This window comes from Mesorhizobium sp. WSM4307 (genome assembly GCF_007003945.1).
Lineage (GTDB): Bacteria > Pseudomonadota > Alphaproteobacteria > Rhizobiales > Rhizobiaceae > Mesorhizobium.
This window is the reverse complement of sequence record NZ_VFTB01000002.1, coordinates 57,221-168,027: the sequence shown is the minus strand read 5'-3', so window position 1 is coordinate 168,027 and position 110,807 is coordinate 57,221. Positions and strand designations below refer to the sequence as shown.

Genomic DNA, 110,807 nt, shown 5'->3' with positions numbered 1-110,807 from the left:
GCTTGTGGCGGCGACATCCGTGTCGATGACGATCATGACGCCGCCGGCTTTCGCCAGCGAGATCAAATACGTCGTCAATGACGTACCAGTCACGTCAGGCGATATCGCGCACCGCGCCGCCTTCCTGAAGCTGCAGCGCAAGAAAGGCGATGCCGCCCAGGAAATGATCGACCAGACGCTGCGCCTTGCCGAAGCCAGGCGGCTTGGCATACGCATCAGCGACGCTCAGGTCGAGGCGGCCTATCAGCGCTTTGCCACCAACAACAAGATGCAGCTCGGCCAGCTTGATGGCGTGATGGAAAAATCCGGCGTCGGCAAGGATCATTTCAAGGAATTCATCCGCGCCCAGATGGCCTGGAACCAGGCTTTGAGCGCGCGTTACCGTTCCGGTGAAGGCGGCAGCGTGACCGAGCAGGATGCGGTCAGGCGCATGCTCGACAAGGGCGGTGCCAAACCGAGCGCCACCGAGTACATGCTGCAGCAGGTCATCTTCGTGGTCCCGGCATCCGAACGCAGCGCGACGCTGGCCAAGCGCAAGCGCGAGGCCGATGCCATGCGCGCCCGCTTCAACGGCTGCAACACGACGCGCGAATTCGCCAAGGGCCTGATCGACGTCACCGTTCGCGATCTGGGCCGGGTGCTGGCGCCGCAATTGCCGCCGGACTGGGCCGAGCAGATCAAGGCGACCAAGGTCGGTGGAGCAACCACCACGCGCGAGACCGAGCGCGGCGTCGAGTTCATCGGCATCTGCTCGTCGCGCGAAGTGTCCGACGACAAGACGGCCCAGATGGTGTTCCAGAGCGAAGGCTCCAACGACAAGGCCGCCGACGATCTCAGCAAGAAATATGTCGACGAGCTGAAGGCGAAAGCCCGCATCGTCAAGCGCTGACGTGAAGAGCGCGATGACCGCGCTGGCGCTGAGCGTCGGCGATCCGTCCGGCATCGGCCCCGAAATCGCCATCGCCGCCTTCCTGGCGCGCGAGGCGGTCGGCCTGCCCGCCTTTTATCTTTTGGCCGATCCGGCGCTGATCGCCTCACGGGCAAGCCGGCTGGGCGTGTCGTTGCCGATCGTCGAGACGACACCGGCACAGGCGGCGCAGGCCTTCGCGCGCACCTTGCCGATCGTTCCACTGGCAGCCCGGTTCATCGATAGCCCCGGCCGGCCGGATCCGGCCAATGCGGCCGGAACCGTCGAGGCGATCGATCGCGCGGTCGCCGCCTGCCTTGCCGGTGACGCCGCCGCCGTGGTCACCTGCCCGATCGCCAAGAAGCCGCTCTACGATGCCGGTTTCCGCTTTCCCGGCCACACCGAATATCTGGCGCATCTGGCAACACGGCACAATGGCGTCGAGGCATCGCCGGTCATGATGCTGGCCGGCCCGAACCTGCGCACGGTTCCCGTCACCATCCACATCGCCCTGGCGGAGGTGCCGAAGACCCTGACCACCGAACTGATCGTCGCGACCGCGCGCATCACCGCGGCCGACCTCGCCGGCCGCTTCGGCATCGCCAGGCCGAGGCTGGCCATTGCCGGCCTCAATCCGCATGCCGGCGAAGGCGGTTCGATGGGTCTGGAGGACGAACATATCGTGCGGCCGGCAGTCGACATCCTGCGCGCCGAGGGCATCGATGCTTTCGGCCCCCTGGCGGCCGACACGCTGTTCCATGCGCGCGCGCGGGCAGGCTACGATGCAGCACTTTGCATGTATCACGACCAGGCGTTGATCCCGGCCAAGACGCTGGCCTTCGACGATGCCGTCAACGTCACGCTCGGCCTGCCCTTCATCCGCACGTCGCCAGACCATGGCACCGCCTTCGATATCGCCGGCAGGGGCATTGCACGACCGGACAGCCTGATCGCCGCATTGAAGCTCGCCAGAACGCTCGCCGACACCGACAAAAAGGCCGCGGCCGCATGAGCGATTCCGAACGCATGAGCATCGACGGGCTGCCGCCGCTGCGCGATGTCATCGAGCGCCATGGGCTGCAGGCGAAAAAGGCGCTTGGCCAGAACTTCCTGCTCGACCTCAATTTGACCGGCAAGATCGCACGCAGCGCGGGCGACCTGACAAACACCGCGGTGATCGAGGTTGGGCCGGGACCTGGCGGCCTGACAAGAGCGCTGCTTTCCAACGGCGCCCGCCGGGTTGTCGCCATCGAGCGCGACGAGCGCTGCTTGGCGGCATTGGCCGAAGTCTCCGCTCACTATCCCGGCCGGCTGGAGGTGGTTTCCGGCGATGCGCTGAAAACCGACTTCGCCGCCCTCGCCTCCGCGGCCGCCGGAGCCAGCGGTCAGGTGCGGATCGTCGCCAATCTGCCCTACAACATCGGCACGGAACTGCTCGTCCGGTGGCTGACGGTCGTGGACTGGCCGCCCTTCTACGCCTCGATGACGCTGATGTTCCAGCGTGAGGTTGCCCAGCGCATCGTCGCCGAGCCCGGCAGCGACGCCTATGGCCGGCTTGGGGTGCTGGCCGGCTGGCGCACGAAGGCCAGGATCGCCTTCGACGTGCCTCCCCAGGCCTTCACGCCGCCGCCCAAGGTCACCTCTTCGGTGGTGCATCTGGAGCCGCGCGCGACGCCCCTGCCGGCTGACGTCAAGAAACTCGGCCGTATCACCGAAGCCGCCTTCGGCCAACGCCGCAAGATGCTGCGGCAGAGTGTGAAGAGCCTCGGCGGCGAGGCCTTGCTGGAGCGTGCGGGCATCGATCCGACCCGCCGCGCCGAAACCCTCAGTGTCGAGGAATTTGTGCGGCTGACCAATGCGGCTTAGCGCCGGCAGCTCTGGAATCGCGACGATGCAGGCATAGATAGGCTGGCGAGCATGCCGGAGAAGCCAGATGCCTGCCTATATCATTTCCGATGTCACCATCCGCGACCACGAGGCATTCCAGACATACCGCTCGCGTGCCGCGGCTTCCATTGCCCACTATGGCGGGCGCTATCTCGTACGCGGCGGCCAGGTGGATACGCTGGAGGGCGAGTGGCATCCCACACCGCTGATCGTTGTCGAATTTCCTGACATTGAGCAGGCACGGCGCTGGTATGCATCCGCCGAGTATGCTGCAGCGCTGGATGTGCGCGACGCCGCGCTCAGCCGCCATCTGATCCTGGTCGACGGCATGACAGCCTGAAGCCAATCAGACGGTTTTCTCGTCCAGCAGCCCCGAGACGAAATCGAAGAGACCCGGCCGGCGGTCGCGCCGCAATCGTTCGGCAACGACGATGCCGCGCACCTCGGCGAAGGCGCGGTCGAGATCGTCATTGACGATGACGAAATCATATTCCTTCCAGTGCTCGATCTCGTTGCGGGCATTCTTCAGCCGCGTCTCGATCACCGCTTCCTGATCCTCGGCGCGGCGCTTCAGGCGGGCCTTCAATTCCTTCATCGACGGCGGCAGGATGAAGATCGAGACGATGTCGGCGCGCATCTTCTCCTTCAGCTGCTGGGCACCTTGCCAGTCGATGTCGAACAGCATGTCGCGACCCTGCGCCAGCGCCAGTTCCGCGGGTTCGCGCGGTGTCGCATAGCAATTGCCGTGCACCTCCGCCCACTCGAGCAGCGCATCTGAATCACGCAACCGTTCGAACTCGCGCATCGTGCGGAAATGGTAGTGAACACCCTCGATCTCCGAGCCGCGGCGCGGCCTGGTGGTGACCGAGACCGACAATTCGAGGCTGGAATCGCTTTCCAGGAGGTTGCGCGCGATCGTCGACTTGCCGGCACCGGATGGCGACGACAGGACGAGCATCAGCCCCCGGCGGCGGATGCGGGATCCCAAATCCCTGGGAACCATCGGTTCCGTTGCGACCATCGGCTACTCCAGATTCTGGACCTGTTCACGAAACTGGTCGACCACCGCCTTCAGCTCCAGTCCGATCGCGGTGACGGCCGCGGCATTCGACTTCGAACACAGCGTATTCGATTCGCGGTTAAATTCCTGTGCCAGAAAATCGAGCTTCCGGCCGACGGCACCGCCGCCCTCAAGCAGCGCCCGGCCAGATGCGACATGCGTTTTCAGCCGATCGATCTCTTCGCGAATATCAGCCTTGGTGGCGAGGAATGCCGCCTCCATGTGCAGGCGGCTCGCATCCAGATTGGCGGACGCGTCCATCAGCAGCCTGACCTGCTCGGCTATGCGTTCACGGATCGCCGCCGTCTCGCGGGACGGATCCGCCTCCGCGCGCAGCGTCAGTGCCTCGATGGCGTCGATGTGGGCGGACAGCAGCAAAGCCAGGGCCGCACCCTCGCTTTGCCGTGCCTGTTCGAGCCCGTTCAGCGCCACGTCGAGCGCGGCCATGATGGCGGTGTCGAGCACAGCGCGCGCCTCTTCGGTTTCCACGGTTTCGGGAATGTCGAGTACGCCACGCAGCGACAGCAACCCGTCAGCGGTCGCGGGAGCAACACCGAACTGTTCCTGCAGCCGCTTGGCGAGACCCGCAAGGTCCTTCAGAAACGCCTCGTTGACGACGGGTTGCGCCTGCGCGCCGGCGGCGCGGCCGATGGTCAGCGTCGCCTGGAAATTGCCGCGGGCGAAACGCTTCTGCAGCGTTTGCCTGACCGCCGGCTCCAGACGCTCGAAACCTTGCGGCAGCCGCAGCCGCACCTCGACGCTCTTGCCGTTGACGGATTTGACTTCCCAGGCGATCGAGGTGCCGTCGTGCTCGGCGACGGCACGCGCAAATCCGGTCATGCTCTGCAAATTCATGTCGCCTGCACATCCCTGGCGCATCACCCCGAAACCAGTTTCCGGACAGGGCAAGTGCTGCTTGAAAATAACCACGCCGTAGGTGCGTCGAAATCGGACGCGTGGCGTTCCTTCAAATGTCAGGCTGTCGCCTTCCGGGCAACGCCTTTCTTCGCCTACTGGGCATCGCCCGCATCGCCGCCGGCGTCGCCATTGTCGCCACCGGTGCTGCCGTCGGCAGGCTTGTCGGCAGCAGGCTTGTCGGCATTGCCGTTTGCACCAGCGCCAGCCGCGGCCTCGGCCGCGTCATCGGCCTGCTTCTTCTGCAACGCACGATAACGAGCGACGTTCTCATTGTGTTCGTCGAGCGTCGCCGCAAAGACGTGACCGCCCGTGCCGTCGGCGACGAAATAGAGATCGTCAGTCTTCGATGGATTGGCCACGGCCTCAAGCGCTGCGCGGCCCGGATTGGCAATGGGCGTCGGCGGCAGGCCGTTGATCATATAGGTATTGTAAGGCGTCTGCTTCTGGATGTCCGACTGGTAGATCGGGCGGTCAGCGGGCTTCCCCTTGCCGCCGAACAAACCATAGATGATGGTCGGGTCGGATTGCAGCCGCATGCCCTTGGCCAGGCGGTTGAGGAAGACGGCGGCGACGCGCGAACGCTCGTCACCCTTGCCGGTTTCCTTCTCGACGATCGAGGCCAGCGTGACGAAGTCCTCGATATTGGCCAGTGGCAGGTCCGGCGCGCGCCGCTGCCAGACCTCGTCGACCAGCTTCTTCTGGTCGGCCACCAGCTTGTCGATCATCTGCTGGCGCGTCGCACCGCGCGTGAAGCGCAGCGTGTCGGTGGCAAGGCTGCCCTCGGGAGGCGTTGTCGCCGGCATGTCGCCGCTCAAGGCGGGTTCATCGGCGATACGCTGCAGAGCCTGCTCAACCGTCAGCCCTTCCGGAACGGTCAGCGAGTACATCACCGACTTGCCGCTTTTCAAAAGCTCCATGATGTCGCGCATGGATGCCCAGGGCTTGATCTCGTATTCGCCGGCCTTGAGCGCGGAATCGTTGCCGAAAGCACGCACGCCAAGGCGGAAGACGCGGGCGTCGCTGATCAGTCCACGGCGCTCGAGCTGGTCGGCGATGTCCTGGACGCCGGTGTTCGGCTTGACCAGGAAGGTGTCGCCATTGGCCGAGGGACCGGGTTCAGTGAACTCCTGCTTGCCGAAGTAAAGTGCCGCGCCCGCGGCCAGAACCATCAGCATCACCAGGGAGATGACGAAGTTCATGAACACGACGACCTGGCTGCGCGAAGCGCGCGAGCGCTTCGGCGGCGGCGTTCCGGCTTCCGGCCGCAAGGCTTCGCTGGCTGTCTTCGGCACGATCGGTCCGGTATTGTTCGCCGGCCGTTGCCCGACTTCTCCATTGCCCGCCGGATTTGTGTTCATCTCGCCCTACCGTTTGATCTCTCAACGAATCCCCCGCGGCAGAGTAGGGGCGAATATGGCAAAATTGACGACATGCCGAGGCATCGCCCCGCAGCCGGACGATCAGCCATTGTAGCGCTGGAACACAAGCGAAGCGTTTGTGCCGCCGAAGCCGAAGGAATTGGAGAGCGCCACGTCGATCTGGCGGGAGCGAGGCTTGTTCGGCACCAGGTCGATCGCGGTTTCGCGCTCCGGCTTGTCGAGATTGATGGTCGCCGGCGCGACATTGTCCCTGATCGCAAGGATCGAAAAGATCGCTTCGGCAGCACCAGCCGCGCCCAGGAGATGGCCGATCGACGACTTGGTCGACGACATCGAAATCTTCGACGCGGCATTGCCGACAAGCCGCTCGACAGCGCCGAGTTCGATCGTATCGGCCATGGTCGAGGTGCCATGCGCGTTGATGTAGTCGACATCGGCGGGCGCAAGCCTGGCCCGGTTCAACGCCGCGGTCATGCAACGGAAAGCGCCATCGCCGTCCTCGGCCGGTGCGGTGATGTGATAGGCGTCGCCGGTAAGGCCGTAGCCGGTCACCTCGGCATAAATCTTGGCGCCCCGCGCCTTGGCGTGCTCGAGTTCCTCCAGCACCACAACGCCGGCGCCCTCGCCCATGACGAAGCCGTCGCGGTCACGGTCATAGGGACGCGACGCCGTTTGCGGCGTGTCATTTCGCTCGGTCGACAGCGCCCGGCAGGCGGCGAAACCGGCGATTGACAGCCTTGTCACCGGCGCCTCGGCGCCGCCGGCGAGCATGACATCGGCATCGCCCCACATGATCAGGCGGGCCGCATCGCCAATGGCGTGCGCGCCGGTCGAGCAGGCCGTGACCACGGCATGGTTCGGGCCTTTCAGCCCGTGCCGGATCGAAACCTGGCCGGAGACGAGATTGATGATCTGGCCGGGGATGAAGAAGGGGCTGATGCGGCGCGGACCGCGCTCCTTGAGGATTATCGCGTTCTCGGCAATGCCCTCGATGCCGCCAATGCCAGAACCGATGAGCACGCCTGTGGCGCATTGTTCTTCGTGTGTCTTGGGCTCCCAGCCGGAATCCTTCAGCGCTTCGTCGGCGGCGGCAATCCCATACAGGATGAAGTCGCCGATCTTGCGCAATTCCTTCGGCTCGAGCACGGCCTCGGGATTGAAGGTGGCATTGCTGCCGTCACCACGCGGAATGACGTGGGCGATCTTGCAGGCAAGATCGTCCACCTCGAACTCGGTGATGCGCTTGGCCGCGCTGCGGCCGGTCAGAAGTTCCTTCCAGCTGTGCTCGAAGCCCATGCCGAATGGCGACAACAACCCAAGGCCCGTGACGACGACACGCCTCATCGCAGGTCCTCCCCGGTGATGACTGCGGAAAGCTTCAGGCCGACGCCTTGTCGATGTACTTCACGGCATCGCCGACGGTCAGGATGGTCTCGGCCGCGTCGTCGGGAATTTCCACGCCGAACTCTTCTTCGAACGCCATGACGAGTTCAACCGTGTCGAGGCTGTCAGCGCCCAGATCATCGATGAAGCTCGCCTGCTCCGTCACTTTGTCGGCATCGACGCCAAGGTGCTCGATGACGATCTTCTTGACGCGCTCTGCGGTGTCACTCATTTTGGGCATCCTCGTCTTTTGTTTGTCTGTCTTCGTTAGCGGGCAGAATGCCGCTAATCAAGCTGAAAGATGGTCCTGCCGGAAACGCAACGGCTACGAACCGGTTTTTGCCCGAACCGCCGGGTTGCGGGCCGCATTACACGAAAAATGGCTGAGGTCCAAGGTGAAATGGTCTCTTTTCACAGGCCCGCCATATCCGTCAAATCATGGCCATACCGCCATTGACATGGATGGTCTGGCCGGTGACGTAGCCGGCTTCGTTGGAGGCCAGGTAGGCGACGGCGGACGCCACTTCAGCACCCGTGCCCATGCGGCGCGTCGGAATCGCCGCCATGATCGCCTCCTTCTGCTTGTCGTTGAGCTTGTCGGTCATCGCCGATTCGATGAAGCCCGGGGCGACGCAGTTGACGGTGATGTTGCGGGTGGCGATCTCCTGCGCCAGCGATTTGGAGAAGCCGATCATGCCGGCCTTTGAGGCGCAATAATTGGCCTGGCCGGGATTGCCGGTCACGCCGACCACGGAGGTGATGTTGATGATGCGGCCATGGCGGCGGCGCATCATCGGATGGGTGAGTTCGCGGGTCAGCCGGAAAACGGCGGTCAGGTTGACCTCGAGCACGGAGTCCCAATCGGCGTCCGACATGCGCACGAACAGGCCGTCCTTGGTGATGCCGGCATTGTTGACCAGTATGTCGACGCCTTCGAGTTCGGCCTCCGCCTTCTGGCCGAGCGCCTTGACTTCATCGCGGTTCGACAGATTGGCCGGGAACAGCTTGACCCGATCGCCGAGTTCGCCCGCCAAAGTTTCCAGTTTCTCGATGCGGGTGCCGTGCAGGCCGACAATGGCGCCTTGCGCATGCAGCACGCGGGCAATCGCCTCGCCGATGCCTCCCGATGCGCCAGTGACGAGTGCCTTGCGGCCGGTCAGTTCGAACATTTTCGTCTCCTGATCTGAGAAAACACCCTTCACACGGGTGGGGTCAAATCGCCAGTGGATTATGCGAATGCGGCCAACGCGGCCTCGACATCGGCCGGCGTGCCGACGGCCGATGTCGCGATGTCGCGGTTGATGCGCCGTGCCAGGCCCGACAGCACCTTGCCGGCGCCGATCTCGTAAAGCGTCGTGACGCCGTTGGCGCCGAACCATTCGACCGTTTCGCGCCAGCGCACGCGGCCGGTGATCTGCTCGACCAGGCGCCGGGCGACCTCGTCGGGGTCGCTGGTCGGGGTCACCGTGACGTTGGACACTACTGGCACCGTCGGCGCATACTTCGTCACACCGGCGAGCGCGTCGCGCATGACATTGGCCGCCGGCGCCATCAGCGCCGAATGGAAGGGGGCCGAGACCTGCAGCATCAGCGCCCGCTTGGCGCCCTTTTCGGTGCACAGTTTCGCCGCTAGCTCGACCGCGGCCTTGGCGCCGGAAATGACCAGCTGGCCGCCGCCATTGTCGTTGGCGATCTGGCAGACCTTGCCGGAGCCTTGCGCGGCCTCGGTGCAAGCCGCTTCGACATCCGCCTGCTCAAGTCCGATGATGGCCGCCATGGCGCCTTCGCCGGCCGGCACCGCTGCCTGCATGGCGTTGCCGCGAATGCGCAGCAACCGGGCCGCATCGGCGACGGAAACGAAACCGGCGGCGGCAAGGGCCGAATATTCGCCCAGCGAATGGCCGGCGACATAGGCGACCTTGTCCTTCAGCGAGAAACCGCGCGCTTCCAGCGCCCTGATCGCCGCCAGCGAAACCGCCATCAGCGCCGGCTGCGCGTTGGCGGTCAACGTCAAGGTCTCTTCCGGACCTTCCCAGATCAGCTTCGACAGGTTTTCGCCGAGCGCGTCATCGACTTCCTGGAAAACCCTGCGTGCCTCGGGAAAGGTGTCGGCGAGATCCTTGCCCATGCCGACAGCCTGGCTGCCTTGTCCCGGAAAGGTGAATGCGACGGCCATGCGTGGGCTCCCGAAGACTGGTTTTACTTGCCGATAACACGAATTTTCCCTGCCTGTGGCGCAAGGCGGGCCGCCAAGTCAAGCCCGGTTCAACCCGGCCCCAGTTGCGAACCGTAGGCCGAGTGCCTGTTCCGAAAGGGCTTTTTGGCGATCACACCTGATGAAAACCGCTCACGAATCGTTCGCTGGCTCTTCTTATTTCCGCCACAGGCGCTAGCTTTGCGTGACAATTATATGACAATCGCGTGACTTGGGTTGTCGCCGGGTGGGAAGTTAAAGTGGCAAAGAGTTCAAAACGCGCCAGCAAAGCTGCGCCTCAATTCCTGGAAGACGATCCGTCCACCGGCTATCTGCCCGGCCGGAGATGGCCGGTCGTCCGTTACGGGCTGATAAGCCTCGCGATCTCCGCCATCCTGGTGTTCGCGATCGAATTGATCGTGCGCGGTGACGTTGCCGGCACCGTTTCCTTTTTCCTGCAGCCGCTCAAGCCGGGCTGGACCACCATCGTCGTGTTCGCGCTGATCCTCATCGGTCTCGACGCCGTTCTGGGACGCAGCCATCAGAGCCTGATGATCGTCGCGCCCTTGACTCTGGCGCTAGCCTTTGTCGGCCATCAGAAATCGCATTATCTCGGCGATCCGCTCTACCCGACTGACTTTCTCTACGCTCGCCAGATCTTCGCGCTGCTGCCGCTTCTGGTACGTGACCGGCCGATGACCGCGCTCGCCATGGTCGTCGTCATCATCGCCGGCCTGTCGCTGCTCGTCTATGGCTGGCGGCTGTGGCGCCGCAAGGTTCCAGCGCTCAGCCACAAGGGCCGCCTTGCCCGGCTGACGCTGGCGGTGCCGATGCTCGCCTTCTTCGTCTCGATCATGGACTATGCCACCTTCTCCTGGACCAGGGATCGGCTGCAGATCATCCCGATCATGTGGGACCAGAAGGAAAACTATGCCTCCAACGGCTTTGCGCTCGCCTTCGCGCTCAACGTGCCGATGGCGCATGTCTCGGCTCCGCCGGGCTACACGGACAAGGCGATCGCGGCGATCGACCGCTCGGATGTGACCGTCTCGGTGCCGGCCGAGAAGCCCGACATCATCATCGTCATGAGTGAATCCTTCTGGGATCCGACGAAGCTGCCCGGCGTCAGCATCACGCCCGACCCGATCCCCAATGTGCGGGCGCTGCGCTCGGGCTCGATGTTCTCGCCCGAATTCGGCGGCATGACCGCCAACATCGAGTTCGAGGCGCTGACCGGCTTTTCCAACGCATTCCTGCCAGCCGGCAGCATCCCCTATCAGCAATATGTGCGCACGCCGACGCCTTCGCTCGCAACCTTCCTGAAGAGCCAGGGCTACCGGGCGCGCGCCATCCATCCCGGCACCAACTGGTTCTGGAACCGTGGCGCGGTCTATGCCGATTTCGGCTTCAACGATTTCAAATCCGAAGAGACGCTGCCGCCCATGGAAAAGCGCGGGCCGCTGGCATCCGACGCGGCGATGACCGATGAGATCATCAGCGAGGCCGACGCCAGCGACGACCCGGTATTCTTCTTTGCCGTCAGCCTGCAAAACCACGGTCCCTACGAGCCGAACCGCTATTACAATCCGACACACGTAGTGCAGGCACCGATCAGCCAGTGGGCGCGCGAGTCGCTGCTCAGCTACGCCGAGGGCTCAGCCGACGCCGACCGCGGCCTTGAACGCCTTGTCGAATGGGCGAAGAAACGCTCCCGCCCCACCGTGATCGCCTTCTTCGGCGACCATCTGCCGCCGCTGGGACCGGTCTATGTCGAAACCGGCTTCCTGAAGGACAATGTCGCGCCGCGCAAGGAACCGACGCCGGAAGCCGCCCTTGAACATCATCAGACGCCGCTGATCATCTGGTCGAACCGCTCCGGTCCGGTCGAGAACCTGGGTGCGGTCAGCCCCGCGTTCCTGCCCTATCATATCCTGACCGCTGCCGGCATCAGCCATCCTTACTACACCGGCTTCCTGGGCGAGATGCGGGAGCGCTACCGCGTCGTCGACCGCAACCTGCTTCTGACCCCGGCCGGCGAGGCCACGCCCGACTGGTCGCGCCAGAAGGAGATCGACCCGGCGATCCGCGATTTCCGGCTCATCCAGTACGACATGATGTTCGGCAAGCGCCACGCGGCGCCCGCCTTCTTCCCCGAGACGGTCGACAAGGTCGTCGTCCACACGAGTTGATCAGCCGACCCATCGGATTCAGTCTGGACTTGGCGGGGCGAACACTCAATTCGTCAGTTGCAGCCTTGAGAACTTGTTGGCGATCTGTTGGAAAACGTCCGGCAGCTTGGCCGGGTCGTTGACGGCATAGTAGCCGCTCGGGTCGGATGCACAGGCACTGTAAAGCGCGCGGTTGGCGGCGGTGTCGGATTGCAGCACCATGGTGTAGATTTGCACGTCCTCGTCCTTCAGTTGCGTGCAAACGCTTTTGGTCCAGCCGTCGACATTGCGCGCCGCGGCGGTCTGATCGTCCGATCCGAAACGGCCACCCGCCAGATAGCCATAGGATGTGTAGTCGGACTTTGTCGGCTGTTCGCTGGCGCCATAGACAACGTTCTCGCCGTCGGTGAGCAACAGCACGATCTTGCTGATGCCGCGCGTCTTCCACGGCGCTCCATCGGTGTAGGGCGCGGCGGGCGACAGCACCCGCATGCCCCACGACAGGCCTTCGGAGACATTGGTGCCCGAACCGTTCCACTCGGTCATCTCGCTTGCTGCCTTGCGCAGCTTGTCGAAATCGTCGGTCAGGGGGACGATGGGTGTCGGGCAAGCGCGGTTCGGGCCGACGGTGATGGGGGAACCCGTCTCGGTGATGAGCTCGTTGGTCGGCACAACATATTTAGCCACCTTTTCCTTGGCAGCCTTGTCGGCCGGTGGCACAGGGTCGGCCAGACTGCTGAGATCGATACCGAGGCGGTTGCCTTTCAGCTTGGCGACCTTGGTGTTGTCGCTGGCGTCGTCGAGATAGGAATTGTTGTAATATTTGGCCGCATTGCCATAGGAGCTAGACGGCTTTTGGGCACCTTCCGGATCGTCCGGCGCAAAATACGGAACGAACAGCGTGTCGGGCTTGTCCGGGTCAGGTGGGGTATCGGAAATGTTATAAGCGCCCGGCCGCGCCTCGACACAGCCCTTCCATCCGGTGCCGTTCCATCCGGCCGCGGTCCATCCGGTGTCCTTGAGCTGCTTGAAAAGCGCCATATGATTGGGACGCTTGCCGTCGATGACGGGGAAATTGACGCCATTGGTGGAAGACTTGCCGTCCATGTCGATCCAGGACGGGTCGAATTCATCGCCATTGACGTTGACGGCCGTGACAAACGGAACCAGGGAGGCGCGAATCTGGCGCGTCGGCGATTTCGTCGCCTCGAGTGTGTCCAGCAGGGACTTCGTCGCCGTTCTCAACGCCGTCATGCGGGCACCGGCCATCGAGCCGGTATTGTCCAGCACCAGCACGACTTCGAGCTGATTGTTCGATTCGACCGCCGAGGCATCGACGGCAATGTGTCTGTTCCGGCCGAACAGGAAGCCGAAGTTCAAATTGACGTCGGCCGACGCAGCCGCCTTGGTCTTGATGAAGTTGACGCCCCTGTCGACGGTCAGCGTCGCCTGCGCGTTGGCGAGTTCGCCATGCCCGGCGATGTTGGCCTGAAAATAGCGGTCGAAGGCATCGGTGCGGGTAATGTCGAGGTCGCCGAGATGCGAGGAGGCAAGATTGGCGGCGTCGAGAGCATTCTGCAGGTTGCTCTTGGCTCGCATGACGGTGGACACGTCGACCGCGAAGGCCACGGCCGACAGGATGGCCGGCAGGCCGAGCCCCATCAGCAGTGCGAAATTGCCGCTCTTCGAGCGCCAGAATCTGTTGAGAAGCATCCTTACCCCCGGAAATGCTTGCCGCTTGTTCTGCGCGGATCGCCCGGGCTTTTGCGCCTTCCATGATGAATCGACCGTTGACGGCGAGGCTCAACCCTGCACAACCTGACACTGTGGTTAAGGGCCGGTTCCCGGAATCACCAGGCCATTCCGGCGCTGCCGCCTGATTTTCCGGCGCCCTGCGACATCGGGACCGCCGCTTGCCCTTGCCTTATCAGTGGATTGCTATATAGACGCCGCCAATCTGCCGGTCCCAGCTGGGGGCTGAACGGAGGGCCGGAGGTTTTATCAAAGCCTTCGTGTGAAGCCAGAAGTGCTTCCGCCTCCCGTGTCTCCGCTCTCGACCGTCTCGTCATGCTCCTTTCTTCCCCGCCCCTTTAACCGGGACAGGCGGGTCAGAGAAGTTGCAGAGGCTTTTGCCGCCGGGAACCGGGAGAGAAACGAAGAAAGGCACGAAGACATAATGGCTCTTTACGAACATGTGTTTCTTGCCCGGCAGGACCTCTCGCAGCAGCAGGTCGATGCGCTTGTCGAACAGTACAAGGGCGTCATCTCCGCGAATGGCGGGTCCGTCGGCCGGGTCGAGAACTGGGGACTGAAGTCCCTCACCTACCGGGTCAACAAGAACCGGAAGGCCTACTACACGCTCATGGACCTGAACTGCCCGCCGGCAGCGCTCAACGAAATGGAGCGCCAGATGGGTCTGTCCGAGGACGTCCTGCGTTTCCTGACCATCAAGGTCGAGGCACATGAGGAAGGTCCGTCGGCCATGATGCAGAAGCGCGAAGAGCGCTCCGAGCGCGGCAGCTTCGGCGACCGCGACCGTGGCGATCGTGGCCCGCGTTCATTCGGCGACCGTGATCGCGGCGACCGTGGCGATCGTCCGCCGCGTTCGTTTGGCGACGCCGGTGGCGATCGTGGTCCGCGCCGTCCGCGCGAAGGCTTTGAAGGGGGTGCAGAATAATGGTCGACATCAACCAGATCCCGACCCGGCGCCCGTTCCATCGTCGCCGCAAGACCTGCCCGTTCTCCGGCGCCAACGCGCCCAAGATCGACTACAAGGACGTGCGTCTGCTGCAGCGCTACATTTCCGAGCGCGGCAAGATCGTGCCGTCGCGCATCACCGCCGTCAGCCAGAAGAAGCAGCGTGAGCTCGCCAAGGCGATCAAGCGCGCCCGCTTCCTCGGCCTGCTGCCCTACGTGGTCCGCTAATTCTTCCGAACGGGCGGTTCGCCGCCCGTTCCTTTCGCCGGCCATGACGGGCATGACCGGTTCAGCCATCAAATCCCGAGTTGAGGTCAAGGCCTCTAACTGCCGCGACAGGCAGGACAGCGACACCGGCGCTCAAGGTGCTCAAGCTTCCTGACCTGTTCCAGAGAATTCGGCGCCTGCCTTCATGGAGGGACGCCCAAACAAAAGGAACAAAACCATGGAAGTCATTCTTCTCGAACGCGTTTCCCGCCTCGGCCAGATGGGCGATACCGTCAAGGTCAAGGACGGCTTTGCCCGTAATTTCCTGCTGCCGCAGGGCAAGGCGCTGCGCGCCAACGAAGCCAACAAGAAGAAGTTCGAAGGCCAGCGCGCTCAGCTCGAAGCCCGCAATCTCGAGCGCAAGTCGGAAGCCAGCCAGGTTGCCGAAAAGCTCGACGGCAAGAGCTTCATCGCCGTTCGCTCCGCCGGTGAAACCGGCCAGCTCTACGGCTCGGTGTCGACGCGCGACATCGCCGAGCTGCTGACGGCGGAAGGTTTTTCGGTCAACCGCAACCAGATCCTGCTCAACCAGCCGATCAAGACCATCGGTCTCACCAATGTGGCGATCGCGCTGCATCCGGAAGTCGAAGTCACCGTCACGCTCAACATCGCCCGCACGGCCGACGAAGCCGAGCGCCAGGCCAAGGGCGAGACGCTGACCACCGCCGAAGCCATCTATGGCGACGACATCAACGACAATGCACGGCCGGAAAACTTCTTCGATCCGAATGCCGAGTTCGACGGCGGCGAAGACAACGCCTGATCGCGTACGGCAAGCGAGGGAGCAGCGCTCCGATCACTTTGTCGTAATCCAGCCGTTCTGGACCAATGCCCGGGCCTCTCGCCCGGGCATTTTTGTGCCAAAAGGAACTTTTCGAACCCCCATATATTGTTGCAGAATTAAGGCAGCCAGTCTGACCGTGAGGGGACACTTGGTTATGAACATTCTGCTGAAGCGCGTTCTCGACCGCCTGGTGCGCACGGGCAATCTCAAGGTAACCGGGCCAAAGGGCTCGACAGTCATCTTCGGCGACGGCAGCGGCGAGCCGGTGCACATGCATATCAAGACCCGGCATGCCGAACGCGCCATCACCTTCGATCCGATGCTGGCGGTGCCCGAATCCTACATGGAGGGCGAACTCGACATCCTCGAAGGCGGCGTGCTGGGGCTGATGCGGATCGCCTTCCAGAACATGGGCAGCGGCGGCATCGACGCGACCTGGTCGAAAGCCATCGAAGGCTTGCGCCACGCCTTCCGCCGCCTGCAGCAGATCAACACCGCCTCGCGTTCGCGCCGCAACGTGCAGCGCCACTACGATCTGTCGGGCGATCTCTACCGGCTCTTCCTCGATGAGGACATGCAGTATTCCTGTGCCTATTTCGAACAGCCTGACATGACGCTGGAAGAGGCGCAGGCCGCCAAGAAGCGCCATATCGCCGCCAAGCTCAGGCTGAAGGCCGGCCAGACCGTGCTCGACATCGGCTCCGGCTGGGGCGGGCTCGGCCTATATCTGGCCAAGGCGTTCGACGTCGACGTCCAGGGCGTGACGCTGTCGACCGAACAGCATGGCGTAGCCACCGACCGGGCGCATGCGCAAGGCCTGGAAAGCCACGTCCATTTCGAGCTGAAGGATTATCGCGAACTCAACGAACGCTTCGACCGCATCGTTTCGGTCGGCATGTTCGAACATGTCGGCGTCAACCACTTCCGCACCTTCTTCGACAAGGCGGCAACGCTGCTGAAGCCCGATGGCGTCATGCTGCTGCACACGATCGGCCGGTCGGGTGTTCCGTGGGCGACCAGCGCCTTCGTCCGCAAATACATCTTCCCCGGCGGCTATATCCCCGCGCTCTCGGAAGTCATGCCGGCGATCGAGAAGTCGGGCCTTGTCGTCACCGACATCGAAATCCTGCGCCTCCACTATGCCGACACGCTGAAGCACTGGGGCCAGCGCTTCGCCGCCAACCGCGACAAGGCCAAGGCCATCTACGACGAACGCTTCTGCCGCATGTGGGAATTCTATCTGGCCGCTTCGGAAGCCGCCTTCCGCTGGCAGGACCTGGTCATCTTCCAGTTCCAGATCGCCAAGAAGAACGACACGCTGCCGATGACCCGCGACTACATGGCCAAATGCGAAAAGGCCTTGGAGATGCGTGACTTGGGCCGCCGCGAGGCGGCTCCCGTCGAGAAGCCAGTCAAGCCCGCCCGCCGCCGCAAGGTTGCGGAGTAGGCACGCCGTTCGCCATTGGCGCTTGCCATTCCCGGCCCCTGCCCTGAAAAAGGCCTTGTGATCGTCGCGAGGCCTTTTTCATGACTTACCTCCTCTATGCCGCCGCGGCGCTCGCCGAGATAGCCGGCTGCTTTTCGGTATGGGCCTGGTGGCGGCTGGAAAGATCGCCCTTGTGGCTGGCGCCAGGCTTCGTCTCGCTGCTTTTGTTCGCCTGGCTTCTGGCGCTGGTCGACACCAATGCCGCAGGCCGCGCCTATGCCGCTTATGGCGGCATCTACATCGCTGCCTCGCTTGCCTGGCTGTGGCTGGTGGAAGGCGTGCGGCCCGACCGCTGGGATGTTGCTGGCGCCGCACTCTGCATAGCCGGCGCGTCGCTCATCGTGCTCGCACCGCGAGGAGCATAGCGTTGGAACTGCCGGCCCCTCTTCGACAAGCCGTCGATCGCATCCTGGAAAAAATCCCTCTGCTTGAGCTGAAGCAAGCGGCGAAAACCCTGTCGGAGCGCTACCGTGCGGAACTGCGCGACGGCCGCCTGCACATGGCGCAGGACATGGCGGTCAAAGCCTATCTGGCGACGCGGCTGCCGGCGACCTATGCCGCGGTCCGCGCCAGTCTCGACGCACTGAACGCGACCCGGCCGGACTTCGAGCCGAAAACCCTGCTCGATGCCGGCGCCGGCCCTGGTACGGTGCTTTGGGCCACCAACGATCTCTGGCCCGACCTCGAACAGGCGGTCTTGCTGGAGGCGAGTGCGGCCGTGCGCAAGGTCGGCGAGACGCTTGCCGCCGATGCCATCACAACCCGAACCGTCTGGCGTGCCGGCGACGTCACAACGGACCTTGCCGACCTTCGGCCGGCGGACCTCGTGACCTGCGCCTATGTGCTGGACGAGATCGTGCCGGCATCGTTGCCCAAAATGGTCGACCGGCTGTGGCAGCTGACGACAGACACATTGCTGATCGTCGAGCCGGGCACGCCGGCGGGCTGGCAGCGCATTCTGGCGGTGCGCGCGCAGTTGATCGCCGCCGGGGCACATCTGCTGGCGCCTTGTCCGCACGAGGCGCCCTGCCCGCTTACCCCGCCCGACTGGTGCCACTTTTCCCGTCGCGTCGCCCGCTCGCGCCTGCACCGGCTGGCCAAGGACGCCGATGTACCGTGGGAAGACGAGAAATTCATCTTTGTCGCCGCGTCGCGCCAGCCGGCCGCCTCGCACGCCGCGCGGGTCATCGCACCGCCGAAATCCGGTTCGGGCAAGGTTCTGCTCAAGCTTTGCCAGGATGACGGCACGGCCACGGAGCAACTGTTCACCAAGCGTGACGGCGCGGACTTCAAGCTGGCCCGGCGGCTGGACTGGGGCGACAGGCTGGCGTCCGAATAGAGCGCCACGGCATTCAGGCAACGCCGCCCAAGAACAATTTCGCAGCCATGTCGAATCCAGGCTGGGCCGTTCGACCATTGGCGTTCTCGGAGCTTCCGGGAAGCCAAAGCGGCAAGCAGCATCAGCCAACAGGAGAAAGACAGTGAACTATATCGCAGGATTTGTCGCCGCCGTGCCCGCCGCCAGCAAGGAAACCTATCGCAGGCATGTCACCGAGGCGGCATCGGTGCTGAAGGAATTCGGCACGACCCGGTTTACGACGTGCTGAGGTGCGTCGCCCCCTCTCCGGTGGTCACGCTGAACCGTGCCGCCGCCCCTTGGCATGCGCGACGGGCCGCAAGCCGGTCTGGCGGCGATCGAAGATCGTGATGGCACAAGGCGGCCTCGATGGCTACCATCTGGCACATGCGGCGCGGGCCGATATGCAGCGGCGGCTTGGCCTGACAGAGGCAGCGAGAGCCTCCTATCGACAGGCTCTCGAACTCGCCCGCCAGCCGGCCGAACAGCGATTCATCATGTCGCGACTTGGGCGGCTCCAGTCCGGCGATTCCGGTTGGACAAGCATCGGAATTTTCTTGTTTTGTTCTTTCCGCGCCGGTATCTTCGACACTCGATTCGTCAATCGAATTTCGTACCCTGCGCGCACAAATTTTTTCGACGCTGTGAATCGTGTGCACAAGCGGGATAAGTCAAAGTTTGTTTATGCCTCATCAATCGCCTCTGCTAGCGACTGATCGGGTTTGAAATCGGGGATATCATGGCAGAGGCAGCGCGGAAATTCGGCGTGGCGGAGCAACCGCTCTATCGCGAGGCACCGAACAATATCGAGGCCGAGCAGGCGCTGCTCGGCGCGATCCTCGTCAACAACGATGCCTTCTACCGCGTCTCCGACTTCCTGAAGCCGGGCCATTTCTACGAACCCCTGCATCGCAGGATCTTCGAGATCGCGGCCGAGCTCATCCGCATGGGCAAGGTGGCGACGCCGATCACCTTGAAGACCTTTCTGCCGGCCGACGAGAAGGTCGGCGACATGACGGTGGCACAATATATCGTGCGTCTGGCGGTCGAAGCCGTCACCGTCGTCAACGCCACTGACTATGGCCGCGCCATCTACGACCTTGCCACGCGCCGCGCGCTGATCACCGTCGGCGAGGACATGGTCAACATCGCCTATGATGCGCCGGTCGACATGTCGCCTTCCGAGCAGATCGAGGACGCCGAACGCCGCCTGTTCGAACTGGCCGAAACCGGCCGCTACGATGGCGGCTTCGAGAGCTTCACCGACGCGGTCAAGACCGCCGTCGACATGGCCAATGCCGCCTATATGCGCGACGGCCATCTGTCGGGTCTTGCCACCGGCATGCGCGATCTCGATCGCCGCATGGGCGGTCTGCAATCGTCCGATTTGATCGTGCTTGCGGGACGCCCGGGCATGGGCAAGACGTCGCTCGCCACCAACATCGCCTTCAACATCGCCGAGGCCTATGTGCCGGCGCAGCAGGCGGACGGATCGTTCAAGGCGGCCAATGGCGGCGTGGTCGGCTTCTTTTCGCTCGAAATGTCGTCCGAACAGCTGGCGACCCGTATCATTTCCGAGCAGACTGAAATCTCGTCGTCAAAGATCCGTCGCGGCGAAATCAGCGAAATGGACTTCGAAAAGCTGGTCGCCTGTTCGCAGACCATGCAGAAGATCCCGCTTTTCATCGACCAGACCGGTGGTATTTCCATTGCGCAGCTGTCTGCCCGCGCGCGTCGCCTGAAGCGCCAGCGCGGCCTCGACCTGATCGTCATCGACTATATCCAGCTGATGCAGGGTTCATCCGCCAGGGCCTCGCAGAACCGCGTGCAGGAAATCACCGAGATCACCACGGGCCTGAAGGCGCTGGCAAAGGAACTGGCCGTGCCAATCATCGCGCTGTCGCAGCTGTCGCGTCAGGTCGAAAGCCGCGAAGACAAACGCCCGCAGCTCTCCGACTTGCGTGAATCCGGTTCGATCGAGCAGGACGCGGACGTCGTGATGTTCGTCTACCGCGAGGAGTATTACCTCAAGAACCGCGAGCCGAAGCTTGGCACCGAGGAATACGTCAAGTGGGAAAACGAGATGAACGAGATGCGCGGCAAGGCCGAGGTGATCGTCGCCAAGCAGCGCCACGGCCCGACAGGCTCGGTGACGCTCGCCTTCCACGGCGAATTCACCCGCTTCTCCGATCTTGCGGAAGAGCATCATATTGCGGAGAGGTTTGAGTGACCTTTTGAGACAGGCCTCGACCCTTCCAGCACCTTTGTGCGCGTATCCGACGGCAGGCCACACCTGATGGCCAAATCGCGCGTCCAGTTCATCTGCCAGAATTGCGGATCGGTGCATCAGCGCTGGGCCGGCAAATGCGATGCCTGCGGCGAATGGAACACGCTGGTCGAGGAAGGAACCTCCGGCGGCATCGGCTCGGGGCCTGCCAATACGCGCAATGCCCGCAAGGGCCGCGCGGTGGTGCTGACCACCCTTTCCGGCGACATCGAGGACGCGCCGCGCATCATCTCAGGTATTGGCGAGTTGGATCGTGCCACCGGCGGCGGCTTCGTGCGCGGCTCCGCACTTCTGGTCGGCGGCGATCCCGGCATCGGCAAGTCGACGCTGCTCACCCAGGCTGCCGCTGCGCTGGCGTCGCGAGGCCACCGCATCGTCTATGTCTCGGGCGAAGAAGCCGTCGCTCAGATCAGGCTGAGGGCGCAGCGGCTCGGCGTCGCCGACACGCCGGTGGAACTGGCGGCCGAGACCAATGTCGAGGACATCCTTGCCACGATCGCCGACGGCAAGCGGCCGGACCTGGTCATTCTCGATTCGATCCAGACGCTGTGGACCGACCTTGCCGATTCGGCGCCGGGCACGGTTACCCAGGTGCGCGCCGCCGCCCAGGCGATGATCCGTTATGCGAAATCCACGGGTGCCGCGATCGTGCTGGTCGGCCATGTCACCAAGGAAGGCCAGATCGCTGGCCCGCGCGTGGTCGAGCACATGGTCGACGGTGTGCTCTATTTCGAGGGCGAAGGCGGCCACCATTACCGCATCCTGCGCACGGTGAAGAACCGCTTCGGGCCGACCGACGAGATCGGCGTCTTCGAAATGTCGGACAAGGGTCTGCGCGAAGTCTCCAACCCGTCGGAGCTGTTTCTCGGCGAGCGGCATGCCAAATCGCCGGGTGCCGCCGTTTTCGCCGGCATGGAAGGCACAAGGCCGGTTCTGGTCGAGATCCAGGCGCTGGTGGCACAATCCTCGCTCGGCACGCCGCGCCGGGCAGTAGTCGGCTGGGACGGTGCGCGACTGTCGATGGTGCTGGCGGTGCTGGAGGCGCATTGCGGCGTTCGCTTCGGCCAGCACGACGTCTATCTCAACGTCGCCGGCGGCTACCGCATCAGCGAGCCGGCGGCCGATCTGGCGGTCGCCGCCGCACTGGTTTCCTCGCTCACCGGTCTTGCCCTTCCCGCCGATTGCGTCTATTTCGGCGAAATCAGCCTGTCGGGTGCCGTGAGGCCGGTTGCGCATGCGCAGCAGCGCCTCAAGGAAGCCGAAAAGCTGGGTTTTGGTAGCGCGGTTCTGCCCTTGGGCAGCGAGGAACTTGCCGGAGGGATCGGGGCCGGTGCTTTCCAGCCCACCGAGCTTGCCGACCTCGTCGCGCGCATAGCCGGCTCACGTCGAAGCCGCGTGGACGAAGAAGAATGACACGGCTCGCCGAGCCGTGAAAAAGAGATCGGAGCGGGGCGAAAGACATGCCGATTACGCTGCTTGACGGAATCCTGGTCGGCTTCACCCTGGTCTCGGCGATGCTCGCCATGGTTCGCGGCTTTTCGCGCGAAGTCCTATCGGTCGTCTCGTGGGCGGCGGCAGCGGCGGCGGCTTTCTTCTTCTACAAGCCGGTCCTGCCCTATCTGAAGCCCTACATCGAGAATGAGAAGATCGCCATGGCGGCCTCCGCCGGCGTCGTCTTCATCGTCGCGCTGATCGTCGTCTCCGTCATCACCATGAAGCTCGCCGACTGGATCATCGATTCGCGCATCGGCGCACTCGACCGCACGCTCGGTTTTCTCTACGGCGCCGCGCGCGGCATCCTGGTCGTCGCGGTGGCGCTTTTGTTCTTCAACTGGCTGGCCGGCGCCAAGGCCCCGGCCTGGGTGACCGACGCCAAATCACGGCCATTGCTGGAATCGATCGGCGCCAAGATCGAGAACCTGCTGCCCGCCGACACCGAAAACGCAATCCTCAAGAAGCTCAGCCCGAAAGCGGGTGGCGAGACTCCGGCCGCCCCGGATGCGCCAGCGGCGGATGTGCCGGCAACAGGTGACGATGCAAATGCGCCGGCCCCGGACGACAATGACGCTGGTCCCGCGGACAACGCAGCCAAGCCAGCACCGGCAGCACCGGCAAACTGACCCCCGAAAGGGCGCCTGAACAGACGATGGTGTGAACGACTGCACGGCGCGCGTTGCTTTCGACGCGAACCCGCATTATATGGCGATTTTAGCGGAGCTTAAGATGGCAGACGCAGACGACGTGCTTTCCGCCGAGGCCGACGACCATTTCCACGACGAATGCGGTGTGTTCGGCATCTTCGGCCGGCAGGACGCAGCGGCAATCGTCACTCTCGGCCTGCATGCGCTGCAGCATCGGGGCCAGGAAGCGGCAGGCATCGTTTCCTATGACGGCAGCCAGTTCCATGTCGAACGCCATGTCGGCCTGATCGGCGACACTTTCACGAAACAGCGCGTCATCGACAGCCTGCAAGGTAACCGCGCCATCGGCCATACGCGCTACGCCACGACAGGCGGCGCCGGCATGCGCAACATCCAACCCTTCTTCGCCGAGTTGGCCGATGGCGGCTTCGCTGTCGCCCACAATGGCAATTTGACCAACGCCATGACGGTGCAGCGCGCGCTGCAGAAGCAGGGCGCGATCTTCTCCTCGACCTCCGACACCGAGACGCTTCTGCATCTGGTTGCGACCAGCAAGGAACGCGACCTCAACTCGCGCTTCATCGACGCCGTACGGCAGGTCGAAGGCGCCTTCTCGCTGGTGGCGATGACGGCCAAGAAGATGATCGGCTGCCGCGATCCGCTCGGCATCCGCCCGCTGGTGCTGGGCGACCTCGACGGCGCCTGGATCCTCGCTTCCGAGACCTGCGCGCTCGACATTATCGGCGCGCGTTTCGTGCGCGACCTGAAACCCGGCGAGATGGTCGTCGTCACCTCCAAGGGCATTGAAAGCCTGTTCCCGTTCGAGCCGCAGAAGACCCGCTTCTGCATCTTCGAATACGTCTATTTCGCCCGGCCGGATTCTTCGGTCGAAGGCCGCAACGTCTACGAGGTGCGCAAGCGCATCGGCGCCGAGCTGGCACAGGAAAACCCGGTCGAGGCCGACATCGTCGTGCCGGTGCCGGATTCCGGCACGCCGGCGGCGATCGGCTTCAGCCAGGCGGCCGGTATTCCGTTCGAGCTCGGCATCATCCGCAACCACTATGTCGGCCGTACCTTCATCCAGCCCGGTGATTCGATCCGCCACATGGGCGTCAAGCTGAAGCACAACGCCAACCGCCGCATGATCGAGGGCAAGCGCGTGGTGCTGGTCGACGATTCGATCGTGCGCGGCACCACCAGCCAGAAGATCGTGCAGATGGTGCGCGACGCCGGCGCCCGGGAAGTGCATATGCGCATCGCTTCGCCGCCGACCAGCGCATCCTGCTTCTACGGCGTCGACACGCCGGAGAAATCGAAGCTCCTGGCTTCGCGCATGTCGGTGGAAGAGATGGCCGAATTCATCCGTGTCGATTCGCTCGGCTTCCTCTCCATCAACGGCCTCTACCGCGCCGTCGGCGAGGCCAGCCGCAACGATGAGCAACCGCAGTTCTGCGACGCCTGCTTCACCGGCCAGTATCCGACCCGCCTGCTCGACTTCGAAGGCCACGACAACGTGCGCACGCTGTCGCTGCTGGCGAACAGTGGGGCATAGGCCAGACCTTACGGAAATTCTCGCATGACCCTCGACCTTACCGGCCGCGTCGCGGTCGTCACCGGCGCCTCGCGCGGCATCGGCTATTTCATCGCCAGGGAACTGGCCGCCGCCGGTGCGCATGTCATCGCGGTTGCGCGCACGGTCGGTGGGCTGGAGGAACTCGACGACCAGATCAAGGCGGCCGGCGGCCAGGCGACGCTGGTGCCGCTCGACCTCGCCGACATGGCCGGCATCGACCGGCTGGGCGGCGCCATCCATGAGCGCTGGGGCAAGCTCGACATCCTCGTCGCCAATGCCGGCGTGCTCGGCGTCATCTCGCCGATCGGCCATGTCGAGGCCAAGACCTTCGAAAAGGTAATGACCATCAACGTCACCTCGACCTGGCGGCTGATACGCTCGGTCGACCCGCTGCTCAGGCTTTCCGATGCCGGCCGGGCCATCATCCTGTCGTCCAACGCGGCGCATTCGGCGCGCGCCTTCTGGGCGCCCTACGCGGCATCGAAGGCGGCGGTCGAGACCATGATGCGCTCCTGGGCGCATGAGACGCAAAGCCTGCCGCTGCGCGTCAATGCCGCCGACCCGGGCGCCACGCGCACCGCCATGCGGGCCCAGGCCGTGCCTGGCGAGGATCCGGAGACGCTGCCGCATCCTTCAGAGATCGCCAAGCGCATCGTGCCGTTGGCCAGCCCGGAGCTGAAAGAGACCGGGCTGATCTTCCAGGCCAAGCACAATCGCTTCGTCGCTTACAGGCAGCCCGAATAAATTCACACCTTGGTTTGACGGCTCCCGGATCGCTTGGTGGCCTATGTCAGGGATTAAAAGACCCTCCGGCTACGTTCTTCGAACGTAGGACATTCGAAACCGGAGGATCGATATGCGCAGACTTCTTCTCGTTGCCGCTACTGCCTTTGTGGCCGCTCTCGGCGCGACATCAGGTGTGGCCGTCTCGCAAGATGCCAAGATGAGTTTCTTCATCACCAGTGTCGGCTCCGGCAAGGGCGCCGATCTCGGCGGCCTGAAGGGTGCCGACGCGCATTGTGCTTCGCTGGCCGAAGCTGCCGGCGTCATCGGCAAGAGCTGGCATGCCTATCTGTCGACCAGCGCCGAGGATGCCCGCGACCGCATCGGCAAGGGTCCTTGGTTCAACGCCGAGGGCGTCAAGATCGCCGACGATGTCGCTTCGTTGCACAGCGACGCCAACGGCATCACCAAACAGACGGCGCTCAACGAAAGGGGCGAAGTGGTCAATGGCCGCGGCGACACGCCGAACCGGCATGACATGCTGACCGGGTCGAAGCCCGACGGCACCAGGATCGCCGACCAGACCTGCGGCGACTGGACGATGAGCGGCGCCGAAGGGGCGGCGATGATGGGTCACCACGACCGCACCGGGCTCGACGATTCGGCGGCGGCAAAGTCGTGGAATTCCTCGCATGCCTCACGCGGCGGCTGCAGCCAGGAGGCCCTGAAGGGTACTGGCGGCGACGGGTTGTTTTACTGCTTTGCAACCAACTGAGCAGCGTAGGTCGCAAACCCTACTCAGAGATCCGCCACATCATCACACGGCTGTGATCTGAGGGGGAAAAGCTGCGCGGCGGTCATCCTTTCGTCATTTCCCCGGAGTTGTTAGGATCGTAGCGACTCCCACAACAGCGAGAGCCCAAACTGGGCAGAACAAGGAAACTCCCATGGCTACCACCGCAGCATTGGTCTGGTATCTGGTAATCGCCGGCCCACAGGGCGGCATGGTGGTGCTGCCCAGTACCTTCGACAAGCGCGAACAGTGCACCGCCGCCATCACCGAATATCAGAAGCAGCCGACACCGGCGGGCTGGTCGGTGCAGTGCGTGCCGAGCGCCTCGCCCTTCACCGACGAGGGCGATGCCGAGGAACCGGCCGCGCAGTAGGGATTTGATGCAATAGGGCCCGCGGCCGCTTGCCGCGGGCCTTCTGATTTCAGCGCCGGGCACTCACTGTCAATTCCGGCTTCTGGCTGATGGTCTGGAACACCACGCAATAGCGCTCGGTCAGCTTCAGCAGTGCATCGATGCGCTCCTGCGGTTCATCCGTGTCGAGAGCGAAATTGAGCCGGATGGCACGAAAACCGACCGGCGCGTCCTTGGCGACACCGAGCGTGCCGCGAAAATCGAGATCGCCTTCGGCTTCCACCGTGGCGGCGCCGAGCTTGAACTCGAGCGCCGTCGCCACTGCCTTCAACGTCACCCCGGCGCAGGCCACCAGTGCTTCCAGCAGCATGTCGCCGGAGCAGAGTTCAAGCCCCGAGCCGCCGGTTGCCGGATGCAGGCCGGCGATGGCGATCGCCCTGCCCGTCTCGACCTTGCAGGCCACCGACTGATCGTCGATCGAGCCCTTCGCTCTCAGCGTGATCAGTGCCTGCGAGGCGTCGTCGCGGTAAGCCTGCTTCAGCGGCGCCTGCATGGCCTTGAGTGCGGTTGCATCCATTTTCGTTGCCTCTTTCGCTTTGCGGCCAGCGAGCAGCATGGCTTCGTCAGATATCAGATATAAGTGCCGATCGCGTCCTGGAAGCAAGCAATCCCTGCCCCAATGCAAGCTCAGGGCTGGCGTAGCGCTGTGTCGGCTTTCACCCGTATAGCTGGGAGCCGAGGCCTGATTTCGCAGAGTTCCTCACGCTATTCCTGTCGCTTCCCGCACCTTTGGTCCGCGCCTTATGGCCGATGTCGCCATTCTCGAAACACGCGAAAGGGTTCTCGCCGGAATCCTGCTGACCGGTGCTGCCTATCTCCTATTTTCGACGCAGGACGCCTCGATCAAGCTGCTGGTTACCGGAATGACGGTCTGGCAGATCATGTTCTTCCGCAGCATCACCATTCTAGGCGCCTGCGCGGCGATCGGCGGGCCACAGCTGTTTGCCGACACGGTGCGCTCGCAGATCGTGCGGCCGATGCTGGTGCGCAGCGCGTTCACGCTAGCCGCCTGGCTCTGTTACTACAACGCCGCGCGCAGCCTGCAACTCGCCGAGCTGACCACCGTCTACTACGCAGCGCCGATCATCGTCACCATGTTTTCGGTGTTCCTGCTCGGGGAAAAGGTGCCGATGTCGCGCTGGCTGGCGGTTTTGATCGGTTTTGCCGGCGTCTTCGTCGCTTGCGACCCGACCCATCTCGGCCTGTCCGTGCCGGTGCTGCTGGTGCTGGCGGCCGCCCTATTGTGGGCCATCGCCATCGTGCTCCTGCGCAAGACCGCGCTTGCCGAGCGCTCTATGATCCAGCTTCTCCTCAACAATTTCTATTTCCTGGTGTTTTCGACGGTGCCGGCGCTGTTGTGGTGGCATACGCCTGATCTGGCCCAGTTGCTGCTTCTCGCCAGCGTCGGCGCGCTTGGCGGTCTGGCGCAATATCTCCTCTTCGAAGGCATGAAGCGCACGCCGGCATCGATCCTCGCGCCTCTCGAATATAGTTCGCTGTTATGGGCGTTCGCGCTCGGCTTCGCGATCTGGGGCGACGTGCCGCGCCGCGAAGTGTTTCTGGGTGCCTCCCTGATCATCGCCGCCGGGCTGCTGATCGTCGGCGGCGAGCATTTCCGCAAGCGGCTGTGATGGGGATGACACTCACTGCTGACCCTACGATGTCAGGACCGGACGGGGTAGGTTGTCGGCATGACTGACGTCGCAGCTGCCAAACCCGAAGCCTCCGAACGTACACTTGGCATCATATTGGTGTCGTCATCTGCCGCGGTGTTCGGCCTGACCGGCGTCTTGACCAAGTCGATCCACGCCGATCCGCTGACCATCACCTGCTGGCGCGGCTTTATCGGCTCGATTCTGATCAGCCTCTATGTGCTGTGGCGCCGTCACCGCTCGGGCAACCGCGGCACGCTGCGGCTTGGCTGGCGCGGCTGGCTGCTGGCAGTGGAAGGAGCGCTGGCCAGTATCGCCTTCATCTCGGCGTTCAAATTCACCTATGTCGCCAATGTCGCGGTCATCTATGCGACGTCGCCCTTCATTGCTGCCCTGCTGGCCTGGGTGCTGGTGCGCGAGCCTTTCCGCCTGCAAACGATGCTTGCGGCCGCCGTATCGTTGTGCGGCGTGGCCATCATGGTCTGGTCGGGCTTCGGCACCGGCAATCTGTTCGGCGATGGCCTGGCGCTGCTGATGACGGCCGGCAGCGCGCTCTACATGATCATGGTGCGCGCCTTCCGTGACACGCCCGTTGTGTGGGCCGGCGCGGTTTCAGCCTTCCTGCTGTTCATATTCGGCTGGTTCGTCACCGATCCCCTGGCGGTTTCGGCAAGGGACGCCGTTCTGCTCGTCACCTTCGGAGCATCCTTCGCATTGTCGTCGATCCTCTGGACGGAAGGCGCACGGCTCATCCCGGCGCCCGAATCCGGCTTGCTCGGCTCGGCGGAAGTGCCGTTCGCGATCCTGTTTGCCTTTCTTTTCCTGGCCGAGATACCGCCTCTCGCCAGTATGGTCGGTGGCGCCATCGTGCTCTGCGCGGTGTTCGCCCATGCAGGCCGCGACTGGCTGACAGCCCGCTCGCAGCAGGCTGCGTCAAATATTTCTTAAAAAAGTGACGCAGTCACGGAACCATCATCGGACTCAGACATTATTGGTGCGACGGGCCACCCCCCGAGTCCCCCCAAACCCCTCGGCCCGTCTTACTCCAAGCCGACCGCAAGGTCGGCTTTTTCTTTCTAAACAGGCCCGACCGCAGGTCGGCGTTTTCTTGCGATAGACTGGCGCCAAATCAGCCGGGCGGCTGGGACAGGGCCAGGTTGCCGCTGAGCAGCGCCGCCAGATCTCCCGCGGAAGCATCAGCATCGGCACGTAGCCGGATCGCGAATTCGGCCATCGGAACCGGCGGCAGGCCCAGCTCGCGCGGCGCTTCGACAATGCCGGAATGGGCAAAGCGCGGGGTTCGCAAGGTCAGCGCAACGCCGGCATTCACCGCGGTGCGCAGGCCGGCCAGGCTGGCGCTGCCGGCGGCGATGCGGTAGCGGCGGCCGGCCGCATCGAGCGCCGCCAGTGCGGCCTCGCGAAACCCGCAATGGGGATCGAGCAGCGCCAGCGGCAACTCTTCCTGCCGCCAGGCGAGCCCTTTCCCAGAACACAGCCACATCATCGGCTCACGCAGCACGCCGACCTCGTCCGGCGCGGCCGCCTGGCGCATGACAATCGCCAGATCGAGGCTGCCGGCCTGCAGCGCCTGCGTCAGTTCGGCGGAGCGGCCAACCCGCAATTCGATCCTGACGCGCGGATGGCTGGTGGCGAAGGCACGCAGCAGATCCGGCAGGCCGCTGTCGGCGAAATCCTGCGTCGTGCCGATGGCGACACGCCCGGCTGCCCGCGCCCCCTTCAGCGCCAGCCATGCCTCGCGGTGCGCGGCAAGAATGCGCCTGGCGTGGCCGACGAGATCCTCCCCGGCCGGCGTCAGGCCGCGGCCCCTGCCCTGCGGCGCCAGCAGCGGCTCGCCGACGATCTCCTCCAGCCGCTGCATCTGGGTGGTCACCGCCGAAGGCGAACGGCCAACGCTGATAGCCGCCCGCGCCAGCGAACCGCTGTCGACGAAAGCGAGAAAGGTTTTGAGCAGATCTGGATCGAACATTTCCATAATTCGATAATATCGAATCTTCTGTTGAAAACAATTCGATTTTTTTGACTCAATGATGGTGGCATGGTCTGTCCAACGGCAATCAGACGCCGCTGGAAACCAAGGAGACGAAAAATGCCTATCATCAATATCAGCGTCACCGGCAAGCCGGACGCCGCCTTGTCCGCCAGCATCGCCAGGGAAATAACCGAGATCACCGCCACGCAATTGCGCAAGGATCCCACGATCACCGCCGTTGCCATGTCCTATGTCGATCCGCAGCACTGGTTCGCCGGCGGCAAGTCGCTGGCCGAGCATGGCACCAACACGTTCTGGCTGGATATCAAGGTGGTCGACGGCACCAACACCAAGCTCGAGCTGGACGCCTATCTCAAGGCCCTCTTCGATGCCTTCGGCCGCCTGTTGGGCAGTGTGCACGAGGAAAGCTATGCCTTCGTGCATGAAGTTCCGGCAGCCGCCTATGGCTATGGCGGCAAGACGCAGGAGTTCCGTTTCATCAGCGGGCGGTTGAAGGCAGCGTAAGGGTCGTTCTTTCTCCCTCCGGGGGAGAAGCAACACCGTCTCTTCCCACATTGACCTAGCGCCCACTTGCGCTACCCTCTGCGCCGAGGCGGCCGCGGAAGAGCCGCGATGACAAAAGTCGTTGGGAGAGAAGCGGCATGATCCTGACACTGGCGCTGCTTGCGGGTCTCGTTCTGGCCTGGCTGCTGATCGGCGTGGTGGAGAAATTCCGCCTCGACCTGCGTTTCAGCCAGGCGATGCTCTACGTGCCGTTCAAGCTCGCCTACCGGATCAACGACAGCCGCATCAGGATCGCGCGCAAGGCGCAGGCTCCCGTCATCTACGTCATCTCGCACCAGTCGCGCTTCGAACCAGCGCTGATGCTGTCGCTGCTGCCGGATGACACGCTGCACATTCTTGACGAGGTCTCGGCACGCTCGCCGTGGCTGGAACCCTGGCGTGAGCTTGGCCGAACGATCGCCTTCAATGCCGAACATCTTTTCGTCAGCCGCCGGCTGGTGCGTGTGCTGAAGGGCAAGGGCCGGCTCGCCGTCTATCTGCCGGACGCAGTCGAGCCTGACGTCAAGACGTTTCGGCTGTTTCGCGCCGTCACCCGCATTGCCATGCAGGCTGACGCCCGCATCGTGCCGATCTTTGTCGCCGGTGCCCGTAGCCTGCCTGTTTCCCTGACGCCGGCGGCCAAGGCCCCGCGGCACTGGTTTCCGCGGCTCTCGATCAGCGTACTGGAGCCGATGACCATCGCCGAACTGGTGGCACGCAATCCGGACCAGGCCTCGAACACCAATTCGCTGTTCGACCGCGTCGCCGAGGCCCGGCTTTTCGGCAACCACCTCGACCGCGGCCTGTTCCTGGCCATGCGCGATGCGGCAGCCAGGGTCGGCGCCTCGCATCCGATCATCGAGGACGTCATCTCGGGCGCACTGAGCTACCGCAAGATGTTCATCGGTGCCCGCGTGTTGGGCAGGCGCTTCGAGGCGGTGACGGCGCCAGGCGAAGCGGTGGGGATAATGCTGCCCAACGCCAATGGCGTCGTGCTGTCATTCGTCGGACTTCTGTCAGCGGGCCGGGTGGCGGCGATGATCAACTACACGGCCGGGCCGGCGAGCGTCACCGCCGCCGTGCGCACGGCCGTCATCCGCACCGTCATCTCATCGCGGGCCTTCGTCGAGAAGGCCGATCTCGCCGATATCGTCGCCGCGGTCGAAAAGGGCGGTGCCAGGCTGCTGTGGCTGGAAGATGTTCGGACCAGCGTCACCGCGCTGGACAAGCTTGCCGCCGCCTTGCTGTGGCGTTTGCCGCTGCAGCGCCAGGATGCGGCCAAGCCGGGCGTGATCCTGTTCACCTCCGGCTCCGAGGGCACGCCGAAGGCGGTTGTCCTGTCGCAAAAGAACCTTCTCGCCAATGCCATGCAGGCCGAGGCGCGCATCACCATCTCGCCGGCCGACATCCTGCTCAACGTGCTGCCGGTGTTCCATTCCTTCGGCCTGACGGGCGGCACCATCCTGCCGCTGGTCACCGGGGTAAAGCTGTTCCTCTATCCCTCGCCGCTCCATTACAAGATCATCCCGGAGATCGCCCGCAAGGTGAAGCCAACGATCATGTTCGGCACCGACACCTTCCTCGCCAGCTATGCGCGCACCGCCAAGGACGGCGACTTCTCCAGCCTGCGCTTCGTCGTTGCCGGCGCCGAGGCTGTGAAGCCGGAAACCCGCCGCGTCTACCGCGAGCGCTTCCAGGCCGAGATCATCGAAGGGTTTGGGCTGACCGAGGCCGCGCCGGTGGTTGCCGTCAACACCGCCCTCCATGGGCGCGACGGTACGGTCGGGCGGCTGCTGCCGGCCATGCGCATGAAGCTGGAGCCGGTCGAGGGCATATCGGATGCCGGCCAGTTGTGGCTCGACGGACCGAATCTGATGATGGGTTACATGACATCAGACCGCCCCGGAGAGTTGCAGCCGCTGAGCGGCTGGCACGACACCGGCGACATCGTCGCCGTCGACCGCGAAGGCTTCATCACCATTCGCGGCCGCGCCAAGCGCTTCGCCAAGATCGCCGGCGAGATGGTGTCGCTGGGCGCGGTCGAGATGCTGGTGCAGTCGCTGTGGCCGGAAGAACGCCATGCGGCGGTGGCGGTGCCCGACAAGAGACGCGGCGAACGCATCGTGCTGGTCACCACCGCCGACGATGCCAATCCTGAAGAGCTGCGCCAGTTCGGCAAGAAGGCCGGGGCCGCCGAACTGATGGTGCCGAACGACATCGTCAAGGTGGAGGAAATCCCGGTGCTCGGTTCCGGCAAGACCGATTATGTCTCGACCAGAAAGCTGGCGATCGACAGGCTGGGGCGGGGCATCGCGGCGTAACGCCGCCAGATCCAACCAATCGTTTCACCTCAGGCAAGCCGGGATGATCGGCGAGATCCGGTAGGATTCACGCTTCTTCCATGCCTCGACACCCCTGAAGATGGCCCCTCGCCAAAGAATCGCCAAAGTGGTGAGTGACCATTCACTCTCCATCGGAGCAAGATTTCCAACCTGGAGGAAAGCTGCACATGGCAAAAATCCTTGTCACGGGAGGGACCGGACATCTCGGTCGCGATCTTGTGCCGGCGCTGTCCCAGGCCGGTCACGTCGTCAGATTGCTCGCCAGGAAGCCGATGAATGATCCCTCCCTGCAATGGGCCTTGGGCGACTTGGCAACCGGCGAAGGCATCGATGACGCGCTTGGCGGCATCGACACCGTGATCCATGCCGCGACCCTCTCGCCCATCGCCAGGCGCGGCATGAGGCCGATTGACTTCTTCTTCAGCCCGACAAGCGTCGATGTCGAAGGCACGCGGCGCTTGCTTGCAGCATCGCGTCGCGCCGGTATCGGCCACTTCATCTTCGTGTCGATCGTCGGCCTCGAATTCAGCAGCCTGCCCTATGCCCGAGCAAAGTTGGCGGGCGAACAGCTTGTGCGGGAGTGCCCGCTTGCGTGGTCAGTCATTCGCGCAACGCCATTCTACTACCTCTTGGAGCAGATGCTGGGTGGGCTGAAATGGCTGCCTGTCTGGCCGTTGCCAAATTCGCTCTCAAATCCCGTCGATACGCGAGATGTAGCCCGCTATCTGGCGGAGGCGGTGAATGACGGGAAGCGCGGGGTACGCCCTGCGATCGGCGGCCCGGATCTGATGCCCTTCTCGAGTTTCGCACGGCAATACTGCGATGCGCTCGGGCTCAGGCGGCTCGTCCTGCCACTGCCGGTCAGCCGCAAGATGAGCTTCAAAATGGGTTTGGTCGAAACCAATGAGCGGCTTGGTCAAAGGAACTGGAGGGCGTGGCTTTGCGAACGACACAAGCACGTGGCAGTCGATTCGCATCGCCAGGCCGCCGGCTAGCGCCGTTTGTGATTGTGCGCGTGGTGTTATTGTCCTCTGAGAATCCCCTACCTAGTCATGGAGCTGGGATCCGCTATGAAACCGCCATCAACTGGACGGGAACGCATTCTGCGTGAAGCCATCCGACTGTTTGCCGAGCGAGGCTACGACCGGACGAGCGTTCCCGACATTCAGGAGGCGGCAGGCCTGTCGCGCGGCTCCGGCGCACTCTATAAGCACTTCCCTTCAAAAGAGGACCTGCTTGCCACCGCGATCGATCAGTTTGTCGATACGGCACGGGAAGGCCGTGCCGAACTTGGCGAGACAACGCTTTCCATCGACGAAAGTTCGCGGCGCCTTGTGGAGCGCATGCTTGAAAAGCTCGGCGCCAACCGCGACGTGCTTCGGATCTTGTGGCGCGACCTGGAGCATTTCCCCGCGCTGAAAGCCTCCGCACGTGGCGAGATCATGCAAAGCACTTATCTTGCCGTCGCGGAATGGCTGCGGGAGCGCCAGCGTCAGGGCGAATTGCGCCCGCACGACAGCGAGGCGATCGCCGCCGTGATCGTCGGCAGCGTCGCCATGTTCCGGGTCTTCGAAGCGATCTGGGGTGAACGTGCAATCGAGATCAGCGATGAACGCTTTGCCTCCGCCTGGGGCGATCTGTTGCTTGGCGGCTTGCGACCTAGACCAGTCTAGCGATCAGCCTATGTCCGAAGGCGGTACCTTCTCGCCTTCGAGCTTGGCGCGCTTGGAATAGGCGCGCACGGAAAACGGCAGGAAGATCAGATAACCCGCGACCGATGCCGTCAGCGTGTACCAGGGATAGGTCATCAGCAAAAGGATGTAGAGCACCACGGCCAGAATGACCGGCAGCACCCTGTCGCCCGGGATCTTGATGCTCTTGCCGGAATAGACCGGCAGCCGGCTGACCAGAAGGAAGGCGACAAGGATGGTGAAGCCGGTGGCGACGAAGGCGGCTGGGCGGCTTGGCTCCAGCCCGAGCCTCAGGAAGAACAGATAGAGCGGCAGCATCACCAGCACCGCGCCCGCCGGCGCCGGCACGCCGACGAAATATTCCGACTGCCACAGGGGCCGCTCGGCCTTCTCGTCGTCGAGCACGTTGAAGCGGGCGAGCCTGAGCCCGCAGGCGATGGCGAACAGAAGGGCGGCTATCCAACCCGGCGAGCCGGCGCGATCGAGCAGGAAGGCATACAGCACCAGAGCCGGCGCGACACCGAAATTGACGATGTCGGCGAGCGAATCCATCTGCGCGCCGAATTTCGAAGTCGCCTTCAGCATGCGTGCGAGCCGGCCGTCGATGCCATCGAGAAAGGCAGCCAGCAGCACCATCACCACCGCTGTCTCGAAGCGGTCTTCGAAGGCAAAGCGGATGCCGGACAGGCCGGCGCAGATGGCAAGCACGGTGACCAGATTGGGCAGCACCATGCGCATCGGGATCTCGCGGATGCGCGGACCGCCGCTGGCATGGGCCTCGAACTTCTTGAACGGCGCGCCCAAGGCTCAGGAAATCCTGACGAGCGGGGTGCCGGCGACACCGCCGAATTCGGCGAGCACGGTTTCACCGCCGACCGCCGTCTGGCCAACGGCGACACGCGGCGTCGCGGCCAAAGGCAGGAAGACGTCGACGCGCGAACCGAAGCGGATCAGGCCGAAACGCTCGCCGGTGCCGATCGAGCCTCCGGCCTCGGCCCAGCAGACGATGCGGCGCGCCACCAGGCCGGCGATCTGGACGGCGGCCACCGTGCCGTTGGGGCTCTCGATGACCAGGCCGTTGCGCTCGTTCTCGGTGCTGGCCTTGTCGAGTTCGGCGTTGAGGAATTTTCCGGGCCGATGCTCGATCTTGGTTATGCGGCCGCGCACGGGCGCGCGGTTCACGTGGCAGGAAAAGACGTTCATGAACACCGAGATGCGGGTCATCTCGACATTGCCGAGGCCAAGCTCGCGCGGCGGCACGGCCGGGCCGACCGCAGAAATGATGCCGTCGGCGGGGCTGACGACCAGGCGGTCGTCGACCGGCGTGACGCGCTCGGGATCGCGGAAGAAATAGACGCACCAGGCGGTCAGGATCAGGCCGATCCAGAACAGTATCGAGGAGAAATAGCCAAGGAAAAGTGTGCCCGCGCCAAAGGCCGCGATGAAGGGGTAGCCTTCACGATGGATCGGTACGAACGCGTTCTTGACCGTGTCGACAAGGCTCATGGGGTGAGGGCGGTCCCTGTTTCAGGTCCGGCCTCAATAGCCGAAACACCCCCTGCCCGCAACGCGACAATCGGCGACCCCACATTGGCTGCGGCTGGCGGGCGCGACGACGGGGCTACAGCACGTGCGATATTGGCGGCACGGTCAAGACCCGCGGGTCGATACCGACGACAACCGACAAGCCGCCGTCATGCGGTGCCAACGCCCTACCGGCAATGTTCCCTGAACGGAATAACAAGGCGGCTGTCGGAAAGAAGGCCCCTCGCCCGTCCTTGGGTGAGACAGCGTCCTTCCAAAGCCTTTTCAGCCATGATGACGCGCAACAAGGAGGTCCGTAATGCAGATACAATCGGCCGCACCGGCGCGTCTCGTCACCGCCGGCCTTGCCTTCGGCGAATCCCCACGCTGGCATGACGGACGCCTTTGGGTCTGCAACTGGGGTGCCGGCGAGATCATCGCGATGGATGCGCACGGCAATCGCGAAATCATGCTCACCGTGCCGGCCGTCCTGCCCTATTCAATCGACTGGCTGCCGGATGGACGCCTGCTTGTCGTCTCAGGCCGCGAAGGCTTGCTGTTGCGGCAGGAGGCTGATGGCAGGCTCGTCACCCATGCCGATCTGCGCGGTCTGTCGAAAAGCCCGTGGAACGAGATCGTCGTCGACGGGCGCGGCAACATCTATGTCAATGGCGGCGGCCCCGCGCCGGCTGCCGGTGAGCATTTCGGCCCAGGCACCATCGTGCTAATCACGCCGGATGGCGCGCTCCGCCAAGTGGCTGACGACATCGCCTTCGCCAACGGCATGGCGGTGACCCCGGACAACAAGACCCTGATCCTTGCCGAATCCCATGGCAACCGGCTGACCGCCTTCGACATCGCCGCCGACGGCGGCCTGTCCAACCGGCGCGTCTGGGCCGACCTCGACGGTTATCCCGACGGTATCTGCCTCGATGCCGAAGGCGCGATCTGGTACGCGGATGTCCCCAACAAGCACTGCGTGCGGATGCGCGAGGGCGGCGAGGTGCTGCAGACCGTCACCGTCGATCGCGGCTGCTTCGCCTGCATGCTGGGCGGTGCGGACAGGAGGATGCTGTTCATCGTCGCTGCCGAGTGGCGCGGCTTCGAGCACATGGTCAGCGACGCACGCACCGGCCAGGTGCTCAGCGTGGAAGCGCCGGCACCCGGCGTCGGCTGGCCGTAAGCCTGGAGCAGTTCACGTTGCTCTATGCCTCGGGAATCCGCTGATAGTTGGCAATGTCGGCGCGCACCCCAAGCCGGGCGATCGTCTCCTGCGGATTGAAGGCGATGCGCTCGTGCGCGGCCTTGACGATCGGAACGACCTTGTCGACGGCGGCCTGGCTCTCCCATTCGACGATCGTCACCAGGTTGAATTCGCCCGGCCCTGAAAATTGTTCGAGCAGGAAATCCTGCACGAAACCCTGCTGCTGGCGCAGCAATTCGTGCGTCGTCCTGACCTTGACGAGGATCTCCTCGCGGGCGGCGGCCGGCACGACGAACTTGTCCACCCTGAACACGCTGCCGCCGTTAACGTTCTGATTTATGTCGTTCATTTCGATTGTTCCGTTCCTGGATGATGGTGTTTTCGGGGCTCCAGGAGCGGCGTACAATCTCAACTTAAGTTGAGGTCAAGCGGAAAAATCAATTTACCTCCGACGTCCGCCGGCGAACGATGACGCCGAACTCGTCGCCCTCGCGGGCAAGGCGCAGGCGCTCCTCGGCTTCGGTCGCCTCGCGCTGGCGGTCCCACATCGAGGCATAGAGGCCGTGCTTGCGCATCAGCTCGACATGGGTGCCGCGTTCGGCGATCTGGCCGTCCTTGAGCACGATGATCTCATCGGCGGAAATCACCGTCGACAGACGGTGGGCAATCACAATGGTGGTGCGGCCCTTGCTGACGAGATCGAGCGCGGCCTGGATCTCCTGTTCGGTGTGGCTGTCCAGCGCCGAAGTCGCTTCGTCGAGCATCAGGATCGGCGGCGCCTTCAGGATGGTGCGGGCAATCGCGACGCGCTGCTTTTCGCCGCCGGAAAGCTTCAGCCCGCGCTCGCCAACCATCGACTTGTAGCCGTCTGGCAGCTTTTCGATGAACGGCCCGATCTGGGCGAGTTCGGCGGCCCTGCGGACTTCCTCCTCGCTCGCGCCGACGCGGCCGTAGCGGATGTTGTAGGCGATGGTGTCGTTGAACAGCACCGTGTCCTGCGGCACCATGCCGAGCATCGCGCGCAGGCTGTCCTGGGTGACATCCCGGATGTCCTGGCCGTCGATCAGCACCTGGCCGGCCTGCACGTCATAGAAGCGGAACAGCAGCCGCGAGATGGTCGACTTGCCGGCGCCCGACGGCCCGACAATGGCGACCGTCTTGCCGGCCGGCACGTCGAAGGAAACACCCTTCAGTATCTTGCGATTGGGATCATAGGAGAAATGCACGTCGCGGAACTCGACCTTGCCCGCGCCGACGGTGAGCGGCTTGGCGTCCGGCTTGTCGACAATCTCCTGCGGCACGTCGAGCAGGTCGAACATGTGCTCAATATCGGTAAGGCCCTGGCGAATTTCACGGTAGATGAAGCCGATGAAGTTGAGCGGCACGGAAAGCTGCACCAGCATGGCGTTGATGAAGACGAAATCGCCGACGGTCTGCGTGTGGGCCTGCACCTCCAGCGCCGACATGCACATGACGACGACCGTGCCGAGGCCGAAGATGACGCCCTGGCCAAAATTCAGCCAGCCGAGCGAGGTCCAGGTCTTGGTGGCGGCGACCTCGTAGCGCGCCATCGAACGGTCGAAGCGGTCGGCTTCCATGCGCTCATTGGTGAAGTATTTGACCGTCTCGAAATTGAGCAGCGAGTCGATCGCCTTGGTGTTGGCGTCGGTGTCGCTGTCGTTCATGTCGCGACGGATCGAGATGCGCCAGTCGCTCGCCTTGACTGTGAACCAGACATAGAGCCAGACGGTGATCGCCACCACGGCCACATATTTCCAGCCATAGGTAAAACCGAATATGCCGGCGGTCAGCGCGAATTCGAGGATGGTCGGCGCCGTGTTGAGCATGATGAAGCGCACGATCGTCTCGATACCCTTGGTGCCGCGCTCGATGATGCGCGACAGACCGCCGGTGCGGCGCTCCAGGTGGAAGCGCAGCGACAGCTGGTGCATGTGGACGAAGGTGCGGAACGCAAGCTGGCGCACGGCATGCTGGCCAACGCGGGCAAACAACGCGTCGCGCAACTGGTTGAAGCCGAGTTGAACCAGCCTCAGCACATTGTAGGCGACGACCAGCATCACCGGGGCGAGCATGAAAGACGGCAGCGGCGGCGGCGTCTTGAAGCCGCCAGCCAGCGCATCGGTTGCCCATTTGAAGAAATAGGGACCGGCCACCAGCGTTAGCTTGGCGACGACCAGCAGCAGCGTAGCCCAGGTGACACGCGCCCTGAGATCGGCGCGGTCGGCCGGCCACATATAGGGCCACAAATTGCGCAATGTCGTGAGCGTTGAGGTGTCGGCGGAGACGGTTTTTTCGACCACTTTTCTTGCCTTTTGGGTGAGAGGGTCAGCGGCCGGAGCAGCAGGAATTGACGAGGGCGTTCAGCGATGCCGATACATCGGCAAGGGCCACGCGATCAACGGCATAGCGCGAGCGCTGGCGGTCGGGCTCGAAGCGGACCAGACCGGCCTCGACCAGTATTTTCAGATGCTGCGACACGGTGGACTGCGCCAGATCGAAACGGTCGACGACCTCGCGACAGCAGCAGGAATTGCTGGCCGAGAGGTGCTTCAGTATCTCAATGCGCGCCGGATGCGACAACGCCGCAAATTGCGCCGCGACAGCGTGGCTATCCGAGCTGCGGTTGGGTGGAGCGCCGGCAGCGCGATCTGTTTCAAGGGCGGATTCGGTCATCGTTCATCGGCGATAGACGATGGACGGCACCGCCGCAAGCTACTCTTCCGGGCAGATCGAACGGCGGCAAAAGCGCAGAACCGGATTCATGCGACGCGCTTTAGGTCTTTGTTTCCATGCATGTCGTCCCCCCAAAAAAATCGAGGTCACTCTTGGGCAGCATGCATCAATGCTCCGAGATGGATTTCTCGATCCCTGGAATAGCGGCGATCTGTTCCGCCAGAAATTCGACCAGCAGGCGGACCCTTGCGACGCCTGCGCGCTCCGGGACAATCAACATGTTCAGCGGGACGGATGGCAGCGAATAATCCGCCAGTATCGTCTCGAGCAAGCCCGCCGCCAGGAGATCGTCCACAAGCCATCGATGCGCCGGCGCGATCCCGCGAGCGGCGATCATGGCCTGCCGCGCGGCAAGTCCATGATCGATCCGCAACCGCCCCGCGAAAGGCACTGTGTGGCGTTCGCCGCCGGCGCCCTGCAAAGCGAGCGTTTCGCTGCCCGCCACGTTCGACATCCGGATGCCCTCATGCCGGGACAGATCCGAAGGGACGACGGGCCGTCCCCGCGCCGCCAGATAATCCGGAGACGCCACGAGCAGACGCCGCGACTGGCCGAGGGCCCGCAGCTTCAACGAGCTGTCCGTGAGCGGCCCCAGCCGGACGGCGATATCGACACCCTCGCGGACGAGGTCCACCCGCTCATCCGTGAGGCTGAGGTCAATCCCGATGTCGGGATGACGGTCCTGAAAAGCGAAGATCAGGCGGCTGACGTGCAAGACACCGAAAGCTGCCGTGCAGCTTATCCGGATCGTGCCGGCGGGCGCGCCACGCGTGCCCCGGGCCTCATCGCTGGCCTGTTCGACGAGGCGCAGGATCTGAACGCTATTGGCATAATAGCGGCTGCCTTCGGCGGTCATCGTGACCCGCCGGGTCGTCCTGCTGAGCAAAGGCACGCCGACAGCTTCTTCCAGTTCCCGCACATGCCGCGTGATCGTTGACTGCCCGACACCAAATTCCCGCGCTACGGCCGACAGGCTGCCACGCTCGGCCACGCGAATGAAGGTACGCATGCGCTCGAATGTAATGTCTGACTTATCCATTATCCGGCACAATATTATGCATTACCTGCATATAGTGGATTGAACGGCCATTGGCTACCTTGCCGTCAGTTTCCTCAATAGTGGATCTGACCCATGAAAGTTCTGCTCGTCTTCGCTCACCCTGAATCACGCTCGCTGAGCGGCGCCCTTCGTGACGTCGCCACAAGGGAACTCGAGGCTCAGGGGCATGAGGTGCGCGTATCGGACCTGTACGCCGATGGCTGGAAATCCGAGGTCGATCGCGCCGACTTCCCGTCGCTTGAACCCGATGCGCGGCTCATCCCGGTCGCGGCTTCCAAGAAGAGTTTCGAGGCCAACACGCTAACCGCGGATGTAAAGGCCGAGATCGAGAAGCTGCTGTGGGCCGACACCTTGATCCTGCAGTTCCCGCTTTGGTGGTTCGCCATGCCGGCAATCCTCAAGGGCTGGGTCGACCGTGTGTTCGCCTACGGATTCGCCTATGGCGTTGGTGAGCATAGTGATCGGCGCTGGGGCGATCGCTATGGCGAGGGCACCCTTGTCGGGAAACGCGCTATGTTGATCGTGACAGCCGGGGGCTGGGAGGAACACTACACGCCACGCGGGATCAACGGCCCCATCGACGACCTGCTGTTCCCGATCAATCACGGGATCCTCTATTACCCCGGATACGACGTGCTTCCGCCGTTCGTGGTCTACAAAGTCGATCGTCTCGACGAGACCGGCTTCCAACCCGTGGCTGAACAGCTGCGTGAGAGGATGCGGACGCTGCCGACGACGACACCCATCCCATACCGTCGGCAAAATGGCGGAGATTATCTCATTCCGAGCATGAGTCTCCGCCCTGAGCTGGGCGATCCCGGGGCAAACGGTTTCGCCCTTCACTCCAACCAAGCAGGCGATGCCAGCCGATCGATGTAGGCTTCTACTGCGCCTTGGTCGGCGCCGTCGTCGCCTGCTCGCCCATTGCCTTGAGGTCGGCGGCTTCGCCTTCCTTGGACTTTTCCGGGACCTTGAACACCTGGCCGGGCCAGATGTGGTTGGGATCTCTGATCTGGTCCTGGTTGGCGAGGTAGATGGTGGAATAGCGCACGCCGTGGCCGTAGACGCGTCGCGAAATCCGCCACAGCGTGTCGTTGCGGCGGATGATCACGGCGCCGTCGGCATGTTCGAGCTTGGGCGCCACGGCCTCCGGCACGTCGCTTGGCGGCGTGGTGGCAGCGACAACGGCCGGAGCCTCCGCAGCCGGCGCTGCCGGTGCGGCAGGAGCCGGAGCGGCGGGTGCTTCGGCGGCTGCCGATGCGGCAGGCTTGGTCTCAGCTGGCTTGGCATCCGCCGGCTTGGTCCCGGCAGGCGCCACGGCGGCAACCGCTTCGCCCGGCTCGCGCTCGAACGGCACCGCGGCGCGGGCCACGACCTTCACGCCGTCGGCATCGAGGCCGTCGACATGGATGGTGTAGCTGCCGACCGGAATGTCGCGCGTCGCTTCGACAAGGAAATGACCGTCCGGCGATGTCAGCGCGTCACCGAGCAGGATGTCGTTGGCGTAGGCGCGCACCTTGCGGCCTGGGTCGGCGAGGCCGGCGACGAAGATCTTGTTGCCGTCGATCTCGACCGCCTCGACGACGATCTTGGGTTCGGCCACGGCGGCTGGCGGTGTTGCCGGCGCGGCACCGGCGACGGCCGGGGCCGGTGCGGCGGGCGCCGGAGCAGCAGTTGCGGGCGCTTGAGCGGCCGGCGCCGGAGCAGCAGGCTGGTCGCCGGTGGCAGGTGCTGCCGGTTTGGTCCCTGGCGCCGGGACCGTCAGCAGTTCGGCCGGCTTGCCCGGCTCTTCGACCATGGCCAGCACCTGGCCGGCGGCTTCCTTGGGAACCGAAACGACAGCGGTCTGCACCGAGACGGTCACGACGGTGCCGACGGTCGAATGCAAGGCAATCGTATAGTCACCAGGCTTCAGCGGGTCATCGAGCACGATGACAAAGGCGCCATCGGGACCTGCCACGGTAGAGCCAAGCACCGTCGTGCCGCTCAGGATCTCGACCTTTGAATTGGGCGCTGCGTTGCCGGCAATGACGATCGAGCCATTGCCCTCGACGCGCACGACATCGAAAGTCGGCGAGATCGGGCCGGCTGCCACGGGTGCGGCCGGTGCAGGCGCTGCCGGAGCCGTAGCCTCTGTCGCGGGTGCGGCTGGAGCAGTCGCCTGTGGTGCTGCGGCGGGAGCAGCCGGCACCGCCGGCGCCGGCAGTCGCCCTTCCGTGCCGGGATCAGCGGGTTTCGGCGCCTCGGGCGGCGCCAAGGCCGCGACCTTCGCCGGCGGCGTTGGATGAAGATACGGGTCGAGTGCGCCCGATACATAGGCGGTTCCCGCGGCCGCGACGGTCCCACCCGCCGCGAACAGGAATGCCTTCAGTGGATTAATTGCCATATTTCCCTACCCCTTAGCCACCTAATGCCGGTCTAGCGTGTTTTGCCAATGCCGACAAGAAAAACGGGCCGTCAAGAAAAACCTCGGCTTGTCAACCCTTGGGGCTTGACCACGCATTCAGACCCAATCACCAATCATCCGCATGAACACGATTCGATCCGTCTGCGTCTATTGCGGCTCGTCTCCCGGCCGCGATGAAATCTATGCCAAGGCCGGGCACCTGCTTGGACGCTCGATTGCCAAAGCGGGCCTGCGGCTGGTCTATGGCGGCGGCACCAAAGGCATTATGGGCGCCGTCGCCGAAGGCGCGCTCAAGGCCGGCGGCAAGGTGACCGGCATCATTCCCCGCTTCCTGATCAACAGGGAAGCAACCGAAACCGCGCTAGACCGGCTCGACGAGTTGCTGATCACCGACAACATGCACGAGCGCAAGCACAAGATGTTCGAGAAATCCGACGCCTTTGTGGCGCTGCCGGGCGGCATCGGCACAGTCGAGGAAATCGTCGAGATCATGACCTGGGCGCAACTCGGCCATCACCGCAAGCCGATCGTCTTCGGCAATATCAACGGATTCTGGGACCCGATGACGGCGTTGCTTGAACACATGACGGCAGAGGGCTTCATCCACACCGCGCAACGGGTCAAGCCGCTGGTCGTCAACGACCCGGAGGCCATCGTCCCCGCCATCATGGTGGCAGGCTCCTCCGTCGACGCCCCGACCGAGGGCGTGCAGTCGGTGATCGACAAGATGTAGGGAATAGGCAGTGGGAAATTGGGCCTGCCTACCGCCTACTGCCTACTGCCTTCCGCAAATCCCCAATCGCCGCGCGCTCGTCCTGCCGGCGCCAGGCGAGATAAATCGCCACGCTGCGCTTGAACCAGGGCAGGTCGCGGAAGACTATTCCCGGCGGCGCGGCGCTTCGCAGGCTTTCCTGCACCGTCGCCAGGCCCAGCCCGGCGCTGACCAAGCCGAGTGAGGTCAAGGGATCGGCGGTCTCATAGGCGATGTCGGGTACGAAGCCAGCCTCGATGCAAGCGGCCAGGAACTGACCGCGGTTGGTGTCGGCGGGCTGGCGCACCACGGTGATCCACGGGCGGCCGTCGAGATGATGCGGGCCGATGTCGGCGACAGCCGTAAGCGCATCGCCATCGGGTATCGCCAGCACCAGCGGCTCGCGGCGGACCAGCATCGAGGCAATTTCGGGATAGTCGGCCGACGGCGGCGAATAGACCAGGCCGAGATCGAGCGTACGCTGGCGCAGACCTTCCAACTGCGCGGCAGAGCGCAGGCTCATCAGGCTGAGATGCAATTGCGGTCGCTCGCGGCGGAATTGCCTGAGCATGCCGGCGACCAGGCCTGCATGCACGGCGCCCTCGACATAGCCGATGGCGAGACGGCCGACCGCGCCGCTGGCGAGGCTGCGGCCGAACTCCTCCACGCGCCGCGCATTGGCAATCAGAGCGCGGGCCTCGGTCAGGAAGGCGCGGCCCTCCGCATTGAGATGAACCCGCTGCTTTGCCCGTTCGAACAGAGTGACGCCCAGTTGCTCCTCGAGCTGAATGATCTGCCTGCTGAGTGGCGATTGCGAGATGTGCAGGATTTCGGCGGCGCGACCGACATTGCCGGTTTCGGCGACGGTGATGAAGTAGCGGAGCTGGCGCAGGTCGAACACTTTTTCTCCGAGCTTTACGACCTCAAAGGTCTCAACTTTATCCTAATCAGTCTTGGACAGTCTGACTACTCAAAAGGGATAGTCGGTCATCCAACCAAAGGAGACCGACATGCAGTTCTTTGCCCTTCTCGCCCGTAACACCGCAAAGTTTGGCGACGCCGACTTTGCACCGCTTCTGCCCGGCGAGGCAGAGCAGCGCCGCACGCTCTATGCCGAAGGCGCGGTGCGCCAGGTCTGGAACCGTGGCGACATCCCCGGCAGCGGCATGATGTTCGAGGCGGCCGACGGCGCCGAAGTGCGCGGCCACCTCGCAACCTTGCCGCTGATCAAGGCCGGCATGATGGAGATCGCCGCCATCGTGCCGCTTAACCCCTACCCCGGGTTTGGGCCGAAGCGCTGAGTTACCCGATCGCGATGCGGTGGCGGTGAAGGCGCCGTCACCGCGCTCCTGCTCGACACACCGAGATCGGCAGATGTCAAGAAACTGTCACACGAAACCGGCTTCCCGCATGCTAAGACCTCGCAGTGAGCCGCTTGCGCGGTTCGTTGCTTGGACCATCTGGAGAAGCGACAGTGAACATCGCCCTCCCCGCCGAAGGCACCGATCTTTCACCCTATTTGCCTGATGAACACGGGTTGTTCTTCATCTACCATTTCACCGCTGAAGGCGTGCGCACCAAGGATCCGGCGCAAGCCCACTGGACCTGGCGCAGCTACCAGATCACCGACCTCCACGCACGCCAGGAAATCGGCGCCGAGTTGGCCCTGCCGGCCCCGGCGCGCGACGCATTCCTCGCCCCCAGCCATGGCTGCCACATCGATTATGAGGATGGCTGGCTCTATGGCGATCTGCCGGACCTCAAGCATGACTTCTCGGAGGCGCGCGGGCTCGTCCATTTCCGCTTCGCCTTCAACGACACGATGTTGATCGGCGCCCGCAAGCAGCCGCTGGAGTCGGTCGACGCCGTCCGCAAGGCGGTGGAGAACGGATCGCGGAAATTCCGCTCGCCATCGGACCTGATCGAGGCGGTCATGGGCCAGTCGCTCGACGGCATGTCGGGCGAGCTCGGCAAGCTTGGCGATGCGCTCGACGGCATAGAGGATCGCGTCGTGCGCGATGCATGGCACAATGAACGCCAGGCGCTGGTCGAGGCGCGCCGGCAACTGGTGGTGATCCACCGCCAGATGGCGACGCTCACCAACCTGTTCCGGCATCTCGACCATTCGCATCGCGACGAGCTGCCTGATCTGATCAATGATATGGCGGCCAGACTCTCGCACCGGGCCCTCACCCTCTATAATGACGGCGAGCAGTTGCAGGCACGCACAAGGTTGTTGCAGGACGAGCTGATGGCGAAACTGACCATGCAGTCGAACCAGCTTCTCTACATTCTCTCCGTCATGACGGCGGTGCTGTTGCCGATGACCATCATCTCAGGCCTGTTCGGCATGAATGTCGGCGGTTTGCCCCTGGTCGACACGCCGATGGGCTTCTGGGTGGTGACGGCGGTTTCGCTGCTGATCGCCGGCGTGACGTACCTGTTCGTCAGACGGCTCGGACAGATGTAGCCGCCGCCCGTCGCGCCGTGACCAGCATCGACCAGGAATACATCGCCAGCGCCGTCCAGATCAGGGCAAAGGCAATGGCTTGTGCCGTGCCGAACGGCTCGTCGAAGATCAGAACCGCGATCAGGAAAACCATGGTCGGCGCGATGTATTGCATGATGCCGATGGTCGAGAGGCGCAAAAGCTTGGCGCCGAACGCAAACAAAAGCAGCGGCACCGACGTGACCGGACCGCAGCCCATCAGCAACGCCGTGTCGGTGCCGGTGCCCGACACGATGTGGTCCTGTCCCGTCGCGATCAGGTAGACGATATAGCCGAGAGCCGGCACGGACAGCAAAAGCACTTCGAGCAGAAAGCCCTGGCTTGGCCCGATCGGCAGCGTCTTGCGGAAGAAGCCGTAGGCGGCGAAGGAAAACGCCAGCGCCAGCGACACCCAGGGCAGCTTGCCGCCCTCGATTGTCAGCACCGTGACGGCGACCGTCGCCAGCACCACCGCCGCGATCTGCAGACGGTCGAGCCGCTCGCCAAGCAGCAGCGCACCGACGACGACGCTGACCAGCGGGTTGATGTAATAGCCAAGCGCGGTCTCGACGGTGCGGTCGACCGCGATCGCCCAGACATAGATGCCCCAGTTGACCGAAATCAACGCCGCCGTCAGCGCCGCCATGGCAATGGTGCGGGGCGACCGAATTGCCGCCTTGAAGTCCGCCGTACGGCCGGCCCAGACCAGGACCGCCGCGGCGATCGGCACGGACCAGACAATGCGGTGGGCGATCACCTCGGCAAGCGGCAGGTGCGCCACGGCCTTCATGTAGAAAGGTAGCATCCCCCACAAGAGATAGGCGCCCAGCGCCAGCAGGAAGCCGCGGCGGGCCTTTGATTCCGCGTCCAGGGTAATTGCTTCAGTGACCATGGCCCAACGCTATGGCCCAGTAACCTTGGCAAGACCATCGCAAAGTTCTGATGGATCAATGGACTTTCGCTGATGGTTCAACCTTATTCGGCGGCAACAAGCCCGGCCATCTCACGGTTCTTCATCAGCTTGTAGATGATCGAATCCATCAGTGCCTGGAACGAGGCGTCGATGATGTTTTCGGAAACCCCGACCGTCCACCAGCGCGCGCCGGTGCCGTCATGCGATTCGATCAGGACGCGGGTGATGGCCTCGGTGCCGCCATTGAGGATACGCACCTTGAAGTCGGCGAGCTCGAGATCGACGATCTCGCTCTGGTATTTGCCGAGATCCTTGCGCAGCGCGATGTCGAGCGCGTTGACCGGGCCGTGCCCTTCCGCCACCGACATTTTTTCCTCGCCGTCGACCAGCACTTTGACGATCGCTTCGGACACCGTCTTCAATTGGCCATTGGCGTCGAAGCGGCGCTCGACCATGCAGCGGAACGAGGTGACGTTGAAGAATTCCGGCAAGCCGTGCAGCATCTTGCGGGCGAGCAGCTCGAAGGACGCATCGGCGCCCTCATAGGCATAGCCCTCGGCCTCGCGCTCCTTGACGACCGCGATCAGCGCATCGAGCCGGTGATCGTCCCTGGGCACCTCGATGCCGCGCCGCTTCAGCTCGGCGAGGAAATTGGCCTTGCCGCCCTGATCCGAGACCATGACGCGACGGCGGTTGCCGACAGATTCCGGCGGCACATGCTCATAGGTCGCCGGCTCCTTGGCCAGTGCGGAGGCATGGATGCCGGCCTTGGTGGCGAAAGCCGAGGCGCCGACATAGGGCGCCTGCGCTTCCGGCGCGCGGTTCAGCAATTCATCGAATGCGCGCGACAGACGCGAAATGCCGGTCAGCGCCTCGGCCGAAATGCCGGTCTCGAAGCGATCCGCGAATGCCGGCTTCAGCGCCAGTGTCGGCACGATCGTGATCAGGTTGGCGTTGCCGCAGCGCTCGCCTATGCCGTTCAGCGTGCCCTGGATCTGGCGCACGCCGGCCTCGACCGCGGCCAGGGAATTCGCAACCCCCTGGCCCGTGTCGTCATGGGCGTGGATACCAAGATGATCGCCGGGAATGCCTGATGCAATGACCTTGGCGACGATGGTGCGCGCTTCCGATGGCTGCGTGCCGCCATTGGTGTCGCACAACACCACCCAGCGCGCGCCGGCGTCGTATGCCGTCCTGGCGCAGGCCAGCGCATAGTCCGGATTGGCCTTGAAGCCGTCGAAAAAGTGCTCGCAATCGACCATCGCCTCCTTGCCCGAGGTGACAGCGGTTTCGACCGAAGTCTTGATCGACTCCAGATTCTCTTCATTGGTGCAGCCGAGCGCGACGCGGACGTGATAGTCCCAGCTCTTGGCGACGAAGCAGATGGCGTCGGATTTCGACTGCACAAGCGCCGCAAGGCCGGGATCATTCGAGGCCGAGACCCCTGCCCGCTTGGTCATGCCGAAGGCGACGAATTTGGCGCGTGCCGTGCGTTTCTGCTGGAAGAACGCCGTGTCGGTCGGATTGGCGCCGGGATAGCCGCCCTCGACATAGTCCATGCCGAAATCGTCGAGCAGTTTTGCAATCGCGATCTTGTCCTCGACGGAAAAGTCGATGCCCGGCGTCTGCTGGCCATCGCGCAATGTGGTGTCGAAGAGATAGAGGCGTTCGCGGGTCATGGTCATTTGCCTGCAAATTTGTCCGTCGCACGGATCAGCCGGTCGAGGATGCCGGGCTCCGAATAAGCATGGCCGGCGCCCTCGATCAGATGGAAATCGGCTTTCGGCCAGGCCTTGTGCAGCGCCCAGGCATAACGTGCCGGACACGGCATGTCGTAGCGGCCATGGACGATGGTGCCGGGGATATCCTTGAGCTTCCAGGCATCGCGCAGAAGCTGCCCCTCGTCGAGCCAGCCGGCATGGACGAAATAATGGTTCTCGATGCGAGCGAAGGCGACGGCATAGTCGTCCTCGCCAAACTTGCCGCTGGTTTCCGGTTCCGGCAGCAGCGTGATGGTTTCGCCTTCCCACAGGCTCCACGCGCGGGCTGCTTCCAGCTGCGCCTTGCGGTCCGAGCCGACCAGGCGCTTGCGGTAGGCGGCCATCATGTCACCGCGCTCGGCCTCGGGGATCGGCGCCACGAAACGCTCCCACTTGTCGGGAAACATCTCGGAGACGCCGAACTGATAGTACCATTCGAGCTCGGCGCGGGTCAGCGTGTAGATGCCGCGCACAACCAGCTCGCTGACGCGATCGGGGTGCGTCTCGGCATAGGCGAGCGCCAGCGTCGAGCCCCAGGAGCCGCCGAACACCAGCCATGTGTCGAAGCCGGCCATTTCGCGCAGGCGCTCGATGTCGGCGACGAGATGCCAGGTCGTGTTGGCCTCCAGCGAGGCGTTCGGCGTCGATTTTCCGCAGCCGCGCTGATCGAACAGGATGACGTCGTAAAGTTTTGGGTCGAACAGCCGCCGGTGTTTGGGCGAGATTGTGCCGCCCGGCCCGCCATGCAGGAACACGGCCGGTTTGGCGCCCTTGGTGCCGGAACGCTCCCAGTAGACCTGATGGCCATCGCCGACATCGAGCATGCCGCTGTCGAACGGTTCGATCTCCGGGTAGAGGGTACGCAAGCTCATAGTTTCAGGCCCTGTTGCGGCCAGTTGGCCGTTTCGTGATCGGGGTGCTGGAAGGAGATGATCTGCTCCTGCCTTGCATAAAAGTCGGGATCGTCATGGACCGGCGCCTCGAAGATTTTTTCCACCCAGGGCAGCCTCGCCGCATAGTTGACCTGAATTTGCGGCGCCAGATCCGAGCGATCGTCGAAGGCGCCGATCGCGATCTCGAGCCCGCCGGGCTGGCGGTAGGTCAACGGTGTGCCGCAGCGGGCGCAAAAACCGCGATCGATGTTGACCGAAGATTGGAAATAGCTTGGTTCCTCACGCGTCCATTCGACACCGCCCCTGGGTGCCGTCACCAGCGCACCGAAGAACGAGCCGAACTGTTTCTGGCACATGCGGCAATGGCAGATGGACGAGCGCCCGAGCGCGCCCTTGATGCGGAAGCGCACGGCGCCGCACTGGCAACCGCCGGTTCGGACAGTTTCGATCATGGTCTTTCCTCCGGCGGCCATTGGTCGGTGTCGTGGTCGGGATGCTGGTAGGACACAAGCTCGGCGAGATAGGGAGCCGTACCCATGTCCGCCATCGTGTCCTCGCCCGACAGTTGCGGAATAGTGTCGACATAAGGCAGTTTTGCCTCCGTACCCCACTGGATGGTCGGTGCGATACCAGCCGGATCGTCGAAAGCGGCGATCGCCAGCGCCATGCCGTCGGGCGCCTCGAAGGTCAGCGGCGTGCCGCATTCGGCGCAGAAGCCGCGCCGGGCGGCATTGGAGGAACGGAAGCGCTTGGGCTCACCTCGTGTCCAGTCAACCCTGGCGCCGCGCACCGAGACCAACGGCAGGTAGAAATTGCCGCTCGCCTTCTGGCACATCCGGCAGTGGCAGATCGAGGCATCGCCAAGCGCGCCTTCGACGCGGAAGCGCACCGCCCCGCATTGGCAGCCGCCTGTGTAGACCGGCCGGTTGTCAAGGCTCATGGCTCACTCCGGATCATGGCAGACGGCCTCGACATTGTTGCCGTCGGGATCGAAGACGAACGCGCCATAATAGTTCGGATGATAGTGCGGGCGCAGGCCCGGCGCGCCATTGTCCTTGCCGCCGGCGGCAAGGGCCGCGGCATGGAAGGCATCGACCTCGGCGCGGCTGCGCGCGGTGAAAGCGACATGCTGATGGGCCTTTTGCCCCTGCTTGCCTTCCTGCAACCAGAACACCGGCCGATCACGGCCATAGCCTCCGACCTTTTCGCCGCCGGTGTATTCCAGCGGCACCATATAGAGCAGGGAAGCACCAAGCGGCGCCATCGCCTTGTCATAGAAAGCCTTCGAAGCGTCGAAATCTGCAACGTCGATGCCGAGATGGTCGATCATCTCTTTACCTCCCAAGTGGTGATGCGCTCGCCTGTGGCGGGATCCTTGCCGTCCTTCAACTGTACACCTTGCGCCAAAAGCTCGTCGCGGATGCGGTCGGCTTCGGCCCAGTTCTTGGCGGCGATGAGAGCGAGGCGATTGGCGATTGCCTTGGCGATCTTGTCTTGGTCGACCTTTGCCGAGGCAACATCGAAGCCGAGGAACAGCAGTGACGCCTTCAGCGCGGCGGCGGCTTCGTTGCCTTCCGCGGCCTCGCCAGCCAACTGCGTCAGGACCTGGAAGGCAGCATAGGTGGCGAGATCGTCCGACAAGGCATTGATGACCTCCACCGGCAACCGCCCTGCCGCAGGCGCCAGATCGGCGGCGCGTTTCCACTTGCGCAGCGTGTTCTCCGCCTCCTCCAGCTTGCGCACGGAAAAGTCGATCGGCTCGCGGTAGTGCGTCATCAGCATCGCCAGTCGCAGCACCTCGCCCGGCCAATTGCGGCCGCCGAAGGTCTCGGTCTCCAGAAGTTCGTGGATCGAGTAGAAATTGCCGAGGCTCTTCGACATCTTCTGCCCTTCGACCTGCAGGAAGCCGTTGTGCATCCAGACATTGGCCATGACTGATGTGCCGTGGGCGCAGCGCGACTGGGCGATCTCGTTCTCATGATGCGGGAAGATGAGATCGAGGCCGCCGCCATGGATGTCGAACACCTCGCCGAGATAGGCTGCCGACATCGCCGAGCATTCGATGTGCCAGCCCGGCCGGCCCCTGCCCCACGGGCTCTGCCAGCCCGGCTCTTCCGGCGATGACAGCTTCCACAGCACGAAATCGCCAGGGTTCTTCTTGTGCGCATCGACGGCGACGCGGGCGCCGGCCTGCTGTTCGTCGAGATTGCGCTTCGACAATTGGCCGTAGTCCGGCATCGACGCGGTGTCGAACAGAACTTCGCCCGCCGCGACATAGGCATGGCCGCGTTGGATCAGGCTTTGAATCAAGGTGATCATGTCGGCCTTGCCGTCGGCGCGGGGCTCGACGAATTCGGTAGCGCGCGGCTCGACCGTCGGCTCAAGGCAGCCGAGTGTGGCGACATCCCTGTGGAACTGGTCGGCGGTCTTTTCGGTCACCCGCCGGATCGCTTCGTTGAGCGACAGCTTTCCGGCCGATATCTCGCCACCGAAATCGCGCAGCGCACGCGCGTTGATCTTGTCGTCGACGTCGGTGATGTTGCGCACATAGGTGACATGCGCCTGCCCATAGAGATGGCGCAGCAGGCGAAACAGCACGTCGAAGACGATAACCGGCCTGGCATTGCCGATATGGGCGAAGTCGTAGACGGTCGGGCCGCAGACATACATGCGCACATTGAGCGCATCGATCGGAACGAAATCCTCTTTCGTGCGCGTCAGCGTGTTGTAGAGGCGCAGGCCCTGCGATGCGTCGGACATTCCATGCCTTCCCGGTTCAGAACTTTTTATCTGGATGGAGCCGGTCCCGCGCCGAGGCGCAAATCGGACTCCAGCCTGCTGGCCGGGGCGTTTGTCCACTCTGGGGAAAGATGAGGCGAAAACGTCCGGACCAGCGCGAGGCTAGCCAATAATGCAAATGCCACAAATGGCGAAAGACGTTTTCATGGGCGGCTTTATCGCCTTGGTCAGTGTTGCCGTCAAGTCGCTGCTGCCGAGAAAAACGCCGTAGAGATTGGCAAACGCGTCGCTCGATCACGCGGAATCAGGCAGTGAAACATTTTATTAAACATGTCGGCACAGTCATGAAACATTGGCCGGCTAGATCACCAAACGTCACGATTTGGTCGGATTCGACGGTCAAACGCGAACACGAAAACGTTACCTGGGAAGAGAAACATGCCTCGAAGCAAGCAGGAAGCCACCCGCGCCAAGCAACCGGCGCTGGCCAGCCACTATCGCGCCATCGGCCCGGCCGCGATCGTCGCCGCCCTTCTTCACACCGCGAAGAAAAAGAAGCCGGCGCCGAAGATCATATCGCCCCGCGCTGCCTGAAGCAGAGTGCGGCCGGCGCCAAAGGCGCCGGGCATGAGGCGTATAAGCCTCCAGACAGAAACTTCAGCTAGAACAACGTCATCTGACTGTCGTCCGCGTCGGGCTTCCGGCGTATGGTCTTCTCGGGCTCCGGCCCGACCTCGCCCCTCTGCTGAATCTCCGGGCCGGTGTTGGCGACCTTGTTGACGAGGTCGGAGACGGGGATAGCTTCGAAGAAATCCGGTTGCGCCGGCCGCAGCAGGTCGGCGACATCGCGCGGCTCCAACGTGCGGCAATCCAGCCAGCGGGCGAAATCCCCCGGATCGATGACCACAGGCATTCGATCGTGGATGTGGGCGATGGCGGCATTGGCGTTGACCGTCAGGATGGCGCCGGTGTCCATTTCCGAACCGCCGGGCTCGGCATAGGTCTCCATCAGGCCGGCAAAGGCGACCAGGCCGCCTTGCCTGGGCCGGATCCAGTAGGGTTGCCCCTTCTTGCCCCCGCTCTGCCGCCATTCGTAGAAGCCTGACGCCGGCACCAGCGTGCGGCGATGGCGCATGGCGGCCTTGAAGGAGGCCTTTTCGATTGCGCCTTCCGAGCGCGCGTTGAACAGCAGCGGAAACTCCCTTGTGTCCTTGACCCAGGTGGGAATGAGCCCCCAGCGCACTAGCATCGGTTGCCGATCGGGCAAATTGGAACCCGGTGCCCGCGGCGCAGCGGCGGTCGCCATCAGCACCGGTTGCGTCGGCGCGATGTTGTAGCGGGCCGGGAAATCCTCCAGCTCCGCCAGGCCGAGAAAGGCAGCGGTCTGATCCGGTGTGGCGGTCAAGGCGAAACGTCCGCACATGATCGATTGCTCCTGCCTTCGAATGGCGCCGCCGGAAAGTGACAATGGAACAGCCGCACTGCAACCGCTAAAGCTGTCCGGCGGCGGCCGTCCACAGCGGGCTGCGGCGGCCGAACGGTGGGAGCCATGAACGATACACGAAAGATACTGCCGGCGGTCTCGGTAGCCGTGGTGCGCGGCGACACCGTGCTGTTGGTCAAGCGGGCACGGCAACCTTCACAGGGTCTCTACGCCTTTCCTGGCGGCAAGGTCGAGGCCGGCGAGACGCTGGAGGATGCTGTCAGGCGCGAGCTGCTGGAAGAGACCGGCTTGCGTGCCACCGGTTTTCGCCCGCTTCGGGAAATCCATATCGACGGCAGGGACGATTCCCACCCTGTCGATTACCGCCTCACGGTCTTTGGTGCCGCCTATGCCGGCGGCGAGGCCGTGGCCAGCGACGATGCCGAGACAGCAGCCTTCTACACGCTCCGCGAGATGGCGGCGCTGCCGCTTGCCGGCTCGGTGTTCGCGGTGGCGGAGGATCTGCTTGGCCGACCAGCTGGTTCCCCCGAAAGCCGCTGAATTCCCCAACCGCCGCGCCGGAAACGCCTTGCAGGCGACAAATTGTTTGGCCACATAGACTTATGAGCCGCGCTCCTTTCCTTGTCGCTTTGTGCCTTGCCGTCAGTACGGCCGCGGCTGCGCGGCCGGCGTTCAGCGCCGAGTCACCGTTCGAGCCGGGACTGATGCGGCTGGCGGAGGTGCTGGGGTCGCTGCATTTCCTGCGCAATCTGTGCGGCGAGAAGGGCGACCAGTGGCGTGGCCAAATGGAAAAACTGCTCGAATCGGAAAATCCGGATCCGGAGCGTCGCGCCCGCTTCATCGCCAGCTTCAATCGCGGCTATCGTTCCTTCGGCGGCACCTATACGCAGTGCACGGCTTCAGCCACGGAAGCCATCAGCCGTTACATGAAGGAAGGCGAGACGCTGTCGCGCGACATCGCCTCGCGCTACGGCAATTAGGCAGCCATCAACAGATATCCGCGCTGTCGCTGGTCCTATCAGACAAATCCGGCTTGTAGCGATCTGTGTCTTGGTGCAATCCTGATGTTGCACTTCTGCAACAACGTTAATCAAACGTTACCGCAAGAATGCGAAATTAACTCAAACTGAAGGTTTTCACCCCGCAGGCCGGCCTAATCGGCTAAGTTTGATCCGGGTTGAAACGCAGCTTCGCCAAACACAGCCGTCTGCTGTAAAAGACGATCAAAAAAATGTCGTATTTACAGATACTTACTTAAGGCTGCGTGTAAACGGAACAGATCAAGCCTGATCCGCACTGAGGGATCGCAGCTTGAAAGGGTGGACATCGCTTATGGAACATGGTGTCAACGACATCGACGCGCTGGTCAGGGAAGAAAAGCGCCTGACGGCGGTGGAAAGCCACAGCGAAGCCTGGGCCGAGGGCCTTTCGGCCGGCATCGAGCCCGAGATCATTGCCGAGGCGGCGCTTGAGACCGCGTTTGGTGAAATGCTGCGCGCCAACGGCGAGACATCGGCCCTTGCCCTGCTCGACCGCATGCGTGAAAAGGTGATTGCTGGCGCCTTCGAACCCGAGCGGCTGCGGCACTGAACCGACATCCGGTTCTTTGACGATCGAGTGCCGTTTGGGCATCATGCCCGGGGCCAAGGAGATACGGGCAGTGAATTTTCCGATGTCAGGCCGGCCTAAGGGCTTGGTCCTCTACATCCGTCTCGCCGCGTGCTGTGCCGCGATTGCCTTTGTGACGTGCCTGGCAAGCAGCCCTGCTCATGCGCTGAGCGAGATCCAACGCGAAGAGCTTCCCTCGCCTGTCACACCGTCAGCGGATGACGACGTTTCGTCGCCCGGCGGCGCGATTCCCATGCCCGACCCGGTGGGAACGCCGCCTTCGACCGGCCAGCAGCCGGCCGCTCCGGACGCGGCGGAGCCCGACAGTCCAGCGGATGGCGGCACCAACAGGCCGCGTGTCGATCCCGAAGCACCCTTGCCCGAGGTCGTCTACGACCTTAGCAAGCTGCCCGAGCCCGTGCGGCGCATGCATGATCTGATCATCGAGGCCTGCAAGAGCGGCGACATTGAAAAGCTGCGGCCCCTGATCGGCAAGGGCGACAGTATGACCCAGCTGTCGCTGGCTGACATCGACGGCGACGCCATCGCCTTCCTCAAGGGCCTGTCCGGCGACCCTGACGGCCAGGAGATCCTGGCCATACTGGAGGAAGTGCTCAGCGCCGGCTATGTCCATGTCGACGCCGGAACAGCGCAGGAACTCTATGTCTGGCCGTATTTCTTCGCGCTGCCGCTGGACAAGCTCGACGCCAAGCAGCGGGTCGAACTGTTCAAGATCGTCACCGCCGGCGATTTCGACGACATGAAGCAGTTCGGCGCCTATATTTTCTATCGCGTCGGCATCACGCCTGCGGGCCAGTGGACATTTTTCGTCGCCGGAGACTAAGGGCTTGCCCCTGATCAAAGGGGAAAGGAAGCTCAGACGACAAGGGCCTCGGAAAACTCCACCGCCGTGCCCTGCCCGGGCGTCACGATTTCGCCTTCCCACATGACGCGGCGGCCGCGAATGACGGTGCCGACCGGCCAGCCGGTGACTTCCTTGCCGTCATAAGGCGTCCAGCCCGCCTTCGAACCGGCCTGAGCATTGGTGATGGTCTCGCGCCGCTTCATATCGACAACCGTGAAGTCGGCGTCGTAGCCGGCCGCTATGCGGCCTTTTCTGGCCATGCCGAAAATGCGCTGCGGGCCGTGGCTGGAGAGATCGACGAAGCGCTGCAAGGTCAGCCGGCCTGCGTTGACGTGGTCGAGCATGATCGGCACCAGCGTCTGCACACCGGTCATGCCCGAGGGCGAGGCCGGATAGGGTTTTGCCTTTTCGGCCAGCGTGTGCGGTGCGTGATCGGAGCCGAGCACGTCGACGATGCCTTGCGCGATGCCGTGCCAGACGCCGTCGCGGTGGCGGGAGGCACGCACCGGCGGGTTCATCTGGATCAGCGTGCCGAGCCTGAGATAGTCGTCGGCGCTCAGCGTCAGATGGTGCGGCGTCGCTTCGCAGGTCGCGACGTCCTTGTGCCGTTCGAGGAATGAGATCTCCTCGGCGGTCGAGATGTGCAGGACATGGATGCGGGCACGAACGTCGCGCGCGATGCGCACCAGCCGTTCGGTGCAGCGCAAGGCGGCGATCTCGTCGCGCCAGACCGGATGCGATGACGGCTCACCCTCGATGCGTTCGCCAAGGCGCTCGCGCAGGCGGAACTCATCCTCCGAATGAAAGGCGGCACGGCGGCGGGTGTTCCGCAGGATCGAGGCGACGCCTTCGTCATCCTCGACCAGCAGGTCGCCGGTGGACGAACCCATGAAAACCTTTATGCCCGCGGCGCCCGGCAGCCGCTCGAGCTCGCCGACATCCCTGGCGTTGTCGCGGGTACCGCCGACCCAGAACGCAAAGTCGCAATGCATGCGCCCGCTGCCGCGTCGGACCTTGTCGGCCAGCGTTGCCTCGCTGGTGGTCAACGGGTTGGTGTTGGGCATCTCGAACACCGCGGTGACGCCGCCAAGCACCGCCGCCCGCGAGCCGGTTTCCAGATCTTCCTTGTGCTCCAGTCCAGGCTCGCGAAAATGCACCTGGCTGTCGATGACGCCCGGCAGGATATGCAGGCCGCCACAGTCGATCGTCTCGCCGGCCGAGGCCTGGCGGAGATCGCCTATTGTGGCGATGCGTCCATTCTTCACGCCGATATCACGTGCCCCCTCGCCATCATGGTTGACCACTGTGCCGCCTGTCAGGATGAGGTCGTAGGTCATGGCCATGCTCTCTTGCGGGGGGAGTGTCAGCGGCTTACGTAATGGCCAACCGTTTTGCAAGATCAGGCTTTTATCCTTCCCATGCCCTTTGCCCTGCTGAAAGACCGCGCGCTCATCTCCGTCTCCGGCCCGGATGCCGAGCACTTTCTGCAAAACATCCTGACCACCGATCTCGATACGCTCGGCGTCCGCGAAGCCAAGCCGGGCGCGCTGTTGACGCCGCAAGGCAAGATCCTGTTCGACTTCCTGATCTCGCGTGCCGGCGAAAACGCCTTCCGGTTGGAATGCCGGGCCGACATTTCGGACGATTTCATTCGCCGGCTGATGCTCTACAAGCTTCGCGCCAAGGTCGAGATTGCCAAGTCGGAACAGTCCCTTGTCGCTGTTGCGTGGGGAAAGGAGTCAACCGCCTCAGAAAATGATTCAACCGCGTGTGCCGACAAGCGCTTTGCCAAGGAAAGCGTCACACGCTCCTATGCCGGCATTGCGGACGCCGGCGACATCGCTGCATGGCAGGCCTTCCGCATCGCCCACGGCATCGCGGAGAGCGGTGCCGATTATGCGTTGGGCGACGCCTTCCCGCATGACGTGCTGCTCGACCAGACCGGCGGCGTCGGCTTCAAGAAAGGCTGCTATGTCGGCCAGGAAGTGGTCTCGCGCATGCAGCATCGCGGCACCGCCAGGCGACGTGTGCTGATCGTGCAAGCTGGGCTTGCCCTGCCCGCCTCCGGCACCGAACTCACCGTCGAGGGCCGGCCGGTCGGCACGCTCGGCTCGAGCGCCGGCGACATCGGGCTTGCCATTGCCCGCATCGACAGGGTCAAGGCGGCGCTCGACGCCGGCCAGCCGATCCTGGCTGGCGATGTGCCGGTGACGATGGCCATTCCCACTTGGGCCAAATTCAGTTTTCCGCAGGAAACCGTCAGCGCGGAGGAAGCCTGATGGCGGCGGACCGCACCGGGGCGCCGCCACGCGCCTGGCAGCGCATGCTGTCCGGCCGCCGGCTCGACCTGCTCGACCCCTCGCCGCTCGACATCGAGATTTCCGACATTGCCCATGGGCTCGCCCGCGTCGCCCGCTGGAACGGCCAGACCAGCGGCGAGCATGCGTTTTCGGTCGCCCAGCACTCGCTGCTGGTCGAAGCCCTGTTCAATAATCTGGTGCCTCAGGCTTCTGCCACCGACCGGCTCGCCGCGCTGCTGCACGACGCACCTGAATATGTCATCGGTGACATGATCTCGCCGTTCAAGTCGGTGATGGGCGGCAGCTACAAGGACTGCGAATTGCGCCTGCAGCGCGCCATCCATCAGCGCTTCTCGCTGCCTCCCGAACCGGCCGCGGCGGTGCGCAGGGACATCAAGCGCGCCGACCAGATCGCCGCCTATTTCGAGGCAACGCTGCTTGCGGGCTTCTCGACCGCCGAAGCGACCGAATTCTTCGGCCGTCCGCGCGGTTTCTCCGCCGAGCGCTTCGATTTCACACCACGCTCGGTGACTTGGGCGCAGGATGCCTTCCTGAAGCGGTTTTCGGCGCTTGAGAAGTCGCGGCATCCAGTTGCGACATCGGCGGTAGGGTAGAGAACGCTAAATTAACCGGAAACGGCAACAGTGTGGTGTTCGATCACGCACCGCAGGCGCGCCTCATGCCCGTCGTGGATGTCAAGGATGGTTCGATCGTCCCGGAGCGGGCAGCCGAAGGCGTGGAGCGCTCTCGCCACATGGAAGACGAGTTGCGCGAACAGAACGAGCGCTTTTCCGCCGCTGTCGAGAACATGTCGCACGGTTTGTGCATGTTCGATGCCGACGAACGCATGATCATCTGCAACGGCAACTACATCGACATCTTCTGCCTCGACGCCAAGCTGGTACGACCGGGCATCCGCTTCATCGACATCCTGCGGCACAGTGTCGACATCGGCATCGCCTCGCAAAGCGCCGACGAGCTCTATGCCATCCGCAAACCCTATATCGACCAGGCGAAACCCTCGACCTACGAAGAAACGCTGTCGGACGGTCGCATCATCAACATCTCGCACCGCCCGCTGGCCCTCGGCGGTTGGGTCTCGATCTACGAGGACATCACCGAACAGCGGCGCGCCGAGCAGGATCTCAAGGAGCAGCATCGCCGTTTCGACGCGGCACTCGCCAACATGTCGCAAGGCCTGCTGATGTACGACGCCGACGGCAAGATGATCGTACGCAACCGGCGCTTTCTAGAGCTCTACAACGCCACCGCGGCGGACTTTCCGCTTGGGACGACGCATCGCGACGCGCTCGAAAAGCTGCTGGAGCTCGGCATCTACCAGAAGATCGACGTCGACAGCGAAGTCGCCAAGACCGAAGCCTGCCTGAAAGCGGCAAAAATGCACGAGGCCTATCGTTATCTAACCGACGGCAGGACGATCCTGGTCACGCGCCAGCCGATGAGTGGCGGCGGCTGGGTGGTGACCTTCGACGACGTCACCGAACGTCGACGCACCGAAGAGCGCATGATCCATCTTGCGCATCACGACACGCTGACCGGACTGCCCAATCGCTCGATGTTCCGCGAACGGCTCGACGTGGCGTTGGAGGATGCGGCGGCACCGCCGTTGGCAATCTTCTCGCTCGATCTCGACCGCTTCAAGGCGATCAACGACACCTGGGGACATCCCGCCGGCGACTGGCTCCTGAAAAGCGTCGCCGAGAGGCTGCAGCGTTGCCTGCGCAATGAAACAGACGTGGTCGCCCGCTTCGGCGGCGACGAGTTCGTCGTCATGCAGTTCAACTCGAGGGGCATCGCCGACGCTGAAAAACTGGCGAAGCGCATCGTCGAGGCCATCGCAAAACCGTTTCGCGACAAGAGCCGGGATATGCATATCGGCATCAGCCTCGGCATCGCCGTTTTCCCTGAAGATGGCAAGGACGCCGATACGCTGCTGAAAAACGCCGATACGGCGCTCTATCGGGCCAAGAGCGAAGGGAGAAACCTCTATCGCTTCTTCGAGCCCGCGATGGATGCCATCGTGCAGGCCCGGCGGGCGCTCGAGGTCGACCTCGACGCGGCGCTGCCGCGCCAGGAGTTCGATCTCGATTTCCAGCCCATCATGAACATCGCCTCCGGCGAGATCATCGGCGCGGAGGCCTTGATGCGCTGGCATTCCCCGACGCGCGGCACGGTCGCGCCGGACGCGTTCATTCCCGTCGCCGAAGAGACCGGACTGATCGTGCCGCTCGGCGAGTGGGCGCTGAGGAAGGCCTGCGCAGCGGCGGCCAGCTGGCCTCCCGGCCTGCGCATCGCGGTCAACGTCTCGGCCGTGCAGCTCAAAAGCGGCGGGTTTGCCCGCAACGTCATCTCGGCCCTGGCCTTTTCCGGGGTGCCGGCCGGACAGCTGGAGCTGGAAATCACCGAAACCGTGCTGATGGACGAGAGCAAGGCCGTGCTGAAGACGCTGCGGCAGTTGCGCGATCTCGGCATCCGCATCGCGCTGGATGATTTCGGCACCGGCTATTCCTCGCTCGGCTATCTCAGGCGTTTCCCGGTCGACAAGATCAAGATCGACCGCTCCTTCATCCGCGATATGGGCAATCGCGACACGGCGGCGATCGTCCGCACCATTATCGGCCTCGGCAACGAGCTTGGTATTGTCGTCACCGCCGAAGGCGTCGAGACCGAGGTACAACTCGACATGCTGCGCGACAATGGCTGTGCAGAGGCGCAAGGCTATCTGATCGGCGTGCCGTCGAAGGCAGCGGACATCCAGCGTCTGTTGAAGGCGCGTGCGCTACACAGCCAGACCGGCTGATGGCATCGGTCAATTCAGCGTTTCGATATATTTCTCGTGGAAGCTGACATAGCCCGGCTCGACCACCTTCAGATGCCGCTCGATCAGCGCGTGAAACTGCGGCAATTGGTGAAACGGCACGCCGGGATAGGCGTGATGCTCGGCATGGAACGGCATGTTCCAGGCGAGCTTGCGCACCACCCAGTTGGTCAGCGTGGTTCTCGTATTCTCCAGCATGTTGGCCACGAACGGACAGCGGCCGTGCTCGGCCAGCAGATAGAGGCGCAGAAACGGCTGCCCCAGCAGAGCGGGAATGATCCAGACATAGAAAAGCACGGAGAGCCGGAAATAGACGGCAAGCAAAAGGACGACCGCGTAGAAAGCAATCATGGCGCGCGCTTCGGCCCGCACCTTGGGCCGGCCTTTCGGCGGCACATAGCTTTCCTGGCTGCTGCCAACCGCATTGGCGTAGAGCGTCTTGAGATGGCCCCACCACAGCGGGATGCCGGAAACATGCACGAGATACTGTCTTAGCGTTTCCGGCTTGGGAAAGGCCAGCTCCGGATCGTTTTCGGGGTCCTGGGTGAAGCGGTGGTGGGCGAAATGGAAATAGCGGAACCAGTCGGCCGGCAGCGCCAGCGCCAGGCTGCATACGCGCGCCACGGCATCGTTCAGCCACTGCGTCGCGAAGGCCGTGCGATGAACCGTCTCATGCAGCAGCGTGAACAGGAAGACGATCAGGATGCCTTGCGGCAGTATCAGCAGCGGCCAGAATGGTACTTTCGCGGCGATCAGCGATCCAATGATCGCAATCGCCCCCCAATGGGCGCCGAGCTGAACGAGACCCGCAGCGTTGGACTTGGCGGTCAGGCGACCGCGCTCTTCCGGGGTTAGTGACGCGATGATGTCGCGATGCTCCATCGGTTTCGATCCAGGCTGGCGATTTGACAAGGCCCACTCTAGGCGGTGAAAAAGCTTTCCAAAAACGACGATTCCTGCGATTTGGATAAGCTCACCTTATCTATCTGGCGATCATGGTCACATCTCCATCGCTCAAAGGACTTCAGGCTTTCGAGGCCGCGGCGCGCACGGGCAGCTTCGCCGCGGCAGCGGAAGAGCTTTCGGTCTCGGCCGCCGCCGTCAGCCAGCTTATCCGCACCGTCGAGGAACAGATAGGGCGCAAGCTGTTTCATCGGGTCAACCGCAAGGTTGTGCTCACCGAGGCCGGCGTGGAAATGCTGCCACGGTTGACCATGGCCTTCCAGGAAATCGGCAGTGTCTCGCGCGAATTGGGCGGCGATGCCTTCCGCCCGCGCCTGGTGGTATCGGTGCCGCCTTCGATGGCCATGGGTTGGCTTTCCCAGCGTCTGGCGGGCTTCGTCGCCAGCCACGGTGCCGCCGACATCTCGCTGCGTGGCGACGACGACCCGGTGCCGTTCGACCGTGAACTGATCGACATCAGGCTCTCCTACGGTCTGCACTATCGCGAGCACCCGACCGAGGACATCACCCGGGACGCCGTCTATCCGGTCTGCACACCGGGGCTTGCCAGCGCGATCAAGGCGGAGGCACTCGCCGGGTTGCCGCTGATCCACACCGACTGGGGACCGACCGGCGCCTCGTTTCCGTCCTGGCGCAACTGGTTCGAGGCTGAAGGTGCCCAGCCCGGACGGGCGGCGCAGCGGGGCCTGTCGGCCAACTCGTCGCGCGCCGCCCTCGACCTCGCCATTTCGGGGCTGGGCGTGGCACTGGCGCAAGGGGTCTATTGTGCCGAAGCGGTGGAGGACGGCAGGCTGGTCCGACCCGCCGCAAGGGCGATCGCGCTGCGCCAGCCCTATTGCCTGACCATTCCGGAGCGCAGCGCCAGGCGCGATGTCGTGGCGGCGTTCCGCGATTGGCTGATAGAGGAATGCCGGCGCGCTGTGGGCTCGCCGGCGCTCCGCTGACCCGTCCTTTAGTCAGAGGTGCCCGCTCAAGGCCGCCACCATGTCCTTGTTCGTCGCCACCGGAACAATCTCGAACTCGACCAGATCAGCCCATTCGATCACCCAGCGCTGCAGCAGTGTGACGTCGTCCGTCTCCACCAGCAGGAAGCAGCGGCTCATATCCGCGGCGATCCAGCTGTGGTGCACGACAAGCTCCTCCGGCTTCAGGCGGCCCCGATCGCGGAAGCGGCGGTAGATATCCTTGCGGTCGCAGCCGGTGAAATCCTCGATCACGATGAACTGCATGTCTTCCCCTTGGTTGACCGTTACCGCCCCGGCCGGTCGAGGCGCTCCAGGAACCACTGCGTCAGCCGCACCCAAACCTCGTCCTTCTCGCCGGAATCCTCCCAGCCATGGTCGAGATTTGGGTTGTCGTTGACCTCGATGACGAAGACGCCGTCCTTGGTCTCCTTGAGGTCGACGCCGTAGAGGCCGTCGCCGATGCAGCGCGCCGCCTTGACCGCCGTCTCGACGACATGGGGCGGCGTCTCTTTCAGCGTGAAGGTCTTGATGCCGCCCTGGTCGGGCTTGCCATTGGCCTTGTGATTGACGATCTGCCAGTGCTTCTTGGCCATCAGATAGTGCACGGCAAACAGCGGCTGGCCGCCGAGCACGCCGACGCGCCAGTCATATTCGGTCGGAATGAATTTCTGCGCGATGAGAAGGTCGGAATCCTCCAGCCACTCGGTCGCAAGCCGTGTCAGTTCCTCGAGATTCTCGCATTTCTTGACGCCGCGCGAGAAGGACGAATCCGGGATCTTCAGCACCAGCGGGAAGCCCAGCGTCTGTGCGGCCAGTTCGAAGTCGGAGGTGCCGGCGATCATCACGGTCGGCGGCACCGGCACCTTGTTGTAGGCCATCAGCTCGTTGAGATAGACCTTGTTGGTGCAGCGGATCATCGACAGCGGATCGTCGATGACGGGCATGCCTTCCTGCTGGGCGCGGCGGGCGAAACGATAGGTGTGGTTGGAGATCGAGGTGGTCTCGCGGATGAACAGTGCATCATAGTTCGCGAGCTTGGCAAGGTCCTTCCTGGTGATGGGCTCGATTTCGACGCCCATCTTTTCGGCGATCTTGGCCCAGTAGCGCAGCGACGAGATTTCCGACGGCGGCAGTTCCTCGTGCGGATCGACCAGCGTGGCGAAGGTGTAGCGCGCCGGCGTGCGCCCCTTGGTGTCGCGCCATTCGCGGTTGGTGTAGGTCTCCAGGCATTGGATGAAACTTTTTTCCTCATCCTCGGTCATGCGCGCCAGCGGATGGAAGCCGATCTTGCGAATCGAGGCCCATTCGGCGCTGTCCTTGATGTGGACCTCGAGTGCCGGCGCCCGGAACCAGTCGAAAAGGAGCTTGGAGAAGCGGTCCCAGACTTTCGACGGGCCGATACCGAAGAAGATGCACACCTTGGCCGGAAAGGCGCCGCCGAGGTCCTTGCGGCATTTGTTGAGCGCCAGTTCCAGTTCCGGCAGCGCATGTTCGTAGAGCTTGCGTTCGGACAGGTCGATCATCGTCTCGACGGTCGGAATGACCTTGTGGCCGCGTGAACTCGCCAGCAGCGAGGCATAGTAGCCGCGGCTCTGGTAGCCGTAATTGTTCGACAGGTTGATGACCTTCGGCCGCTGGCCGCGGAACAGCGACGGATGCGCGAGATAGTCGCGATTGGTGATGATCTTGTGCGGTGTCGCCACCTGGTCGAGATCGCTCTGCCGGCCGGTAAGGATGACCCAGGTCATTGTGTGTCGCGCTTCCCCAAGGTGATGGCGGCACGCAGTCCGTCGCGGCCGAACTGCGCCATGTTCATGAAGATGCCGTAGGGCACGGGAATGTTGGCGGCATCAAGGATGGTTTCCTGCCTTTCGTCCTCGACCCAGGGGTCGTGGATCAGAATATGGTCGCCGTCGTCGCCGATGGCCAGCACCCAGTGCGGCACCTTCTTGCCGAACATAAGGAAGCCGCTGATCAGCACCAGCACCAGTTTTCCCGCGGCGATCGCGGTTCTGATGTCATCTAGGGTGAACGGGCGGTAATTCACCGGGATGCCGTAAAGTTCCGCGCGGCGGCGAAAGTCGACCTGGGCCAGTTCCATCACACGGCGCTTGTCCTCGCTGCGCACCGATTGCAGGAACAGCGCGCCGTAGAAGGAAACGAAGATCTCCGCCGCGAGTCCGCTTTCATAACCCGAGACAGCCAGGCCGAATGGCTCGCAGCCGCCCGGACCCGACATCATGAAGACGGTCGTGGCTTCGCGCCAGAGGCGGATTTCCATCACCGGATCGGGCACGAAGCCGCGATCGAAATTCGCCATCGCCATCATCAGGCAGCATGGGCCGCAGGTGAACTCGCAGGTCTGCTGGTAGAACGGCACCCTTGTGGCGACCGGAAGGTCGCCGCGCAGGGTTTTCTCATAACGAAGCGCGGTCGCGCCGTCCTCGTAATAGCCAGGCTCGCGGCCAATCTTGCGGTAGCCGGCCTGCTCGTAGATGCCGATGGCGCGGCCGTTGTCCTCGCGCACTTCGAGACGCAGCATCATGCGGTCGTGCCCGAAGGCCGCCTCCTCCGCCGCGGTCAAAAGCTGGCGCCCGATGCCGAGCGCGCCGAAAAATGGGCCGACGGCTATGGAATAGAGCCGCGCCACCCCACTGCCCTTGCGAAACAGCACGATCGCGTAGCCCGCGACGCGGCCGTCGAGCTCGGCGACCAGCGTCTCGGCGGTCTCGCGCTCTATGAACAGGCGAAAGGAGCGACGGGAAATGCGATCGCTCGAAAAAACGGCTTTCTCGATGGCGGCGAGATCATCGACGTCAGACGCGCGGGCCGTGCGGATCTCGGCAGGCATGCGACTCGCGAAAACCTCGATTGCGTTGCGGAAACGGCCCCGGTCAAAAGCGTCGCAAACACCAGCCGAAGCGCCGGTATTCATCAAGCGCTATCGCTCCTTGATTAGGGCCGAATTGTGACAGTTTCCGCCGAGGCAAGGAAGCTCGCGGGCTTTGAACAGGATCGCTGTTTTGATAGGCCACCGGCTGCGAACAATTGCGGCCAACTCAGCTTGCGAGGCCTGCCAGAAGCTGGCCATAGGCATTCTTGGCCACGACCGCCAATTGCTCGCGCGGCAGCGAGCCGACGACGGCGCAGCCATAGCCCTTGTCCAGCCAGTAGACGGCCTGCGGGCCGTCCTGCGCCGAAGCATAGGTGCCCTTGGCATTCTCCACCGATTCCGCGGTGACGAAGAGGGATATGCGTTCGCCCTTGTCGTCCTCGTAGAGCAGCATCGCGGCCTTGCTGTCGCCGGCCGGCAGCAAGCGGCCGCCAACCAGTTGGAAGCCGTTCGCCGTCAGGTCCGGCGCCACCAGCTTCAGCCCGACCCGGTTGGACAGCCAGGTCTGCAAATGATCCTTGTCGCTGGCCGGCACTTCCACGGCATGCCGCTTCTCGGCGGCGTATATGACATGGGCGGCAATCGCCTGTTCGGCGAGCCGATCTTCCGCCGGATCCTCCTGTTGGATGGCGTCCATGCCGGCAAAGTAGCCGCCAAATCCACCCGTGGCCAAAAGCACCGCGGCGGCAGCCGCAAGCCACCAGCGCGAGCGCGGCATCGCAGCCTTAACCGGCGCTTCGCCGAGCACCACCTTGCGCAAGCGCGCTGGAACAGGTTCATCCAGCACGCCGGCAAAGGCCGAGCGCAGTGCCTCCCGGTCGGCTGTGAAGCGGGCGCTCCTGGCCTTCATCTCGGGATTGGCGTCGAGCCAGGCATCATAGGCGGCGCGCTCGTCGGCCGGCAGTTCGCCGTCGAGCGCCATATGGATGTCACGTTCTGAAAAATCGCGGCGGATCATTTCTCGACGATCCTTATCGCGCGGCGACGCGCCGTGTCATCCAGCAAACCGCGCAGTTCCTCACGCCCGCGCGCAATGCGCGACATCAGCGTGCCGGCGGGCACGCCCAGCATGTTGGCGGCCTCGGCATAGGAAAAACCCTCGATGGCGACCATCACAAGGGCCGCGCGGCGATCGGGGCTGATCGCCTGCAGCGCGTCGATGATCTCGCGTGAGGCTATGCCGTCCAACTGCTCGGCCGGCTGGGCAACCGCCTCGCCCGCTTCCAGGGGCAGCATCGCCGCTTCACCGCGACGGTTCACCTTGCGCATCTGGTCGATGAACAAATGATGCATGATCGTAAACAGCCACCTCCTGGGGCTTTCTCCCGTCTGCCAGTTGTCGAGCCGCACGAGTGCGCGCTCGAGGCAATCCTGGACGAGGTCGTCGGCAGAATCCCGGTCGCGCAATAGCGAGCGTGCGTAGCGGCGCAGGCGCGGTATTTCGCCAAGGATTGCTGCCTTCTTTTCGTCCATGACCGCTGGTTCTGAAATCGCCCTTGTTGATCCCGATTCAACGCGCCTTCCCGGCGCGACGCAAGCGGCCAGCGCGAAGCGGTCCGCCGCCCCGGTCACCCAAGCAATGAGATAACGCTGGCGGGAGCCGGTTTATTCCCGGCTCGATTGAACGCCTGCCGTCATTGTTCGACGACCGGTATCTTCTCCCTCGCCGCCTGCGTCAAAAGTCGCTGGTAGAACAGGCCGATGCCGATCAGCACGGCGCCGAGGCCGATGAAGGAAAGCGCCCTGAGTACGCCCTCCAGCTCCGACATGTCGAAGAGGAAGACCTTCAGCACGGCGATCGCGATCAACGCGGCCGAAGCAATGCGCAGCACCTGCGACTTCAGCCAGACGCCGGCGGTGAGCAGCGCCACGCCGATCGCCAGCCAGAGCGCCGAATAGGTGTAGGTTTCCAGCTGGCCGAGCCCGCTCCACAGGCCGATGAACTCACCCTTGAACAGCCGTCTGACCGACAGGGTGGCATAAGCCAGCGCAAGCATGGCCGCCACCACCGCCAACATCTGCGCATACCATTTCGGCCGCTTGTCCCTGACATAGAGCGCCAGTCCGCCGGCGGCGACGGCCGGCAGGAGATAGGCGAGGAACAACAGGTTGAAGACCGGAATCCGGCCGGTCGATTCGTCCGTAAACAGCGGATTGAGCACCACGAAGTGCCGGATGACGATCAGGGCGACAGAAACCACGCCCGCCGCCATTGAGCCATAGCGCAGCACCGAACTTGGCGAGCGCATGTCGATAGCGACCAGGATGGCGCCGGCGCCGATGGCAATCAGCGTGTAGATCGCCTGTTCGGCGAGCGTCATCGGACCTGTGTCGATGACGCCGCCATGCATGGCGTGACGCACCAGCATGGCAACGGCAAGCAGCGCAAACAGCGCCGCCGCCGCTTCCATGGCGAGGCGCGGCCGGCCATTGGTGGTGCGGGCGAGTTGCCAGGCGGCGAAGCCGAAGGCGAGCGCCGGGACGCCATAGCCCGGCAGCAGCCAGTTGAACACCGGTGTCGTCGACAGGAACTCGGCGCCGACGATGGTCGGATCGAAGCCGACACGGCCAAGTACGGCGATCACGGCGCCAACCGGAATCCAGCCGAGCACCGGGTAGGAGCGCCAACGCGTAGCCAGCGCCGGCACGATAGCTGCTGCACCAAGCAGAATAGTGGTCCAGCCGGAATTGAAAGCCATGTGCAGCATCAAGAGGCTGGCGAGCGCCGCACCGACCAGAGCAAACGACACGGCCAACCCGCCCTTGAGTGAAGGCTCTTCGGCGCGCGCGATCCATTCGCCGCCTCCGGCGAAAACCGCGACCAGCAGTGCGGCGACGGCGGCGTAGACAAAATCGCGGTCCAGATTGCCGAAGGTGAACCAGAGTGCCAGCAGGATGACCAACGGCACGATGACACCCGATGCCGCCCATGAGGCGGATCGAAACGAGGCAGATGCCGCGAATTTGCGGGCGGCCCACATGCCCGAGCCGATGAAGACCAGGCCCAGCGCAAGGCCGATGCGCAAGGTCAGTGCATTGGACGTCGCCGCGGGCAAACCATCGACACCGAGAGCGCCGACCGAAAAGTCGGATGCGATCGAGGTTGGCGGGATGATGCCAAGATAGATCATGACCGTTGCCAGTCCGGCGGCGTAAAGCAGTGGCAGCGCCAGCGGGCGATAAAGCGCGACGGCCACCATCGCCGCGAGGATCACGGCGCCTGGCAAGGCGTAGCCGGCTGCGGCGAAGGCCGGGTCGATCGACAGGCCCAGCGCCGAGAAGGCAACGAACAGGCCAGGCACGATGGACGGCCAGTCGAAGGCCCTGGCGGTTTCGTCGCGATGGCGGCCGAGCCAGACAAAAGCGAGCACGGCCAGGGTGACGGCGTCGATGAACAGGATGGCGGAGAGGTTCGCGCCCGGCGCGTCGGTCATGTAAAGAATGGTCCAGATGCCGGTGCCGAAAAAGGCGGCGGCCATCAGCGCTGTCCAGTCACGCATGCGGGCGATGACAGCGGTGGTGGCAAGCACGATGGCGAGGTAGCCGAACAATGCCCAGGGATTAGGCGCCTGCGAGGCGATCAGCACCGGCGTCACCATGGCGCCGACAAGACCGATGCCGGCCAGCGCCTGGCCATGGACCAGGGCCGCCGCGATCGTCGCCACACCGATGGCACCAAGCAGCGTGAAGGCAAGCGCCGGGCCGATGAAGCCGTAAATGCCGTGGGCGGCATAGACGGTGCCGAACAGGATGAAGGCACCGGCCGCCGTCAGGATCGCCGGAATATAGGCGCCGGCAACGCCTTGCACCGGCACCTTGAAGCCGGTGCGGCGGATGAACTCGCCGCCGGCAACCAGCACCAGCCCGAGCACCGCTGCCATGGTGAGCCGCACGCCGGGGCCGAAAATACCGGCCTCGATTGTGTAGCGGATCAGGAACAGGCCACCCAGCGCCAGCGCGATGCCGCCGACCCAGACCGCCCAGCGCGTGCCGAGTGCCGTCTCGATATCCGGCTTGCCGGGAGCCTTGGGCGCTGCAACCGGCTCGACAGGTTCTGCTGCCTTCGGAGCCTCGCCCGCGGACCAGGGGCCGGACACAGCCTCGCCAGCTGGAGCTTCCGTTTCTGTAGCCGGCGCCTGTACGATCGGTTCACTCACCGCCGGCGAGGCGATATCGGCCGCTGCCGCAGCCATCGGCGCCGCGTCAGCCTTGCCCTCGGCAGCTATCTGTTCTGCCGGTTTGGCCACCGGCGGCACGGCACCTGAAAGGACGAGACTGCGCAGCGCGCCAAGCTCGCGTTCGATCAGACCGATGCGGCTCTGCTGGCGCGAAATGATAACGAACAAGGCGATGATGGCGACAAGGCCGATCAGACTTTCAAACATGGCGGTTCCCCCAAACCAGGCCAGTTTTCACTGACGTTTCATCTCACTGACATCCAAATACGGCGGCTACACGGCTGAAAAACTCAACGCGCCGCCAGATCGGCGGCTGGAACATGTCTCGGTACCGAAAACCAAGGACTTGCCGCCGAGCGACGAACCGGTCTGGATAAAGGTCGACCTCCATCATGCGGCATTGTCTCCGGCAATGGCCTTGAGCGTCGCATGATGCTTGCGCAAGGCGGCGAGAAAGCCGGCGCGGGCATCGGGCTGTTCGATGGCACGCGGCTCATAGACGTGGCGCGTGAAGAAAAACCCGGTCAGCCGGAAGGCGTCCTCGACCGCCGCAGGATCTCCGCGCAGGCCGGAGCCGCGTTGCAGAAAGGCCGGCAGCGCCAGCATCTTGTCGCGCCATGGCGCGCCGGCTTCGCGCGACACCGCACGACCCGACTTCGGCGAGACATAGGCCAGATCCTGCTTCGTTCCGGTGGCGGCGCATTGGCTGAGGTCGAGGCCGAAACCGAGTTCATCAAGGATCAGAAGCTCGAAGCGCGCCACCAGTTCGCCGGCGGCGTCGGCATCATCGAGATGGACGATCATCACGGAAAGCGCCTCGTAAAGGCCGCCATGAGCGTCACGCTCGGGCAAGAGGCGCAGATGCGCGGCCATGGTCTGCAGGCCGTAGACGGCAACGGCGCTGTCCATCAGCCTGGCAGCGTTCATCTCGATCGCCTCGGCCTGGAATGTGCCGAGATGCTCGTCAAGGCGGGCCCGCCACAAGAGGTCGACGCGATTGCCGGGCTGGAGAACGGGTTGCTGCTTGCGCGAGCGGCCGCCGCGCACGAGACCGAGATGGCGGCCATGCGCGCGGGTCATCACCTCGAGGATGGCGCTGGTTTCGCCATGCTTGCGGGTGCCGAGAATGATTCCCTCGTCGCGCCATTCCATGCCTAGAGCTTTTCACCCGTTGGACAGCGAAATCAAGGTATGCGGTTTGGGTACCTGACAGACCGGGCACTGGGACGGCGAGCAAAAAAACGCCCGCAGCGATACGCTGCGGGCGGTCTGGTAGGGTCAGTCGATGCTTTAGAACGAGCGCTGGAAGCGGAGAATGCCGCCGACGCTGCTCTTCTTGTTGGCCTTGGTCCAGTTGCTGAAGTCGGCGTCGTCGAACTTTCCAGCATTCAGGTAGTCGACTTCGGCCGTGACCGTCATGCCGGGCACAACTGTATAGGCAACGTTGGCGGCGATGCCGAGGTTCTTCCAGTCGTCATAGGAGACCTGGGCGTTGAACGAAGTCTTGTCGTTGAACTTGTAGGTGCCGCCGCCCCAGACTGCCCAGTTGCCGCCCCACTGCTTGTAGAAGCCACGGCCCTTCGCGTTGACAGCGTTGGTCGGGTCGGTCAGGTTGTCATCGGTGCCGTAGCCACCCATGACGAACAATGACAGTTCCTTGGTGACGTTGACGTCCAAACGAACCTTGCCGGCCACTTCCTCGTAGTTGCTGTCATAGGCGACAACACCGGTGAGCGCACCCCAGTCGGCCTTGTACTTCAAGCCGCCGACGACATGCGGAACGTAGCTGTCGATCGTGTTGGCGCCGGCGCCTTCTTCGAGCGAGACCACCGCGGTGATGCCGTTGCCCGCGTCGAAGTAGTATTGAACGACGTTGCTCTCCTGCCCACCATACGGAACCAGCGTATCCTGGATGACGGCGCCGGCATAGCCGATGAACGTATCGAAAGCCGTATCGTCCTTGCCGACACGCAGGCCGCCGAGCTGGATGTAGGCGAACCGCAGCGACGTAGACTTGTTGCGGCCCTGCCAGTCAGTGGAGCCCGAAGTATAGTCGCCGCTGCTGTTGCCGAAATTGAAGCGGGTCTCGGTGTAGGTCTTCAGGGTGCCGAGTTCGGTCTCCTGACCGGTCCAGGTCTTCAGCGTGAAGCGGGTGTTCTTGTAGTAGGTCGAATGAGTGTCGCCGTCCTGATGGTCCGGGACATGGTTGACACCATCCAACGAGCCGGAGTCACCGACGCCGATGTCATAACGGACATAGCCACCGATGCGCAGGCAGGTTTCGGTGCCCGGGATGTAGAAGTAGCCGGCGCCGTAGACGTCGCAGATCTTGACGTATTCGGCTGGTTCCGGTTCGGCGACGACGACAGCGTCGGCGGCGCGTGCGCCGCTGACCGCGATCAGTGCCGCGGCTGAGCCGAGAAGGAGGCTCTTGATGTTCATTTTATGACCTCTCCAGTCAAGTTTAAAATGGCTTCGGATTTGTGGCTGGCGGATATGTTTTCCCGCCTCACCCCCACAACGAAAAAGGCGCGCACCGCGTCCCCTTTTCGCGGCGAACATACCCATCAAACTTCCGCCTTCAATGACGGTTTTTGAAATAACAGCGATTCAAAGAACAGTTTTATGCTGTGTTGCACAAATAACACTCGCCGTATAGCAAATGGCACAATCGGTACAACGTCATAAAATCAATATATATCCCGATAATTTCTCGACTAACTATGCTTTAGGCAGGTTACCATTCCACAAAGACCCCGTTAAATGGGAATTTTTGGACTATTTCCGACAACACTCGGTGGTTATTTTTCGTTCCATCTATCGTGGACTGGGATCCAATCCACTCCGAGGTTGCGACGGATAGCCATGCTGGTCGCTGGGTTGGCCATATCTGCCAAAGCAATCGAAACGCACCGGCGCGCGCTGTCGCTTTCCCGATTTGTGGCGGTAGCGCTCTCGCTGCATGACAATCACATGCCGGTGCGTGCCACCGGACAGGCTTTAGGGAGCCCAGCGCGACAGGTGCGCGAACGAGAACAAAGACGGTCGAGGAATCACGTCATGTCCAGCGCCTGCGGTCGGCCAGCGCCGCGTCGATGACACGCCAGGCCGCTAGTGCGGGAATTCGAGCCCCATCTCGCGGTAGCGTTCGGGGTCATCGCCCCAGTTCTCGCGCACCTTGACGAAAAGGAAGAGGTGCACCTTCTGCTCGAGGATGCCCGCTATCTCCATGCGCGCCGCCTGGCCGATGGCGCGGATGGTCTCGCCCTTGTGGCCGAGCACGATCTTCTTCTGGCTGTCGCGCTCGACATAGATGGTCTGGTCGATGCGCACCGAGCCGTCCGGCTTCTCTTCCCATTTCTCGGTCTCGATATGCGAGGAATAGGGCAGTTCCTGATGCAGCCTGAGATAGAGTTTTTCGCGGGTGATCTCGGCTGCCAGTTGCCGCATCGGCAGGTCGGAAATCTGGTCCTCCGGATAGTACCAGGGGCCGGCCGGCAGCGCCTGCGCCAGATAATCGAGCAGGTCCTTGCAGCCGGAGCCGGTCAGCGCCGAGACCATGAAGGTGCGCTTGAACGGCACTTTCTCGTTCGCTGCCGCGGACAGAGCCAGAAGCGTCTCATGCTTGACCCGGTCGACCTTGTTGAGGATCAGCGCCATCGGCTGGCGCACATCCTTCAGCCGTTCGAGGATGGCATCGGCGTCGCCCCGGATGCCGCGCTCGGCATCGATCAGCAAAAGCACGATATCGGCATCCTTGGCGCCGCCCCAGGCGGTGGTCACCATCGCGGTGTCGAGGCGCCGCTTGGGTTTGAAGATGCCGGGCGTGTCGACGAAGACGATCTGCGCATTGTCATGGGTGGCGATGCCACGCACGATGGCACGCGTCGTCTGCACCTTGTGGGTGACGATCGACACCTTGGCGCCGACCAACTGGTTGACCAGGGTCGACTTGCCGGCATTCGGCGCGCCGATCAGCGCGACGAAGCCGGAATGCGTGGTGGGGGTTTCGGCAGTTTCAATATCGGTCATGCCGCGTTCCATACACCTTCGCGCAGCAGAAGGGCAGCCGCGGCTGCCTGCTCCGCTTCACGTTTGGAACGGCCACTGCCGGTCGCCGGTTGAAATGCACCGACCCTGACGCTGACGGTGAACAATGGATCGTGGTCCGGCCCCTCGCGGCTGTCGATCTGGTAGGCGGGAACCGCACTTGCCGCCTGATGCGCCCATTCCTGCAATTCGGTCTTGGCGTCGCGGCGCGCCGCACCGGAAGCCTGCGAACGCGGCTGCCAGTATTTGTGAATGAAGGCGCGTGCCGCCTCCAGCCCTCCGTCGAGGTAGAGCACGGCGATCAGCGATTCCAAGGCATCGGCGCGCAGATTGACGCGCTTGCGCCCCTCGAGCCCGCGCACATCCGATCCGGCGCGGATCAGATCCGGCAGCCCGATATGTTCGGCGATCTCGGAAAGCGCCTCGGCATTGACCAGCGCATTGAGCCGCAGCGACAATTCGCCTTCCGCCGCGTCGGGAAACGCCGCCAGCAGCATATCGGCAACGACCAGGCCGAGAACCCGGTCGCCGAGAAATTCGAAACGCTCGTAATCGGTGCCGGCATTGGCGCCGCGGGCGCTGGCGTGGGTCAGCGCGCGCTGCAAGCGTTGGCGGTCGGCAAAAGCATGGCCCGTGCGTTCCACCAGCGCTTGCGCGAGCGCATCGGCGGTCAACCGTTTTGTTGCCGCCATGACCCTAGTTGACGAAATGGAACAGGCGCGAAACGCGCATCAGCGACGGCCATTTCCAGATTTCGAGAGGGCTGGCCTTGCCGGCGATCGAGAAGAAGACAAGGTTGGCGCGGCCAACCAGGTTTTCGGCCGGAACGTAGCCGACGGTGAACCGGCTGTCGGCGGAATTGTCCCTGTTGTCGCCCATCATGAAATAGTGACCGGGCGGCACGTCGAATTCGCGCGTGTTGTCGCCGATCGAATTCGGATTGAGGTCGAGCGTGTCGTAGCTGACACCGTTGGGCAGGGTTTCCCGGTAGACGTCGATCGGCTGAGGCATTTCAGTGATATCGGGATTGTCGATCTGGCCGGTCTTCACGCGCGGCACGCCGACGCCGTTGATGAACAGCTGGCCATTCTTCATCTGGATCTTGTCGCCGGGCAGGCCGACCACGCGCTTGATGTAGTCGACGGACGGATCCGGCGGGAACTTGAACACCACAACGTCGCCGCGCTTGGGCTCGGAGCCCCAGATGCGGCCCGAGAAGAGATCGGGCCCGAACGGCAGCGAATAGCGCGAATAGCCGTAGGACCATTTGGTGACGAACAGATAGTCGCCTTCCAGGAGTGTCGGCCGCATCGATCCCGACGGGATCGAAAAGGGCTGAAACAGCAGCGTGCGGATGACCAGCGCGAGCAAAAGCGCCTGGACGATGACGCTGACGGTTTCGCCAAGCCCGCCGGATTTCTTCTGGGATTTTTCAGCCACGCTCATGTCGTCCTCGATTGTGCGTTGGATGTATAGAGTCTCGGCGCGCGCTGGGCAACGTCAATGCCGGTCCGTCAGATGCAATCAATGTGGCGCTTGTTCGACGGGCAGCGCCTCGATGATCACAAAGGCTTGAGCGAGCGGGAAATCATCGGTGATGGTGAGGTGGATCGCCGCCTTGTGCCCCGGGGGCAGGATTTTTTCGAGCCGTGCCAGCGCCCCGCCGGTCAGCGCCATGGTCGGCGCGCCGCTGGGCAGGTTGACGACGCCCATGTCGCGCCAGAACACACCTTGCGCCAGACCCGTGCCGAGGGCCTTGGCGCAGGCCTCCTTGGCGGCGAAGCGCTTGGCGTAGGAAGCGGCGCGGGCACGGCGGTTCTCCGAACGCGCCTGTTCGACCTCGGTGTAGATTCTCTCGATGAAACGCCGACCGTGACGCTCCAGCGATTTCTCAATGCGCCTGATATCGATCAGATCGCTGCCGATGCCGATGATCATCGCGTAGCGGAACCGATGCTTGCTCCGGGATGAGGCGGTTGCTCGCGGCGGCTTGCGCGCTCGGCCAGCCGCTTGCGCCTCTGCTCGCGAAAGACATTCATGCCCCAGCGCGTGACGCCGTAGAACAGGAGGCCAAACACCAGCCCGAGCGGCACCGCGCCGATCAGCATGGGTTCCAGCACGGGATGCCATAGTTTCGCGAAGGAAAGCGTGTGCAGCATCTCGCCCAGATGCGCCGGCGGACCATGCGCCGGCAGGCGATCGTGCAGGATGAGCTTGCCGGTTTCCCAGGATGCGCCCCACAGAATGGGAAAAGTCAGCGGATTGCCGAAGAAAACAGCGCCGAGTGCCGCCGCCACCAGATTGCCGGCGATCACCCAACACAGAACGGCGGAAATGATGAAATGGAAGCCCACGGGAAAGAACGAAGCGAAGACACCGGCCGCCACACCGGCTGCCACCGCATGCGGCGTGGCCTTCAGCCGCAGGATGCGCTTGGAGAAATACTGCAGCGAGCGCGTGAACGACCGGCGCGGCCACAGATAGGTGCGCACCCGCTCCAAAAGACCATCAGGCTTGCGGCGACGAAAAAGCACTCTCTTCCTATTCCCGATACTTTACAGATTGCGTGCCGGCCATCTTCAGCCGGGCTTCAACCGCCACATCTTGCGCTTTACGGTCACCCGAAGGCAATCGCGACTTTGATATAGCGATCCGCAAGCCCGACAACAACCGAACGGTACCTGTACAGCGGCCGCGCCGCCATGATCTTTGGTAAGGTCCACGTCTTCAACACCTGACAATCGCGGCGAATTTGAGAATGGCTTCGGCCTATGGTCGCAGCCGGATGCCTGAGACATCACCGCAAGTACCGGCTGACTTCGACAAGATTGCCGTCCGGATCGCGGAAATAGACAGACATCATCGGACCGCGCGCCCCGATGCGTTCGACCGGCCCCAGTTCGAGCACAACGCCATTGGCTTCGAGACCGGCGCGGATTTCGTCGAGCGGTCGTTCGGTGATCAGGCAGAAATCGCCTGACCCTGGCGTCGGCGCCTTCGCCTTGGGCTCGAAGGTGCGGCTGATCTCGTGGACATTGATCTTCTGGCCGCCAAAAGCCAGCGCCGTCGGCCGGCCCGGCGTGTCGATGCGCTCGAAACCCAGCACGCGCTGGTAAAAGGCGCAGGTCGCTTCGAGCGACGCCACCGTCAGCACGAAATGATCGATCCCGACGATCATTTCGAATTTGCCTTCACGCATGTCGTCACTCCCAAAACCGCCGCGCACTTTTGGGCGACATGAACGGTCAGATATTGCGGCTGCCGGGCTTGACCGCCGGTATCGCCGCAAGCTCCGGCGGCAGCCGGTCGGGCGGATAGGCCGGAACCTCGTATTCGGCGAGCGCGATCAACGGCACGCCGACATGGGTCTTGCCAGCTGAACGGTCGATGATGCAGGCGGCAGCCACCACCTCGGCGCCAAGCTCGCGCAGGCACTCGATGGTTTCGCGGATCGACAGGCCGGTGGTGACGATGTCCTCGACGATGACGACGCGCGCGCCCCTGGCGATCTCGAAGCGGCGCAGGCGGAACTCGCCCCCTTCCCGCTCGACCCAGATCGCCGGCACGCCGAGATGGCGCGAGGTTTCGTAGGCCGGGATCAAGCCGCCGATCGCCGGGCCGACGACATAGTCGATCTTGCCTGGCACCGCTGTCCGGATCTTTTCGGCCAGCGCCTTGCAAAGCCGCTCGGTCTTGTCGGCATGCATGAACACCCGCGCCTTCTGCAGGAAGACTGGACTGCGCAGGCCCGACGTCAGGATGAAATGCCCCTCTAGAACAGCACCCGCCTCGCGGAAAATGCCCAGCACTTCATCGGTCTTCATCTGCGCCTGCCCCCAGATAGATCAGCCATGTCAGCCATTCACACGCCGTGCGTCGCTGACGCTCGAATTGTCCTTGAGCTGCGACAGCAGCCGGTTGAGATGCTTCAGATCCCAGACTTCGAGATCGATCAGCATTTCGGTGAAGTCGGGCGCGGTGCGCACCATCGACAGCGTATGGATGTTGGCGTCGTTGGACGCAACGACCTGGGCGATATCGGCGAGCGAGCCCGGCGCATTGATGGCGGTGACCGAGACACGCGCGGGGAAGCGCTCCTTGGTGCGCTCGTCAATGTCCCAGCGCACGTCGATCCAGCGCTCGGGCTGGTCATCGAAAGCCTGCAGCGCCGGCGACTGGATCGGATAGATGGTGATGCCGGTGCCCGGCTGGACGATGCCAACGATGCGATCGCCCGGCACCGCGCCTTCCGGCGCGAAGCGCACTGGCAGGTCGCCGCGCACGCCGCGGATCGGCACGGCGCCGTCGCGCGGCTGGTCCTTGTCCTTGCGCGCGGCCCGGCCCGGAATTTGGAACAGCATGCCGGCGGCGTTGCGGATCTTCGACCAGCCCTCCTCGCGCTGCTTGGGCGCTGCCGGCGTGACACGCTCGTCCTTGTAGTCGGGGAAGACCGCCTTCATGACGTCGGTGGAAGCCAGTTCGCCACGGCCGACGGACGCCAGCACGTCCTCGATGTCCTTGCGTGCCAGCCGGTGCAGGACCGGCTTCAGGCTTTCCTTGGTGAAATTCTTGCCGGCCCGTTCGAAGGCGCGTTCGAGAATGCGCGCGCCGAGACCGGAATACTGCTTGCGGATGGCGTTCTTGGTGGCCCGGCGGATGGCGGCGCGCGCCTTGCCGGTGACGACGACCGATTCCCACGCCGCCGGCGGCACCTGCGCCTTGGAGCGGATGATCTCGACCTCGTCGCCATTCTTCAGTTCCGTCATCAGCGGCATGATGCGGCCATTGACCTTGGCGCCGACGCAGGTGTCGCCGACATCGGTGTGCACCGCATAGGCGAAATCGATGGGCGTGGCGCCGCGCGGCAAGGCAATCAGCATGCCTTTGGGCGTGAAGCAGAACACCTGGTCCTGGAACAGTTCCAGCTTGGTGTTTTCGAGGAAGTCCTCGGGATTGTCACCTTCCGCAAGCTGCTCGATGGTGCGCCGCAGCCAGGCATAGGCATTGGTCTCCTTCGAGATCGCATGGCCGGCGCCGTTCGTCTTGCCGCCGGTGTCCTTGTAGATCGAGTGCGCCGCGACGCCGTATTCGGCGATCTTGTTCATTTCGCGGGTGCGGATCTGCAGCTCGACGCGCTGGCGCGAGGGGCCGACGATGGTGGTGTGGATCGAGCGGTAGTCGTTCTGCTTCGGCGTCGAGATGTAGTCCTTGAAGCGGCCGGGCACCATCGACCATGTGGTATGGATGGCACCGAGCGCGCGGTAGCAGTCCTCGACCGTATCGACGACGACGCGGAAGCCGAAAATGTCGGACAGCTGCTCGAAGGACAGCGCCTTGGCTTCCATCTTGCGGAACACCGACCAGGGCTTCTTCTGGCGGCTCTTCACGCCGGCGTTGATGGCATGCTTTTCAAACAGCGCCGACAGCGCCTTTTCAATATCGGTCAGCACGCCCTTGTTGCGCTCGAAGATCTCGGCGAGCCGCGCGGTCACGGCACGGTAGGCTTCCGGATTGATGTAGCGGAAGGCGATCTCCTCCAGTTCCTCGCGCATGCCTTGCATGCCCATGCGCCCGGCCAGCGGCGCATAGATGTCCATCGTCTCCTCGGCGATGCGCAGGCGCTTGGCTTCCGGCATGTGGTCGAGGGTGCGCATGTTGTGCAGCCGGTCGGCGAGCTTGACCAGCAGCACGCGGACGTCTTCCGAGATCGCCAGCAGCAGCTTGCGCAGGTTCTCAGCCTGCTCTGCCTTCTTGGAAACGAGATCAAGCTTCTTCAGCTTGGTCAGGCCCTCGACCAGCTTGCCCATTTCGGGGCCGAACAGATCGTCGATCTCGGCCCGCGTCGCCGTGGTGTCCTCGATCGTGTCGTGCAGCAAAGCAACGGCGATCGTCGCCTCGTCCATGTGCATTTCGGTGAGGATGGCGGCGACTTCGAGCGGATGCGAGAAATAGGGATCGCCGGAAGCGCGCTTCTGGTGGCCATGCTTCTGCATGGCATAGACATAGGCCTTGTTGAGCAACGCCTCGTTGACGTCAGGCTTGTAGCGCTGGACGCGCTCGACAAGCTCATACTGACGCATCATGGGCGGAATCTCTCAGCGATGAAATGAATCATGCGCCGCACTGCTGTACGGCGCATGTCATAGATAGCCACGAAACTGCCGGGACGGAAGTGCCGGAAACGTGTTCCGGGCAGGTCCAGAAAACTCTCTTAGTAGTCGTCGCTCTTTTCCGGCGGTACCAGACCTTCGATGCCGGCCAGCAGGTCTTCCTCGGTCATGCGATCGAAGGTGATGTTGTCCTCGGCTTCGTCGGTTTCGGTGGCCGCGACAGCGCCGCCGGTCTGGTCGGCGATCACCTCGCCATCGGCCTCGGGCTCGTCGACCTCGACATGCTTCTGCAGCGAATGGATCAGATCTTCCTTGAGGTCGTCGGGCGATAGTGTCTCGTCGGCGATCTCGCGCAAGGCAATGACCGGGTTCTTGTCGTTGTCGCGAGGAACGGTGATCTGCGCGCCCTGGCTGATCTGGCGAGCACGATGGCCGGCCAAAAGCACCAGCTCGAAGCGGTTGTCGACCTTGTCGATGCAATCTTCAACGGTTACGCGGGCCATGGACTGCCCCTTTCATGCCTGGATTTGATGGAAAACAGGCGCGGTCCATAACCCGAACGCCGCCAAAATACAAGCATCATGGCATTGGCGGGACTGTTGGCGCCCAATCCCTGCCTAAACACCGGATTTGGCAAACCGCCCGCGTCGTTCGCTCGACGCCGCGATCACAATTGCTTGCATTGCCCCATCACGCCTTGGATTGCCACCAAACTGGCGTTATCTCGGATGGACAAGGTCAGCCGGTTTATTATGAGCCCGACCTATAGTCGCTACCGCATTTCGTTTAGACGGCCGCATTTTTCGAAAAGGAATATTTTCCATGTTCGACCCACGTGAAAAAATCGCCTTGTTCATCGACGGTGCCAATCTCTACGCTACGTCGCGGGCGCTCGGCTTCGACATCGACTATCGCAAGCTGTTGTCGAGTTTCCAGAAGCGCGGCTATCTCTTGCGCGCCTATTATTACACGGCGCTGGTCGAGGATCAGGAATACTCCTCGATCCGCCCGCTGATCGACTGGCTCGACTATAACGGCTTCAAGGTGGTGACCAAGCCGGCCAAGGAGTTCACCGACTCGACCGGCCGCCGCAAGATCAAGGGCAATATGGACATCGAACTGACGGTCGATGCGCTGGAGCTCGCCGATGTCGTCGACCACTATGTCATTTTCTCCGGCGACGGCGACTTCCGCACGCTGGTCGAGGCGCTGCAGCGGCGCGGCCGCAAGGTGTCGATCGTCTCGACCATGGCCTCGCAACCGCCGATGATCTCGGATGATCTGCGCCGCCAGGCCGACCATTTCATCGACCTGACGACGCTGAAGAACGAAGTCGGCCGCGATCCTTCCGAGCGGCCCGTGCGCCGGCCCGAGCCGGCTGAAGTCGACGAGGACGACTACTGAGGCCGGGCACCTTGACCGCCCTCCCCGCTTCCGAACCCACCCGCGACTGCCCGCTCTGCCCGCGGCTGCATGACTTCATCGCCGAGTGGCGGCAACGCGAGCCGTCATGGTTCAACGCGCCGGTGCCGACCTTCCTGCCGCCGCAGGGTGAGGACACCGTCAAGCTTCTGATCGTCGGGCTGGCGCCCGGTCTGCGCGGCGCCAACCGCACCGGCCGCCCCTTCACCGGCGACTATGCCGGCGACCTGCTCTACTCGACGCTGATCGCGCACGGCTTTGCACGCGGTGAGTTCAAGGCGCGGCCCGATGACGGGCTGGAGCTTGTCGGCACGGCGATCACCAATGCCGTGCGCTGCGTGCCGCCGGAGAACAAGCCTGTCGGCGCCGAAATCTCGACCTGCCGCAGCTTCCTGGTGCCGACGATTGCACGCTTTCCCAAGCTACGCGCGGTGCTGGCGCTCGGATCGATCGCGCACCAGTCGACCGTGCGGGCGCTCGGCGAGCGCGTCGCCGCCTATCCATTCAGGCATGGCGGGCAGTTGCCGGCCGGTGGCATCACGCTGTTTTCCAGCTATCACTGCTCACGCTACAACACCAATACGGGCGTGCTGACCGAGGCGATGTTCGTCAGCGTTTTCAGCGAGATCGCGGCGTTCCTGAAGATATAGATTCACTCCTCAATGCGCCGGCGCAAGCAGCGCCGCCAATTTCTCCGGCCCGCCCTGCAGAACGTTCAGGTCGACGTCACCCTCGATACCGTCTATGCGCCCGCGATTGTGGTACTGCCAGTAGATCCAGTCGTGGCGGTCAGGTTCCACCAGCAGCGAGCGAAGCCAGAGCGGGCGAGCGGCGATCTGCCCGGCATAGGCAGCCTCGGCCTCATCGGTCAGATAGACGATCGCCGTCTTGCCGAATGCCTGCTCGACAGGTCCGAGGAAACCCTGGAGTTCAGCATTCAGTTGCTCGGGCGATGGGCGCTGCGGACAGTTGCCGCCGAACTCGACATCGACGACCGGCGGCAGCAAGGGCTGATCGTGCGGTACCACCGAGATGAAATTCTTCGCCTGGTCGGCGCCGGGCCGGCAGAAGGTGAAGAAATGATAGGCGCCTACGGCAAGGCCGGCCGCGCGGGCCTCACGTAGATTGGTGGCAAAAGCACGATCGACATGATCGCCGCCCTCGGTCGCCTTGATGACGGCGAAGGCGACATCGTCGGCGGCAACGCGCCGCCAGTCGATCTGGCCTTGATGATGCGAGACGTCGATGCCTCTGACCGGATATTTGCTACGGTCGGGAGAATAGGTGTGGACGTAGAAGAAGCCGCCGGCCACCGCCATCGCTGCAAACGCCAGGCTCATCAATCCCCAGAGGATGATCCGGTTCTTCAAAGCGATCCCCTCTGGTATCTGCCGATTGCGCTTGCCCGAAATTTGGAAGCCAAACTGGCTTTTCGAGGGCTACCGCCTGATGTCTCTCACCCACGCTCCTTCAAGAGCCGGCCCTTCTCACGCGACCAGTCGCGCTGTTTCTCGGTCTCGCGCTTGTCGTGCAATTTCTTGCCGCGGCCGACGGCGAGCAGCAGCTTGGCGCGGCCTTGGTCGTTGAAATAGATTTTCAGCGGCACCAGCGTCATGCCTTCGCGGTCGACGCTCTGCGACAGCTTGGCCATCTCGCGCTTGTTGAGCAGGAGTTTGCGCCGCCGCCTGGGCTCGTGGTTGAAGCGGTTGGCCTGCAGATATTCGGGCAGATAGGAATTGATCAGCCAGATCTCGCCGCCTTCGACCGAGGCATAGCTGTCCTGGATATTGGCCTGGCCCTGGCGCAGGGACTTGACCTCGGTGCCGGTCAGCACCAAGCCGGCCTCGATCGTGTCGAGCACCTCATAGGAAAACCGTGCCTTGCGGTTTTCCGCAACGGTCTTGTTGTTGGGATCGGCTTTTCTGACTTGATTCATGATGTGGAGAGGTGGCGCCTCATCCTCAATTAATCAAGCCGGCGTGCTTCATGGCCGCATCGATCTTCGCCGCGGTCGATTCCTCGACCGTGACCAGCGGCGACCGCAGCACATTCTCGACCTTGCCCAGCTTCGACAGCGCGTATTTGGCGCCGGACACGCCGGGCTCCAGGAAGATCGCCTTGTGCAGGGGCAAGAGACGATCCTGCAATTCCAGCGCCTTGGCGCTGTCGCCGGAAAGCGTCGCCTCCTGGAATTCGGCGCACAGCCGCGGCGCGACGTTCGAAGTCACCGAAATGCAGCCGACACCGCCATGGGCGTTGAAGCCGAGCGCCGAGGCGTCCTCGCCGGAAAGCTGGATGAAATCCTTGCCGCAGGTCATGCGCTGCTCGGACACACGCTCGACCTTGCCGGTCGCGTCCTTGACGCCGACGATGTTCTTGAAGTCGTGAGCCAGCCGCCCCATCGTCTCCGGCATCATGTCGATCACCGAACGCGGCGGGATGTTGTAGATGATGATCGGCAGCTTGGTCGCCCTGGCGACGGCGGCGAAATGCTCGTAGAGGCCGCGCTGCGTCGGCTTGTTGTAATAGGGCGTGACGACCAGGGCGGCATCGGCGCCAACCTTTTCGGCATACTGCACGAGGCCGACGGCTTCCGCCGTGTTGTTGGAACCGGCGCCGGCGACGACCGGAGCACGGCCCTTGGCCACCTCGATGCAGACCTTGACGACATGGCGATGCTCATCGTGCGACAGTGTCGGCGACTCGCCAGTGGTGCCAACGGGAACCAGACCCGTCGTGCCTTCCGCGAGCTGCCATTCGACAAAGGCGCGAAAGGCTTTCTCGTCGAAACGTCCGCTCTTTTCGAACGGTGTCACGAGCGCAGTAAGCGAGCCTCTCAGCATGTCGTCCAACTCCTTGGGACTTGTTTGTTTATGCATGTCGCTGTCCCAAAACCGGTATCCACTTTTGGGCGACATGCATCGGTGTTTGTCGATCAGTTTGTCGTGCGCGCCTTCTAACCGAAAGCGAAGCGGCGCACCATAGTCTCGACATGGTTGCGCGGCAAGCATTGCCATGGTGCCAGCAAGCGCAATTCGAACAGCCTTGATAACTCTTTGTTTACGAGCCCTTCACGACCTAAGTCTAGGCTTCGAGGTATCTTAGCCTGCTGGTAGAATGCTGAACCAAGGAAGACACGAGACCATGCCGACCCGTCGGCCTCACCTCTTCGCGCTGCTTGGCGCCATCGCCGCGCTGATGCCCGGTGTGGCGATCAGCGGCAGCGTGGATGCGCGGGCCACCGCGGCGATCCCGATGCCGAGCCCGCAGGACAGCGCGCAGCAGGGCCCCTCGCCCAGCGTCTTGCTGCTGAAGAGCGGGCTGGACGCGCTGGCGGCCGGTGATATTCCCGGCGCTCGTGGTGTGCGCGATGCGCTTCCCGCTCAATCGCTCGACCAGCACATACTGGCCTGGGCGATCGCACTTTACGGCGGCGACAAGGTTCCGAGCGGCGACATCGCCGCCGCCGCGAAGATGCTGCCCAACTGGCCGGGCACCGTTGCCTTGCGCAAGAACAGCGAGCGGGCGCTCTATCGAGAAAACCCCGCTACCGACATCGTCATTGCGGCGTTCGATGGCAGCCAGCCGCAGACATTCGAAGGCGTCATGGTTCTCGCCCGCGCCTATGTGGCGGCGGGCAACGTCAAGGCGGCACGCTCGGTGCTGTCGCCGTTTTGGCGCACCACGGTCCTGGAAGCCAAGGACGAGACGTCGCTGATCAAGGAATTCGGCGGTCTTATCCCTGCCGCCGACCTCCGTTTTCGCATGGACCGTATGTTTTATGCCGACCGGGTGAATTCCGCGCTGCGCATTGCCGGTCTTGCCGGCGCCCAGCAGTTTGCCGAGGCCTGGGCCGCGGCCGACAGAGGCGACAAGAATGCGTTGAAGCTGCTGAAGGCCGTCCCGGCATCCCAGCGTTCTGCCGGCTATTTCTTCGCGCAGGCCGAATATCTGCGCAAGCAGGAGGATTTTGCCGGCGCCGCCGCCGTGGTGATGAAGGCGCCGACGGACCGCGAGGCTCTGGTCGACCCGGACGCCTGGTGGGTTGAGCGCCGGGTGCTGTCGCGCGAACTAGTCGACCAAGGCGACATGAAGACGGCGTACACGATTGTCGCCACGCATGCCGCCGAAAGCGCAGCCAATGCGGCCGAGGCGGAGTTCCATGCCGGCTGGTATGCGCTGCGTGGCCTCAACGACCCCAAGCTTGCCGCGACGCATTTTTCGCGCATCGCCGACCTTGCCCAAGGCCCGATGACCCTGTCGCGCGCCTATTACTGGCTCGGCCGTGCCGCGGAAGTCGGCGGCCCCGGCAACGCCAAGGACTATTTTGGGCGCGCCGCCAATTATGGCACGACCTTTTACGGGCAGCTTGCCGCCGAACGTGTCGGCCGGCAGGCGCTCAACATCGTCTATCCCACGCCCAGTGCCGCCGACCGGCAGAATTTTGCCGGCCGCGAGGCGGTCAGCGCGATCAAGCGGCTGCAGGAGGCAGGCTATGATCGCTATGCCGAAACGCTCTATCGCGACCTTGCCGGCCAGTTGACCAGCCCGGGCGAACTGGCGCTGCTTGCTGTCCTTGCCGAGAAACAGGGCAACCATTTCATGGCGCTGAAGGTCGGCAAGATCGCCGGCGCGCGCAGCATCGATGTCGGCGCGCTGTCGCATCCGCTCGGCGTCATTCCTGATTCGGCCAATATTTCCGGCTCGGGCAAGGCGCTGGCCTATGCGATTGCCCGCCAGGAGAGCGAATTCAACATCGGTGCCGTATCCAGCGCCGGCGCGCGCGGGCTGCTGCAGCTGATGCCGGGAACCGCCAAGCAACTGGCGAAGAAGGCCGGGTTGCAGTTTTCGCAGGCACGGCTGACCACCGACGCCGGCTACAACGCCACACTCGGCTCGGCCTTCCTCGGCGAGCAGCTCGATCGCTTCAACGGCTCCTACGTGCTGACCTTCGCCGGCTACAATGCCGGCCCCAACCGGGCCAGCCAGTGGGTGGCGAAATACGGCGACCCGCGCGGCAAGGACATCGATGCGGTGGTGGACTGGATCGAGCGGATTCCCTACACGGAAACAAGAAGTTACGTGCAGCGCGTGATGGAGAATTACGAGGTCTACAAGATGCGTATTTCCGGCAAATACGACATTGTCGGCGACCTCGTGAACGGGCGCAACTGAGGACGCTGACGGCTTGAGAGGCGACCGAGCGTCGCTCCTTCTATTTGACCATCCCTGCCCTCGTCTGTAGCAGTCGCAGACGATCCAGACAGGGAGTCCTTTCAGATGTCGAGCACCGGAGGTTTTCCCGACTTCTTCTACGTAGCGCCAGACGGGCTGAGACTTCATGCCCGCCTCTATGGCGAAGCGAAGCCCGGACATTGGCCGGTCATCTGCCTGCCCGGCCTGACCCGCAACGCGCGGGATTTTCATGAGCTGGCACTTTATCTTTCGACGCGATCGCCGGTACCGCGCCAAGTGGTTGCCTTCGACTATCGCGGACGCGGACAGTCAGCCTACGATCCCGATGTCAGCCACTACAATGTCGGCGTCGAGGCCAGCGACATCCTTGCCGGGCTGGCAGCACTCGGTATCGAGGAGGCCGCTTTCATCGGCACCTCACGCGGCGGGCTGATCATCCATGTGCTTGGCGCGCTGCGGCCGGCCGTGCTGAAAGCCATTGTGCTCAACGACATTGGGCCGGTGATCGAGCCGGCCGGCCTCGCCCACATCCAGTCCTATCTCGAACGCACGTCGAAGCCGAAAACCTTCACCGAGGCGATGGATGCCCAGCGCAGCGTTCACGGCAAGGATTTTTCCAAGCTCACCGACGCCGACTGGACGCGGATGGTGGGAGCGCTCTACCGTGAGACGGATCAAGGGCTGTTGCCGGATTTTGATCCGAAACTGGTCGATATGGTCGCCAATCTTGACCTGTCACAGCCATTGCCGGCGCTGTGGCCGCAGTTCGAGGCGTTGGCAGCCATTCCCCTGCTCGCTATCCGTGGCGCCAATTCCAGGCTGTTGTCGCCTGAAACTCTGGAGCAGATGCGCCAGCGCCATCCGATGATCGAAGCGATCGCGGTCGAGGGCCAGGGCCACGCCCCTTTCCTCGAAACTGGCAGCTTGCCCGGCGATATAGCGACCTTCCTTGATCGGGCTGAGCGCAGACACCAAACAAAGTAAACCCTAAGACCAGATCTGGCCCTGAGGTCACCATGACAGTATATATAGGCCTTTGGAACTATTTTGCCTTTGAGCTTTTCCCTGACGCTTTCGCTGGCTTCGCCGCGCCCGCCTGACCCCGTTCGGTCATCGGAATGGCGCGGCTGAGGCCGGATTTGGTGATCCAGAAGGAAACGCGATGTTCCTGGATGTCGTTCAAGATCAGTCCGAGCGCCCCGCCGAGACGGCAGCCGCTGTCGACCAGGAAGACTGCAAGCCTGTAGGCATCCTCGCTGCGGCTCCTGATGGCGGCGAACAGCCTGGCCTACGGACGAAAGGGCTGTTCGGCTGCTATCCCCCAGCGTTGTTGCACAAATGACGCGATTTGGCCCAACTCAGAAAGCACTCGTTAACAGGGCCGCCCTAACCCCCATATTCACGGGCACATCCGGCAACCGGCTGACGGAATCAAGGCGAGGCGACGAATCACGTGCCAGGGATTCGCCGCAGAACCGCCGCCGCTGGGAAAGCCACGGCGCGGCATGCGATTATTTTTCGACAGAATGACTTCTTTTTCAGAGATAATGGCCGGGGCTTGTTGATTGTGCCGGCGCTTTTCTTTATCCAGCGGCGCAACGGAGAGGTGGCCGAGTGGTCGAAGGCGCTCCCCTGCTAAGGGAGTAGAGGTCAAAAGCTTCTCGTGGGTTCGAATCCCATCCTCTCCGCCACCCTATGCCCTGCAGACTTCGAATCACATCAATCAGGCCATGTCGCCTCAACCATCCGGCCGAGACTCACAAGCGCATTGGCCAGCCCCATCCGGATAGCGGGACGGCCGCCGTCGATCTTGAGCGCTTTCTCATAAGGCGGCGCCACGATGTCGGCCTTGCCGAATTCGGCGTAGGCGCGACCAGCGCGCAAAGCGCCTCAACCCAGTCGGCATTCAGCTCGCAAGCACGTTCAAAATGCCTCATCGCATGCACATGCTCGCAGACCTTCAAATAGGTCTCACCCAGTGTCAAATGGTAGTGCAGATTTTGAGGGACCTCTTTTACCACTCGCTCAACAAACCGAATGGCCATCTGGTCTAGGCCGAGCGCAAAGGATGTCCAGTTTATGAGCCAATACGCGCTGACAAAGTGCCTCCGCATCCAGCAACCGATTTGCCCGATGCAATTCGACAGCCTGCCTGAGCAATGCATCATCAGCCTGTGCACGGGATAGTGGGCTTGCTTTCGGATGGGTGATTTCGGTCCGGACGAAATTTTCTGATGCTTCGACCAGGCGGGCGGCAGACGATTGTTCGTGGTCCTTCGCTAGCAAAAAGAGGCGACGGAATCCGGCGTTACGGCTGCAGATCGCAGGGTGCTTGCACGGCCAGGCTGGTCACGCTAGCAAGGAGGCCCTTTCCAAGCGAGCTTCCCCCATGCGTCTGCGCCCTGCCCTTTCGCCGCTTATCGCAGCACTTCCCTCGACCGTGCCTTTTGTCGGCCCGGAAGCGCAGGAGCGTGAACGCGGGCGGGCTTTTCGTGCCCGCATCGGCGCCAATGAGAGCAGTTTTGGCCCATCGCCACGGGTCATCGCCCGCATGGAGCGCGTGGCGCGCGACCAGTGGATGTATTGCGATCCCGACAATTACGAGCTGAAGGTCGCGGCTGCCGCGCATCTTGACGTGGCGATCGAGAACGTCGTTGTCGGCGAAGGCATCGACGGGCTGCTCAGCCTGGTGGCGCGCATGTATGTGGCGGCTGGCGATGCCGTGGTCACCTCGCTCGGCGCTTATCCAACCTTCAACTTCCATATTGCCGGCGTCGGCGGGCGGCTGGTGACAGTCCGTTACGAGAACGACCGCGAAAGCCTGGATGGTTTGCTTAAGGCGGCCGTCAAGGAGAAGGCCCCGCTGGTCTATCTGTCCAACCCGGACAATCCGATGGGCAGTTGGTGGGAAGCGGACGAGGTGATCCGCTTCATCGAGGCATTGCCTGAGACCACCATGCTGGTGCTCGACGAGGCCTATGGCGAATTGGGGCCGGCCTCGGCCCTGCCGCCGATCGACATCTCGCGACCAAATGTCATCCGCATGCGAACCTTTTCAAAGGCTTATGGGCTTGCCGGGATACGCTGCGGCTATGCGATTGCGGAGGCGCAGGTGATCCGCGACTTCGAGAAGATCCGCAACCATTACGGCGTCAGCCGCATGGCGCAGATCGCCGGCGTCGAGGCACTCGCCGACCAGCCCTATCTCGAGACGGTGGTGGCGCGGGTGGCTGCCGGGCGCCGGCGCATCGCTGATATCGCCGAGCAGAACGGGTTGAAGCCGCTGGCCTCGGCGACCAATTTCGTCACCATCGACTGCGGCCATGACGGCCCCTTCGCGCTGAAAGTGCTGCAAGGTCTGCTGTCACGTGATGTGTTCATCCGCAAGCCGATGGCGCCAGGACTCGACCGCTGCATTCGCGTCAGCGTCGGCCTCGACCACGAACTGGATATCTTTGCCGAGGAATTGCCGGGCGCGCTGGCGGCGGCGCGGGGGAACTAGGCAATTCAGCTGCGTTCGGATGCTGGCGCTGCGCTTAGCAGGTGCCTGACGCGTGCCAATATATCCGACAACTCGGCCGCTTCCTCGTCGCCCAGGTCCACGGTCAGGCGGGTGAGATCGCGATCCGCGGCTGCCTGGAGTGTGGCAAGCGCGGCCTGGCCGCGAACGGTGAGCGAGAGGACGCGACCGCGCAGAGCCCCAGGGACGGTGCGCATTTCGGTCAAGCCCGCGGCAAAGAGTTTTCTAAGGATTCTCGTGACATAGGCCGGATCCAGTTGGAGTTCCCTGGCAATGCCGGACGCTGCTGGCCCGAAATCGGTTTGAAACGCCCGTGCCAGAAAGCCTGCCGTGCCGCCAGGGGCGGCAGCAATACGGCCAGGTCGACGGCCCAGTTCGAACAGCACCCGCGCCTCGGTCAGCGTAAAGGCGCTGTGCGTCAAGGTTTCGTCGAGCAGTCCGACCAGGCCGGTATAGAACCGGTTGAAGCATCTGAGATCGCGGACCAAGGCACTCCGATCGGCTGGCATGTCATGCGCCTTCCCTGAGATTCCACATCGGTGGATCATTGCGTAAAAGTTGATCAAGTCAACTTTTTATTGGATCAAGTCATCCATCTTACGAGCAAGCCTCGGCTTCTGTTCGATAGTCCCCCTCAAGCCAGTTGCCTTCGCTCGATCCTGCGCCAGACTCTATGCAAGGGAGCGCACGATGAACGATCGGAAAAGGGCCGTGCAGGCCCGCGTACACGGCAGGGTGCAAGGCGTCGGCTACAGGATCTGGGCGAGAGGCGAAGCGGCAGGGCTTGGGCTAGTGGGCTGGGTGCGCAACGAAAGAGACGGCACGGTAACGGCATGGCTCGCTGGCGCCGAAACGGCGGTTTCGTCCATGATCGAACGGCTTTGGCAGGGCCCGGCGGGCGCTTCAGTCTCGCGGGTCGATGTCGAGGAGATCGAGACCTGGACCGCGCCTGGAGATTTCAAAATCGTCGCATAGGCGCATGCGCATTACTTGACTAGTCCGACACTCTTGAATTAATTGAACGTTCGTTTTATTATTGCCAGCTTGATGAGGCGATCATGGCGCGCACCACGGGATCCGACGGCGAGCGAACCGAGGCGGCAGTCCGCGAAGCGGCGGTCAACCTGATCGCACGCCATGGCTACGAGGCGATGTCGATGCGGCGGCTGGCGGCCGAGGTCGGCGTGCAGGCGGCCGCGCTCTACCGCTATTTCCCGACCAAGGAAGACCTGCTGTTCACGCTGATGCGCGAGCACATGGAGGGGCTTCGCCAGGCCTGGGAACACGCGAGGCCAACCGATGCAGATCCGGCGGAGCAGCTTGCGGCCTATGTGCGCAACCACATCGCTTTCCACATCGAGCGCCGGCATGCCACGCATGTGTCGAACATGGAACTGCGCAGCCTGTCGCCCGACAGGCTGACACAGATCCTGCGCATGCGCACAGCCTACGAAAAGGAACTGCGCAGCATCCTGCGCGAAGGCGCCGAGGCCGGCGACTTCAGCATCGAGGACACCGGTCTGACGGCCATGGCGCTGATCCAGATGATGACCGGCGTCATCGTCTGGTTTCGCCCGGGCGAGCGGCTGTCGGTCACTGAAGTGACGGCGACATATCTTTCAATGACAATGCGCCTGGTTGGCGCGAGGATGGATACCGACAGCGCCGCACGTCCCTCGGACGTGCAAAGGACGTTGTAGCACTTGAATTTTGCGCATGATCCTTTCCGAAAATCGAAGTCGATTTTCGAGGTCATGCGGCGGGAGGAACGCCATGTACACCAACACGCTCAGCTTCGGGCATGACGAGGACATCGAGGCGCTGCGCGATATGGTGCGGCGCTTCGCCCAGGACAGGATCGCCCCGATCGCCGGCGATATCGACCGCCAGAACGAATTTCCGGCGCATCTGTGGCGCGAGCTCGGCGAACTCGGCCTGCTCGGCATCACCGCCGATCCCGATTTCGGCGGCAGCGGCATGGGTTATCTCGCCCATGTGATTGCGGTGGAGGAAATCTCCCGCGCGTCGGCTTCGGTCGGTCTTTCCTACGGCGCCCACTCCAACCTCTGCGTCAACCAGATCAACCGCTGGGCGACGCCGGCGCAGAAGGAAAAGTTCCTGCCGCCGCTGTGTTCCGGCGAGCGTGTCGGCGCGCTGGCGATGTCTGAATCCGGCGCCGGCTCGGACGTCGTCTCGCTCAAGCTGCGCGCCGAAAAGCGCAATGACCGCTATGTGCTCAACGGCACCAAGATGTGGATCACCAACGGCCCGGACGCGGATACGCTGGTTGTCTATGCCAAGACCGATCCGGAGCGGAAATCGCGCGGCATCACCGCCTTCATCGTCGAAAAGGCTTTTGCAGGGTTTTCCGTGGCGCAGAAACTCGACAAGCTCGGCATGCGCGGTTCCAGCACCGGCGAACTGGTGTTTGAAAATGTCGAGGTGCCGTTCGACAATTTGCTGCATGAGGAAGGACGCGGCGTCGAGGTGCTGATGTCGGGCCTAGACTATGAGCGCACGGTGCTCGCCGGCGGCCCGATCGGCCTGATGGCAGCCTGCCTCGACGTGGTGATTCCCTATGTGCACGAACGTAAGCAGTTCGGCCAGCCGATCGGCGAGTTTCAACTGGTGCAAGGCAAGCTTGCCGACATGTACACGGTGATGAACGCCGCGCGCGCCTACGTCTACGCCGTCGCGGCCGCCTGCGACCGCGGCCAGACCACCCGCAAGGACGCCGCCGGCTGTGTTTTGTTCGCCGCCGAAAAGGCGACGCAGATGGCGTTGGACGCCATCCAGCTGCTGGGCGGCAACGGCTACATCAACGATTATCCGACCGGCCGGCTGCTGCGCGACGCCAAGCTTTACGAGATCGGCGCCGGCACCAGCGAAATCCGGCGCTGGCTCATCGGCCGCGAGATCATGGCGGAGGGGGTGTGAGCATGGCCGTCCTGCAGACTCAGATCTCCCCCTCCTCCGACATCTTCCGCGCCAATGCCGATCGCATGCGCGCGCTGGTCGCCGACATCGCCGAAAAGGCCGCGACCGTCGAGCGCGGCGGCTCGGAGGAGGCGCGCGAGCGCCATATTTCGCGTGGCAAGCTGCTGCCGCGCGAACGCCTGGCACAATTGCTCGACACTGGTTCGCCCTTCCTCGAGATCGGCCAGTTCGCGGCGTGGTCGATGTATGGCGAGGAGATTTCCTCGGCCGGCATGATCGCCGGCGTCGGCCGGGTCGAGGGCACCGAGGTGATGGTCGTCGTCAACGATGCCACGGTGAAGGGCGGCACCTACTATCCATTGACGGTGAAAAAGCATCTGCGCGCGCAGGAAATCGCGCTGCAGAACAATCTGCCCTGCATCTATCTGGTCGACAGCGGCGGCGCCAATCTGCCCAACCAGGACGAGGTGTTTCCCGACCGCGAGCATTTCGGCCGCATCTTCTACAACCAGGCCAACATGTCCGCTGCCGGCATCCCGCAGATCGCCTGTGTCATGGGGTCCTGCACGGCCGGAGGCGCCTATGTGCCGGCGATGTCGGACGAGACGATCATGGTGCGCAACCAGGCAACCATTTTTCTCGGCGGCCCACCGCTGGTGAAGGCGGCCACCGGCGAGGACGTCAGCGCCGAGGATCTGGGGGGCGCGGATGTGCATACGCGGCTCTCTGGCGTTGCCGACCACTATGCGATGGACGACGAACATGCGCTCGCCATCTGCCGGCGCATAGTCAAAAACCTGAATCGGAACAAGACCGTAAGCCTAAACTTACAGAGATCGATTCCGCCGCTTCATCCGGCGGATGAACTCTACGGCGTCGTGCCGACCGATTTGCGCCAGCCCTATGACGTGCGCGAGGTGATCGCGCGCCTCGTCGACGGTTCCGAGTTCGACGAGTTCAAGCAGAATTACGGCACGACGCTGATCACCGGTTTTGCCCATCTCCACGGCATGCCGGTCGGCATCATCGCCAACAATGGCGTGCTGTTTTCCGAAAGCGCGCTGAAGGGCGCGCATTTCATCGAGCTGTGCTGCCAGCGCGGGATCCCGCTGGTCTTTCTGCAGAACATCACCGGCTTCATGGTCGGCCGGAAATACGAGGCCGGCGGCATTGCCAAGGATGGCGCCAAGCTGGTGATGGCGGTTGCCACCGCCAGGGTGCCGAAGGTGACCGTGATCATCGGCGGCTCGTTCGGCGCCGGCAATTACGGCATGTGCGGCCGCGCTTACTCGCCGCGCTTCCTGTGGATGTGGCCGAATGCCCGAATCTCGGTGATGGGCGGCGAACAGGCGGCAACCGTGCTCGCCATGGTCAAGCGCGAAGGCATCGAGCGCAAGGGCGGCGAGTGGAGCGCCGAGGAGGAAGCGAAATTCAAGAAGCCGATCCTGATGAAATACGAGCATGAGGGCCATCCGCTCTACTCGTCGGCCCGCCTCTGGGACGACGGCATCATCGATCCGGCGAAGACGCGCGACGTGCTGGCGCTCAGCCTTTCCGCGTCGCTCAACGCCGAGATCGAGGACACGCGCTTCGGCGTGTTCAGGATGTGAGATGAGCAAGGCGTTGGATAGGATCCGCATTCACACCGGGGACATCACGAAGCTGGATGTCGACGCGATCGTCAATGCCGCCAACACCTCGCTTCTCGGCGACGGTGGAGTCGATGGCGCCATCCACCGCGCGGCGGGTCGTGAGCTCGAGGTCGAATGCCGGATGCTGAACGGATGCAGGGTCGGCGACGCCAAGATCACCAAGGGTTACAAGCTGCCGGCTCGACATATCATCCACACGGTCGGGCCGATCTGGCAGGGCGGCGGCAAGGGCGAAGCCGAACTGCTGGCCTCTTGCTATCGCAGGTCGCTGGAACTCGCGACCGCCAATGATTGCCGTTCGGTGGCGTTTCCCGCGATCTCGACCGGTGTTTACCGCTACCCCAGGGCTGAGGCGACCGAAATCGCCGTCGGCACTGTCAGCATGATCATCGAAGAGAAACCCATGCCCGAAACCGTCATCTTCTGCTGCTTCGACGAGCATACGGCGGAACTATACCGGCGAACCGTTGCTGCGCTCCGGAAGGGTTGAACTGTATGGACCAATCGATTCATCAGCATAGGCAGCGTCGAATCTCCGCTGGCGAACTGGCGTCGAGACAAAATATTCGCTACTGCTTGTCCCGTGCAATGCAATGGGGACATGGTGGGAATGGAACTGAAATATTGCCGGGGGATGGCCGCTTCGATACTTGCATTCATACTAATATTCACCACAGCTGGCGCCGGCCAGGCCGGATCACTCGCAGGAAGCAAGGGAGACGTGCGTTTTCCGCCGACCGTGGGCTCGGGCGAATGCAACGTTGCCTACAAGGGCTACGTTGCGGCGAGCGGTCATTCGGCCTACGCCACGACCTTTTATTCGCGAGTCGTCGACCTCTACATCATCTGCGGGACGAAGCTCAACGCACCTTCCCAGAAGGCCGCGGAGGAGATGGCGCTGCGCAACTGCCAGGCTGGATTGACGCGTTGGAAGCTAAAGACCGCAAGTGGCGGCTGCGCGATCTCGGCATCGAAATAGGCACATGCGCTTCGCTCGTAGAGCGCTCCCTTGGTAAGGGGGCGCTCTATATCAAGTGCCGAACTGCAAGGCAGCATCCGGCAAACGGAAAGCCTATCCATATAGGTTTGCGACCCAGAGGGGGCGCGAAGGAACGCCTGCGTTGCTTTCAGCAAGGCATGGCTACGGAGGCTCCATGTTCAGCAAGATCCTGATCGCCAATCGGGGCGAGATCGCCTGCCGTGTCATCCGCACGGCCCGCAAGATGGGCGTGCACACCGTCGCCGTCTATTCTGACGCCGACGCGAAATCCCTGCATGTCGAGATGGCCGACGAGGCCGTTCACATCGGCCCCTCGCCGGTCGGTGAGAGTTACTTGCGGGGGGACCGGATTGTCGCGGCGGCGCTTTCGACGGGGACGCAAGCCATCCATCCCGGTTACGGCTTCCTGTCGGAAAATCCTGATTTCGTCGACCAGGTGGTGGCGGCGGGGCTCACCTTCATCGGCCCATCGGCGGCCTCGATCCGCGCCATGGGGCTGAAGGACGCCGCCAAGCGGCTGATGGAGAAAGCCGGCGTTCCCGTCGTTCCAGGCTATCATGGCGAAGCGCAGGAGATCGTGCTGCTCGCCTCCAAGGCACGCGAGATCGGCTATCCCGTGCTGATCAAGGCGCGCGCCGGCGGCGGCGGCAAGGGCATGCGGCGCGTCGAACATCCCGATGATTTCTCCGAGGCGCTGTCCAGCGCCCGGCGCGAGGCAAAGGCTGCTTTCGGCGACGACCGCGTGCTTGTCGAAAAATATGTCGACAAGCCACGGCACATAGAAGTGCAGGTGTTCGGCGACAATTTCGGCAACGCGGTGCATCTCTACGAACGCGACTGCTCGGCGCAGCGCCGCCACCAGAAGGTGATCGAGGAAGCCCCTGCCCCCGGCATGACGCCGGCGCTGCGCAAGGCGATGACGGAAGCCGCCGTGAAGGCCGCCAAGGCGATCGGCTACTCAGGCGCCGGCACCATCGAGTTCATCGTCGATGCCTCGCAAGGCCTCAAGCCCGACCGCTTCTGGTTCATGGAGATGAACACCCGCCTGCAGGTCGAGCACCCCGTCACCGAAATGGTCACCGGCACCGATCTGGTCGAGTGGCAGCTGCGGGTTGCCAGCGGCGAAAAGTTGCCGAAGACGCAGAGCGAGATCGCGCTGACCGGCCATGCCCTGGAGGCGCGCATCTATGCCGAGGATGCGGCAAAGGGGTTCCTGCCCGCAACGGGCACGCTGCATCATCTGAAGTTCCCTGAGGCGGCCTGCGAGGGCGCCACGATGCGCGTCGAAACCGGCGTGCGGGCCGGCGATGCCATCTCCCCCTATTACGATCCGATGATCGCCAAGCTGGTGGTTCATGCAAAGGACAGGCAAGCAGCGTTGGAAGCGCTCGGCGCGGCGCTGTCGCGGACCGAAATCGCCGGTTCCACCGTCAACACCGGCTTCCTTGCCGCCCTTGCCGCCGATCCCGACTTTTGTGCTGGTGACGTCGACACCGGCCTGATCGGCAGACATCAGGCGGCACTGACCGGCGTCGCGCCGCCGACCGGCGAAATCGTCTCGGCAGCAGCCCTTGCCGCCTCCGGCGCAGCAGCCTTGCCGCCATCGAACGACCCATGGTCGTCGCTTTCCGGCTACGCGCATTTCCACGGCGTGGCGCGGCGCACGCGGCTGAAGTTCGGCGAGGCCGATATACTGGCAAAGGTTTCAGTGCGGCCTGACGGGCGCTTCCAGGTGGCGCTCGATGCGCCCTATGACAGCACCAATTCGCATGATTTTCGCGCCGCTCCGCGCCTTACCCGCTGGCCTAGCCACATCACGGTGTTCGAAGGCGCCGTGGGCTACACATTCGCGGTGCCGGACCCGTTGGCACGGAGCGATGACGCGGCTGCCGCTTCCGGCAGCCTGCGCGCGCCGATGCCGGGTCTGGTCAAGCTGGTGCGCGTGGCTAAGGGCGACGCGGTGATCAAGGGGCAACCGTTGCTGATCCTCGAGGCGATGAAGATGGAGCACACCATTGCCGCCCCGCATGACGCGGTGGTTGCCGAGATCGCCGCGGAAGGGGCGCAGGTCACCGACGGGACTGTGCTGGTGCGGTTCGTAGAGGAACAGAGCGCCCAGACCGCTGCCGCGGGCCGATGAGCGGAACGCTTCGCGAACGGCAAACAAAATGGCCGGGGTGAAATCCCGGCCATTTCCTTGAATTACATCACTACCCGAGATTACTGCGCGATCGGCGCGTACTTGCCGTCATGCCACTGGTTGATGTCGTAGCTGGCGTTCTTGAGGTCGCCCTTCTCGTCGAAGGTGACGTCGCCGACAACGGTGCTGATCGGCGTGCCGTTCTTCAACGCTTCGGCAACCTTGGCCGGATCGTCGCTGCCGGCGCGCTTGATGCCTTCGGCGAAAGCCTGGACCACGGCGTAGGAGAACAGCGTGAAGCCTTCCGGCACGAAGCCGCCGGCCTTGATCTTTTCTACAGCGGCCTTGGCTTCCGGCTTTGCCTGCGGGTCCGACGGGAAGACGAACATGGTGCCTTCCCCAGCCGGGCCGGCAACCTGCCAGAATTCCGGCGAGGCGATGGAGTCCGGCATGATCAGCTGGAACTTCAGGTTTTGTTCGGCCGACTGACGCAGGATCAGGCCGGCTTCCGGATGGTAGCCGCCGAAATAGACGACGTCGGCCTTGAGATCCTTCAGCTTGGTGACGAGCGCCGAATAGTCCTTCTCGCCGGGATTGATGGCGTCATAATAGACTTCCTTGAGGCCGCCAGTGTTCATGGTCGCCCTGACGGCATCGGCCACGCCCTGACCGTAAGCGCTCTTGTCGTGCAGGATGACGACATTCTTGCCGGCATATTTCTTGGCGATCCACGGGCCGATGAAGGCGCCCTGTGCATCGTCACGCGTATAGAGGCGCATGATGGTCGGCCAGCCGGCCTTGGCCGCCGCGTCGGTCAGCACCGGGTTCGAGGAAGCCGGGCTCATCATCAGCGCACCGGCCTCGGCATAGACGGCCGAAGCGGGAATGCTTGAGCCCGAGCAGGCATGGCCGTCGATGAACTTGACGCCGTTGGCGACGATGCGGTTGGCGACCGACACGGCCTGCTTGGGATCGCACTGGTCGTCCTCGATGTCGAGCTTGATCATCGAGCCGTTGACGCCGCCGGCGGCGTTGATGGCGTCGGCGGCGGCCTGTGCGCCCTGCTTGAACTGGTCGCCGATGGTGGCGAGCTGTCCGGTCATCGGGCCGACCACCGAAACGGTGATGTCGTCGGCGAATGCCACTGGCGCACTCATCATCAGGCCGAAAATGGCCGCGCTCAAAATACTCATTTTTTTCATGGCAATAGAACTCCTCCACTCACGCGCGGCCGCCCCGGCCGCGCTTCTTCCAGAGAGGCGGGACAATTTCATCCTTCATTGGGCCTGTCTAGGCGCATTGGCGCCACTCGATTGGGCCTGCGGACCCTCATCGACGCAAAAAGCCACGCCAGCCTTGTTCCGGCTGGTCGTGGCTTTTTGCCTATCGGGCTGTTTCCCCAGCGCCCCCGCGCCGCGAACCCCAACGTGGCCTTCCCTGTCGTCCCCGCCATGATCCGAAAGCTGGATTCTTTTCGGGATCATGGTCCGTCGCACGGCTTGGGCCTGTCCGGCTGCCGCATTCTTGTCGTTCATGGCCTGTGGCCTGGCTGTCTGCGCAGCCTTGTCCCTGTTTTGGCCCGACCGTCTTGGAGCGGTCTTGGCCGGAGCGTCCCCGCCTGCCGGAAATCTAGTGCATGGTCATCCATTCGCGGGCTTCGCGCAGCGCCTTGGCGATCTCGACCTTCGACATGGCGGCCGACAGTTCCGAGCGCAGTTCCGCGGCACGGGCCGAGCCCTTGATGGCGGCGATGTTGAACCATTTGTGGGCGGCAACGACGTCGGTTTCGCAATCGCGACCGGTCGCATACATCATGCCCAGTTCGAAAAGAATGTCGGCCTGGGCAGTTGCTCCCATGGCGCCGAAACCTGCTTCAAGCATTTCAAAACGTGCCATTTTAGTCCCCTGTCTGGCTCCCGAGAGCTGCCTCCGTTCGTCTTGTCCGGGCCGCTCTTTCGATGCTTTCGAGAATGCCGATCAGGCTTGAATCCGCCGTTAAATGGCGTGCTTAATTTGAGGAAAACAAAGCTAAAACAATAGGTAAACGTGGAAATTCGTTAAGGATACGAAGCCAGCAATTCAGCCGATTTTCGTCAAATTCGACGAAAATTTTCCGAGCCTCGATCAACACTCCGCTAACCACGGGAAACAAACAGGACGCGCCGGTCGTTTTCATTTCCTCGCCGACGGCGTCAATTCAGGGGGCTTTGAAATGCCAAGATCTTCCGCAGCGGCACCGCTTTTGTTTTGCCAGGAGCTGGATTAGCTTACGTTTGCGTAAGCGGCAGACCGGCGAGGCGGAGAATTCGGCCGGCTATCCAAAGGGAGCAAGATATGTTTCGAAAAGTGAGCCTGGCTCTTGCAGCCACATTGATCATGGCGGGTGCGGCGTCGGCCGATCCGATCGAGGGCAATTGGAAAACGCAAGCCGGGGATACCGCTGCCATTTCAGGCAGCGACTCGTTTTCCATCACGCTCAAATCGGGCAAATATGCCGGCAAGACGATCGGCTCGCTCAAGGCGGCGGGCGACAACAAATATGCCGGCAGCATCACCGATCCTGCAAACGACAAGACCTATTCGGGCAAGGCGACATTGTCGGGCACCGCGCTCAAGATGAGCGGCTGCGTGCTTGGCGGACTGATCTGCAAGAGCCAGACCTGGCACAGGCTCTGATCAGCCTATCCTTGTGACATCCTGACGGGGCCCGACGGGCCCCGTTTTCGTTTCACCGGCACGTCAAGCCCTGGGCTCTTGCCCCCCGCTGCCGGTAGCCGCGCACGCCGGCGACCCGCCCAGATCCCGTCAATCAATTTGAACCGCAGATGAACACCGGCATCAGAGCCGGTTCAGAGGCATTGGGGCATTCTCCAGCGCGTTGAAGGAGACACGACCCAATGCTTGCTCGCCGCTTCGCCATCGTCTGCCTGCTGATGAGCCTGTTTGGAATGTTCTTCGCCATCCTCGTCGCCGAAGCGGGCCGTTCGCCCCGCTCCTGGGATGAAGCCACCAGACTATGCCGCCTCGCCTGCCCGACCAACCTTCGCCACTGAAACAAAGAAACCCGGACCTCGAAAGCTCAGACATCATGACCCGCATCGCCGCCAACACTCTCAAGACCCTTCGGCTCCTGCCGCGGGCGGCGCTTATCCTGGTGCTCCTGGCCGCGCCGGTCCTGGCGGTGCCGATGATGCGTAGCGGCACCGGCTCGACGATCGAGGCGCCGGCCCTGAGGAAGTCCGGCGTGGGTTTCGTTCTGCTGGTCAGCCTGCAGCGGGGATAAAGAAAAATTCCGCTTTGAGCGCCTTCGGCAGCGACACCCCTCCCAACCGCTCGTCCAAGTCTCTATATTGAGCCATGGAAAAGCGAATCTACCCCCAAGCCATCGAATCTGTCGTCATGCCGGAGCCTTTTGGCCGGCAAAGCTTCGACAGCGCCGAAAAAGCAGTTGCCGCACTGCAGCTGCTTTACGACCGCAACACCAAGTTCCTGCGCGACGCCTTCGCGGCCCTGGCGGCCGCCGGCGGCGACAGCAGCAAGCGCTACCGCGCCTTCTATCCCGAGATCGGCGTCACCACGAGTTCCTTTACCCAGGTCGACTCGCGCCAAGCCTACGGCCATATGCCGACACCCGGCCATTTCGCCACCACGATCACGCAGCCGCACCTGTTCGAGAGCTATCTGGTCGAACAGCTGCGCCTGATCATGCGCAACCACGGTGTCTCGGTCACGGTCTCGGAATCGACCACGCCCATTCCGCTGCATTTCGCCTTCCTGGAGGGAACTTACGTCGACGGAGCCGCCGCGGAGCGCATCGAGCGGCCGATCCGCGACCTGTTCGACGTGCCGGATCTCGACGGCACCGACGACCAGATCGCCAACGGCACGTTCGAAGTGGCCTTCGGCGAACCAAGGCCGCTGGCGCCGTTCACGGCGCAGCGCATCGACTATTCGCTGCACCGCATGACCCACTATACGGCCACCAGCCCGCAGCATTTCCAGAACTTCGTGCTGTTCACCAACTACCAGTTCTACATCGACGAGTTCGTCGCCCGCGCCCGCGACCTGATGGAGAAGGGCGGCGGCGGTTACGCGGAATTCGTCGAGCCGGGCAATGTCGTGACCAAAGCCGGGCAGAACGCGCCCAGCGAAGGCGTTGGGCCGCAGCGCCTGCCGCAAATGCCGGCCTATCACCTGAAAAAGCCGAACCATGGCGGCATCACAATGGTCAACATCGGCGTCGGCCCTTCCAATGCCAAGACGATCACCGACCATATCGCCGTGCTGCGGCCGCATGCCTGGGTGATGCTTGGCCATTGCGCCGGGCTGCGCAACACCCAGGCGCTCGGCGACTATGTGCTGGCGCATGCCTATGTGCGCGAAGATCACGTGCTGGACGACGACCTTCCGGTCTGGGTGCCGATTCCGCCGTTGGCGGAAATCCAGGTTGCCCTGCAGGAAGCGGTCGCCGAAGTCACCGGCCTGTCCGGCTACGATCTGAAGCGCATCATGCGCACCGGCACGGTCGCCACCATCGACAACCGCAACTGGGAACTGCGTGACCAGCGTGGACCGGTGCAGCGCCTGTCGCAGTCGCGCGCCATCGCGCTCGACATGGAATCGGCGACGATCGCCGCCAATGGCTTCCGCTTCCGCGTCCCCTATGGCACGCTGCTGTGCGTTTCCGACAAACCGCTGCATGGCGAGTTGAAGCTGCCTGGCATGGCGACCGAGTTCTACAAGCGCCAGGTGGCGCAGCACCTTACCATCGGCATCAGGGCGATGGAGAAGCTGGCCGAGATGCCGATGGAGCGGCTGCATTCGCGCAAGCTCCGGAGCTTTTCGGAGACAGCGTTCCAATAGGCCGCCGCAGCGCCTGGGCGATGCATTTCGTCGTCTTGCCCGGGCGACAATTGGGCCGATAAGCAGATGGAACGGATCGTCAGGCGGCATTCGGCAGACACGACCTCGATGATGACAGGCGCGCGCTTGAAAATGATGGCTGGGTTGGCATTCCTGGCGATGACCGCGCTATCGGCCGCGCTGTTGGCCGGATTCTTCGGCACGCTGCATCCGGCCTTCGATTCCTTCTCGCATTTCCGCATTCACTTCAGCGTGCTCATGGCGCTTCTGGCACTGCCGCTGCTTGCCAGCTCGTTTCGGCTGCAAGCGGCAGCGGGGCTGCTGTTTGCCATCGCCTGCCTGGCCACGACGGCAAGCGCCCTGCCGAGGCTCTGGCCGCAGCCGGCGGTTGCCAAGCCCGCCGATCAGGCTGTCTACAGCCTGCTGCAGATGAATTTGCGCTTCAACAACCCGACGCCGAAGAAAGTGCTCTCCCTGATCGGCCGCGCCAACCCGGACGTGATCACCCTCGATGAGGTGTCGCAGATGTGGACGACCGAGCTTGGCTACATCGCCAGCGCCTATCCCTACCGTATCCTGTGCCCCTACCCGAACGGCATGTTCGGGGTGGCGTTGCTGTCGCGCCGGCCGTTCGTGGCCGGCACCACACCGCGCTGCGAGCCGCGCGGCGCGATGGCAACCGCCACCATCGACTTCGGCGGGATCGACGTCGATGTCGCCGCGATCCATTTGAGCTGGCCGTGGCCGAAGGAGCAATACTGGCAGATCGGCGAACTGGCGCAGACATTGGCCGGGTTGGGCGAGACCGCGATCATGGCCGGCGATTGCAACGCCGTGCCGTGGAGTGCGGCGGTGCGGCGGGTCGCGGCTTTCGGCGGGCTGACTCTTATGCCTTCGGCCGGGCCGACCTGGATCCACCGGACACTGCCCGACGTCCTGCGCCGCTATGCGGGCCTGCCGATCGACCAGGTGTTCAGCAAGGGCGGCTTGACGATCCTGTCTTCGAAGCGGCTGGAGGACACCGGCTCCGATCATCTGCCGGTGCTTGTCGAGTTCACGCTAAGGCCAGACGACAAGCAGCCTGAGAATGACCACGCCACCGCGCTCGCGGCGAGCGACTTGTCGGTGAAGCCGCAAAGCTGACACGCCAATCGAGCGGGGCTGGCGGCAAGGTCCCGCGATGGCGAGGGCTCTGGTCCCTTGTTCCAACGCAATTCCGAAGGGAAACCGCTGCGGCGCTTTCCCGGGAAAACCGCTTTACACTTTTCCTGGAATTGCCCTGGTTCAAGGTTTTCCGGTCAAGGCAGCGATCAGATGCTCGACATGGCCGCCATTGCGGTGTTCACGCCGATCGAAGGCGTTTTGTTTGGCCTCATATTCGGCATAGATCGCCTGGATGCGCAGCCGCGCCTCGCGGCGCGTCTTGTGGCAGGACGGGTCGTTGGCGACCCGCAGGCCGGTTATCGACCTTTCCGTAGCGCGCATCATCTCCCTGGCGATGCGCCCATGTGTTTCCTCATGGGCGCGAACACCTGCGAAAAACCTGTTCCAGCGCCTCCTCAGGGCCGGCGTCGCGGGCGAGGCAAGGCGCGGGAAGGTGTAGGAAAGATTCAGCGTGCCATTGCCCCCTCGCATCCGACAGAAGCCGTTGCCCTGGCCGGCGTCGAGATCCCAGTCGACGGTATAGGAGGTTGTGGCGATGGCGTGCGTCATGAAGCCGTGCCGGGGGCCTTGTCTGTCCATCGCGTCGATGAGGGCGGCGCCCGAGCCTCCCGTGACGTCGTAGGTCCGCGTCTGGATGACTGCCCTGGTGCCGGCCGAGGCCTGAGGCGCACACAGCGTCCCAATGGCGACGAGGCATGTCAGAACTATGCGGCGCATCGGCCTTCTCCCTATCCCCGGAGAAGGGAACCATAGACCGGCGGCCGTTTCAACGGTTCTGCTGACCTGCATGCCCTCGCAGCCGGCCCCCACCCACATTTTCTGCCGCCGAGGCCGAAACCGCCGGCCGCGCGACGTCACATGCCCTGGTAGACCGGACCCTCGCCGCCTTGCGGCGGCACCCAGTTGATGTTCTGGTTCGGATCCTTGATATCGCAAGTCTTGCAGTGGACGCAGTTCTGCGCGTTGATGACGAAGCGGACGTCTTTCGCCGCCGGATCGGCGGCGGCGTTGCCGTCCTTGTCGACCCATTCATAGACGCCGGCCGGGCAATAGCGTGTCGAAGGCCCGGCGAAGACATCGTGCTCGGACCGCTTCTGCAGTTCCATATCGCCGACCAGCAGATGGACCGGCTCGTTCTCTTCGTGGTTGGTGTTGGACAGGAACACCGAGGACAAGCGGTCGAAGGTCAGCACGCCGTCGGGCTTCGGATAGGCGATCTTCTTGTGCTGGGCGGCGGGCTCGAGCGTGGCATAGTCGGCCTTGCCGTGCTTCAGCGTGCCGAAGGGCGAGATGCCGAACAGCGTGTTCAGCCACATGTCGAGGCCGCCAAGACCGACGCCGACGATGGTGCCGAAGCGCGACCACAGCGGCTTGACGTTGCGAACCTTCTTCAAATCCTTGCCGATATCGGTCGCGCGCCAGGCTTGCTCGTAGGAAGTGAGCTCGTCATTGGCACGGCCGGCGCCGATCGCCTCGGCGACATGATCGGCCGCCAGCATGCCCGACAGGACTGCATTGTGGGAGCCCTTGATGCGCGGCACGTTGACGAAACCGGCAGCGCAACCCATCAGCGCGCCGCCCGGGAAGGACAGTTTCGGCACCGACTGCCAGCCGCCCTCGGTGATGGCGCGCGCGCCATAGCCGATCCGCTTGGCGCCCTCGAACGTGCCCGCGATCGCCGGATGGGTCTTGAAACGCTGGAATTCCTCGAACGGCGACAGATACGGGTTCTTGTAGTTGAGGTGGAGGACGAAGCCGACCGCCACCTGGTTGTCCTCGAGATGGTAGAGGAAGGAGCCACCGCCGGTCTTCATGTCGAGCGGCCAGCCGAAGGAATGCTGGACCAGGCCCGGCCGATGGTTCTCCGGCTTGACCTGCCAGAGTTCCTTGAGACCGATGCCGTATTTGCCTGGCTCGCGGCCGTCGGAAAGCTTGTACTTGGCGATCAACTGCTTGGCGAGCGAGCCGCGCGCGCCTTCGCCGATCAGCACGTACTTGCCCATCAGCGCCATGCCCGGCGCGAAGCCCGGGCCATGCGTGCCGTCCTTCTCGACGCCCATGTCGCCGGTGACGACGCCGGTGACGGCGCCCTCCTCATTGTAGAGCAGGCCGGCAGCGGCAAAGCCCGGATAGATCTCGACGCCGAGCGCCTCGGCCTTGCCAGCCAGCCAGCGGCAGACATTGCCGAGCGAGACGATGTAGTTGCCGTGATTGTTCATCAGCGGCGGCATCAATATGTTGGGCAGGCGGAACGAGCCGGCAGGGCCGAGCACCAGGAAATGATCCGCCGTGACCGGCGTCTTGAACGGGTGACCTTCTTCCTCGCGCCAACCGGGCAGCAGCCGGTCGATGCCGATCGGATCGACGACGGCGCCGGAGAGGATATGGGCGCCGACCTCGCCGCCCTTTTCCAGCACGACGACGGAAAGCTCGGGATTGACCTGCTTGAGGCGGATGGCCGCGGCAAGGCCGGCCGGACCGGCACCGACGATGACCACGTCGAATTCCATGCTTTCGCGTTCGATATCGCTCATCAACCCCTCCGCACTGGCTTGCCGCTGTCGCGTATCTTGCTGGCTCTTGCGCTGCATAGCGCATCAATTGGCGACAGGAAACCGGCGCAGACGTGACAATGCGGATTTGGCCAAAAAGTCGCGCATCTTGCGGCAGGGCAACCATTTGCGCCCGGCAAGACCGGCCACGCCTGCGTTTTTTGATTGTTCGGCGGCTTGCTTATCGGCCATACTTCCGGCCATGCGCATTCCTGGGCCAGCGGGCTTTTCTTCGACGCGCTTTCTTTTCCCGCCCGGCCGGGTCCGCCGGGCGATTCTTCTGGCCCTTCTGGTGGCGGCACCGGGTCACGCCGCCGCGAACGAGGTGAAGGTCTGGGCGACAGGTGCCTATTCCTTCTCCGACGAGCTCGGCGGCTTCCGCATCACCGGAGCTTCCGGCATCGGAACCAAGGACGATCCGCTGGTCATCACCGAAGAGCTGAATTCGGCAACACCGGTGACGCTGACCATCCGCACGACAAAGCCGATCCAGACATTCGGCAAGGCGGGCGAATTCGCCAATGGCATCATGTATATGCGCATCAACGTGCTCAACAACAGCGGCCAGGCCTGGATCGAATTCCAGTTCGAGCTCCAGGAGGTATTGGATCAGCCGAGCGTGTTTGGAGACGGGCTTTCCTTCGACCAACGCAACAAGACGCCGGACAATATCTGGTCGAGCAATTTCGCCGATTTCGACCGGGAGTTCGAGCCTTACGACCGGCTGCTGTTCAAGGACGGCAAGGTCGACCCGCTGAAGACCGTCAGCTTCGAGTTCCTGATGACCGATTACACGCCGCGATGGACCTTCTATCTGGTGCAGGATCCGCGCATCCCGACCGGATAGGGCAAGCGGCCGGTCTTGCAAAATGCAGTCATGCGGACGAATGTGCGCGCCATGACTGCCGCGTCCCCCAACAGCCCGACCGATATTGCCGACATTTTGGCCTTCTATGCCAGCGCCGGTGTCGACGAGGCGCTGGAAGACGCCCCGGTAAATCGCTTCGCCGAGGCGGCGCCGAGACCTGTCGAGCGCGCGCCGGCGCTGGTGGCGCCACCTCCCGAAGAGAAGGCGCCGGAGCGGCCAGCGGCACCGCCCGGATTGGATGCAAGCAAGGTGCCTGATGCGCCCCCGGCGCGTTCATCGGTCGCCACGGTGCCAGACGAAGCCCAGGCGGCGCTTGCGCGCCAGTTGGCGACAACGGCAACGACCCTGGAGGAGTTGCGCCAGCACATGGCTGCCTTCGACGGCTGCAATCTCAAGGCCACCGCCAAGAACCTGGTCTTCGCCGACGGAAACCCGGACGCCGAGGTGATGCTGGTGGGCGAAGCGCCGGGCCGCGACGAGGACATCGAGGGGCTGCCCTTCGTCGGCCGCTCGGGCCGGCTGCTCGACCGCATGCTGGCCGCAATCGGGCTCGACCGCACTTCGGTCTACATTGCCAATGTCATCCCGTGGCGGCCGCCGGGCAACCGCACGCCGACGCCGCACGAGACCGAGATCTGCCGGCCGTTCATCGAGCGGCAGATCGAACTGGTCAATCCCAAGGTGCTGGTCAACCTCGGCGGCCCGTCGGCCAAGACCTTGCTCAACACCTCGGAAGGCATTTTGCGGCTGCGCGGCAACTGGCGCGTCCACACCACGGCCTCCGGCATCGCCATCCCGGCCATGCCGACGCTGCATCCGGCCTATCTCCTGCGCACGCCGGCGCACAAGAAGCTGGCATGGCGGGATTTTCTCGAGGTGAAGGCGAAGCTGCGGGCACTCTCGTAGATCGCCATAACCCCGCAGGTAATTGAAATGCCGCCCCTGTCAGCCTAACCATCCTGCCATGACATCAGCCCAAACCTCCGCCGGCAGTCTGATCCGCGAATGGCGCACGCGCCGCCGCATGAGCCAGCTCGATCTCGCCATGGAGGCCGAAATCTCCCAGCGGCATCTGAGTTTTGTCGAGAGCGGCCGCGCCGCGCCCTCGCGCGACATGGTGCTGCATCTTGCAGAGCAGCTTTCGATCCCCCTAAGGCAGCGCAACCAGCTGCTGCTCGCTGCTGGCTTTGCACCGAGCTTCAGCGAACGGCCGCTCAGCGACACGACGCTGGCGCCAGCGATGGCGGCGATCGAGATCGTGCTCAAGGGGCATGAGCCCTTCCCGGCGCTGGCCGTGGACCGGCACTGGAACCTGGTTTCGGCGAATGCCGCGATTGCTCCCTTCCTCGCCGATATCACCGAGGCTTCGCTGCTGGCGCCACCGGTCAACGTCCTTCGCCTTTCCCTGCATCCCGGCGGCATCGCACCGCGCATCGTCAATCTCGCGGAATGGCGCACGCACCTGCTTGAGCGTCTCAAGCACCAGAACGATGCCAGCGGCGATCCGGTGCTGGTCGAACTGGAGGGCGAGCTGCGCGCCTATCCGTCCGGGCTGAAGGGCAGCAGGCCAACGCCCGTCGAGCCGAATGCCATCGTGCATCCGCTGCGCCTCGCGCATGGCGATCAGGTGCTGTCGTTCATCAGCACAATCACCGTTTTCGGCACGCCGCTCGACGTGACCTTGTCGGAACTGGCGATCGAGTCCTTCTTCCCCGCCGACGAGCAGACTCGTGCGGTACTGGTGCGGCTGGCGAAGGAGCGGTCGGAACGGTCCTGATCACCCCTGCGGCAGCGCCGCCTTGCGCGTTCGCGCGCGCTCCAGGCCCAGTTGCCGCTCGCGCCAGATGATGAAGATGCCGGCGGCCACCACGATCGCACCGCCAATCAGCGTGTTGAGCGAGGTCACGTCGCCGAAAATGAAATAGCCGACGACAACGCCGAGGATCATCGAGGTGTATTCGAAGGGCGCAACCACCGAGGCCTCGGCATGGCGATAGGCCGAGGTCATCAGGATCTGGCCGAGGCCGCCGCAGAAGCCGGCCATGACGAGCAGCGCGGCTTGCGCCGGCGTCAGAGCTTGCCAGCCGAAAGGCAGTGTCAGCAGCGAGAGCACGCTGGCGGTCGACGAGA

Annotated in this window: 117 protein-coding genes, 1 tRNA gene and 1 pseudogene (2 of these 119 running past the window's edge); 61 read left to right on the top strand and 58 right to left on the bottom strand. The window is 63.4% G+C overall.

What is annotated here, in order from left to right:
- The 4 genes from FJV83_RS04360 to FJV83_RS04345 all read left to right on the top strand — a co-directional run.
- Positions 1-889: the 3' portion of a peptidylprolyl isomerase gene (locus FJV83_RS04360; protein WP_179296325.1), read on the top strand. 44 nt of this gene lie to the left of the window's left edge; only the last 889 of its 933 coding nucleotides appear in the window; its start codon lies beyond the left edge, outside the window; it ends in the stop codon at positions 887-889.
- 13 nt (positions 890-902) lie between these two features.
- Entirely contained in the window at positions 903-1,919 is a 1,017-nt protein-coding gene (gene pdxA, locus FJV83_RS04355; RefSeq protein WP_185973415.1) for a 4-hydroxythreonine-4-phosphate dehydrogenase PdxA, read from the top strand.
- Between the two features lie 14 nt (positions 1,920-1,933).
- Entirely contained in the window at positions 1,934-2,773 is an 840-nt protein-coding gene (gene rsmA / locus FJV83_RS04350; RefSeq protein ID WP_095788289.1) for a 16S rRNA (adenine(1518)-N(6)/adenine(1519)-N(6))-dimethyltransferase RsmA, read from the top strand.
- A 67-nt stretch (positions 2,774-2,840) separates the two neighbouring features.
- Entirely contained in the window at positions 2,841-3,134 is a 294-nt protein-coding gene (locus FJV83_RS04345; RefSeq protein WP_095788288.1) for a DUF1330 domain-containing protein, read from the top strand.
- 6 nt (positions 3,135-3,140) lie between these two features.
- Here FJV83_RS04345 and gmk read toward each other — a convergent pair whose 3' ends face one another.
- The 7 genes from gmk to fabD form a co-directional block, all read right to left on the bottom strand.
- Positions 3,141-3,797, bottom strand: a complete 657-nt coding sequence (gene gmk, locus FJV83_RS04340) for a guanylate kinase (RefSeq protein ID WP_027053294.1) — start codon at positions 3,795-3,797, stop codon at positions 3,141-3,143.
- Between the two features lie 21 nt (positions 3,798-3,818).
- Complete coding sequence (locus FJV83_RS04335; protein ID WP_142886385.1) at positions 3,819-4,709, bottom strand: YicC/YloC family endoribonuclease; 891 nt, start codon at positions 4,707-4,709, stop codon at positions 3,819-3,821.
- Between the two features lie 155 nt (positions 4,710-4,864).
- Positions 4,865-6,130, bottom strand: a complete 1,266-nt coding sequence (gene mltG, locus FJV83_RS04330; protein WP_142886384.1) for an endolytic transglycosylase MltG — start codon at positions 6,128-6,130, stop codon at positions 4,865-4,867.
- Between the two features lie 102 nt (positions 6,131-6,232).
- Positions 6,233-7,495, bottom strand: coding sequence for a beta-ketoacyl-ACP synthase II (gene fabF / locus FJV83_RS04325; protein ID WP_095770675.1), 1,263 nt, complete (start codon positions 7,493-7,495; stop codon positions 6,233-6,235).
- A gap of 34 nt (positions 7,496-7,529) precedes the next feature.
- Entirely contained in the window at positions 7,530-7,766 is a 237-nt protein-coding gene (locus FJV83_RS04320) for an acyl carrier protein (protein ID WP_006203723.1), read from the bottom strand.
- A 199-nt stretch (positions 7,767-7,965) separates the two neighbouring features.
- A complete protein-coding gene (gene fabG, locus FJV83_RS04315; RefSeq protein WP_095770676.1) occupies positions 7,966-8,703 on the bottom strand; it encodes a 3-oxoacyl-[acyl-carrier-protein] reductase in 738 nt (245 codons plus the stop codon).
- A gap of 59 nt (positions 8,704-8,762) precedes the next feature.
- A complete protein-coding gene (gene fabD / locus FJV83_RS04310) occupies positions 8,763-9,710 on the bottom strand; it encodes an ACP S-malonyltransferase (protein ID WP_142886383.1) in 948 nt (315 codons plus the stop codon).
- A gap of 278 nt (positions 9,711-9,988) precedes the next feature.
- Between fabD and FJV83_RS04305 the strand changes: the two genes are divergently transcribed.
- Positions 9,989-11,917, top strand: coding sequence for an LTA synthase family protein (locus tag FJV83_RS04305; RefSeq protein ID WP_245317996.1), 1,929 nt, complete (start codon positions 9,989-9,991; stop codon positions 11,915-11,917).
- Positions 11,918-11,962: 45 nt separating this feature from the next.
- Here FJV83_RS04305 and FJV83_RS04300 read toward each other — a convergent pair whose 3' ends face one another.
- Positions 11,963-13,609 (bottom strand): pilus assembly protein, encoded by a 1,647-nt coding sequence (locus FJV83_RS04300; RefSeq protein ID WP_142877879.1) that lies wholly within the window; start codon positions 13,607-13,609, stop codon positions 11,963-11,965.
- Between the two features lie 463 nt (positions 13,610-14,072).
- On the opposite strand from FJV83_RS04300, the gene rpsF reads away from it, so the two are divergent.
- From rpsF to FJV83_RS04225, 15 genes are all read left to right on the top strand, one after another.
- The gene (gene rpsF / locus FJV83_RS04295) at positions 14,073-14,573 is read left to right on the top strand and encodes a 30S ribosomal protein S6 (RefSeq protein ID WP_010915168.1); all 501 of its coding nucleotides are present in this window, start codon (positions 14,073-14,075) and stop codon (positions 14,571-14,573) included.
- Complete coding sequence (gene rpsR, locus FJV83_RS04290) at positions 14,573-14,821, top strand: 30S ribosomal protein S18 (RefSeq protein ID WP_006203718.1); 249 nt, start codon at positions 14,573-14,575, stop codon at positions 14,819-14,821. The genes rpsF and rpsR overlap by 1 nt, the downstream gene beginning before the upstream one ends.
- Before the next feature lie 217 nt (positions 14,822-15,038).
- Positions 15,039-15,623, top strand: coding sequence for a 50S ribosomal protein L9 (gene rplI, locus FJV83_RS04285; RefSeq protein ID WP_010915167.1), 585 nt, complete (start codon positions 15,039-15,041; stop codon positions 15,621-15,623).
- 175 nt (positions 15,624-15,798) lie between these two features.
- Positions 15,799-17,091, top strand: coding sequence for a cyclopropane-fatty-acyl-phospholipid synthase family protein (locus tag FJV83_RS04280; RefSeq protein WP_095770680.1), 1,293 nt, complete (start codon positions 15,799-15,801; stop codon positions 17,089-17,091).
- An 80-nt stretch (positions 17,092-17,171) separates the two neighbouring features.
- Entirely contained in the window at positions 17,172-17,495 is a 324-nt protein-coding gene (locus FJV83_RS04275) for a YnfA family protein (protein ID WP_095770681.1), read from the top strand.
- Between the two features lie 2 nt (positions 17,496-17,497).
- Positions 17,498-18,469: a small ribosomal subunit Rsm22 family protein gene (locus tag FJV83_RS04270; protein ID WP_142877880.1), complete on the top strand. Its 972-nt coding sequence runs from the start codon at positions 17,498-17,500 to the stop codon at positions 18,467-18,469.
- Positions 18,470-18,611: 142 nt separating this feature from the next.
- The gene (locus FJV83_RS04265) at positions 18,612-18,737 is read left to right on the top strand and encodes a DUF1428 family protein (RefSeq protein WP_245317998.1); all 126 of its coding nucleotides are present in this window, start codon (positions 18,612-18,614) and stop codon (positions 18,735-18,737) included.
- A gap of 100 nt (positions 18,738-18,837) precedes the next feature.
- Positions 18,838-19,203 (top strand): hypothetical protein, encoded by a 366-nt coding sequence (locus tag FJV83_RS36850; RefSeq protein ID WP_246691793.1) that lies wholly within the window; start codon positions 18,838-18,840, stop codon positions 19,201-19,203.
- A gap of 23 nt (positions 19,204-19,226) precedes the next feature.
- On the top strand, positions 19,227-20,717 hold the full coding sequence (locus FJV83_RS04255) for a replicative DNA helicase (protein WP_019857258.1): 1,491 nt from the start codon (positions 19,227-19,229) through the stop codon (positions 20,715-20,717).
- Positions 20,718-20,783: 66 nt separating this feature from the next.
- The gene (radA, locus tag FJV83_RS04250; protein ID WP_095770683.1) at positions 20,784-22,187 is read left to right on the top strand and encodes a DNA repair protein RadA; all 1,404 of its coding nucleotides are present in this window, start codon (positions 20,784-20,786) and stop codon (positions 22,185-22,187) included.
- Between the two features lie 47 nt (positions 22,188-22,234).
- Positions 22,235-22,894: a CvpA family protein gene (locus FJV83_RS04245; RefSeq protein ID WP_142877881.1), complete on the top strand. Its 660-nt coding sequence runs from the start codon at positions 22,235-22,237 to the stop codon at positions 22,892-22,894.
- A 103-nt stretch (positions 22,895-22,997) separates the two neighbouring features.
- On the top strand, positions 22,998-24,467 hold the full coding sequence (gene purF, locus FJV83_RS04240; protein WP_019857255.1) for an amidophosphoribosyltransferase: 1,470 nt from the start codon (positions 22,998-23,000) through the stop codon (positions 24,465-24,467).
- Between the two features lie 24 nt (positions 24,468-24,491).
- The gene (locus FJV83_RS04235; protein WP_010915156.1) at positions 24,492-25,232 is read left to right on the top strand and encodes an SDR family NAD(P)-dependent oxidoreductase; all 741 of its coding nucleotides are present in this window, start codon (positions 24,492-24,494) and stop codon (positions 25,230-25,232) included.
- Between the two features lie 112 nt (positions 25,233-25,344).
- Complete coding sequence (locus FJV83_RS04230) at positions 25,345-25,986, top strand: hypothetical protein (RefSeq protein WP_142886382.1); 642 nt, start codon at positions 25,345-25,347, stop codon at positions 25,984-25,986.
- Between the two features lie 172 nt (positions 25,987-26,158).
- A complete protein-coding gene (locus tag FJV83_RS04225) occupies positions 26,159-26,377 on the top strand; it encodes a hypothetical protein (RefSeq protein ID WP_015318519.1) in 219 nt (72 codons plus the stop codon).
- A 49-nt stretch (positions 26,378-26,426) separates the two neighbouring features.
- On the opposite strand, the gene FJV83_RS04220 is transcribed toward FJV83_RS04225, so the two are convergent.
- Positions 26,427-26,933 carry an OsmC family protein gene (locus tag FJV83_RS04220; RefSeq protein WP_095770931.1) on the bottom strand — a complete coding sequence of 169 codons (507 nt, stop codon included), beginning with the start codon at positions 26,931-26,933 and terminating at the stop codon, positions 26,427-26,429.
- Positions 26,934-27,159: 226 nt separating this feature from the next.
- On the opposite strand from FJV83_RS04220, the gene FJV83_RS04215 reads away from it, so the two are divergent.
- Positions 27,160-28,047: a DMT family transporter gene (locus FJV83_RS04215; protein WP_142886381.1), complete on the top strand. Its 888-nt coding sequence runs from the start codon at positions 27,160-27,162 to the stop codon at positions 28,045-28,047.
- Between the two features lie 60 nt (positions 28,048-28,107).
- A complete protein-coding gene (locus FJV83_RS04210) occupies positions 28,108-29,016 on the top strand; it encodes a DMT family transporter (protein ID WP_142886380.1) in 909 nt (302 codons plus the stop codon).
- Between the two features lie 181 nt (positions 29,017-29,197).
- On the opposite strand, the gene FJV83_RS04205 is transcribed toward FJV83_RS04210, so the two are convergent.
- Positions 29,198-30,061, bottom strand: a complete 864-nt coding sequence (locus tag FJV83_RS04205) for a LysR substrate-binding domain-containing protein (RefSeq protein ID WP_142875505.1) — start codon at positions 30,059-30,061, stop codon at positions 29,198-29,200.
- A gap of 114 nt (positions 30,062-30,175) precedes the next feature.
- On the opposite strand from FJV83_RS04205, the gene FJV83_RS04200 reads away from it, so the two are divergent.
- The 4 genes from FJV83_RS04200 to FJV83_RS04185 all read left to right on the top strand — a co-directional run bounded on the left by FJV83_RS04200 (position 30,176) and on the right by FJV83_RS04185 (position 34,637).
- The gene (locus FJV83_RS04200) at positions 30,176-30,583 is read left to right on the top strand and encodes a 4-oxalocrotonate tautomerase family protein (protein ID WP_095770689.1); all 408 of its coding nucleotides are present in this window, start codon (positions 30,176-30,178) and stop codon (positions 30,581-30,583) included.
- Between the two features lie 137 nt (positions 30,584-30,720).
- Positions 30,721-32,943, top strand: a complete 2,223-nt coding sequence (locus tag FJV83_RS04195) for an AMP-binding protein (RefSeq protein WP_142886379.1) — start codon at positions 30,721-30,723, stop codon at positions 32,941-32,943.
- Between the two features lie 188 nt (positions 32,944-33,131).
- Positions 33,132-33,959, top strand: coding sequence for an NAD-dependent epimerase/dehydratase family protein (locus FJV83_RS04190; RefSeq protein WP_095770691.1), 828 nt, complete (start codon positions 33,132-33,134; stop codon positions 33,957-33,959).
- Between the two features lie 57 nt (positions 33,960-34,016).
- Entirely contained in the window at positions 34,017-34,637 is a 621-nt protein-coding gene (locus tag FJV83_RS04185) for a TetR/AcrR family transcriptional regulator (protein WP_179301189.1), read from the top strand.
- A gap of 3 nt (positions 34,638-34,640) precedes the next feature.
- Here FJV83_RS04185 and FJV83_RS04180 read toward each other — a convergent pair whose 3' ends face one another.
- Together FJV83_RS04180 and FJV83_RS04175 are read right to left on the bottom strand one after the other, a co-directional pair.
- The gene (locus FJV83_RS04180; protein ID WP_032929550.1) at positions 34,641-35,459 is read right to left on the bottom strand and encodes a phosphatidylcholine/phosphatidylserine synthase; all 819 of its coding nucleotides are present in this window, start codon (positions 35,457-35,459) and stop codon (positions 34,641-34,643) included.
- 3 nt (positions 35,460-35,462) lie between these two features.
- Positions 35,463-36,161, bottom strand: a complete 699-nt coding sequence (locus FJV83_RS04175; RefSeq protein ID WP_095770693.1) for a phosphatidylserine decarboxylase — start codon at positions 36,159-36,161, stop codon at positions 35,463-35,465.
- Between the two features lie 337 nt (positions 36,162-36,498).
- Here FJV83_RS04175 and FJV83_RS04170 point away from each other — a divergent pair, with 337 nt between their 5' ends.
- On the top strand, positions 36,499-37,362 hold the full coding sequence (locus FJV83_RS04170; RefSeq protein ID WP_142886378.1) for an SMP-30/gluconolactonase/LRE family protein: 864 nt from the start codon (positions 36,499-36,501) through the stop codon (positions 37,360-37,362).
- 22 nt (positions 37,363-37,384) lie between these two features.
- On the opposite strand, the gene FJV83_RS04165 is transcribed toward FJV83_RS04170, so the two are convergent.
- The 4 genes from FJV83_RS04165 to FJV83_RS04150 form a co-directional block, all read right to left on the bottom strand.
- Positions 37,385-37,732: an antibiotic biosynthesis monooxygenase gene (locus FJV83_RS04165; protein ID WP_095770695.1), complete on the bottom strand. Its 348-nt coding sequence runs from the start codon at positions 37,730-37,732 to the stop codon at positions 37,385-37,387.
- 88 nt (positions 37,733-37,820) lie between these two features.
- Complete coding sequence (locus FJV83_RS04160; RefSeq protein ID WP_142886377.1) at positions 37,821-39,704, bottom strand: ABC transporter ATP-binding protein/permease; 1,884 nt, start codon at positions 39,702-39,704, stop codon at positions 37,821-37,823.
- A gap of 25 nt (positions 39,705-39,729) precedes the next feature.
- Positions 39,730-40,077 (bottom strand): metalloregulator ArsR/SmtB family transcription factor, encoded by a 348-nt coding sequence (locus tag FJV83_RS04155; RefSeq protein ID WP_095770697.1) that lies wholly within the window; start codon positions 40,075-40,077, stop codon positions 39,730-39,732.
- A 166-nt stretch (positions 40,078-40,243) separates the two neighbouring features.
- Positions 40,244-41,176, bottom strand: a complete 933-nt coding sequence (locus FJV83_RS04150; protein ID WP_142886376.1) for a LysR family transcriptional regulator — start codon at positions 41,174-41,176, stop codon at positions 40,244-40,246.
- A 93-nt stretch (positions 41,177-41,269) separates the two neighbouring features.
- Here FJV83_RS04150 and FJV83_RS04145 point away from each other — a divergent pair, with 93 nt between their 5' ends.
- Positions 41,270-42,076, top strand: coding sequence for an NAD(P)H-dependent oxidoreductase (locus tag FJV83_RS04145; protein WP_142886375.1), 807 nt, complete (start codon positions 41,270-41,272; stop codon positions 42,074-42,076).
- Between the two features lie 4 nt (positions 42,077-42,080).
- Here FJV83_RS04145 and FJV83_RS04140 read toward each other — a convergent pair whose 3' ends face one another.
- Complete coding sequence (locus FJV83_RS04140) at positions 42,081-43,583, bottom strand: LysM peptidoglycan-binding domain-containing protein (RefSeq protein ID WP_142886374.1); 1,503 nt, start codon at positions 43,581-43,583, stop codon at positions 42,081-42,083.
- A 142-nt stretch (positions 43,584-43,725) separates the two neighbouring features.
- Here FJV83_RS04140 and FJV83_RS04135 point away from each other — a divergent pair, with 142 nt between their 5' ends.
- Positions 43,726-44,337 (top strand): TIGR00730 family Rossman fold protein, encoded by a 612-nt coding sequence (locus tag FJV83_RS04135; RefSeq protein ID WP_095794113.1) that lies wholly within the window; start codon positions 43,726-43,728, stop codon positions 44,335-44,337.
- A gap of 28 nt (positions 44,338-44,365) precedes the next feature.
- On the opposite strand, the gene FJV83_RS04130 is transcribed toward FJV83_RS04135, so the two are convergent.
- A complete protein-coding gene (locus tag FJV83_RS04130; RefSeq protein WP_142886373.1) occupies positions 44,366-45,256 on the bottom strand; it encodes a LysR substrate-binding domain-containing protein in 891 nt (296 codons plus the stop codon).
- 109 nt (positions 45,257-45,365) lie between these two features.
- Here FJV83_RS04130 and FJV83_RS04125 point away from each other — a divergent pair, with 109 nt between their 5' ends.
- Together FJV83_RS04125 and FJV83_RS04120 are read left to right on the top strand one after the other, a co-directional pair.
- Positions 45,366-45,656 carry a muconolactone Delta-isomerase family protein gene (locus FJV83_RS04125; RefSeq protein ID WP_142886372.1) on the top strand — a complete coding sequence of 97 codons (291 nt, stop codon included), beginning with the start codon at positions 45,366-45,368 and terminating at the stop codon, positions 45,654-45,656.
- Between the two features lie 173 nt (positions 45,657-45,829).
- Positions 45,830-46,825: a transporter gene (locus FJV83_RS04120; RefSeq protein ID WP_095770704.1), complete on the top strand. Its 996-nt coding sequence runs from the start codon at positions 45,830-45,832 to the stop codon at positions 46,823-46,825.
- Here FJV83_RS04120 and rarD read toward each other — a convergent pair.
- From rarD to cysS, 7 genes are all read right to left on the bottom strand, one after another.
- Positions 46,803-47,735 carry an EamA family transporter RarD gene (gene rarD / locus FJV83_RS04115; RefSeq protein WP_142886371.1) on the bottom strand — a complete coding sequence of 311 codons (933 nt, stop codon included), beginning with the start codon at positions 47,733-47,735 and terminating at the stop codon, positions 46,803-46,805. The two genes, FJV83_RS04120 and rarD, sit on opposite strands and share 23 nt — an antisense overlap.
- A gap of 83 nt (positions 47,736-47,818) precedes the next feature.
- Entirely contained in the window at positions 47,819-49,441 is a 1,623-nt protein-coding gene (gene cimA / locus FJV83_RS04110) for a citramalate synthase (protein ID WP_185973414.1), read from the bottom strand.
- Positions 49,438-50,388: a prolyl aminopeptidase gene (gene pip, locus FJV83_RS04105; protein ID WP_142886369.1), complete on the bottom strand. Its 951-nt coding sequence runs from the start codon at positions 50,386-50,388 to the stop codon at positions 49,438-49,440. Before pip ends, cimA begins: the two co-directional genes overlap by 4 nt.
- Positions 50,385-50,861, bottom strand: coding sequence for a GFA family protein (locus FJV83_RS04100; RefSeq protein ID WP_095770932.1), 477 nt, complete (start codon positions 50,859-50,861; stop codon positions 50,385-50,387). The genes pip and FJV83_RS04100 overlap by 4 nt, the downstream gene beginning before the upstream one ends.
- Positions 50,858-51,349 carry a GFA family protein gene (locus FJV83_RS04095; protein ID WP_142886368.1) on the bottom strand — a complete coding sequence of 164 codons (492 nt, stop codon included), beginning with the start codon at positions 51,347-51,349 and terminating at the stop codon, positions 50,858-50,860. The genes FJV83_RS04100 and FJV83_RS04095 overlap by 4 nt, the downstream gene beginning before the upstream one ends.
- Before the next feature lie 3 nt (positions 51,350-51,352).
- Positions 51,353-51,739: a VOC family protein gene (locus FJV83_RS04090; RefSeq protein WP_095770709.1), complete on the bottom strand. Its 387-nt coding sequence runs from the start codon at positions 51,737-51,739 to the stop codon at positions 51,353-51,355.
- Positions 51,736-53,169, bottom strand: coding sequence for a cysteine--tRNA ligase (gene cysS / locus FJV83_RS04085; RefSeq protein WP_142886367.1), 1,434 nt, complete (start codon positions 53,167-53,169; stop codon positions 51,736-51,738). Before cysS ends, FJV83_RS04090 begins: the two co-directional genes overlap by 4 nt.
- A 417-nt stretch (positions 53,170-53,586) precedes the next feature.
- Here cysS and FJV83_RS04080 point away from each other — a divergent pair, with 417 nt between their 5' ends.
- Complete coding sequence (locus tag FJV83_RS04080; RefSeq protein ID WP_095770711.1) at positions 53,587-53,742, top strand: hypothetical protein; 156 nt, start codon at positions 53,587-53,589, stop codon at positions 53,740-53,742.
- A gap of 67 nt (positions 53,743-53,809) precedes the next feature.
- Here FJV83_RS04080 and FJV83_RS04075 read toward each other — a convergent pair whose 3' ends face one another.
- Positions 53,810-54,571, bottom strand: coding sequence for an SOS response-associated peptidase (locus tag FJV83_RS04075; RefSeq protein ID WP_142886366.1), 762 nt, complete (start codon positions 54,569-54,571; stop codon positions 53,810-53,812).
- A 126-nt stretch (positions 54,572-54,697) separates the two neighbouring features.
- Between FJV83_RS04075 and FJV83_RS04070 the strand changes: the two genes are divergently transcribed.
- The 4 genes from FJV83_RS04070 to FJV83_RS04055 all read left to right on the top strand — a co-directional run bounded on the left by FJV83_RS04070 (position 54,698) and on the right by FJV83_RS04055 (position 57,044).
- Positions 54,698-55,132, top strand: coding sequence for an NUDIX hydrolase (locus FJV83_RS04070; protein ID WP_095791417.1), 435 nt, complete (start codon positions 54,698-54,700; stop codon positions 55,130-55,132).
- A gap of 62 nt (positions 55,133-55,194) precedes the next feature.
- Positions 55,195-55,572: a TIGR02301 family protein gene (locus FJV83_RS04065; RefSeq protein WP_142875490.1), complete on the top strand. Its 378-nt coding sequence runs from the start codon at positions 55,195-55,197 to the stop codon at positions 55,570-55,572.
- Between the two features lie 352 nt (positions 55,573-55,924).
- Entirely contained in the window at positions 55,925-56,182 is a 258-nt protein-coding gene (locus FJV83_RS04060; protein WP_008874920.1) for a hypothetical protein, read from the top strand.
- Positions 56,183-56,252: 70 nt separating this feature from the next.
- Positions 56,253-57,044 (top strand): hypothetical protein, encoded by a 792-nt coding sequence (locus FJV83_RS04055; protein ID WP_185973413.1) that lies wholly within the window; start codon positions 56,253-56,255, stop codon positions 57,042-57,044.
- Between the two features lie 32 nt (positions 57,045-57,076).
- On the opposite strand, the gene FJV83_RS04050 is transcribed toward FJV83_RS04055, so the two are convergent.
- Complete coding sequence (locus tag FJV83_RS04050) at positions 57,077-58,408, bottom strand: dihydroorotase (RefSeq protein WP_185973412.1); 1,332 nt, start codon at positions 58,406-58,408, stop codon at positions 57,077-57,079.
- A gap of 75 nt (positions 58,409-58,483) precedes the next feature.
- Here FJV83_RS04050 and FJV83_RS04045 point away from each other — a divergent pair, with 75 nt between their 5' ends.
- From FJV83_RS04045 to FJV83_RS04035, 3 genes are all read left to right on the top strand, one after another.
- Positions 58,484-59,344 carry a folate-binding protein YgfZ gene (locus tag FJV83_RS04045; protein WP_142886364.1) on the top strand — a complete coding sequence of 287 codons (861 nt, stop codon included), beginning with the start codon at positions 58,484-58,486 and terminating at the stop codon, positions 59,342-59,344.
- Complete coding sequence (locus tag FJV83_RS04040; RefSeq protein WP_095770716.1) at positions 59,344-59,979, top strand: HD family hydrolase; 636 nt, start codon at positions 59,344-59,346, stop codon at positions 59,977-59,979. Before FJV83_RS04045 ends, FJV83_RS04040 begins: the two co-directional genes overlap by 1 nt.
- A gap of 65 nt (positions 59,980-60,044) precedes the next feature.
- Positions 60,045-62,186, top strand: coding sequence for an EAL domain-containing protein (locus FJV83_RS04035; protein ID WP_142886363.1), 2,142 nt, complete (start codon positions 60,045-60,047; stop codon positions 62,184-62,186).
- 9 nt (positions 62,187-62,195) lie between these two features.
- On the opposite strand, the gene FJV83_RS04030 is transcribed toward FJV83_RS04035, so the two are convergent.
- A complete protein-coding gene (locus FJV83_RS04030; RefSeq protein ID WP_142886362.1) occupies positions 62,196-63,086 on the bottom strand; it encodes a fatty acid desaturase family protein in 891 nt (296 codons plus the stop codon).
- 113 nt (positions 63,087-63,199) lie between these two features.
- On the opposite strand from FJV83_RS04030, the gene FJV83_RS04025 reads away from it, so the two are divergent.
- Positions 63,200-64,111, top strand: a complete 912-nt coding sequence (locus FJV83_RS04025; RefSeq protein ID WP_142886361.1) for a LysR substrate-binding domain-containing protein — start codon at positions 63,200-63,202, stop codon at positions 64,109-64,111.
- A gap of 12 nt (positions 64,112-64,123) precedes the next feature.
- Here the strand turns inward: FJV83_RS04025 and FJV83_RS04020 are convergent, their stop codons facing one another.
- The 17 genes from FJV83_RS04020 to rpoZ form a co-directional block, all read right to left on the bottom strand.
- Entirely contained in the window at positions 64,124-64,396 is a 273-nt protein-coding gene (locus tag FJV83_RS04020; RefSeq protein ID WP_095786489.1) for a DUF3303 family protein, read from the bottom strand.
- Positions 64,397-64,416: 20 nt separating this feature from the next.
- Positions 64,417-65,880, bottom strand: coding sequence for a RimK family protein (locus tag FJV83_RS04015; protein WP_095770720.1), 1,464 nt, complete (start codon positions 65,878-65,880; stop codon positions 64,417-64,419).
- Positions 65,877-66,983 carry a peptidase C39 family protein gene (locus FJV83_RS04010; protein WP_095770936.1) on the bottom strand — a complete coding sequence of 369 codons (1,107 nt, stop codon included), beginning with the start codon at positions 66,981-66,983 and terminating at the stop codon, positions 65,877-65,879. Before FJV83_RS04010 ends, FJV83_RS04015 begins: the two co-directional genes overlap by 4 nt.
- A gap of 208 nt (positions 66,984-67,191) precedes the next feature.
- On the bottom strand, positions 67,192-67,983 hold the full coding sequence (locus tag FJV83_RS04005; RefSeq protein WP_095791411.1) for an anti-sigma factor: 792 nt from the start codon (positions 67,981-67,983) through the stop codon (positions 67,192-67,194).
- A complete protein-coding gene (locus tag FJV83_RS04000; RefSeq protein WP_095770722.1) occupies positions 67,980-68,498 on the bottom strand; it encodes an RNA polymerase sigma factor in 519 nt (172 codons plus the stop codon). The genes FJV83_RS04005 and FJV83_RS04000 overlap by 4 nt, the downstream gene beginning before the upstream one ends.
- A gap of 161 nt (positions 68,499-68,659) precedes the next feature.
- Complete coding sequence (locus tag FJV83_RS03995; protein WP_095786491.1) at positions 68,660-71,410, bottom strand: DUF2339 domain-containing protein; 2,751 nt, start codon at positions 71,408-71,410, stop codon at positions 68,660-68,662.
- Between the two features lie 183 nt (positions 71,411-71,593).
- Complete coding sequence (gene recO, locus FJV83_RS03990; RefSeq protein WP_095770724.1) at positions 71,594-72,355, bottom strand: DNA repair protein RecO; 762 nt, start codon at positions 72,353-72,355, stop codon at positions 71,594-71,596.
- Between the two features lie 138 nt (positions 72,356-72,493).
- The gene (locus FJV83_RS03985) at positions 72,494-73,645 is read right to left on the bottom strand and encodes a porin (RefSeq protein ID WP_095770725.1); all 1,152 of its coding nucleotides are present in this window, start codon (positions 73,643-73,645) and stop codon (positions 72,494-72,496) included.
- A 669-nt stretch (positions 73,646-74,314) separates the two neighbouring features.
- On the bottom strand, positions 74,315-75,247 hold the full coding sequence (gene era, locus FJV83_RS03980; protein ID WP_095791409.1) for a GTPase Era: 933 nt from the start codon (positions 75,245-75,247) through the stop codon (positions 74,315-74,317).
- A complete protein-coding gene (gene rnc, locus FJV83_RS03975) occupies positions 75,232-75,945 on the bottom strand; it encodes a ribonuclease III (protein WP_095791408.1) in 714 nt (237 codons plus the stop codon). Before rnc ends, era begins: the two co-directional genes overlap by 16 nt.
- Before the next feature lie 4 nt (positions 75,946-75,949).
- Positions 75,950-76,699: a signal peptidase I gene (gene lepB, locus FJV83_RS03970; protein ID WP_010915103.1), complete on the bottom strand. Its 750-nt coding sequence runs from the start codon at positions 76,697-76,699 to the stop codon at positions 75,950-75,952.
- Between the two features lie 78 nt (positions 76,700-76,777).
- Positions 76,778-77,191, bottom strand: a complete 414-nt coding sequence (acpS, locus tag FJV83_RS03965; RefSeq protein WP_142886360.1) for a holo-ACP synthase — start codon at positions 77,189-77,191, stop codon at positions 76,778-76,780.
- Entirely contained in the window at positions 77,188-77,787 is a 600-nt protein-coding gene (locus FJV83_RS03960; protein ID WP_142886359.1) for a DUF2062 domain-containing protein, read from the bottom strand. The genes acpS and FJV83_RS03960 overlap by 4 nt, the downstream gene beginning before the upstream one ends.
- A 263-nt stretch (positions 77,788-78,050) precedes the next feature.
- On the bottom strand, positions 78,051-78,452 hold the full coding sequence (locus FJV83_RS03955; protein ID WP_095786493.1) for a VOC family protein: 402 nt from the start codon (positions 78,450-78,452) through the stop codon (positions 78,051-78,053).
- 46 nt (positions 78,453-78,498) lie between these two features.
- A complete protein-coding gene (gene pyrE / locus FJV83_RS03950; protein WP_095770731.1) occupies positions 78,499-79,077 on the bottom strand; it encodes an orotate phosphoribosyltransferase in 579 nt (192 codons plus the stop codon).
- 30 nt (positions 79,078-79,107) lie between these two features.
- Positions 79,108-81,336 (bottom strand): bifunctional (p)ppGpp synthetase/guanosine-3',5'-bis(diphosphate) 3'-pyrophosphohydrolase, encoded by a 2,229-nt coding sequence (locus tag FJV83_RS03945; protein WP_010915098.1) that lies wholly within the window; start codon positions 81,334-81,336, stop codon positions 79,108-79,110.
- Between the two features lie 128 nt (positions 81,337-81,464).
- On the bottom strand, positions 81,465-81,866 hold the full coding sequence (gene rpoZ, locus FJV83_RS03940) for a DNA-directed RNA polymerase subunit omega (protein WP_095770732.1): 402 nt from the start codon (positions 81,864-81,866) through the stop codon (positions 81,465-81,467).
- 319 nt (positions 81,867-82,185) lie between these two features.
- On the opposite strand from rpoZ, the gene FJV83_RS03935 reads away from it, so the two are divergent.
- Both FJV83_RS03935 and FJV83_RS03930 read left to right on the top strand, forming a co-directional pair.
- Positions 82,186-82,767 (top strand): NYN domain-containing protein, encoded by a 582-nt coding sequence (locus FJV83_RS03935; RefSeq protein WP_010915096.1) that lies wholly within the window; start codon positions 82,186-82,188, stop codon positions 82,765-82,767.
- 11 nt (positions 82,768-82,778) lie between these two features.
- A complete protein-coding gene (locus FJV83_RS03930; protein WP_142886358.1) occupies positions 82,779-83,435 on the top strand; it encodes a uracil-DNA glycosylase in 657 nt (218 codons plus the stop codon).
- Positions 83,436-83,444: 9 nt separating this feature from the next.
- Here the strand turns inward: FJV83_RS03930 and FJV83_RS03925 are convergent, their stop codons facing one another.
- The 3 genes from FJV83_RS03925 to dapA all read right to left on the bottom strand — a co-directional run bounded on the left by FJV83_RS03925 (position 83,445) and on the right by dapA (position 85,628).
- Positions 83,445-84,155, bottom strand: coding sequence for a GH25 family lysozyme (locus FJV83_RS03925; RefSeq protein WP_142886357.1), 711 nt, complete (start codon positions 84,153-84,155; stop codon positions 83,445-83,447).
- An 86-nt stretch (positions 84,156-84,241) separates the two neighbouring features.
- A complete protein-coding gene (gene smpB / locus FJV83_RS03920) occupies positions 84,242-84,721 on the bottom strand; it encodes an SsrA-binding protein SmpB (RefSeq protein ID WP_006202221.1) in 480 nt (159 codons plus the stop codon).
- A gap of 25 nt (positions 84,722-84,746) precedes the next feature.
- The gene (gene dapA / locus FJV83_RS03915; RefSeq protein ID WP_095786869.1) at positions 84,747-85,628 is read right to left on the bottom strand and encodes a 4-hydroxy-tetrahydrodipicolinate synthase; all 882 of its coding nucleotides are present in this window, start codon (positions 85,626-85,628) and stop codon (positions 84,747-84,749) included.
- 301 nt (positions 85,629-85,929) lie between these two features.
- Between dapA and FJV83_RS03910 the strand changes: the two genes are divergently transcribed.
- Together FJV83_RS03910 and FJV83_RS03905 are read left to right on the top strand one after the other, a co-directional pair.
- Entirely contained in the window at positions 85,930-87,960 is a 2,031-nt protein-coding gene (locus FJV83_RS03910) for a lytic transglycosylase domain-containing protein (protein ID WP_142886356.1), read from the top strand.
- 105 nt (positions 87,961-88,065) lie between these two features.
- A complete protein-coding gene (locus FJV83_RS03905; protein WP_142886355.1) occupies positions 88,066-88,965 on the top strand; it encodes an alpha/beta hydrolase in 900 nt (299 codons plus the stop codon).
- Between the two features lie 65 nt (positions 88,966-89,030).
- Here FJV83_RS03905 and FJV83_RS03900 read toward each other — a convergent pair.
- Positions 89,031-89,266 (bottom strand): annotated as a pseudogene (locus FJV83_RS03900) (site-specific integrase); the annotation flags it as partial.
- A 315-nt stretch (positions 89,267-89,581) separates the two neighbouring features.
- On the opposite strand from FJV83_RS03900, the gene FJV83_RS03895 reads away from it, so the two are divergent.
- Positions 89,582-89,672, top strand: a tRNA-Ser gene (locus tag FJV83_RS03895).
- Positions 89,673-89,700: 28 nt separating this feature from the next.
- Here the strand turns inward: FJV83_RS03895 and FJV83_RS36845 are convergent.
- A complete protein-coding gene (locus tag FJV83_RS36845) occupies positions 89,701-89,865 on the bottom strand; it encodes a hypothetical protein (RefSeq protein ID WP_245318002.1) in 165 nt (54 codons plus the stop codon).
- A 505-nt stretch (positions 89,866-90,370) separates the two neighbouring features.
- On the opposite strand from FJV83_RS36845, the gene FJV83_RS03885 reads away from it, so the two are divergent.
- Complete coding sequence (locus tag FJV83_RS03885; protein WP_142886354.1) at positions 90,371-91,483, top strand: pyridoxal phosphate-dependent aminotransferase; 1,113 nt, start codon at positions 90,371-90,373, stop codon at positions 91,481-91,483.
- A 5-nt stretch (positions 91,484-91,488) separates the two neighbouring features.
- On the opposite strand, the gene FJV83_RS03880 is transcribed toward FJV83_RS03885, so the two are convergent.
- The gene (locus tag FJV83_RS03880; RefSeq protein WP_142875475.1) at positions 91,489-92,010 is read right to left on the bottom strand and encodes a MarR family winged helix-turn-helix transcriptional regulator; all 522 of its coding nucleotides are present in this window, start codon (positions 92,008-92,010) and stop codon (positions 91,489-91,491) included.
- A gap of 181 nt (positions 92,011-92,191) precedes the next feature.
- Between FJV83_RS03880 and FJV83_RS03875 the strand changes: the two genes are divergently transcribed.
- From FJV83_RS03875 to FJV83_RS03845, 7 genes are all read left to right on the top strand, one after another.
- On the top strand, positions 92,192-92,476 hold the full coding sequence (locus FJV83_RS03875) for an acylphosphatase (protein ID WP_142875474.1): 285 nt from the start codon (positions 92,192-92,194) through the stop codon (positions 92,474-92,476).
- Between the two features lie 83 nt (positions 92,477-92,559).
- Positions 92,560-93,201, top strand: a complete 642-nt coding sequence (locus tag FJV83_RS03870) for a TetR/AcrR family transcriptional regulator (protein WP_095791401.1) — start codon at positions 92,560-92,562, stop codon at positions 93,199-93,201.
- Positions 93,202-93,274: 73 nt separating this feature from the next.
- Complete coding sequence (locus tag FJV83_RS03865; RefSeq protein ID WP_142886353.1) at positions 93,275-94,438, top strand: isovaleryl-CoA dehydrogenase; 1,164 nt, start codon at positions 93,275-93,277, stop codon at positions 94,436-94,438.
- A 2-nt stretch (positions 94,439-94,440) separates the two neighbouring features.
- A complete protein-coding gene (locus FJV83_RS03860; RefSeq protein ID WP_095786501.1) occupies positions 94,441-96,048 on the top strand; it encodes a carboxyl transferase domain-containing protein in 1,608 nt (535 codons plus the stop codon).
- A 1-nt stretch (position 96,049) separates the two neighbouring features.
- Complete coding sequence (locus tag FJV83_RS03855; protein ID WP_142886352.1) at positions 96,050-96,580, top strand: O-acetyl-ADP-ribose deacetylase; 531 nt, start codon at positions 96,050-96,052, stop codon at positions 96,578-96,580.
- A 120-nt stretch (positions 96,581-96,700) separates the two neighbouring features.
- Positions 96,701-97,069 (top strand): hypothetical protein, encoded by a 369-nt coding sequence (locus FJV83_RS03850; RefSeq protein ID WP_142886351.1) that lies wholly within the window; start codon positions 96,701-96,703, stop codon positions 97,067-97,069.
- A gap of 175 nt (positions 97,070-97,244) precedes the next feature.
- On the top strand, positions 97,245-99,230 hold the full coding sequence (locus FJV83_RS03845) for an acetyl/propionyl/methylcrotonyl-CoA carboxylase subunit alpha (protein ID WP_142886350.1): 1,986 nt from the start codon (positions 97,245-97,247) through the stop codon (positions 99,228-99,230).
- 80 nt (positions 99,231-99,310) lie between these two features.
- Here the strand turns inward: FJV83_RS03845 and FJV83_RS03840 are convergent, their stop codons facing one another.
- The 3 genes from FJV83_RS03840 to FJV83_RS03830 all read right to left on the bottom strand — a co-directional run bounded on the left by FJV83_RS03840 (position 99,311) and on the right by FJV83_RS03830 (position 101,126).
- Positions 99,311-100,432 (bottom strand): branched-chain amino acid ABC transporter substrate-binding protein, encoded by a 1,122-nt coding sequence (locus FJV83_RS03840; RefSeq protein WP_027046653.1) that lies wholly within the window; start codon positions 100,430-100,432, stop codon positions 99,311-99,313.
- Between the two features lie 75 nt (positions 100,433-100,507).
- Positions 100,508-100,765 (bottom strand): hypothetical protein, encoded by a 258-nt coding sequence (locus tag FJV83_RS03835; RefSeq protein WP_142886349.1) that lies wholly within the window; start codon positions 100,763-100,765, stop codon positions 100,508-100,510.
- A gap of 94 nt (positions 100,766-100,859) precedes the next feature.
- Positions 100,860-101,126: a sel1 repeat family protein gene (locus FJV83_RS03830; RefSeq protein WP_010915070.1), complete on the bottom strand. Its 267-nt coding sequence runs from the start codon at positions 101,124-101,126 to the stop codon at positions 100,860-100,862.
- 438 nt (positions 101,127-101,564) lie between these two features.
- Here FJV83_RS03830 and FJV83_RS03825 point away from each other — a divergent pair, with 438 nt between their 5' ends.
- The 5 genes from FJV83_RS03825 (at position 101,565) to FJV83_RS03810 (ending at position 105,236) form a co-directional block, all read left to right on the top strand.
- A complete protein-coding gene (locus FJV83_RS03825) occupies positions 101,565-101,906 on the top strand; it encodes a DUF2147 domain-containing protein (RefSeq protein ID WP_095770746.1) in 342 nt (113 codons plus the stop codon).
- Positions 101,907-102,127: 221 nt separating this feature from the next.
- The gene (locus tag FJV83_RS36310; RefSeq protein ID WP_179300980.1) at positions 102,128-102,283 is read left to right on the top strand and encodes a hypothetical protein; all 156 of its coding nucleotides are present in this window, start codon (positions 102,128-102,130) and stop codon (positions 102,281-102,283) included.
- A 35-nt stretch (positions 102,284-102,318) separates the two neighbouring features.
- Entirely contained in the window at positions 102,319-102,513 is a 195-nt protein-coding gene (locus FJV83_RS03820; protein ID WP_095770747.1) for a hypothetical protein, read from the top strand.
- Between the two features lie 116 nt (positions 102,514-102,629).
- Positions 102,630-104,093: an AMP nucleosidase gene (locus FJV83_RS03815; RefSeq protein WP_245318004.1), complete on the top strand. Its 1,464-nt coding sequence runs from the start codon at positions 102,630-102,632 to the stop codon at positions 104,091-104,093.
- A gap of 66 nt (positions 104,094-104,159) precedes the next feature.
- Entirely contained in the window at positions 104,160-105,236 is a 1,077-nt protein-coding gene (locus tag FJV83_RS03810) for an endonuclease/exonuclease/phosphatase family protein (protein WP_245318006.1), read from the top strand.
- 141 nt (positions 105,237-105,377) lie between these two features.
- On the opposite strand, the gene FJV83_RS03805 is transcribed toward FJV83_RS03810, so the two are convergent.
- The 3 genes from FJV83_RS03805 to FJV83_RS36305 form a co-directional block, all read right to left on the bottom strand.
- Entirely contained in the window at positions 105,378-105,974 is a 597-nt protein-coding gene (locus FJV83_RS03805; RefSeq protein ID WP_095786506.1) for a DUF922 domain-containing protein, read from the bottom strand.
- Positions 105,975-106,111: 137 nt separating this feature from the next.
- Positions 106,112-107,791 (bottom strand): electron transfer flavoprotein-ubiquinone oxidoreductase, encoded by a 1,680-nt coding sequence (locus tag FJV83_RS03800; protein WP_095786507.1) that lies wholly within the window; start codon positions 107,789-107,791, stop codon positions 106,112-106,114.
- 63 nt (positions 107,792-107,854) lie between these two features.
- A complete protein-coding gene (locus tag FJV83_RS36305) occupies positions 107,855-108,013 on the bottom strand; it encodes a hypothetical protein (protein WP_179295755.1) in 159 nt (52 codons plus the stop codon).
- On the opposite strand from FJV83_RS36305, the gene FJV83_RS03795 reads away from it, so the two are divergent.
- The 3 genes from FJV83_RS03795 to FJV83_RS03785 are packed head-to-tail and all read left to right on the top strand — an operon-like array spanning position 108,012 to position 110,454.
- Positions 108,012-108,656, top strand: a complete 645-nt coding sequence (locus tag FJV83_RS03795; RefSeq protein WP_095770750.1) for a hypothetical protein — start codon at positions 108,012-108,014, stop codon at positions 108,654-108,656. The genes FJV83_RS36305 and FJV83_RS03795 overlap by 2 nt on opposite strands.
- Before the next feature lie 51 nt (positions 108,657-108,707).
- Positions 108,708-109,583, top strand: coding sequence for a uracil-DNA glycosylase (locus tag FJV83_RS03790; RefSeq protein WP_185973411.1), 876 nt, complete (start codon positions 108,708-108,710; stop codon positions 109,581-109,583).
- Between the two features lie 58 nt (positions 109,584-109,641).
- Positions 109,642-110,454: a helix-turn-helix transcriptional regulator gene (locus tag FJV83_RS03785; protein ID WP_095770751.1), complete on the top strand. Its 813-nt coding sequence runs from the start codon at positions 109,642-109,644 to the stop codon at positions 110,452-110,454.
- Here FJV83_RS03785 and FJV83_RS03780 read toward each other — a convergent pair whose 3' ends face one another.
- Positions 110,455-110,807: the 3' portion of a DMT family transporter gene (locus FJV83_RS03780; RefSeq protein ID WP_142886348.1), read on the bottom strand. Its footprint extends 607 nt past the window's final position; 353 of the gene's 960 nt are visible here — the last part of the coding sequence; its start codon lies off the right edge, out of view; the stop codon is at positions 110,455-110,457.

What these genes read in the sequence shown, in the direction of transcription:
- FJV83_RS04335 (WP_142886385.1), bottom strand. Translation starts at nt 4,709, where the DNA reads ATGAATTTGCAGAGCATGACCGGATTTGCGCGTGCCGTCGCCGAGCAC.
- FJV83_RS04050 (WP_185973412.1), bottom strand. Translation starts at nt 58,408, where the DNA reads ATGGCCATGACCTACGACCTCATCCTGACAGGCGGCACAGTGGTCAAC.
- FJV83_RS04190 (WP_095770691.1), top strand. Translation starts at nt 33,132, where the DNA reads ATGGCAAAAATCCTTGTCACGGGAGGGACCGGACATCTCGGTCGCGAT.
- rnc (WP_095791408.1), bottom strand. Translation starts at nt 75,945, where the DNA reads ATGGCGGCAACAAAACGGTTGACCGCCGATGCGCTCGCGCAAGCGCTG.
- dapA (WP_095786869.1), bottom strand. Translation starts at nt 85,628, where the DNA reads ATGCTGAGAGGCTCGCTTACTGCGCTCGTGACACCGTTCGAAAAGAGC.
- FJV83_RS04070 (WP_095791417.1), top strand. Translation starts at nt 54,698, where the DNA reads ATGAACGATACACGAAAGATACTGCCGGCGGTCTCGGTAGCCGTGGTG.
- FJV83_RS04320 (WP_006203723.1), bottom strand. Translation starts at nt 7,766, where the DNA reads ATGAGTGACACCGCAGAGCGCGTCAAGAAGATCGTCATCGAGCACCTT.
- FJV83_RS03825 (WP_095770746.1), top strand. Translation starts at nt 101,565, where the DNA reads ATGTTTCGAAAAGTGAGCCTGGCTCTTGCAGCCACATTGATCATGGCG.
- FJV83_RS03955 (WP_095786493.1), bottom strand. Translation starts at nt 78,452, where the DNA reads ATGCGTGAAGGCAAATTCGAAATGATCGTCGGGATCGATCATTTCGTG.
- FJV83_RS04275 (WP_095770681.1), top strand. Translation starts at nt 17,172, where the DNA reads ATGACTTACCTCCTCTATGCCGCCGCGGCGCTCGCCGAGATAGCCGGC.
- FJV83_RS04015 (WP_095770720.1), bottom strand. Translation starts at nt 65,880, where the DNA reads ATGACCTGGGTCATCCTTACCGGCCGGCAGAGCGATCTCGACCAGGTG.
- FJV83_RS03810 (WP_245318006.1), top strand. Translation starts at nt 104,160, where the DNA reads ATGGAACGGATCGTCAGGCGGCATTCGGCAGACACGACCTCGATGATG.
- FJV83_RS04245 (WP_142877881.1), top strand. Translation starts at nt 22,235, where the DNA reads ATGCCGATTACGCTGCTTGACGGAATCCTGGTCGGCTTCACCCTGGTC.
- rpsR (WP_006203718.1), top strand. Translation starts at nt 14,573, where the DNA reads ATGGTCGACATCAACCAGATCCCGACCCGGCGCCCGTTCCATCGTCGC.
- pdxA (WP_185973415.1), top strand. Translation starts at nt 903, where the DNA reads ATGACCGCGCTGGCGCTGAGCGTCGGCGATCCGTCCGGCATCGGCCCC.
- FJV83_RS04255 (WP_019857258.1), top strand. Translation starts at nt 19,227, where the DNA reads ATGGCAGAGGCAGCGCGGAAATTCGGCGTGGCGGAGCAACCGCTCTAT.
- FJV83_RS04210 (WP_142886380.1), top strand. Translation starts at nt 28,108, where the DNA reads ATGACTGACGTCGCAGCTGCCAAACCCGAAGCCTCCGAACGTACACTT.
- cimA (WP_185973414.1), bottom strand. Translation starts at nt 49,441, where the DNA reads ATGACCATGACCCGCGAACGCCTCTATCTCTTCGACACCACATTGCGC.
- FJV83_RS03865 (WP_142886353.1), top strand. Translation starts at nt 93,275, where the DNA reads ATGTACACCAACACGCTCAGCTTCGGGCATGACGAGGACATCGAGGCG.
- FJV83_RS04230 (WP_142886382.1), top strand. Translation starts at nt 25,345, where the DNA reads ATGCGCAGACTTCTTCTCGTTGCCGCTACTGCCTTTGTGGCCGCTCTC.
- FJV83_RS04140 (WP_142886374.1), bottom strand. Translation starts at nt 43,583, where the DNA reads ATGGCAATTAATCCACTGAAGGCATTCCTGTTCGCGGCGGGTGGGACC.
- fabG (WP_095770676.1), bottom strand. Translation starts at nt 8,703, where the DNA reads ATGTTCGAACTGACCGGCCGCAAGGCACTCGTCACTGGCGCATCGGGA.
- FJV83_RS03855 (WP_142886352.1), top strand. Translation starts at nt 96,050, where the DNA reads ATGAGCAAGGCGTTGGATAGGATCCGCATTCACACCGGGGACATCACG.
- FJV83_RS03985 (WP_095770725.1), bottom strand. Translation starts at nt 73,645, where the DNA reads ATGAACATCAAGAGCCTCCTTCTCGGCTCAGCCGCGGCACTGATCGCG.
- radA (WP_095770683.1), top strand. Translation starts at nt 20,784, where the DNA reads ATGGCCAAATCGCGCGTCCAGTTCATCTGCCAGAATTGCGGATCGGTG.
- FJV83_RS03880 (WP_142875475.1), bottom strand. Translation starts at nt 92,010, where the DNA reads ATGCCAGCCGATCGGAGTGCCTTGGTCCGCGATCTCAGATGCTTCAAC.
- rpsF (WP_010915168.1), top strand. Translation starts at nt 14,073, where the DNA reads ATGGCTCTTTACGAACATGTGTTTCTTGCCCGGCAGGACCTCTCGCAG.
- FJV83_RS04235 (WP_010915156.1), top strand. Translation starts at nt 24,492, where the DNA reads ATGACCCTCGACCTTACCGGCCGCGTCGCGGTCGTCACCGGCGCCTCG.
- FJV83_RS04060 (WP_008874920.1), top strand. Translation starts at nt 55,925, where the DNA reads ATGGAACATGGTGTCAACGACATCGACGCGCTGGTCAGGGAAGAAAAG.
- FJV83_RS03820 (WP_095770747.1), top strand. Translation starts at nt 102,319, where the DNA reads ATGACCCGCATCGCCGCCAACACTCTCAAGACCCTTCGGCTCCTGCCG.
- FJV83_RS03935 (WP_010915096.1), top strand. Translation starts at nt 82,186, where the DNA reads ATGTTCGACCCACGTGAAAAAATCGCCTTGTTCATCGACGGTGCCAAT.
- FJV83_RS04025 (WP_142886361.1), top strand. Translation starts at nt 63,200, where the DNA reads ATGGTCACATCTCCATCGCTCAAAGGACTTCAGGCTTTCGAGGCCGCG.
- FJV83_RS04005 (WP_095791411.1), bottom strand. Translation starts at nt 67,983, where the DNA reads ATGATCCGCCGCGATTTTTCAGAACGTGACATCCATATGGCGCTCGAC.
- FJV83_RS04065 (WP_142875490.1), top strand. Translation starts at nt 55,195, where the DNA reads ATGAGCCGCGCTCCTTTCCTTGTCGCTTTGTGCCTTGCCGTCAGTACG.
- FJV83_RS04125 (WP_142886372.1), top strand. Translation starts at nt 45,366, where the DNA reads ATGCAGTTCTTTGCCCTTCTCGCCCGTAACACCGCAAAGTTTGGCGAC.
- FJV83_RS04010 (WP_095770936.1), bottom strand. Translation starts at nt 66,983, where the DNA reads ATGCCTGCCGAGATCCGCACGGCCCGCGCGTCTGACGTCGATGATCTC.
- FJV83_RS03885 (WP_142886354.1), top strand. Translation starts at nt 90,371, where the DNA reads ATGCGTCTGCGCCCTGCCCTTTCGCCGCTTATCGCAGCACTTCCCTCG.
- FJV83_RS04185 (WP_179301189.1), top strand. Translation starts at nt 34,017, where the DNA reads ATGGAGCTGGGATCCGCTATGAAACCGCCATCAACTGGACGGGAACGC.
- FJV83_RS04155 (WP_095770697.1), bottom strand. Translation starts at nt 40,077, where the DNA reads ATGACCGAATCCGCCCTTGAAACAGATCGCGCTGCCGGCGCTCCACCC.
- FJV83_RS04080 (WP_095770711.1), top strand. Translation starts at nt 53,587, where the DNA reads ATGCCTCGAAGCAAGCAGGAAGCCACCCGCGCCAAGCAACCGGCGCTG.
- fabD (WP_142886383.1), bottom strand. Translation starts at nt 9,710, where the DNA reads ATGGCCGTCGCATTCACCTTTCCGGGACAAGGCAGCCAGGCTGTCGGC.
- FJV83_RS04195 (WP_142886379.1), top strand. Translation starts at nt 30,721, where the DNA reads ATGATCCTGACACTGGCGCTGCTTGCGGGTCTCGTTCTGGCCTGGCTG.
- FJV83_RS04225 (WP_015318519.1), top strand. Translation starts at nt 26,159, where the DNA reads ATGGCTACCACCGCAGCATTGGTCTGGTATCTGGTAATCGCCGGCCCA.
- FJV83_RS04000 (WP_095770722.1), bottom strand. Translation starts at nt 68,498, where the DNA reads ATGGACGAAAAGAAGGCAGCAATCCTTGGCGAAATACCGCGCCTGCGC.
- FJV83_RS03840 (WP_027046653.1), bottom strand. Translation starts at nt 100,432, where the DNA reads ATGAAAAAAATGAGTATTTTGAGCGCGGCCATTTTCGGCCTGATGATG.
- FJV83_RS04090 (WP_095770709.1), bottom strand. Translation starts at nt 51,739, where the DNA reads ATGATCGACCATCTCGGCATCGACGTTGCAGATTTCGACGCTTCGAAG.
- purF (WP_019857255.1), top strand. Translation starts at nt 22,998, where the DNA reads ATGGCAGACGCAGACGACGTGCTTTCCGCCGAGGCCGACGACCATTTC.
- smpB (WP_006202221.1), bottom strand. Translation starts at nt 84,721, where the DNA reads ATGAATCAAGTCAGAAAAGCCGATCCCAACAACAAGACCGTTGCGGAA.
- FJV83_RS04040 (WP_095770716.1), top strand. Translation starts at nt 59,344, where the DNA reads ATGGCGGCGGACCGCACCGGGGCGCCGCCACGCGCCTGGCAGCGCATG.
- FJV83_RS04165 (WP_095770695.1), bottom strand. Translation starts at nt 37,732, where the DNA reads ATGAACGACATAAATCAGAACGTTAACGGCGGCAGCGTGTTCAGGGTG.
- pip (WP_142886369.1), bottom strand. Translation starts at nt 50,388, where the DNA reads ATGAGCTTGCGTACCCTCTACCCGGAGATCGAACCGTTCGACAGCGGC.
- FJV83_RS03835 (WP_142886349.1), bottom strand. Translation starts at nt 100,765, where the DNA reads ATGAACGACAAGAATGCGGCAGCCGGACAGGCCCAAGCCGTGCGACGG.
- fabF (WP_095770675.1), bottom strand. Translation starts at nt 7,495, where the DNA reads ATGAGGCGTGTCGTCGTCACGGGCCTTGGGTTGTTGTCGCCATTCGGC.
- FJV83_RS04280 (WP_095770680.1), top strand. Translation starts at nt 15,799, where the DNA reads ATGAACATTCTGCTGAAGCGCGTTCTCGACCGCCTGGTGCGCACGGGC.
- FJV83_RS04175 (WP_095770693.1), bottom strand. Translation starts at nt 36,161, where the DNA reads ATGAGCCTTGTCGACACGGTCAAGAACGCGTTCGTACCGATCCATCGT.
- gmk (WP_027053294.1), bottom strand. Translation starts at nt 3,797, where the DNA reads ATGGTTCCCAGGGATTTGGGATCCCGCATCCGCCGCCGGGGGCTGATG.
- recO (WP_095770724.1), bottom strand. Translation starts at nt 72,355, where the DNA reads ATGGAATGGCGCGACGAGGGAATCATTCTCGGCACCCGCAAGCATGGC.
- FJV83_RS04150 (WP_142886376.1), bottom strand. Translation starts at nt 41,176, where the DNA reads ATGGATAAGTCAGACATTACATTCGAGCGCATGCGTACCTTCATTCGC.
- FJV83_RS04215 (WP_142886381.1), top strand. Translation starts at nt 27,160, where the DNA reads ATGGCCGATGTCGCCATTCTCGAAACACGCGAAAGGGTTCTCGCCGGA.
- FJV83_RS03870 (WP_095791401.1), top strand. Translation starts at nt 92,560, where the DNA reads ATGGCGCGCACCACGGGATCCGACGGCGAGCGAACCGAGGCGGCAGTC.
- FJV83_RS04030 (WP_142886362.1), bottom strand. Translation starts at nt 63,086, where the DNA reads ATGGAGCATCGCGACATCATCGCGTCACTAACCCCGGAAGAGCGCGGT.
- FJV83_RS36850 (WP_246691793.1), top strand. Translation starts at nt 18,838, where the DNA reads ATGGCACAAGGCGGCCTCGATGGCTACCATCTGGCACATGCGGCGCGG.
- rpoZ (WP_095770732.1), bottom strand. Translation starts at nt 81,866, where the DNA reads ATGGCCCGCGTAACCGTTGAAGATTGCATCGACAAGGTCGACAACCGC.
- FJV83_RS03790 (WP_185973411.1), top strand. Translation starts at nt 108,708, where the DNA reads ATGACTGCCGCGTCCCCCAACAGCCCGACCGATATTGCCGACATTTTG.
- FJV83_RS03995 (WP_095786491.1), bottom strand. Translation starts at nt 71,410, where the DNA reads ATGTTTGAAAGTCTGATCGGCCTTGTCGCCATCATCGCCTTGTTCGTT.
- lepB (WP_010915103.1), bottom strand. Translation starts at nt 76,699, where the DNA reads ATGAGCGTGGCTGAAAAATCCCAGAAGAAATCCGGCGGGCTTGGCGAA.
- mltG (WP_142886384.1), bottom strand. Translation starts at nt 6,130, where the DNA reads ATGAACACAAATCCGGCGGGCAATGGAGAAGTCGGGCAACGGCCGGCG.
- FJV83_RS04145 (WP_142886375.1), top strand. Translation starts at nt 41,270, where the DNA reads ATGAAAGTTCTGCTCGTCTTCGCTCACCCTGAATCACGCTCGCTGAGC.
- FJV83_RS04045 (WP_142886364.1), top strand. Translation starts at nt 58,484, where the DNA reads ATGCCCTTTGCCCTGCTGAAAGACCGCGCGCTCATCTCCGTCTCCGGC.
- FJV83_RS03785 (WP_095770751.1), top strand. Translation starts at nt 109,642, where the DNA reads ATGACATCAGCCCAAACCTCCGCCGGCAGTCTGATCCGCGAATGGCGC.
- rplI (WP_010915167.1), top strand. Translation starts at nt 15,039, where the DNA reads ATGGAAGTCATTCTTCTCGAACGCGTTTCCCGCCTCGGCCAGATGGGC.
- acpS (WP_142886360.1), bottom strand. Translation starts at nt 77,191, where the DNA reads ATGATCATCGGCATCGGCAGCGATCTGATCGATATCAGGCGCATTGAG.
- FJV83_RS03905 (WP_142886355.1), top strand. Translation starts at nt 88,066, where the DNA reads ATGTCGAGCACCGGAGGTTTTCCCGACTTCTTCTACGTAGCGCCAGAC.
- era (WP_095791409.1), bottom strand. Translation starts at nt 75,247, where the DNA reads ATGGAACGCGGCATGACCGATATTGAAACTGCCGAAACCCCCACCACG.
- rsmA (WP_095788289.1), top strand. Translation starts at nt 1,934, where the DNA reads ATGAGCATCGACGGGCTGCCGCCGCTGCGCGATGTCATCGAGCGCCAT.
- rarD (WP_142886371.1), bottom strand. Translation starts at nt 47,735, where the DNA reads ATGGTCACTGAAGCAATTACCCTGGACGCGGAATCAAAGGCCCGCCGC.
- FJV83_RS03830 (WP_010915070.1), bottom strand. Translation starts at nt 101,126, where the DNA reads ATGGCACGTTTTGAAATGCTTGAAGCAGGTTTCGGCGCCATGGGAGCA.
- cysS (WP_142886367.1), bottom strand. Translation starts at nt 53,169, where the DNA reads ATGTCCGACGCATCGCAGGGCCTGCGCCTCTACAACACGCTGACGCGC.
- FJV83_RS04095 (WP_142886368.1), bottom strand. Translation starts at nt 51,349, where the DNA reads ATGAGCCTTGACAACCGGCCGGTCTACACAGGCGGCTGCCAATGCGGG.
- FJV83_RS03850 (WP_142886351.1), top strand. Translation starts at nt 96,701, where the DNA reads ATGGAACTGAAATATTGCCGGGGGATGGCCGCTTCGATACTTGCATTC.
- FJV83_RS03815 (WP_245318004.1), top strand. Translation starts at nt 102,630, where the DNA reads ATGCCGGAGCCTTTTGGCCGGCAAAGCTTCGACAGCGCCGAAAAAGCA.
- FJV83_RS03860 (WP_095786501.1), top strand. Translation starts at nt 94,441, where the DNA reads ATGGCCGTCCTGCAGACTCAGATCTCCCCCTCCTCCGACATCTTCCGC.
- FJV83_RS03805 (WP_095786506.1), bottom strand. Translation starts at nt 105,974, where the DNA reads ATGCGCCGCATAGTTCTGACATGCCTCGTCGCCATTGGGACGCTGTGT.
- FJV83_RS04020 (WP_095786489.1), bottom strand. Translation starts at nt 64,396, where the DNA reads ATGCAGTTCATCGTGATCGAGGATTTCACCGGCTGCGACCGCAAGGAT.
- FJV83_RS03945 (WP_010915098.1), bottom strand. Translation starts at nt 81,336, where the DNA reads ATGATGCGTCAGTATGAGCTTGTCGAGCGCGTCCAGCGCTACAAGCCT.
- pyrE (WP_095770731.1), bottom strand. Translation starts at nt 79,077, where the DNA reads ATGAAGACCGATGAAGTGCTGGGCATTTTCCGCGAGGCGGGTGCTGTT.
- FJV83_RS04300 (WP_142877879.1), bottom strand. Translation starts at nt 13,609, where the DNA reads ATGCTTCTCAACAGATTCTGGCGCTCGAAGAGCGGCAATTTCGCACTG.
- FJV83_RS03795 (WP_095770750.1), top strand. Translation starts at nt 108,012, where the DNA reads ATGCGCATTCCTGGGCCAGCGGGCTTTTCTTCGACGCGCTTTCTTTTC.
- FJV83_RS03875 (WP_142875474.1), top strand. Translation starts at nt 92,192, where the DNA reads ATGAACGATCGGAAAAGGGCCGTGCAGGCCCGCGTACACGGCAGGGTG.
- FJV83_RS04075 (WP_142886366.1), bottom strand. Translation starts at nt 54,571, where the DNA reads ATGTGCGGACGTTTCGCCTTGACCGCCACACCGGATCAGACCGCTGCC.
- FJV83_RS04170 (WP_142886378.1), top strand. Translation starts at nt 36,499, where the DNA reads ATGCAGATACAATCGGCCGCACCGGCGCGTCTCGTCACCGCCGGCCTT.
- FJV83_RS04345 (WP_095788288.1), top strand. Translation starts at nt 2,841, where the DNA reads ATGCCTGCCTATATCATTTCCGATGTCACCATCCGCGACCACGAGGCA.
- FJV83_RS03845 (WP_142886350.1), top strand. Translation starts at nt 97,245, where the DNA reads ATGTTCAGCAAGATCCTGATCGCCAATCGGGGCGAGATCGCCTGCCGT.
- FJV83_RS36310 (WP_179300980.1), top strand. Translation starts at nt 102,128, where the DNA reads ATGCTTGCTCGCCGCTTCGCCATCGTCTGCCTGCTGATGAGCCTGTTT.
- FJV83_RS03910 (WP_142886356.1), top strand. Translation starts at nt 85,930, where the DNA reads ATGCCGACCCGTCGGCCTCACCTCTTCGCGCTGCTTGGCGCCATCGCC.
- FJV83_RS04100 (WP_095770932.1), bottom strand. Translation starts at nt 50,861, where the DNA reads ATGATCGAAACTGTCCGAACCGGCGGTTGCCAGTGCGGCGCCGTGCGC.
- FJV83_RS04035 (WP_142886363.1), top strand. Translation starts at nt 60,045, where the DNA reads ATGCCCGTCGTGGATGTCAAGGATGGTTCGATCGTCCCGGAGCGGGCA.
- FJV83_RS04135 (WP_095794113.1), top strand. Translation starts at nt 43,726, where the DNA reads ATGAACACGATTCGATCCGTCTGCGTCTATTGCGGCTCGTCTCCCGGC.
- FJV83_RS04200 (WP_095770689.1), top strand. Translation starts at nt 30,176, where the DNA reads ATGCCTATCATCAATATCAGCGTCACCGGCAAGCCGGACGCCGCCTTG.
- FJV83_RS03800 (WP_095786507.1), bottom strand. Translation starts at nt 107,791, where the DNA reads ATGAGCGATATCGAACGCGAAAGCATGGAATTCGACGTGGTCATCGTC.
- FJV83_RS04205 (WP_142875505.1), bottom strand. Translation starts at nt 30,061, where the DNA reads ATGGAAATGTTCGATCCAGATCTGCTCAAAACCTTTCTCGCTTTCGTC.
- FJV83_RS36305 (WP_179295755.1), bottom strand. Translation starts at nt 108,013, where the DNA reads ATGGCCGGAAGTATGGCCGATAAGCAAGCCGCCGAACAATCAAAAAAC.
- FJV83_RS04220 (WP_095770931.1), bottom strand. Translation starts at nt 26,933, where the DNA reads ATGGATGCAACCGCACTCAAGGCCATGCAGGCGCCGCTGAAGCAGGCT.